Genomic DNA, 97,795 nt, shown 5'->3' on the forward strand with positions numbered 1-97,795 from the left:
AATAAATCATATGCCTGCCCTAAATATTTTTCTGCCTGCCGGTATTCCCCAAAATTATTGTAAAGCATACCGATATTAATATTGATAATAATACCAATATCGTATAATTTATATTTTTCACAATACATTCTGGCGTTCAGATAATAATCCATAGCAAAAGGAGCATTTCCACGATTCATGGACGTAATGGCAAGAATATTATAGGCTCTTGCCAATAAACCATGCTGTCTGGAATGCTCCAGGTATGGCAGGGAACAGGAAAGATTGCGAAATAGTTTATCCACATCATTCAGAAGATAATATGTCTCGCCACTGTAATAATAGGCATAGCCTAACAGTTTCTCATCATCCTGCTCTCTGGCATAATCTCTTATATTTTTACATAGCATCAATGTTTTCTCGGCATCTGTTCCCCGATTCTTCCGGACACCCTCTAACCATTCCAATACTTCGCTGCTGTAAGCATTAAAATCCATCTTTTTGCGCACCCTTTTTCGTATTTTTTAATGTCTTTTATTATATAGGTATGCGGCTCTTTTTTCAAGTATGGCTCTTTTACTCAAAGAAGCTTACCGGGTCTACCGGTTCGCCATCTTTCTGCAGGGCAAAATAAAGATTACTTCCCTCCACGGAATAATATTTCGTCGGTTCTGCAATATAACCCACCAGTTTTCCTTTGCCGACAATGTCGCCCACCTCATACGGCACTTCCTTAAGCTGCCCGTAAATGGCACTGTAACCATCTCCTAAATCCATAGTCACGGTACATCCTGTAACCGCACTGTTGGAAATATCAGTTATCTTTCCTTCTGCGGCTGCGGATACCCTGTCATTTACTTCTCCGGCAATAATCACTGCCGGATTATATTTGTACTGATCCAGTGTTGCAAAATACACGGTCTGATCCATGCTGTAATTTAAGACTACATTGCCCTGTAATGGCCAGTTTAATCCATCTTCTTCCGCAAAATGCAGTGTTTTTGTGGGGGCTGCTGCCGTCTTTGTCTCTGGCTCATTTTCTGCCTCAGCCGCTGCATTTGCCGCATTTTCTTCTTCCTTCTGCCCGCTGTCGGACTGTGCCTGTCCATCCGAATCTTTTGAAGCAACTGCGTTATCAGAAGGTTTTATGATACTGTCTGCTTCTGCCAGTTTCTCCGATGCTTCTTCCTCTGTCTTTGGAAGCGTTGCCACAAAATCATCCGAAGCTCCATCTTCTTTCTTATTGCCTTTGTCTTTTCCTGCATCCTTATCTGCAACATTTTCCTGCTGCTTTTCCTCTTCCTTCTGGGAATAATTATATACTGCTGTCATTGCTCCTGCTGCCAGTACCATGACAGCCAGGGCAATCATCCATGATCTTCTTCCTTTCATTTTCTCACCATCCATATCTTATTTTTTATAAGTATGGACAGTTTTTTCGTATTTTATTCTTCTTTATAGTTTATTCTTCTTTATATTTCATTCTTTTTTTGTAATTTCAATTCCGGAATAATAATAGCTTAAAATCTCCTGATAAGTTTTTCCCTCTTTTGCCATCTCATTTGCTCCATATATGCTAAGTCCATAACCGTGTCCTAACCCTTTGGTCACAATACGTACCCTGCCATCGATTTCCCTGATATAAAAACAGGCGGAATTCAGGGAAAATGCCTTGCGGAATTCCTCCCCGCTGACACTACTGTTCCCAACCTGTATGGTTTTTACATATCCGCTTTCTTCCCGTTCTGTCACCACCAGCGTATTCACCCAGTCCTCCGCTGTAAGTCCTGCTTCCGGAAATTCCTGATTGCAGGTATCCACCAGTTCTCCTGCATCATAGAATTCCACCTTAAGAAAATCCTCTGATGTAATGTCCCATATGGATTCGGCACTTTTGAGATAAGGAAGCTCTGTCCCTCTCGTTTTCTCTGCACTGACTGCAAAATAGGGAGCCTCAATTTCCTGTCCCTGATATGTTAAGACTTCCCCCTCGGTATCTATCAGGCAATTTTCTAATTTCTGATAATATCGATTATAATTTTCATTTCCAAACAATTTGGTCTGCTCTGCAACACTCAGTCCCGTCTCCGATGCTTTTCCCTGCGACAGGGCATATTCATAATTGGTCCGCACAATAACTGCCTGCGCACGAATCGCTTCTTCTTCATAGGTAACCGGGATATCCCGTGCCAGAATAGACACAAGAGCAGCCATCTTCTCTTCTTCATCGGGATGACTGCTCTTATGTTGTATTTCATTGCTGTCTGTATCCAATAATATCTCATCTCCCTGGAACACCAGGGTCATAAGTATCGGTAATCCTGCAATAATCAGGCACAGACACAGTATCATTTTTATTTTTTCTTTCATATCCTGTCCACTCCTGTTCTACATATATATGTAACAGAAATGGATGTATACCAGTAAAATATTACTGTTTCATACGCTGTCCTATCTCATTGGAAAGTTCCGCAAACTGCTCTAAGGACAGTGCCTCTCCACGAATGTTCTCCGGAACTCCAAGGCTTACGATACTTTCCTGTATTACCTCTTTCGGCAAATGTATCTCCGGGGAATTATTCAGTCCGTTTGCCAGTGTCTTTCTGCGCTGGTTAAAGGATGCCCGGATAATACGGAACATCAGTTTCTCATCTTCCACTTCTACCGGCGGCTTCTCATGCCGGGTCAGACGGATGACCGCACTGCCTACATTCGGCCTTGGCATAAAACAATTTGGTGGTACGTTTGCCACGATTTCCGGTCTGGCATAATACTGTACTGCAAGGGAAAGTGCTCCATATTCCTTGCTTCCCGGTCCCTCCTGCATACGTTCTGCCACTTCCTTCTGCACCATAATCGTAATGCTGTCGATTGGCACATGGCTCTCAAACAGTCCCATAATAATCGGTGTGGTAATATAATAAGGCAGATTCGCCACTACCTTGATTGGCTTTCCCTGGTTCTTCTCTTCTGCCAGCTTACAGATATCAAGCTTTAAAATATCTTCATTAATTACTGTTACATTGGAATAATTCTTCAGTGTGTCCGACAAAATCGGAATCAGATTCTTATCTATCTCCACCGCAACCACTTCTCTTGCCCTCTCGCAAAGATACTGTGTCATAGTTCCGATTCCCGGACCAATCTCCAATACAAAATCATCCTCCGTCACTCCGGATGCATCGATAATCTTATCCAGCACATGAGTATCTATCAAAAAATTCTGTCCGAATTTCTTCTGAAAATTAAACCGGTACTTCTGCAGTACCTCTATTGTATTCTGTGGATTTCCTAATTCCGCCATGCCTGCTCCTTTATTTAACCGCTCTTTCTATCTTTTTTCGAATAAACGTTCGGTTTTTGTTGCCAACTGCATATTTCTGTGTTACAATCATTTTAGAACAAATGTTCTGATTTGTCCAGTCCTTTTTATGATAACAGAGGAAAATAGTTCTACGCAACTATTATTGGGGATTTTCATAAAACTTACAATGGAAGATGGATGGCTGGAAGCCTGTCTTGTCTTTTTCTTATGGAAAAGCGGCACTGTTCATCGAAGGACAGATGCCTGATAAGGGCTGCTAGGGGCACTTGGAATTTCATCTGAAAGCAGGCAACGCTGGTACAAGGATGTACCAGCGAGGCACATATGAACAGGGATGTGAATTTGTGCCGGTTGCCGGATAAAACTACATACTACAAAGAAATTCCTAGTGCCCTTTGCAGGCATTATGCGGCATCTGACGTTTGATGAACAAGGCTGCTCTTATCTGATAAATCATTAAAACAGGACAGGCTTCCACCACTACTTCCTTTGCAAGTGCTTCTATATATTTGATAGAAAAAGAAAAGGTGATTGCTTTGAATATAACAGAAAACATGTCTTTATTGGAAAAACTGACCATCCTTTCGGATGCCGCCAAATATGATGTTGCCTGTACCTCCAGCGGTGTAGACCGCAAGGGAAACGGCCATGGCTTGGGTAATTCCATTTCTCCCGGAATCTGCCATACCTTCTCTGCCGATGGACGCTGTATTTCCCTGCTTAAGATTCTTTTTACCAATGAATGCATTTTCCGCTGTGCCTACTGCCAGAATAACTGCAACAATGATGTGCCGAGGGCTTCCTTTACACCGGACGAAGTCTGTACCCTTACCATGGAATTTTACCGCAGAAATTATATTGAAGGTCTTTTCTTAAGCTCCGGTATTCTCATCAGCCCGAATTATACTATGGAACTGATTTATCAGACACTTTACCAGCTCCGTGTCCGCCATCATTTTAACGGATATATTCATGTAAAAGCTATTCCCGGTGCCGACCCGGTTCTCATTGAAAAAGTAGGCTTTCTTGCTGACCGTATGAGCATTAATCTGGAGCTTCCGACCGCAGACGGACTGAAGGCTCTTGCACCAAATAAGTCCCGCAAAACCATCTTAAAGCCCATGCGTCTGATTCAAAATGGCATTATGGAAAATCAGAATGAGCTGATGGTTTACCATAAGACCCCGAAATTTGTACCGGCAGGCCAAAGCACCCAGATGATTATCGGTGCCACCCCGGAAAACGATTATCAGATTATGAAGGTAGCAGAAGGCTTATACCAGAATTTCCAGTTGAAACGAGTCTTCTACTCAGCCTTTGTCAATGTAAATCATAATTCCAATCTGCCAACCCTTCCCGGTGGTCCACCCCTTCTGCGGGAGCACCGCCTGTATCAGGCAGACTGGCTGCTTCGCTTCTATGGTTTTTCTGCCGGAGAGCTATTAAGCGAAGACCGTCCGGATTTTAATATCTTCTTAGACCCGAAATGCGATTGGGCACTCCGCCACTTAGAAGCCTTTCCGGTAGAGATTAACCGGGCAGATTACAACACCTTACTACGTGTTCCGGGCATTGGTGTGAAATCTGCCAACCGTATTGTAAAAGCCCGCCGTCACAGCCGCCTTGATTTTTCCGATTTAAAGAAAATCGGAGTTGTCTTAAAACGGGCTGCCTACTTTATTACCTGCTCCGGTCGTATGATGTATTCCATTCCACAAAATGAAGATTATATCTGCAGCTGTCTGATGCAGGATATAACTCAGATTCCGAAGGAAATACGGGATTTCAGTTATAAGCAGATTTCCTTCTTCGATGAAGATGCTTTAAGTGATTTTAAACTGACCACCAACGATTTATGCGTCGGATAAACTGCTATAACCATGATTTTTCAGTAAACAGGAAAGGACTTTTTCTTATGCATATATTTCTCTGTGAAGATTCCATCGATGGCATCTTTACCGGCATCTATGATGCCTGGGCCAGCAGATATGGGCACAAAAATATAAAGCTTTGTATCAATGATACGATAACTTACGAACTCTTTTCTGAATATATTACGGTAGCACCGGATTCCGAAAAGAGCGAAAAGGTCGGACGCACCATTATTGCCCGTCTTGGCATGGAGGTCTATCAGGATATTCTTCAGGCGGTTCTTGCCCATGATGATAAGAAAAAAAATGAGCACCCGGACAAAGCCGACTGCATTTACCGTACACTCTTATATGGATTTTCTTTAGCGGATGGTCATCGGATTTTACAGGCTCTTGGCAATCCTTATATTGCAAGAGTCTTTGAACTAAGTCGTTCCACCGGAAATGAAGCCCACCATCTGCTTGGTTTTTTACGTTTTCAGGAACTGGAAAACGGAGTCCTGTTTTCTACCATCCACCCTAAGAATCAGGTGATTTCCGTTCTGGCAGAACATTTTACTGACCGCCTTCCACAGGAACATTTTATGATTTATGACGCAACACACCAGATTGCCGCCATTCACAAAGCCGGCAGTGGATACTTCTTTACGGATGCATCCAATTTAAATCCGGACGTTATCACACGGCTTTCCCCTGCCGAGAAGGAATACCAGAAGCTCTGGTGCGGTTTCTTTGACAGCATTGCCATTGAAGCAAGAAAGAATCCGAAGCTGCAAAGTCAGAATATTCCAAAACGATTCTGGAAAGACACGGTGGAACTGGCATCCGGTAAATAAATGTTTCTATTGTTTTCTGTCAGACTTTACCTGGCAGTCTCTACCCGGCAGACATTACCCGGCAGCAGAGTACATGCAGATGAAACCATAAACTGGATAATGTCTACTTTGCGTCATATCCTGGAAAAGATTTGTGTCCTGCCGGTATGACAGAAGAAGAACGTACCGATTATGCACTGTTTGAGCTGAATAAATTATTGAAATATGTTGTCTATCCGGAAGATGTTGCCTGCATTTATATGGAACCGGTTATGGGTGAAGGCGGCTATGTCGTTCCTTCCAGGAAATTCGTACAGAGTGTCCGTGAAATTTGTGATAAACATGGTATTCTCCTGATTTTCGACGAAATCCAGTGTGGCTACGGACGTACCGGCAAAATGTGGGCAAGCCAGAACTTCGACGTTGTACCTGATATTATGACAGTTGGTAAAGCCATTGCAGGCGGTCCTCCAATGAGTGCCGTGATTTCCACCCCGGAAATTATGGATAAATGGCCGGTTGGTACCCATGGAACCACTTTTGGCGGAAATCCTTGCATCTCCGATGTCCGTGGTATCGGTCTTATGGTTGCCATTGAATTTTCCCATAAGGATGGCACCCCGGCACCAGACATCTGGGCAAAAGTAAAGAAAGGCTGCTTAGAACGCCATATGCTTACCTTAAACTGTGGCGTAAATGGAAATGGTATGCGGTTTGCCACTCCATTAAATGTCAAAAAAGAAGAAATCGATGAGGGACTGTCTGCCTTCCGAGCGTGTTCTTGCAACACAATATGGAGTCAGCCGTAATGTCATCCGGGAAGCCATCAAGATTCTTACCGAGAAAAAACTGGTTACGAATGTAATCGGCAAAGGCAATTATGTTACGCTTCCAAATGAAACGGATCTTGTAGATATGGTTGAATCTGCCCTGAACACTTCCGCTTCGTGTCTTCTATATGACACTGAATAACCTGATCAGTAAATCGATTTATTATGGTGAAGGGAATACCTCTTATGGAAGAATTGCTGCACAGCAGGAGCATGAACAAATTTTATTATCCCTTAAGAACCGGGATATGGATGCTTATAAAATGGCTATCCACTTACACTTAGAATTAATCAGGCAGCTACTCCAGTAGGAGTGCTGCCCCTTTTTATTTACTTATTGCTGATATTTTTCCAATATAAGTTTCGCCTGCTCTTCATCTATCTGCAGTTCTTCCTGCAATAATGACAGAATTTCCGTATCTTCTTTTCCTAGTTTACGGCTGAGTTTTATAATGCCTTCTTCCAGTCCAGCTTTTCTTCCTTCTTCTTCGCCCTGTCTTCGAATCCTCTCTTCTCTCTCAAAACTCTTCATATATGCAAGACCTACCTCTCCATCCCGCTTGACTGCTGTTACCATCCGGTGTAACTTTTTCAGACTCTCGGTGGAAGCATTCTCTATGGATGAATGCTCCATGTAATGTAGTAGCTGTTTTAATTCCTCCGGCGGGTTTCCTTCCCTTCCTCTTGTATACAGGAATATGGTCTGTGCGCCATCCTCATACTCTAATTCCGGCACTTCGATACAACCATTCTTGATTGTATACACCATACGATTCAGTCCAAAGGGGTCATAAGTTGTAATAAAAATTACGATGACATTCCGAAGACTCCCATATGTATCACCTGCATTCAGATTGCTTGCATCAATCTTCGCATGGTAAAACCGGACTCTCCGTGGTAATGATATGATTTCTTCTTTTCCACCATTCTGGTCTGGTTCTATATCAAAGATTTCTCCGTTCTCCTCATCCAGATATACATCCAGCCGAATGCCGTGGGTTTCCAAATTTTCTCCGCAGAAGAAACGCTGCGGCACTACCGTAAGCTTTCCTATCTGCCGGTGTAGAATACACTCCAAAATATACCTCGCCGACTGTTCCCCATAAATTTTGTGACTGGTCAGGCTATTTACCAGAAAGTCATCCACCAGATTCAGCTCTTCTAAGGTTTTCATATTTCCTCCTTTTCCCATAATGCAAGGAAAAGCAGGATTACATATCCTGTTCCGATTCTGAAATTCCGCTTATTCAATGCACTATGCGTTCGTAAATTGTAATTAGAATTTAAAAGCATAGAATTCATTGAATTGATACTAGAAATTTAGATTGGCTTTTTCCACTCGAAAATCAGAATATATGCTTTGTGTTGATTGTAACAAATGCATATTTATAATACAAGTAAAATATTTATTGACAGTAAAATATTTATAAAATCCGATTCCCTTCTGACAGGAAGGCTACTTCACTTTTCCAAATAATTTTCTGGCATTTTCCCAGGTAACTGTTTCCACTTCTTCCGGTGTTGTTCCGGTCAGTTCGGCAATGGTTTTTACTACATAAATAAGATTCCTTGAATCGTTCCGGGTGCCACGATGCGGTTCCGGTGCCATATAGGGACAGTCAGTTTCCAATACAATGTGAGGCAGTCCGATTTCTGCCACGGTCTCCTTTAACTTCTTTGCATTTTTGAAGGTAACTACACCGCCGACACCAATATAATATCCCATTTTCACATATTCTTTCGCCATTTCCTTGGAATAAGAATAACAATGAATGACACCCGGAATGTCATCCTTATGGGCCTGCTGCATAATTTTCATGGTATCCTCTGCGGCATCTCTGGAATGAATGATAACCGGAAGACTCATTTCTTTTGCCAGTGCAAGCTGGCGGCAGAATATTTCCCGCTGTGCCTGCTGCACTGTTGGCTCCTTATCCCAATAATAATCAAGCCCGATTTCTCCGATGGCAACGGTTTTCTCCCAGGAAGCCTTTCCCTTTATCCATGCTAAATTTTCTTCCGTTGCATCTTCGATATTGCTTGGATGAATTCCGATTGCTGCATAAATATAATCGTATTTCTCTGCCAGTGCTACGCTATCCACGCAGCCGGCAAAGTCTGCGCCTACGTTAATTACCCGCTTTATGTTCTGCTCCGGAAGAGAAGAAACAAGCTGTTCTCTGTCCTCTTTGAATTTCTCATCATCATAATGTGCATGTGTCTCAAAAATCATAAAAATCCTCTTTCTATTTTACAAATGCTGGTAATAAAATACCGCCAGCTGCGTCCGGTCTCTTAGGGACAGCTTTTCTAATATGCTGCTGATATAGTTGCGGACAGTTCCTTCACTTAAGAATAATGCTTCCGCGATTTCCTTGTTGCTGCATCCAAGTGCCACCTGGTGAATGATTTCCTGCTCTTTTTCACTGATATCATAGCTGGCATAGTCAAAGCTTTCCTTATTCTGCATCAGAACCGGAAGCTTATTCACAATTTCCCCACCAAAAACGCTCTGTCCGCTCATGACTGCATTTAACGATGGAACAATTGCTGCAAAATCCTGCTTCAGGCAATAGCCTTTCGCACCGATTCGTAACGCCTCCACAATATATTCATCATCGGAAAATGTGGTCAGAAACAGCACCCTTGCCGTCTTGTCTTCTGCAAGAATCTGCTCTGCCGCATCCAGACCATTCATTGGCTTCATCTGGATATCCATTAATAAAATGTCCGGCTGAAGCTCTTCATATAATTTTACCGCTTCACTTCCATCGGTGCCTGTTCCAACTACCTCCACTCCCTTGGCGCAGAGAATGGTCTGCAGGGAAAATACCACATCTTCGTCATCATCTATTATCAGGACTCTCATACTGCCTCCTCTTTCTTTCGAATTGATATAAATATTTTAAAACCTTTTTCGCAGTTTACATGAATGCTTCCGCCCAGCGACTCCACACGTTCCCGCATATTCGAAAGTCCCATGCCTCCGGCTGCACTCTTAAGGTCATCCTTTTCTTCCCGCATCTGCTCCGTTGCCTTTTTCTGCTTTTCCTCATCCGTACCATTGTCCTCGATGGTCATCTGATACAGTGCCGGATGTTCCCTGAGAACAATCTCAATCCGGTCACCGTTGCTGTATTTGACAATATTTGACATTGCTTCTTTTACGGCTGCGATAAAACAATATTTAACTTTTCGTGGAACATTCTGTGACATATCGTATTCTAAATCCAGATGATAATGCTGCTTCATTTCCCGGGTTGCCTCTAATAATGCCTGCTTTAAATCCACGGAATCATCATGCAGATCATGCACACTTTCCCGGATATTATTCATGGCAAGATTTAAGGTATCATTTACCTTTAAAAGCTGACCATGCAGCGGCTCTTCCTCATATACGGTGCTCAGTGCTCCCATCTGAAGGATTGCCCGGGAGAGCATATGCCCCACATTATCATGGATTTCCCTTGCAATCCGGTTCCGCTCCTTTAGCGTTGCCATATAGATTTCCGTATCCTGTTCCTCTAAAAGCTTGCGGTTCTTCTCCCGCATCACAAGGCTTAACTCTGTGCTGGTATCCCGGAGTCGTATCAGATTCCGCTTCAACTCCGTTGCCTGCCTGGTGCAATGAGCCAACAGCACCGCCACTAATGATAAGAACAGCCAGATGGCTGTCATCCACGGCTGGTACACCGGCAGTGCATAAAAGAATAAAACTGCAAATCCCATGCCCCACCACAGACTGAACCAGAAGCTGTCAAAAAATACCAGCGGCAGCAAAAAAGTAAAGCCCGGCTCGATTAGACACAGTACTGCCATTGCTATCAGCAATGCACCAATGACTTTCCGGTTTTCAATATAAAGAGTCAACGCTGCCACAATCAGACCAATGATGAAGATTACAACTCTGCGGTAGTCTCCCTCTAAATGGAAAATAAGGCAGCTGCACATGGCAAAAAGAAGTAACTTATCCAGTATTCTTAACATTTTTCTTCCCCTTCCTTAGGGTTCTACTTCATTTACTGTATCATTTTTCCTAAGATATGACAAATGTCATTTTATTTCCTGACAGAATGCACTTACCAGTCCTCCGCTCACTCTACTATACTACATTTATAAAACCGCTATTATTTATCTCTATCTACAGGAGGCATAACATGGATGCAATACAGATTTCACACTTGAAAAAATATTATTCCGATATAAAAGCAGTAGATGATATTTCTTTTTCTGTTAAAAAAGGAGATTTATTTGGACTGCTCGGTGTAAATGGTGCCGGAAAATCCACTACAATTCATATTCTTTGTACCTTACTGAAAGCAACTGCAGGAACTGTCAAAATATGTGATTACGATGCTTTAAAAGAAGCCGATGCCATCCGCAATAAAATTGGAGTTGTTTTTCAGAATAATACTTTAGATGATTATCTGACAGTAAAAGAAAATCTTTTGATGAGAGGCTTTCTATATGAAAAAGATTTAAAGACGGTTCAAAAAAATCTCTATGAGATTGCCGAAATTCTTAACATTCAAAATTTATTATCACGACCTTTTCGTAAATTATCCGGTGGTCAGAAACGACGCTGCGAAATTGCCCGGGCACTCATGAATACTCCTGAAATATTATTTCTAGATGAGCCTTCTACCGGGCTTGACCCGCAGACCAGAAAACTTATGTGGGACTGTCTGGAAAGTCTCCGGTTAAAGCGCCATATGACAATTTTTCTCACCACACACTATATGGGAGAAGCCTCTATGGCACAACAACTTTGCATTATGGATGCCGGAAAAATCATTGCTTCCGGCTCTCCATCCCAGTTAAAAAATAAATATGCTTCCGATACTTTAAAAATCTATACTGACAAAATTACACCATTGAGCCGGGAATTGGCTGCTCTTTCACTGGCTTCTTATCGTCTCCCTAACGGAATTGCAATTCCCCTATCTACTACCAAAGATGCTTTGCATATCATGCCCCGGATAACCACTCCCTATGATGGCATTGAAATTATTCAAGGCAGTATGGATGATGCTTTTATTCAAATAACAGGAAAAAAACTGGAGGATTAACCTATGATACTAATTTCATTTATAAAACGTAATATCTTACTTTATTTCCGAGACCGAATCAGTGTATTCTTTTCTCTTCTTTCTACTCTTATTGTGTTAACCCTTATGATTGCATTTCTCGGACAGGGAAATATTGATTCCACAATTCAGGTTCTTGGAACCGGTCTGAAATACGAAGCTGTTCATGCATCTTCGCTCATCATTATCTGGACCATTGCCGGTATCCTGGTTGTCAATGCCGTAAGCATTTCCATGACTCTGGTGGGAACCATGGTAAGAGATGAGGAATCCGGTAAGATATCTGCATTTTTTGTTGCACCTGTAAAACGTGGATACTATGTTGCAGGTTATGTCATTGCTGCAATTATTGTCTCCTTTATCATGTGCCTGCTCACATTGATAATCGGAATCATCTATCTTGGTATTGCTAATGGCTCCTTTATAACTGCCCATGATACTTTAGAAATTCTCTTTGCACTTCTTGCAATTATTTTTTCCTCTGCTTCCTTTGTCTTTTTATGCGCTTCTTTTATTCATACCAATAGTGCATTCAATGGTCTGACCACGCTTTTGGGTACTCTGATTGGATTTTTTGCTGCAATTTATGTTCCATACGGCAATATGCCCCAGACTCTTAAATATATCATCCGCTTTCTTCCAGCCTTTCAGGGGGCTTCCGCCATTCGTGAAATCTGGATGAATCAGGAATTGCAATGGTTTCATTGCCCCTCCGAAATAAAGACCGGATATGCGGATTATATGGGACTTACCATTTCTTTTGGAAATGCCACTCTTTCCCCTCATATGAAAATACTATATATGTTTATCTCAGGTCTTATCTTCCTTGGTCTTGCAACGGCTATTCTTTCAAGGAAAAGACAACAGGAACGTTAAGATATGACAAATGTCATTTTATTTCCTGACAGAATGCACTTACCTTCTGTACCTCTTTTCCCTATACTTAGGTTATAAGCAATTACCCTAAAAAAGGAGGAAACCTATGAGTACCCCAGTTGTAAAAATAGAAAACCTGGTGAAACGCTACAAAGAGCTTGTAGCATTAGACCACTTTAACTTAGAGATTGAAGAAGGTGAGATTTTCGGTCTGCTCGGTCCAAACGGTTCCGGCAAGACTACGACCATCAACTGCCTTCTTTCCCTGCTTTCCTATGACAAAGGAAACATTGAAGTATTTGGGAAAAAGATGAACCCGGATAGTTATGACCTAAAGCGGCAAATCGGCGTTGTTATGCAGAACGTTGCCGTAGTGGATGAACTGACGGTATATGAAAACATTGATTATTTCTGTGGGCTTTATGTAAAAGATAAAGCACTCCGGAAACAGTATGTAGAGGAAGCCATTGCTTTTGTAGGCTTAGATGATTTCCGTAAATTCTTTCCGAAGAAATTATCCGGCGGACTTTTAAGGCGGTTAAATATTGCCTGCGGCATTGCCCATAAACCAAAGCTGATTATCATGGATGAGCCGACCGTTGCCGTTGACCCGCAGAGCCGGAATAAGATTCTTGAGGGAATCGGGGAGCTGAACCGGAACGGTGCCACCATCATTTACACCTCCCATTACATGGAAGAGGTGGAACAGATTTGTTCCCGGATTGCCATTATGGACAAAGGAAAAAATCTTGCCATCGGCACGAAGGATGAATTAAAGCAGATGATTAAGAAGAGCGAAAGCATTTCCATTGATATCTTAGACCTGCCGGATGCAGCAATCGATGAAATCCGTGCTTTAAAACATGTTTATGAAGTAACTTACGAAAATCACATGCTGACCGTTTTATGCAGCGGTGGAAGCCACAATCTCATTCATGTGCTGGATTATCTGCAGCAGCATGAGATTACCTTCGGAAAAGTGTATTCCGAGCTTCCGACCTTAAATGACGTATTCTTAGAGATTACCGGCAAAGAATTAAGAGACTAGGAGGAGAAAGATATGCTTCAAATCATGAAATATCATTTCCGGATTCTCCTTAGAAATAGGGAGCAGATGTTCTGGATACTGCTTTTTCCGATTCTGCTTGGCATTATGTTCAAGGTAGCATTTTCCAATATCAGCAGTTCCGAAATACAAAAGCCGGTTTCCATTGCTGTTGTAGAAGAAAATAATTCGGATGCATTAAAAAATATCAAGACCTTTTTAGAAAAAATGGAATTAAAAGATGGCGTTGCCCTCTTTGTTCCAACCTACTGCACAGAAGAAAAAGCCGTTTCCCTGTTAAAGGACCAGACAGTGGATGGCATTTTGTATACAGATGATTCTGCATCTGATACAGTCACACTTTCCCTTACGGTTTCTTCTTCCAGCTCTGATACCGTCCGCATGAATCAGAGTATTTTGCAGGCATTTGTAAAGCAGTACAATTCCTCGGTTTCTGCCATTGCGGATACTGCAAAAAATCACCCGGAGAACTTAGAAGCACTGCTTCAAAGTCTCTCTGAGCAGGTTACTTATACCAAAGAAGTTTCTTTAAACAAACATAATACCGATACTTATACACAGTACTTTTACAATCTGATGGCTATGGCATGCCTCTTTACCAGCCTTTCCGGACTGTATATTTCCCTCAATAACCAGGGAAATCTCTCCGCCATTGGTGCAAGACGCAATATCTCTCCGGTTCATAAAATGAAGGTCATTATAGCAGAGCTTTTTTCCAATGTGATATTCCAGTTTATCTGTAATCTGGTTTCCTTTGCATTTATTGTACTGGTGCTTAAGATTGATTTAACCTACCATCTCCCACTGGCAATCCTAACGGTATTTGTCGGCTGTCTGACCGGAACTACCATGGGCTTTTTCGTAGGTGCCATCGGAGCCTTTTCCGAGGGAACGAAACAGGGAATTCTTGTCTCCGGCAGTCTGCTGCTTTGCTTCTTAAGCGGGCTTATGGTTGGAAATATGTGGATCATTGTCGAGAATACCTGCCCGGTTATCAACCGGATTTCACCGGCTGCCCTGATTTCCCGTGCCTTCTATACACTGGGCATTCAGGATAACCTAAACCAGTATTACCAATGTATTCTGACATTGATTGGCATTTCCGCTCTCTTCTGTTTGGGTGGATTCTTACTGACAAGGAGGAAAAGATATGCAAGTATTTAAAACTTTTCTGAAAATTGCAAAGAAGAAATTTCCTTCGGTGCTTTTATACTATATTATTTTTACCGTTGTTGTAATTGCCATGAGTAAAATCGGAGCATCCGACCATGAAACTTCTTTTGCTGCCACAAAGGCAGACATTTATATTATTGACGAGGATAACAGCACTGCAAGCCACGCTTTAAGTGATTATCTTTCCTCCATGCACAATCCGGTCACTTTAAAGGATACGGATACTATGACCTTACAGGATGCCCTTTATTATCAAAAGGTTGACTATATTTTAACCATCCCGGAAGGTTTTGAAGAACAGCTTACTGATTCTGATGCCAGAGATTTCCTTCCGGTTTCCATGCGAAAGGACAACTCCAATGGCTATTTTGTAGACCAGCAGGTAACTGAGTATCTTTCCAGTGTCCGCTTATTTATGGCTGGTGGCTTCTCTCTTTCCGAAGCAGTAACAAAATCCAGTGAATCACTTTCCAAAGGAAACGATACTACGGTTCTTAAGCTTGAAGAAAAGGAAACGGATGGTGCACAGATTGGACTTACCTATTTCTTCCAGTATCTTCCTTATGTACTCATTAATATGCTGTTACTTGGTATGACTCCTATTCTGATGACCTTTAACCAGAAAGATTTAGGTGCAAGGATTTCCTGCTCCTCTCTTTCCTTAAAGTCCAGAAATGCGCAGATTACTTTAGGATGTATCGTATTCAGTCTCTTTGTATGGCTGCTCTTTATCCTGACTGCACTTTTTATCTACGGACCAGACACTCTGTTCTCGATAAACGGACTCCACTCTCTTTTAAACAGTGCCATGGTTCTGCTGTTTTCCATAGCACTTACGCTCCTTGTAAGTACTTTTGCACTCAAACAGCAGTCCCTCAGTATGATTGCAAATGTTGCCTCCCTGGGATTGAGTTTCCTCTCCGGAATCTTCGTTCCGCAATACCTTTTGGGAAAAGGTGTTCTTGCTGTGGCGCATTTTCTTCCAACCTACTGGTATATCCGCCTCAATTCCATGCTGGGCGGTATATCGGATGAAATACTTACCACTGCGAAATACTGGCGCTTTATCGGTATCCAGTTTGGCTTCTTCGTCGCAATATTCTGTATTTATCTGGTTTCCAGCAAATACCAGAAACGCAGCCGCAACGCATAATAGAACCCCCGGAAAAACCAATTTGCAATAGTTCTTCCGGGGGTTCTTTATATAGCTAATCTGAAAATCTTATAATTAGCAGATTTCTGCTCCTGCCGGCATATCCTTTTCCGGTGTCAGAAGTGCTAATTCTCCATTTTCATCCTCTGCGCAAAGTAACATTCCTTCAGATAATACACCTGCAAGTTTTGCCGGTTTTAAGTTTACTAATACCATAACTTTCTTGCCGACCATTTCTTCCGGTGTGTACTGTTTGCGGATACCGGATACAATCTGTTTTACCTGGCTTCCGATTCTTACCTGTGAACACAGTAATTTCTTGGATTTCTCTACTGCCTTACACTCGATGATTTCCCCAACCTGGAACTGCATTTTCATAAAATCATCATAGGTAATCTCTTCTTTTGGCTCGATGTCGATTACTTTTGCATTTTCATCACTTCCTGCACCTTCTACCGGTACATCTTTGCCTAATGCTTTCTGCTCTGCTTCGAATTCTGCTTTCTGGGCAGCGCGGATTGCTTCTACCTTCGGCATTACTTCCTTCGGGTCTAATCTTGCAAAAAGAATCTCTGGTTTCTCCGTTACTTTATTATCATTTGGATAAAGTCCAAACTGATTCAGCTCATCAAATCCACGCAGTCCTGTATTAAGCTGCGCTGCGATTTTCTCTGCAGTCTCCGGTAGGAAGCTTGCTAAAAGGCTTGCGCCGATAGCGATGGACTCGGTCAGATTATAAAGCACTTCGCTTAAGCGGTCTTTCTTTGCTTCATCCTTTGCCAGTACCCAAGGTGCTGTTTCATCGATATATTTGTTGCAGCGGCGGAATACGTTAAATACTTCTGTAATGGCATCTGCCACACGAAGTCCGGACATCTTATCTGCAATCTTATCTCTTGCGCCGGTTACAACTGCCTTCAAGTCATTATCTACTTCTTCTGTGACTCCGGTGCTCTTTACGACACCGTCAAAATATTTATTGCTCATGGAAATGGTACGGCTTACCAGGTTTCCAAGGATGTTGGCAAGGTCGGAATTGAAACGCTCTACAACCAGCTCCCAGGTAATGATTCCATCATTTTCAAATGGCATCTCATGCAATACGAAATAACGGGTTGCATCTACACCAAAGAGGTCTACCATATCATCAGCATAAATTACATTTCCCTTGGATTTGCTCATTTTCTCGCCACCCTGTAAGAGCCATGGATGTCCAAATACCTGCTTTGGCAGTGGCAGGTCTAATGCCATTAAGAAAATCGGCCAGTAAATGGTATGGAAACGGATGATATCTTTTCCTATTAAGTGTAAATCTGCCGGCCAGTTCTTCTTGAATAAATCGGAAGAATTGCCATCTGCATCATAGCCAATCTTTGTAATGTAGTTGGTCAGTGCATCCAGCCATACATATACTACATGCTTTGGATCAAAGTCTACCGGAATTCCCCAGGAAAATGAGGTTCTGGATACACATAAATCCTGAAGTCCCGGAAGTAAGAAGTTGTTCATCATCTCATTCTTACGGGATACCGGCTGGATAAACTCCGGATGCTCATTGATATATTCGATTAACCGGTCTGCATATTTGCTCATTTTAAAGAAGTATGCTTCTTCTTTTGCCGGCTGCACTTCACGGCCACAGTCTGGACATTTTCCATCTACTAACTGGGACTCCGTCCAGAAAGACTCACACGGAGTACAATAAAGTCCCTCATAGGAACCCTTATAAATATCACCTTTATCATAAAGTTTCTTAAAAATCTTCTTAACCTGTGTCTCATGGTCTTCATCGGTAGTACGCACGAAATTATCATAAGAAGTATTCATCAAATCCCAGATTCTCTTTACTTCTCCGGCAACTTCGTCTACGAACTGCTTCGGTGTAATTCCTTTTTCCTCTGCCTTTAATTCAATCTTCTGTCCATGTTCATCGGTACCGGTCTGGAAATATACATCATAGCCTTCCAGTCTCTTGTATCTTGCGATTGCGTCTGCCAGTACAATCTCATAAGTGTTTCCAATGTGCGGTTTACCTGATGTGTAGGCAATCGCGGTGGTCATGTAAAACTTTCCTTTGCTGCTCATCTTCATTCTCCTTTTTATACTTTTGGTGCTCCTCAAGCGTTCCTGCGAGCCGCTTCGCTACTCGCGACCTGAGAAACTTCGTTTCACAAGCATTCCTGCGAGCCGCTTTTCGCTACTCGCGACCTGAGAAACTTCGTTTCACAGGTTTTCGCGGTGCTCCTCAAATGCTCGTGCAAGCACGGCATTTTCATCGCTACTCGCGAAAAAAAATCCCGCCTTCTAATGAAAGAAGACGGGTGTTATCCGTGTTACCACTTCTATTTTACACATACCTTACAATATGTGCCTCATGAAGTATCCTGCAATACTTCCCGCTATAACAGGCGGTCCTGTCGAAGCCTTGTCTCTTAGGATTCAGCCCCGCCACTCCAAAGCCATCTTCCATCTATCACCCTTGATTCCATCTCAGCTAAACCCTGCGGTTCATTGGAACTCTCTGTACAATTCCGATAAATGTACTCTCTTCTTCCTTGCGTTTATCATCTAGGTGTAAAACTAACACAATTTATTTGAAAAGTCAACCTTTGCAACCGGACCATCCGATATCCTTAAGCTTCACAAATTGCCTTTATCATCTGGTAAATCTCATCTTTATTTTTCTGCAATACTAATTCAAGTTCAGAATACAGAAGATTTTCTGCCAGATTAAAATAACGTCCATCTACTGTAGTTGTTTTCTTTCCCTGCTCCTGGCGCGTCTTTTTCCTCTGATAGATTAGCTTTATAATACAATTTGTTGGAATCTGCTACAAAATCCGGATTTACAATGTCCTTTATTTTGCATACTCCATTTGTTGATTTTACAATATATGCTCCAATTGGATACATTTTCTCACCTCTGACACCGCATATTTTCGCTTTTTATGATAAACTTTTCAGTCTGCGATTTCAAAGGCACTTTTTCACAATTTTAGAATTGCTATGGTTGTATATTTATTCCACATGGAAATACTGTACGCTTCCTGCCAGCTGGTCAGCAATCTCACGAAGCTGCTCTGCGCTCATGTATACCTGCTTAAAGGTATCTACAACCTCTTCCGTATCTTCGTAAGTCTTTTTCGTTCCGGATACACTGTCCTGCGCTATATTAGAAAGAGTCTCAACTGCCTGCAGAACCTCATTTCTCACATTCGCAAGATGCTCTGTGGTCTCTTTAATCTGCTGGATACTCTGCATGGAATTGGCTATCTGTGCCACAACCTCTTCCACCACCTTCTGGGTATCCTGCATGCTCTCACTCTGGCTCATAATGATTTCCTGCATCTTCTGCATAATCTCTACAGCCTTCTGGGAATCCTCACTTAACATCATGGCAGTCTCTTCAATCTCACTGCTGGACTGGTTAGACTGCTCAGATAATTTCTTAATCTGTTCTGCAACTACGGCAAATCCTTTTCCGTTCTCTCCTGCTCTGGCTGCCTCTATGGATGCATTCAGACTAAGTAAATCTGTCTCTTCTGCAATCGATGCGATAAATGCGGTTGCTTTGTAAATCTGCTGGACAGAATCGTTGGTACGGTTGGTCTGTTCCTGTACTTCGCCAATAATCCGCTCTACTTCGCCATTGATGCGCTGGAGATTTGCCAGTGTCTCCGCTGCTTTTTCACTGGATTCATGCATAAATGCCGCATTGCTGTTTAATGCCTCCACCTCAGCAGAAGTCTCTGTTATATTATCTCCCATCAGCCGCATATGTTCTGAGGTACTCTTTGAATTCTCTGCCTGCTCCGTAGAATTTTCTACAATACGGTTTACGGCTGTGCGCACCTTATTCATGGTTCCATTGGTATTATCGGCCGCTGTTCCAAGCAGAGAAGATGCCTCTAACAACTTCTGCACATTCTGATTGATTTCAAGTGTTGTCCGCTGCATCGCATCACGCAGGGTAATCGTAACTCTGGAAAGGTCTCCGATTTCATCCTTACTCTTAAGCAGCTTATTATTCACCTGTACATTCAAATCGCCTGCTGCAATCTTCTCCACCGTTTTAATACTGGTTCTGATATTCCTGCTGATAGTGCTTGCCAGCTTCGTGCTGACAATCAGGCAGACCAGCATAATTGCCACCACCGCTGCCACAATCGATCCTAAAAGCCGCATTACAACAGCATCTTTATCCTGCTTATTGGTTCCTACGAATACCATTCCCACAATATCTGTATCGGAGCCATTCTGATATACCGGCATAAAATAACCATAATTTAAAGTTCCTTCTATAGATACTGCTTCACTAAAATATTCTTCTCCACCATTTAATACTTTTTCTACAATGACATCTCCTGCTTTGGATTTTAAGATACGATTTCCATTCTCATCCGTTGCTGAAGTCATGATTCGTTTATCTCCATAGAAAAAAGTTACATCCATTCCGGTATTATCTTTAATCCGGTCTACCAGATTCTCTGATTTGGAAATATTGTAACTTCCCTTCCAGATGTCCCCATTGCTGGTCTCAAGATAATCTCCGGTATTCTGGTCATATGCTGCCAACGTTGCGGCAGCGGTTCCCTTTAATGCATCCTTTGTCTCATCCATCATGGAATTCTTTACCATGGTTACGGTAAATAGTATGGTGATAATTCCTAATATCAATACCGGTCCAATTGTAATTGCCAGAATTTTTTTCTTTAGATTCATTTGCATCCCCCTACTCTACCACTTCAACCGTCTTAAAATACCAGTCTATTCCTCCGGTAATTGTCGCATCATCTAATGTTTTTCCTTCTTTTCCTACGGTTTCTCCGGTATTGGTCTCAATTACACCATCAAACACGCCATTTTCCCCGGAAAGGATTGCTGCCTTTGCCTCTTCAACTTTCTCCGTAGTTCCATCTGCGCAGAAATCAGCAAGCGACGTAAGTCCTACCAGGTTCTCATTCATTCCTCCATAATAATTGCTGCCATCCCAGGTTCCGTCGATAACACTCTGCACTGCTGATGTATAATAGGCACTCCAGTTCCAGATAACACTGCAAAGACAAGCCTCCGGTGCATTTTTACTCATATCAGAATTATAACCGATACTATAAACACCTTTTTCCTGTGCCAATGTCTGCGGATATTCTGTATCACAATGCTGTGCAATTACATCACAGCCCATGTTAAGAAGCGTCTCTGCTGCCGCCTTCTCTCCGTCCGGATCAAACCAGCTGTTTGTAACTTTTACATAGACCTTTGCATTCTGATTGACAGAATAAATTCCCATTGCAAATGCATCAATTCCGCCGGTTACCTCTGAATTAGTTGAATCCATCGCTGCCACATAACCGATTTTATCGGACTTTGTATTCATGCCCGCCACGATTCCGCTCAAGTAACGTGCCTGATAAATTCTTCCAAAATAATTATTGAAATTCTTTCCATTGCTCATATATCCGGTTCCATGGGAAAAATAAATATCCGGATATTCTTCTGCCATCTCTGCGGTGGTCTCCATATAACCCCAGCTTGTGGTGAAAATAATATTACAGCCTTCGTCAATGCATTCCTGTATTGCTGCTCTGGTTGCATCTGCATCAGTATCCGAAATATTAATTTTACGCACAATCTGGTCATCGGAAAGATTTAAGTTCTGCTGCATTCCCTGAATACCAAGATCATGGGTATATGTATAACCACTTCCCTCTGCCGGATCGGATAGATGAATGACACCTACCTTAATCTCATCCTTCGGTATCCCCCCGGTATCACCCGATGTGTTATCCGCCACTGCTTCCGTGCCTTCTTCTACGCTGTCACTGCCTTCATTGGTAGCATAATCGTCTAACTGCGTGCTTTTCCCGCACCCGGAAAAAACCAAGCTGGCTACCAGTAATAAAGCACCGGTCAGCTTTATCATTCGTTTCTCCATAAATTACTGCACCTCCCTATACCTTTCTCTTCCCTATTGGTATACCATTTATTATATCTTATGTTTTTTCATAAAACAACCTACCCATTGGTATGATTTTCTCAAAACAAATGGGTAGGTTGTCCACTAATCTTCAAAGATATTCAGTTTTGCTCCACATTTTCCACAGAACTCTGTGTCCTCCGGCACAGTAGCGCCACACTGCGGGCACTGACGCGCTCCTTTAATCTTTAATACTTCCTCTTTCATATGGTCAATTGCTGCAAATGCCTCTGCAATTGCCTGCATCTGCTGTCCATATGCACCATCTGCTTCTTCCTTGTGGTCTTCATAATAAAGCTTTCCAATCTGTGCATACTGCTTTTCAATAAAATCCTCTTTTGCCTTGATGTCAAAGTTTAACTTTGCAGTTCCGGATAAATCCTTTGCCTTCTGTGTGACATCCTTTCCTGCAGTTACCAGTTTCTCTCCCATGCGGTCAAAAAAATCCATTGTGTATCCTCCTTTTCTTACTATATTCCCCTGTGCGTCCGCACTTTACCTGATTATATACCTCTTGATATTGCTTTTCAATTGGGCGAATTTTAAAAAAGAATAAAGTTTTCTCGATGGTTTGTGGAATAAAAGAATGCTGGATTTCCACACTGTTTATCGAGTCCAAATGCGAAATAAGGGCTACAAGGGGCACTAAGAATTTCGAATAAAATTAGTCTGTTCCGGCAACCGGCGCAAATTCACATCCATGTTCATCTGCGCCTCGGCGGCACGTCCCTGTGCCACCGTTGCCAGATGCTATCCGAAATTCCAAGTGCCCCTAGCAGCCCTTATCATGCATCCGCACTTCGATAAACCGTGCAGATATCTATTTTTCCTAATACTCGTACCTCTTCCCCGGAAAACTTCATTCTTTTTTAAAGATTTTTCCAGATAAAATGTGCTATACTCTAGGTACGAATGCGAACCACAAGGAGATATCTATGAAGCAAAGATTTATTGCCCTGATTTGTATTGCCACCCTGGTCTTTTGCGGATGTGGTGGGAAGAAACAGTCTTCTGTACAGACGGATTCCGGCAGTGAACAGCCGGACGCTACAGAAGAGTCAACAGAACAGTCCCGGAATGACCCGGTAACAATAACATTTAATTCCAAAACAGAGACTTATCATGCCGATGATTTATCTACTGTTTTATTATATACCTCCTATCAGAAACCAACGGTGACCATAGACGGTCATCTGAAGATTTCCAAAACCATTACACAATCTTTAAACGAAGAACTGGATGCTTTCCAGGATGCCCGATTAGAAAGTCTGCTTTCCGCAAGAATTTCTTTTGCTGAGTCACCGGATTCCTTTTCCGCCTATCACTTAGATGAGGATTTTTCCTGTACCAGACAGGACAGCCGGATTATCTCTTTTGAGAGTACCAGAAAAGAATTTACCAGTGAGGAGACCCACAGTGCTGCTTATGGTGGGTTTAATTATGATCTGGAGAATGGCAAAACACTTTCTCTTTCTGATATTGCTACAGATTCCAATGCCCTGATAAACAGTGCACTTTCTTTTATTAACCAGCAGCTTTTGTTACCGAACTACGGCAAAGTAAGCCAGCTTGCCAAACATGACGGCTCCGATGTATCTTCGAACCTTTTGGAACATGTACTAAGGGATGGCAACTGGTATTTTACCAGAGGCGGTATTACCTTTATCGCCAATCATGGTGCTATTACACCGTCTTATTCCGATACACTTTTATTTTCCGTTCCTTATCAGCAGCTGAATGCCCTGAAGGCTGAATATCATTACACCGGTAATTTTCAGTTGAACGCTTTAATGGGGTCTGCTGTTTCTGCAGATATGGATGGAAACGGAGAAATGGATGCCGTCTACTATGACACCACTTACAACGAAGAAACGGGAATGCTTTCTTCTACCCTGACGGTAGATGGAACCGATTATTCTGAAATGCTTTATAATGGCGACTTTACACTGTCCCGCAGTGCTGCCTCCGATATAACAAATGAATATTATCTCATTGACCTTGATACAACAGATGAATATATCGAGCTTGCCATCCCGGATGATGGATTAAGAACAACCTATTTCTTCCGCTATGCCGGCTTTCATCTGGAATACTTAGGTTCCATTCCGGACCTGATAGACAGCTCCACCTTCCAGCTTAACAATGTACTTTCCCAGTTAGAAGAATCGGAAAATTAGTCAGCATCCTGCAGAATCTGCCACCGGCAGCTTCTTACAGATATTTTTGCTGCGCACATAATACAATAAGAAGCCCACAAAAACGGGCTTCTTATTTCTTATCAAATATATTATCTCATACAGATATAGACCATATATCCCGCATAGGAAAGCAGCATAATTGCTCCTTCAATGCGGTTTATTTTCTGCCTGCTCCAAGCAAACAGCAGTACCATTATGCTCATGGCAATTAAGATTACAATATCAATCACATTTTCCATGATAAATGCGACCGGACTTATGGCTGCGGCAATACCAAGAACAAAAAGGATATTGAAAATATTAGAACCAATGACATTTCCAAGAGCCATATCTACTTCATTTTTACGGGCTGCCACAATAGAGGTTACCAGCTCCGGTAATGACGTTCCCATTGCTACTATCGTAAGCCCGATTAAATTCTGGCTCAAACCAAATGCTGCTGCAATAGCAGACGCACTGTCTACTACCATGTCGCCACCAAATGCAATGGCTGCTGCTCCACCCACAATGTATACAAGACAGAGCCATACCGGGATTGGCTTTGCGCGTTCAATCTCATCTGCTTCCTCGGAAGCATCTGTTGTAATTCCTGCTGTTCTTGCCTTTAATGCAGAACGCACCATCCAGAACATGAAGAGAGCAAAGAAAATCAATAAAATCACACCATCTATTCTGCCAACACTCATTCCAATGTAACCCAGCACTAAAAGCAGGGCTGCCATAAGCACAGAAAACGGAAATTCCTGCTTTAAGGTCTTTTTTCCTACTGCAAGCGGTGTAATTACGGCACAGAAGCCACAAACCACCATCAGGTTAAAGATATTTGAGCCAACTACATTACTGACTGCCAGGGCATTGTTTCCGGAAATAGATGCTGCCACACTGACGGCACATTCCGGCAGGGATGTTCCCATTGCCACTATCGTAAGTCCGATAATCAACGATGGCACCTTTAATTTCTTTGCAATTCCCGAACTTCCTTCTACAAAGAAATCTGCTCCTTTAATTAACAGTACAAAACCAACTACCAGTAATACATATGTCCAGATTGTTGTCATATTATATTCCTCCTTCTTTTAAAATGCCAAAATTCCAAGATGCTCCAGCAAAATCTTAAGTCCGATTAAGATAAGAATTATACCGCCAGCCAATTCCGCCTTCTTCTTATATCTGTTTCCAAAGAAGTTTCCTACATACACACCAATGACAGAAATCACAAAGGTCGTAATCCCGATGATGGAAACTGCCTCAACGATTGGCACCTGCAGAAATGCAAATGTGATTCCAACGGCAAGGGCATCAATGCTGGTTGCGATTGCCAGAATAAACATCTCTTTGAAATCCAGTGGCGGGTCCATTTTCCCGACTTCTACTGCTTCATCCTTTTCCCGGATTGCTTCCACTACCATTTTTCCACCGATAAATCCTAACAGGATAAATGCAATCCAGTGGTCAATGCTTGTAATATACTGTTCAAACCGGCTTCCCAGTAGCCAGCCGATAAATGGCATCAGTGCCTGGAATCCTCCGAAGAATAAGCCAATTACAAGAGATTGCTTTTTGTTTACCTTCCGCATGGAAAGTCCCTTACAAATAGACACTGCAAAAGCATCCATCGAAAGACCTGCTCCCATCAGTAAGAGTGTAAAGAACATTACCATAAACACAAATTCCTCCGATAGTATAATTTAAAATGAGACTGCATGTATGCAGTTATCCTGTGCTGCATACATGAGTCTCATTCATTAAGATTTGCCAGGCCTTCATCAGACCGAGGTTGTTGACAAATCACGTATTCACGCGAACTACTCCCTCACGGATTGTTATTCAAATATACGCTAAATGATAATTTATGTCAATTCTTTCCATTCTTGTTCTTCCTAAAATACAATTTCTATGGTGGTTCCCTCATCCAGCTCACTGTCCAAGTGAAGGGCAGCATTATGCTGTGCCACAATATGCTTTACAATGGCAAGTCCAAGTCCTGTTCCGCCGGTGGATTTCGAACGGCTCTTATCTACCCGGTAAAACCGCTCAAATACACGTTCCTGGCATTCCTTTGGAATTCCGATTCCGGTATCCGCTACACTTAAGAACGGACGCTCATCCTTTGTTCCTACCGTTACTGTGACACTTCCGCCTGGCTTATTATAGCGGATGGCATTGCTGCAAAGATTATAAAAGACTTCATCCATCAGTCCCTTGTTTGCCATGGCCATGGTGCTTTCTCCCTGCAACGTCAGCCTGATTCCCTGCTTCTCTGCTGTCACCTGCATCATCTGCACACAGTTCTCTGCCAGTTTATAAAGGTCGATTCTTTCCATTTCCATCTGGTGGTCTGCTTCATCCAGTTCTGAAAGCTTTATAATATCATTAATCAGGCTTAACAGCCGGTTGGCATTGGAATGTATCTCATTAGAGAAACGGATGGTATCCTCTTTACCGGTCATTCCGTTTCCGATTAACTCCGCATAACCGGAAATTGCCGTCAGCGGTGTCTTTAATTCATGGGATACGTTCGCGGTAAATTCCTGGCGAAGCTGCGCATTATTGATAATATTGACGTGCTGCTCCTTAATGGTATTCACAAAAGGCCGGATTTCTTCATATACATTATTTTCATCCACCAGCATAATATTCGTTGCCAGCTTCTCGATAGGCTCTACCAGCTTCTTCGTCAGATAATGGGAAATTCCCATACAGACAAAGAGGATACAAAGTGCAATTACCAGTACAATCACTAAAGTATTTACCATAATACGGTTTACACTGACGGAATCCCTTCCGATTCGAAGCACATTTCCATTCTGTAAACGCTCCGCATAGTAAAAGGTATGGGTTCCGGAAGTGGCCGAGTAACGGATGGCTTCGCCTTCGCCTTTTTCCCTTGCTTCAATAATTTCCGGGCGTTCATTATGATTGTCCATCTCATCCTTATTTAACAGACTTTCATATAATACTTCCCCATCTGCTCCAATCAATGTGATTCGAAGGTCATCATCGATGGGATTATACGGGTCTTTTTCTATTCCTGCTGCAAGGTCATCTATATTCAAAAGCTCTATCACATGGGCGTAGGCTTTCAAATCTCCAAATACCTGCTCTTTTAAAATATTATAATACACCAACATAGCAGACAGCGCTGTGACCACAATGGCAAGCGCTGCTATCATAATAAATCGTATATTTATTTTTTTCTTCATGAATGCTCCTATGGCTCCATCACATAGCCCACATTGCGGACGGTTTTAATCTGTTGTCCGCCATCGCCAAGCTTGTGCCGGAGCGTCTTTATGTGCATATCTACAGTACGGCTTTCTCCTTCGTATTCAAATCCCCAGACCTGATTCATCAGCTTGTCACGGGATAATACAATGCCCTGGTTTATCATAAGGTATTTTAATAGTTCAAATTCTTTAAAAGTAAGCTCACAGGTTTCTCCCTGAACGGTTACGCTGTGACGCTTATTATCAATCTCTATGCTTCCACAGGCTAATGTATCACCATCATCTTCCTTTTCGGTGCGGCGGAGTAATGCTTTCACTCTGGAGATCAGCTCCATAACGCCAAAAGGCTTACTGATATAATCATCTGCACCCATATCCAGTCCACGGACTTTGTCAATCTCTGTGGTCTTTGCCGTTACCATAATCACAGGAGTCTTTTCTGTTGCCGGATTTTTCCGGACACGGCTTAAAATTTCCAGCCCATCCTCTCCCGGCAGCATAATATCTAACAGCATCAGGGATGGTGCCTGCTCTGACACTCTCTGGAAGAAATCTTTTCCGTTATCAAATTCCTCTACTTCAAATCCACTGTTTTTTAGTGCATAACGTTCGATTTCCCGTATGTTTATATCATCTTCTACGATATAAATAAGTGCCATTGCATTTTCCTCCCGGCTTTTTTATTTTTCCGGCAAAGCGTATTTTTCTGTATATTCTTTTATCTGCTCTGCAAATTTTCTATTGTCTTCTTCATCCATATGTGCCGTCAGGTCATGCTCTTCTACATCTTTATCCTGTTCCTGGATCAGGCAGACTGCAATGTTGGAACAATGGTCTGATACACGCTCATAGTTGGTAACGATATCTGCCAGCACCAGTCCTAACTCGATAGAACATTTTCCTTTCCGGAGACGTTTGATATGCCGTTTCTTAATTGCTTTATTTAATTCATCAATAACCTGCTCTAATGGTTCTACGGTCTTAGCCAGCTCTTCATCATCGGCAGTGTATGCAGTCATGGTACGGCAGAGAATGTCTTCTACTGCTTTTCCAAATACATGCATTTCTTCCTCTGCTTTCTTAGAGAAAACCAGCTCCTTCTTTTTCATCTCGATAATGGAATCTACGATATTCGCTGCATGGTCCGAAATACGTTCAAAATCTGTAATACAATGTAACAGCGTAGATACATTCTGGCTGTCTGCATAGGTCAGATTCTGACTGCTTAACTTGGTCAGATAAGCACGCAGCTTGTCTTCGTATTTATCTACGAGATTTTCCTTTGCGATAATGTCGTCCGCTACTTCCTGTGTATAATTCTCCAAAAGTCCGATTGCTTCTAAGAAGGAATCCTTGGAAAGGTTTGCCATCTCAATGGACATGCTGTGGCACTGCTCAATGGCAAAGGATGGTGTTGCAAGGAAACGGTCGTCTAATAACGGGAACTCCTGTACCTCTTTCTTGCTCTTTTCCTCTTCGGTAATCGGAAGTGTCAGATATGCCAACTTCTCCAGTCCCTTTGTAAACGGGAATAAAACTACAGTTGCAAATATATTAAAGATACTGTGAATCAGTGCAATTCCTGCTACACCAACTGTATCATTTGCAAACGGGAAATGAATAACTGCATTCAAAATACTATATAATGTCAGGAACAATACGGTACCAATAATATTAAAATACAGATGCACAAAAGCAGTACGCTTTGCATTCCGGTTTGCTCCAACAGAAGAAATCATAGCTGTAACACAGGTTCCGATATTCTGTCCTAAAATAATCGGAATAACTGAGCCATAAGTAAATGCTCCTGTTACAGACAGTGCCTGCAGTATACCTACAGATGCGGACGAGCTCTGAATCACCGCTGTCAGAAGTGCTCCTACCAGAATTCCTAAAATTGGATTATGGAACATAGTCAGTATATTGGTAAATTCAGGAACATCAGCCAACGGTTTTACTGCTCCGCTCATACTTTCCATTCCGGTCATCAATACTGCAAAGCCTAATAAAATCTCCCCTACATCAGCTTTCTTGCTTTTCTTTCCGGTCATCATTAAAACAATACCTATCATCGCAAGAACCGGTGTAAAAGAAGATGGTTTTAAGAGATTAATCCATACATTTCCACTATCTATTCCGGTTAGACTTAAGAGCCAGGATGTTACCGTTGTACCGATATTGGCACCCATGATAATACCAATTGCCTGGGAAAGTTTCATAATTCCGGAGTTTACAAAACCAACTACCATTACGGTAGTTGCTGAAGATGACTGAATAACAGCAGTTACTCCGGCTCCTAACAGCACTCCTTTGAGCGGATTGGAAGTTAATTTCTCCAGTATCCTCTCTAACTTGCCTCCTGATACTTTCTCCAGCCCAGCTCCCATAACATCCATTCCATACAGGAACAGAGCCAATCCTCCAATCAGTGTCAGTATTCCAAAAATGTCCATTTTGTCCTCCTTATGCATGGTAATATGCATAGACTTTTCAATTTTTTACATATTTTTCGTCTTACATATACACCATATACACTTTAGAGGCATTTTGCAAGGACATTTTGACAGTTTGTAAGAATTATGTATAAGCAGTGTAAAAAATGTACTATTTTTTTCACTTTTGTCTAAGAATGTTTAGTTAATGTGGCTTCCGGTAATGGAATAGATTACCCATTCCGCAATATTGGTCGCATGATCTCCGATTCGCTCAAAATACTTGGCTACCATAAGAATATCTGCTGCCTGCTCGCCATTTTCTGCGCTTTTATTGATCATCTGGATTAAATCCTGTTTTACTTTCATGAAAAGGTCATCCACAACATCATCCTGTGCGATTACTTTCTTTGCCAGCTCCATATCGCGTTTTACAAAGGCATCAATGCTCTTGATAACCATGTCTGTGGTTTCCTTTGCCATACCCTGAATCTCCTCCGGGCTGATGATATACGGTTCATCAGACATCAGCAGTGTCATCTCGGAAATATCACCGGCATGGTCACCGATTCGCTCCATATCGGTAATCATCTTTAATGCTGCAGAAATCAGACGCAAATCTCTTGCTACCGGCTGCTGCTGCAATAAAAGCTTCATGCATAAGGATTCAATATCACGCTCCTGATGGTCGATTTCCACATCATATGCCATTGCTTCTTTGGCTTTTTCCGTATTCTGGTTTACCAGTGCAGAAACTGCCATTTCAATGGCATGCTCTATCATGCTTCCCATTTGGATTAATTCATTGTTTAACTGTTCTAGCTGTCTGTCAAAACGATTACGCATTTAACCGAACCTCCCTGTAATATAATCTTCTGTCCGTTTGTCTGTTGGAACGGAGAATAATTTTTCGGTATCTCCACTCTCGATTATCTCTCCCAATAAGAAAAATACGGTTTTATCCGATACACGGGTTGCCTGCTGCATATTGTGGGTTACCATAATAATGGTATAATCTTTTTTTAATTCGATCACCAGATCCTCTATTTTGGAAGTGGAAATCGGATCCAGTGCAGAAGTCGGCTCATCCATCAGGATTACTTCCGGCTGTACTGCCAGCGCTCTTGCAATACAAAGTCTCTGCTGCTGTCCACCGGACATGCCCAATGCACTCTTATTCAGACGATCTTTTACTTCATCCCAGATAGCTGCCTGACGCAGGGATGTCTCCACGATTTCATTTAATTTGGCTTTGTTGTGGATACCGTGGGTTCTCGGACCGTATGCAATGTTGTCATAGATGCTCATCGGAAATGGATTTGGCTTCTGGAATACCATTCCCACACGCTTTCTAAGCTGACTGACATCCATGCCGCTGTATATGTTTTCACCGTCTAATCTTACGTCTCCGGTAATCTTACAGCCCTCTACCAAATCATTCATTCTGTTTAATGTTTTTAAAAATGTAGACTTTCCACAACCGGATGGTCCGATAAATGCAGTTATCTCTTTTGCATTGATATCAAGATTCACATCTTTTAATGCATGGAAGTCTCCGTAATATAAGTCAAGTCCTTTGACAGAAAATTTTGCCTGCTCACTCATTTTACTTCTCCATCTCCTTTCGTGAATTTCCTGGCTATCAAAGTTGATACACCATTTATCAGTAATACAATAACCAGAAGAACTACGCCGGTTGCATAAGCCTCATTGGTATGTAAGCCCTCTCTGGAAAGTGAATACATATGAACGGCCAAGGTTCGTCCGGATGCCATCAGGTTTGGTGCAAGGTCTGCTACCGTTCCTGCAGTATAAATCAGTGCTGCGGTCTCTCCTACAATTCGTCCTACTGCCAGAATGATTCCAGACAAGATTCCAGGCATCGCAGATGGGAGTACGATACGGAATATGGTACGAAGTCTTCCGGCTCCCAATCCAAAGCTTCCTTCCCGGTAGGTATCCGGTACACAGAGTAATGCTTCTTCTGTGGTTCGCATGATAACCGGCAATACCATAATGGCAAGAGTTGCCGCACCGGCTAACATGGAATAGCCCCAGTGCAGGTATGTTACGAAAAATAACATACCAAACAGACCGTATATAATAGAAGGAATACCCGTTAAGGTCTCTGCCGTAATTCTGACTACTTTAACCAGTTTACTTCCCTTCGGTGCATATTCCACCAGATAAACTGCGGCTCCGATTCCAAGCGGCACTGCAAAAAGCAGGGAAAACAGCGTCATTTCCAGTGTATTTATCATTGCCGGAAGCATGGATACGTTATCCGAATTATATTCCAGTGCAAAAAGACCTGGTTTTAAATATGGCACACCATGAATCAATATGTACGCCACCAGATAAAGTAATACTGCTACTGTTATAATTGCCGCTGCTACTACCAGCAGTAATAAAAGGAAGGAACCCGGATGCTTTTTATAAGAATTCATTTTATCTTTGAATTTTGTCATTATTCTTTATCCGCCTTTCCTTTTACAATTGAAAATACCAGATTGATAATGAGGATAAATACAAACAGTACAACGCCGGTTGCAATCAATGCCTCACGGTGCAGGTCCGTTGCATAACCCATTTCAATTACGATATTTGTTGTCAGGGTACGTACACCCTTAAATATACTGTTCGGAATACGCGCCTGGTTACCTACTACCATCATAACCGCCATGGTCTCACCAATGGCACGGCCGATTCCCAAGATGACTGCTGCCATAATTCCTGATTTGGCTGCCGGAACCACGGTTTTAAAAACACTCCGCTCATGGGTTGCGCCAAGTGCCAGTGCACCTTCATAATAATGCTCCGGCACTGCACGGATTGCAGCTTCCGATACACTGATAATCGTTGGAAGTATCATGATTCCAAGAAGAATCGATGCGGTAAATATACTGTTTCCGTTTCCTTTAAAATGTTCTCTTACAAATGGTACTATGACTACCAGACCAAAGAATCCATATACGATGGACGGGATTCCTGCTAACAGGTCTACCATCGGCTTTAAGAAGCTGTGAAGCTTCTTCGGGCAAAATCTTGCCATAAAGATTGCCATTAAGATCCCAATTGGTACTCCCACCACAATTGCTCCGGCGGTTACATAGATACTGCCTAAAATCATCGGGAAGATTCCATAGAGGTTATTTCCCGGTTTCCATTTTGTACCTAGCAGAAAGTCCGGCAATCCGATTTCTTTGATTGCCGGTATTCCATTTGCAAAAAGGAAAACGCAGATTAAGGCAACAGCCAGTATGGAGAAACTGGCTGTAAGTAAGAATACTATTTTCATTGCTTTTTCTTTGAAATTATTCATACTGTTCTTACCTTATCCTACTTGCAGATTTATTTTGCAACTTCATCCCAGGTTGTTACTGCACCTGTGAAGATATCCTTTACATTATCTGAACTCATCTCATCCATTGGGTTACTGTTGTTTACTACTACTGCGATACCATCCATTGCAATTACCTGTGCAGTAAGTCCGCCTTCTGTTTCGCTGTCCTTTAATTCTCTGGAAGCCATTCCGATATCACAGGTTCCTTCCATTGCTGCTGTCATACCTGTTGTAGAATCAGATTCCTGAAGTTCGATTTCTGCATCTTTGTTGATTGCTTTGTATGCTTCAATTAATTTCTCCATTACAGGTGTTACAGAAGAAGATCCAGCTACTACGATTTTTCCGGTAGAACCATCCGATGTAAATGCTCCGTTGCTTCCCTGTGAAATATAACCATTGTCTTCGATTACTTTCTGTCCTTCATCACTCATGATGTAGTTGATGAAATCTGCTGCAAGTCCTGTTGCATCACCTTTCGTTGCGATATTAAATGGTCTTGCGATTTTGTATGTACCGGCTTTGATATTTTCTGCTGTTGCTTCTGCTCCGTCAATCTTTAATGCCTTTACGGTATCATTTAAAGAACCAAGTGATACATAACCGATTGCATATTCATCACCTGCTACAGATGTAAGCATTACTTCTGTACTGTTTGTGATGTTTGCTTCCTCTGTTGTGTTGTCAATTTTATTTCCATCTGCATCTTTCTCTTCGATACCGAACAGCTCGATGAATGCTCCTCTTGTACCGGAACCATCTTCTCTGGACTGTACATTGATCATTTCACTGGTATCAAAATCTGATGCTGCGTCGCTGCTATCTGTGTTTGTGTCTGCTTCTGCTGTTGTGTCAGCCTTGCTGTTGTTTGATGTGGTATCTTTGCTTCCACATCCTGTTAAAGCGCTGATTGCTAATGCTCCTACAAGCATTACGGATAATAATTTCTTCTTCATTTTCTTTCCTCCAAAATGATTTGTTCTTTTTTTCTCGTCTTCGTGACAATTGTTATCATAACGGGGGAACGTAAAATACAAAGCTATGGTTTTGTAAATTGTATGTAAAAAAGCAGGTAACTGCTTTTGCAATTACCTGCCTTCTTCTTATTAATAATGATTTCTGATTTTAATTACTCTGTTGCTACATCTAATAATGCTTCATCAAGCTCTGTCATGCTTCCATCAGAAATGCTGTATACGTTGTCTTCTCCAATCACTTCTACAACAACTTCCTGTGGATCATTATATGTGATACTGTCTACTCTTGCACTCATAAGATCATACATCATCTGATACATCTGTTCATACATTTCATCCTCTGTTGGATAAGTATCTGCATCAAAGGAATTTGCCCACTCTGTGAACTCTGTCATAAGTTCTTCCTGGATTCCATTGAAAAGACCTGTCATCTGTTCAATTTCAACAGTTACATAATATCCGTCTTTGTCATCCATCTTCTCAGCATCTTTTACGGTGTATTTTGCTTTTGCATATACATCTTTAAAAAGCTGACGATAGCTGTTGCTTAACTCATCGGATAAGTTGAACTGATCCATCTCTGTCATCATAGCGTCGATGTTAGATTCGTAATCAGATTCTGCCTGCTCTTTGCTACGGCCAGTCATTTTCATGTACTGCTCTGTCTCTCCTTTTGTTAAAAGATCCAGACAGGACTCTACATAAGCTGCTGCATCAAATTTTCCACAGCCAGCCAGGTTTACTACCATCATTACGGCAACTAAACCAGTTACTAATGCTTTCTTCAATGTTTTCATGATAATTTCTCCCTTACATTCATTGTTCTTTAGCGTATTAACGCAGTTACATGGAATAATATACCATACCTTATTCTATTTCGCAACCGATTTTACTTCTCTGGTTTTAAATCTGTATGCAAGCATGCGATTTTCTCGCTACATGGAACAAAGAATGTGCCAAGGTACATCCTCGCGGAGCGTTTTTTACTTTACAGGAAAGCAATTTCCTGTAAAGCAAAAAAAGACGATTCTTTCGAATCGTCCTTTTGTATACGTTGTGTACCTGCTGAGTTCAGAATTAATCCTGAACGTAAGGCATAATTGCGATATGACGTGCTCTCTTGATAGCAACTGTCAAAGCTCTCTGATGTTTTGCACAGTTTCCTGTGATTCTTCTTGGAAGGATTTTTCCTCTCTCAGAGATATATCTTTTTAACTTATTTACATCTTTATAATCGATGGTGTTGTCTTTTCCACAGAAAACACAAACTTTCTTTCTTCTGTGCATTCCGCCTCTTCTTCTCATTGGCGCACCATCTCTGTCTGTCTTATTGAAAGCCATGGCTATTACCTCCTATTGATTTAGTTAAATGGTAATTCCTCATCAATTCCGTCAGGGATATTCATAAATCCATCGCCTGCACTGCTTGGTGAAGGTCTGTCAGCCGGTGCAAAACCGCCTGCATTGTCGGATGCTGATTTACTCTCAGCAAATTCCTGCTCTTCTATTATGACATCAGTGGTATATACTTTCTGACCGTCTTTGTTGGTGTAACTTCCGGTCTGGATACGACCTGTTACAAGTACCTTAATTCCTTTATGGAAATATTTCTCAGCAAACTCTCCTGCTCTTCCAAATGCTACGCAGTTGATAAAATCAGCGGTCTGCCCATCATTCCCTTCACGTCTGCCTCTGCGGTCTACAGCCAGTGAATATCTTGCGATTGCCATCTGGTTATCTCCGCTGGAGTAACGAACCTCCGGGTCTCTTGTTAAACGTCCCATAAGTATTACTTTATTCATACCACTTTCTCCTTCTCTTCTATTTATGCCTCGTCTTTTCTAACGCATAAGAAACGAAGTACGTTGTCCATAATACGAACATTCTGCTCTACTTCTGCCGGAACAGATGATTCTGCCTCGAACTGGATGAAATAGTAGAAGCCGTCGCTCATTTTCTGAATGTCGTAAGCTAATTTCTTCTTACCCCACTCTTCTACTTCTGTTACAGTTCCACCTGCACGAGTGATATACTCTTTTGCTCTCTCAACTGTAGCAGTTCTGACATCGTCTTCGATCTTGGCATTCACAACAAGTGCTAATTCATATTTGTTCATGCTAGATTTACCTCCTTTTGGTCTCTGGCCTCCTGTCTATGCGGGAAGCAAGGAATTTTTACATATCACGAGCCTATATGATAGCATAATCTGACCCGTTTCGCAAGTGTTTTTCTTATTATTCTTACGCTTCCGTTTCATTTTTTTGCTCATTTTTTTTTCGAAGCCCTTTGGTATTCTTCTCCACCAGTTTTCTGGCAATCATAATCTGATGGTCACAACCCATGCATTTCAACCGGAAATCCGCTCCTACCCGAAGAATTTCCCACTCCTGGCTTCCACAGGGATGCTGTTTTTTTAATTTTACAATATCGCCTACTTCGTATTGATAATTATTCATGTCGTCCCTTTCTTCTATGATTATCTTCTATAATTATTAGGTAATTTCTTCTGCCTCTTTCAGACCTCTGACAATACGGCTCCGATGCTGCCCTGTATCAGTAAGTCTGCCCGGTTGTCCAATGGCGTGGTGGACTTATTAATCAGCACCAGCTTATTGCCCCGGTAATAATCGATAAGTCCTGCTGCGGGATATACTGCCAGTGAAGTACCTCCGATGATGAGCATATCTGCATGGCTGATATAATACACAGCATCCTCTAAGGTCTGCTGGTCTAAGCCTTCCTCATATAAAACCACATCCGGCTTGATGCTGCCGCCGCATTCATCACAGGTTGGAATTCCACTACTCTTTAAAATATATTCGGCATCAAATAGCTTTCCGCAGCTCTGGCAGTAGTTCCGGTGGACACTGCCATGAAGCTCTAATACCTTTTTGCTGCCGGCTGCCTGATGCAGTCCATCAATATTCTGCGTCACAACCGCCTTTAACTTACCGGCTGCCTCAAGCTCTGCTAATTTCTTATGCGCTGCATTAGGCTTTGCATCCAGGCACAGCATTTTATCCCGGTAGAATCGGTAAAATTCTTCTTTTTTACGCATATAAAAGCTATGGCTTAAGATGGTTTCCGGCGGATAATCGTATTTCTGGTTATAAAGTCCGTCCACACTCCTGAAATCCGGAATGCCGCTCTCCGTAGATACACCTGCACCTCCAAAGAATACAATATTATCTGAGTCCATGACCCATTGCTTCAATGTCTCGATACCATCCATTCTGCTGCCTCCTGTTCCATTAAAAGTAGTCTTTCTCTTTTATTCCGCTTCGCTTTCTGTGCCTGCATTCTCCTCTGCCGGTGCCACGTCACCGTTTGGAACTGCCTCTGTCTGTACCGCATGTACCAAGAAACGGTAATCATAGCCTGCTTTGTTGCAGGTCATCAATGTAATTACTTTATCCTCTGGTGTTACCTCTACGCCGGTATCATACGCTGACTGTGCCTTTACACCATCTAAGAATTCCTGAAACTGCTCATCGGATGCAAACTGGGTATAGAAATCCACTTCATTATCCACTCTTGCCAGATAACAGGAAAAAATATCATAACGGTAGGTATAATCCGGTGTATAAATATAAAAATACGGATTTTCTTTATAAAATTCCTCATCCTTATAGTCATTTAATTTACCAAACATGGTCTTGTCCTTCATATTATGGCCATAGATGAAGGTATTCTGGTCAGAAAAATCAGCATGATTGTTGGCATCCATGAAAATACTTGCCGCTGTTACAGCCTGTCCCTCAAAGGTATGCTTCAGATAATATTCATTATCCTCTCCCTGCATAATCGGATAGCTGATATCAATATTTTCAAACCGGATCCAGCCGATGCAGTCCGGGTTCAGCTCCTTTAATCCGGAAAAATCTACGGTAAATTCTCCGTTTTCTTCCGTACTGCTTTCATCCTTTGGCTGCTCCCTGACATATTTCTGCAGTCCCTTATATTCATGGCTTCCTTTCCAGTAAGTAATTCCATACAGAATCAATCTTACTGCCGCATACAAAAATACTGCCAGTGCCAGCAGAAATAAAATCCGAAACAGGATATTCTGCTGTTTTTTCTTCTTTCGCTCATTTTTAATCTTTCCTGTCATTGTCACACCCCTTATTTTTCTCTATTTGCTGCAATAGACCTACAGAATCTGCCACTGGCAGCTTCTTACGGATGCGTTGGTAACTGCGAGCAACTCGCGTAAAAAAGAATGTGCCTTGGCACATTCTCGCGCCTGCGGCGGTCGCTTGCGACATCTACCTTATACGCCGCAGTGCGCATCCTCGCGGAGCGGTTTTTACTTTACAGGAAAGCAATTTCCTGTAAAGTAAAAAACCACCGCCCATAAGACAGTGGTTAAAGAGTTGCGGGAACAGGATTTGAACCTGTGACCTTCGGGTTATGAGCCCGACGAGCTTCCAGACTGCTCCATCCCGCGCTATTTATTTGCAAAAGCTATTATAGTCCTTCCTTCTGCAAATGTCAAATTTCTATGTCCCTGCCTTACATAATATACAGTTACAAGCACTTTTATTCCTGATTTTTGAAGAATTGTATCTTCATCATCTGAAGTCCTGTACAGTCCTCGTCAACCCAGAAAAAGTGTAGCACACTATTTATGGAAAGTCTACACTCGTCCCGCCAAAAAGATACTTGCCGCAATTCCTGCCAGCGTAGCAAACAATGCTCCCGGAAGCGTAAAGCCGGTCTTTCGTACTTTTACCGACATAAAATAAATTGACATGGTATAAAAAATGGTCTCGGTGCAGCTTAACATGACAGAGGCTGCCATTCCCACGAAGGAATCACACCCGGCTTCCTTATATAAATCCACCAGCAGTCCGGTTGCCGCCGAGGAGGAAAACATTTTGACAATGGCAATGGGGATAAGCTCGGAAGGGATTCCGATATGTTTCGTCCAGCCCATGCAAGTAGTAGAAATGAAGTCCAACAGCCCGGAGGCTCTTAGGATCCCGACTGCTACCATAAGCCCCACCAGCGTTGGCAGAATTCCAACTACTGTCTGTATGCCCTCTTTTGCTCCCTTTAAGAAATCGTCATATACATTTTTCTTCATCAGAATGCCGAATCCTACGATGTAAAAGACCAGTATCGGAATCAGGGCATCTGACAGAAACATAAGAAAGCGCATCCTCATTCTCCTGATAAGAGCTTCTTTTTCATTCTATGCAGGCAGGAGAACTATCATGCCTCTTTTTACTGCTTCCGCAGGCGCAGCCCCACGCCCTTGCGGGTTTCGATGTAATCCCTGCCGCTTAATTCCCGCAGTTTCCGTCGTAAGTTGCTGGCATGGACTTTGATGGAATTTTCCACACAGTCCGGTGTATCTTCTGCAATTTCGTCTAACAGCGTGGTCTTTGTCACTGTCCGTCCGTTCCGCTGTATCAGGCATTTTAAAATAGCAGCTTCTGTTCTGGTAAGCTTCGTAGTCTGCCCGCCAATGGTCGCCAGCCGCTTCTCGATATCCAGCTTTATCTCTTCGTAATAGAAAAATCTTACTTTCTCTTTTTCTGCCGGAATCTTACTCAGACGTACTTCCACGCGGATGCGGAATTCCTGTATATCAAAGGGCTTTCTGATATAATCGTCTGCCCGTTCTATGCATTTTTTACACCGTTCAAAAACAGAGCCGGTTTTCTCCGGCCGAATCAATAGCAGTGGCTTTGCCTGCACCAGGGCGAGGAGGGTATTCTCCCATTTTGCTGCTGCATCCTCTTTTCCGGCAAATTCCTTCTGCTCAAGGTCTAATACCACCATATCCACAATAACCTGCTGAAATAACTCCCCGGCATCTGTGAGGGAATCCGCCCGCACTGTAAAATAGCCTTTTTCATCCAGTACCTGCTCCATGGCATCCCCCAATGCTTTATCCTGTTCGATGATTCCTATGGTATACATTAATCCGTTCTCCTTCGACTTACAATCCGGCAGAAAATGATTGCCGTTGCTGTGCTGATAATGGTCGCTGCAAGTCCCGGTCCCACCACCGCAGCCGGATGCACCGAGCCATACTGACTGCGGTACGCCACAATGTTCATGGGAATCAGTTGCAGAGACGATATATTGATAATCAAAAAGGTACACATTTCCTTTGTGGCATTTCCGGAATACTTCTGTATGTTTTTTCCGGCTGCCTTAAGTCTGGCAATATGTAACTCCTGTAATTGCTGCATTGCCTTTAAGCCTGCCGGCGTTGCCGCCCAGCCAAGCCCTAACATATTGGCTATCATGTTGACTGCTATGTAATGATTGGCAGGATGGTCATCGGGTATATCCGGAAAAAGAAATGTCAGCACCGGCCGCATTTTCTTTACTGCCGCTTTTACAATGCCGCTGCATTCCGCAATTTTCATCATTCCCATCCAGAACGCCATGACTCCTGTCATGGTAATGGCTAATGCCACTGCTTCTTTGGCAGAGTTTACTGCTGCCTCCGTCACTTCCGGCAGTGTTCCGTTGATTGCACCGTAGAGCACTCCCACAAGAATCATAAATCCCCACAGATAATTCATTTCGAACCTCTTTTGCTTTCCCGTTACTCTACTATATGCAGTTTTCCCGGAAGGAACTACTTTCTCTGGTGATTATAGCACACCCTCTTCTGCCATATCACGTTCTTTTGTCATATCGATACGATTTTTTTCATATTCTTTGTTGAACACTCTTCATCCGAGGCCGTCTATGCTGCACAAATATATTTCTCCTTTTCTGATAACCATTTGCTTTGCTTTATCCTTATTTCTTCTAAGCGGGTGCAGCAAAGACCAGTCGGCTTCTGATTCCGGTTATATTGCGCCGGATTCCATTTCCTTTGAGGAATATACCAGTCTTTTATTTCAAAGTGAAGTAACCTCCGATACCCTGACCCTTCACTATACCTTAAGCCAGCCGGAAGTCTATGGCATTACCGATTATAAAATTGCTCTGCCGGATTATTCTGCCGATGCCAGAAAGCAATCTGCCTTAAATATCGAAAATATCTCCTGTGGGTTACAGTCCTATGACTATGAGGTACTGACCACCGAGCAGAAGCTGACCTATGATATTTTAAATGACTATGTCTCTTCTAACCGCAGTCAGTCGGACTATACCTATTACCCGGAAATCCTGCGTCCTTCCACCGGATTTCCTGCCCAGCTTCCGGTTCTGCTATCAGAATACCATTTCTATGACCGTAAAGATGTGGAGGATTATCTGACTCTGCTTTCACTGATCCCAGCCTGCTTTGATTCTGTCTTAGATTATGAAACAAATAAAATCAATGAGGGACTTTTTCTTTCGGATACCCAGGCGGATACGCTGATTGCAGACTTAAATACCTTCTGTGATAACAGTTCTGAGCATTATCTGATTACTACTTTTCGTAATAAAGTAGCGGAACTTCCTGATTTAACAGCAGAGGAACAGGCTTCCTACTGTATCGAAAATGAAGCTGCTTTTAGAGAATATGTTCTGCCAGCCTATGAAGCTTTGCGGGATTTTCTGGTGGAGCACAAAGGTAGTGGCAGTAACTCCGCCGGACTTTGCTATTTTCCGGATGGCTCAGACTATTATGCTGCTTTGGTTTATGATGCCACCGGCTCTTCCCATTCCATAGATGAACTTTTAGAAATGACGGAAAAGCAACGGAAATCCGACCTTCTTGCCATCAACGGGATTGCTGCCAGTCATCCCGGCATTTCTCTTACTACCGACGATTTTCCGCTGAAGGATGCCACCCCGGAAGAGATGCTTACCTGTCTTTCTTCCGCTATTGCAAAGGATTTCCTGCCACCGGTCTCAACGGATTTTTCTGTCCGCTCCGTGGATCCTTGTATGCAGGATTCCATGGCTCCCGCCTTTTATCTGACGGCCCCTATCGATGACATTTCCCATAATGTCATCTATATCAATCCCCGCAGCCACTACGAAGGCTTCGAGCTTTTCACCACACTGGCACACGAAGGATTCCCGGGACATCTCTATCAGACTACCACTACGTCTGCCTCCGGCTGTGCACCCATCCGGAGCATTCTCAACTATCCCGGCTATGTAGAGGGCTGGGCAACTTATGTGGAAATGCTCTCTTACTCTTATGCCGGTCTGACGGAGGAAAAGGCTTCGCTCCTTATGCACAACCAGTCCGCTCTTTTGAGCCTCTATGCCACGGCAGATTTATCCATTCATGCAAAAGGCTGGACACTCAGTGACCTTAAGGACTTCTTAAGTGATTATGGCATCGACAATAAGGAAGCCGTCTCCGAAATCTACGACTATATCGTAGCGGAGCCGGCTCATTATCTCAAATATTATATTGGCTGCCTGGAATTCCTTCAGCTAAAGGACTACGCCAAAGAAACCTTCGGGGATTCCTATTCCGATAAACAGTTTCACCAGGCAGTGTTGTCCATCGGTCCTGCACCTTTTGATATTATCCAAAAATACTTAGAATACTATTGGTGAGCTATTGTACAATTACACCTGTTGCAATGGATTCCGGCTCTGATTCAAGACTGACACAGGTATTATCCAGTCTCAAAAAGAAAGGAATCTTCTTCTCTGTACGGTTCAATACTACAAAACTGATTTTATCCTCTTTCTGAAATGCTGTTACTTCCAGTTCGTCTGTATAACGTGTCATTCCAATCCGGATTGCTCCCGGCTCGATAAAATGACTGAAATGCCAGATGTATCCTGCAATATTACTTTCCATCACCACTTTTTTCTTTGTATCAAAGAGAAACGGTGCATCACAGAAATTTCCCACATGATTCGGACCACCCTGCTCATCCAGAAGCAGATTCCAGTCTAAAAATGTCTGCATTCCATTGTTTAAATTACCTATCATATCATGTGCATATTTCTGTGCATTCTTAAGATAATCGTTCGCAGCAAATTTACTGTATTCAATACATGCCTCGGATAAGAGCAGCTTTTTATCCGGAAAACGTTTTTTTATCATCTGCAATGCTTCGAAATGATCTCCACTGTACCAGTGGAATGCCAGACCTGCCACCATATCAGCTGTCTCTCCGGTAAAGATTGTCTCTGCCCATTCCAGCGCACGCTCTTTATTATGATCCCAGATATAAAGTTCTATATCATCAAGATGATGTTCTACCAGTGCAGGATGAAGATAATCTTTTATAAAATCCCGTTCTTCCTGTTCGGTATAAATACAGGAATCCCATGGCTGCACTGCCTTTGGCTCATTCTGCATCGTCATTTTCGTCACATGATAGCCACGGTTTCTGTACTCTTCTATATAACGACACAAATATTCTGCCCACCGTCTTTTATAAGCTTCTTTTAATTTTCCACCGTGATTTCTCTCTCCATTAGTCTTCATATATGCTGGCGGGCTCCATGGAGATAACATAATATCAAGTTTTGCACCATAGGATGCTTCTGCTGCATCTAATAATGGAAGAATATATTTTTCAACCCGTGCAAAAGAAAATTCTGCAAAATCTTTATCTTCTTCATCAGAATCTGCTTCATAATGCTCAATTGAAAAATCACAGCTGTCCATTGGAATCCGCACTAGATTGTATTTCATGTTATTTTTTCCAAAATAAGTCTCTACCAGCTTTTTCTTCTGGCTGTCATCTAACAGGGAATAGACATATCCGGCTGAATCCGTAACTGCTCCACCAAATCCCTCTATTTTCTGCATGGTAATCTGCGGATACAGATTAATTAGTTGATTCTCCTCTCCTCTATCATCTACAAATACATGATGCTCTTCTTTTGTTTCTTTTTTATTGCCTTTATATGTAGTTGTATAATAAGTCAGTTCCATAAACTTCCTCCTTTACCGCTCTTTTATCCGATATTCCTTCGGTGACATTCCTTTGATTTTCTTAAATACTTTGGAGAAATATTTTTCGTCATTAAACCCCACTTTATAAGCAATCTCATAATTTTTAAGGAAATTCTGCTCCAGATAACAGCACGCTCTTTCCACACGGATCTGATTCAGATAATCGGTAAATCCACATTTCAAATTCTGATTCATCAACGTAGAAAGATAGCCTGTGGATATCTGCAGATATTCCGCCACATCTGCCAACGTAAGACTGCTTGCGTAATTTTCTTTCATATATTCTTTGGCTTCACTCACTAGTGGATTCTCTTTTTCTTTATCGGCGGCTGCCTCAGACTGTTCTTTCACAGTCTCTTCTTTTCCAATATATTCATCTGCCAGATTATTCAGCAATGTAAGAATATCTGCTGCACGGACCGGCTTTAAAAGGTACTCTTTGGCTCCGAATTTGATTGCTTTCTGAGCATAAGTAAATTCATCATAACCACTTAGAATGACCGTAATCGGTCTTATCCCGGCTTTAGCTGCTTCCCGCATCACATCCAATCCCGACTTAATTGGCATCTGCACATCCAGTATCATCATGTCTGGCTGTTTTTGATAAATAACATCTAAGGCTTCTTCTCCATTTTCTGCTTCATAAATTTTACTGAAACGGTCTGTATGAAGTCTTAGATATTTCGCAACACCTTTACATATAACATCTTCATCATCTGCGATCAGTAATTTAATCCCCATTAATCTCCCTCCTCAAATGGAATCTCAAGTATTACAGTTGTCCCTTCTCCAACTGTGCTTTCTATTTTCAGAATATATTGCTCATGATACTTCAACTGAAGTCTTTCCCTGATATTTTTTATTGCATATCTTCCAATTCTCTGTTTGGAATAATTGACCGGTTCATTTTCCCATAAAGCATCTATCTGTTCCTGCTTCATTCCTACTCCTGTATCTTTTATTTCAAAATGAATACGGTCTCCGGTACGCGTTCCTGTTATGGTAAGTTTACACGGTTTGCTGACATTTTCAAAACCATGTACAATTGCATTTTCCACAAATGGCTGAATAATCAGTTTGGGAATCTTTGCATCTTTAATTTCATCTGCAATATGTAATTCGTAATTCAGCTTTCTTGGGAAACGCATTTTCTGTATCTTTAAGTACTCCCGGACCAGTTCGAATTCTTTTTCTACCGTAATTATGCTGCGTCCCTGGTTTAAAGTCAGCCGAAACAATGACGACAGTGATAAGATACTCTCTGCAATTTCATCATTACCTGCCTCTGTTGCCTGCCAGTACAAAGAATCCAGCGTATTATACAGGAAATGCGGATTTATCTGTGCCTGCAGTGCGGCCAGCTCACTTTCTTTTTCCGATAAGGTAATCACATAATTCTCATCAATCAGCTTCTTAATCTCTCCGACCATTGCATTAAAGCATTCCGCCACCTGTCCGACTTCGTCATTGGTTTCTACTTTTACCTGCTGCTCAAAATCACCGGCAGAGAATTTTAAAATGGCTTCGCTTACTTTTCGCAACGGATTGGTTACAAGATTTGAAATAATCATAAAAAACGGAAACATGCCAATCAACAGTCCAAACAGTAATGCCAGTGGCATATAAACGACACTTCTTATCTGAGCCTGCACCTGCTGTCTTGGTATAATCTTGCAGGTAATTGCTCCTTCTTTATTCAGCTGGGTACAAATGACTTCATAATCTCCCCAGATGAAATCCTTTTCCCTCTCTCTGTAATCCTGCTGACGGAATTCTTCTGCCGTCAGATATTTTTTTAATTTATCATCCACATCTCCAACGGTTACCAGTTCCCCCGTATGTGGATCTACGACCATTACGGCTTCTCCGCCTTCTTTCACCATATTGGTCATCAGTTCTTCAAATTTACTTTTTCCAACACCTATTACAATAAATCCAAGTCTTTTCTTATGTGACAGATCATAAATTTCCCTGCAGAGCACTACTTTATCTGAGAAATTAGCAAGATACGGTCCACTATCGTCTGCATCCACGCTTTTCCATATCATTCCAAGCTTTGTATCCACCGTTTCCTGATAAATCTGTGTCTGCCGTATATCTTCCATTGTGGAGAGATTTACACTTCCATCCATACCCCTTAAATAAGGTCTTATTCCATTTTCCGGATAGATAGCTATTGTCTTAATCTCTCCACGCATGGAAATCATATCCTGAACCACTTCCATTGGTCCATTATTCTGCCACAATCTTGCATCTGCATTATAAGGAGCAGAATCACGTTCCGATAATAATCCCCTTATCTCCTGGTTAATACAGATATAGGTTGTATAATCTTTTACATCCGATTGTAGCAGACTTATATTCTCTGCTAAGGATTCCACGTTGGCACGGTTACCTTCCAACCGGTCACTGGATGCCTGTTTATAATTATGTACCATCAGGGTGCCGCAGATGAGAATCAGTACAGGCGTAAAGATTGCATATGCATAAATAATTAATTTTGCTTTTACACTCAGACCGTTTATCCATTTTCTAATCTTCTGCATCCCTCATGTACCCTCTCTTATCCTTTTACTGCACCCATGGCAACACCCTTGGTGATATGTTTATTCAATATAATATATACAATAACTGCCGGAGCTGCTGTCAATGCCATAACTGCAAACTGTACTGCGTAATTTGACGAATACTCACCGGTAAATTCAAGAACCGAGAATGGAAGTGTCTTCCATTTATCAGAGCTTAAATAGGTACTTGCCATCATAAATTCATTCCAGTTATTTAAGAACGTCATGATTGCTACAGTTGCAATGGAGGATTTTAACATTGGTGTAATAATCTGGAATAAAATACGATATATTCCACAACCATCCATTACTGCTGCTTCCTCTAACTCTACCGGAATGGATTCCATAAAGCTTGTCATTAAGAACAATCCCTGTGGAAGTGAAAATGCAACATATGGTATCAACAATGCCCAGATGGTATCTGTCATTCCCAGGCGGCTGTAAATCTTATAATTCGGAAGCAGTGTCGCATGAATCGGAATCATCAGTCCCATTAATAAAAGTGTTTTTACGAATGTACTTAATTTCCATTTCATTCTACGGCATGCAAATGCCGACATAATAGATACTACAATTACAAGAAGCACTGCTAATCCATTGATTAAAATACTATTCTTCAGATACCAGAGGAAATTACCATCTACAAAAGCTTTTACGTAATTGCCCCACTGGATTTTCTTCGGCATTACCAGAAGTCCGTTGGTAAACATTTCTGAACTGCTCGCCAGTGAAAAATCTAACAGCCAGATTAATGGAAATATCTGTATTACCGCAACTATAATAAGTATAACATACAGGATTGGTTTCGACAGCTTCTTTTTCTTCTTCTTACTTCCGATCATTTCCATAATTATGCGACCTCCTTTACTTTAATTTTTGCTTCTCTTTCTTCAAAAATCTTATTTAAAATTACAGTTACTAACAGACAGATAATAATGAATACCACACCGATTGCATTTCCATATCCATATTTGTATGCTTTAAATGCCTGCTGATACAGATAGTTTGCTGCAAATTGTGTACTATTTCCCGGACCGCCATTGGTTAACAGATATACCGTCTCCATCTGCTTTAATGCAGAAATAACAGCCATGGTTACATTTACCTGAATAACCGGCTTCATCTGTGGTAATGTAATCTTAAAGAAGGTCTGTATCTGTGTCGCTCCGTCAATTGCTGCTGCTTCATACAATACCGGATCAATATTTTTAATTCCGGTGTAGTAAATTAACATTCCCCATCCAAATCCATGCCAGATTAAGACGATTAAGACTGCCCATATTGCTGTGTCATAATTGAACCAGTTAATATCACCTTTTCCGCCAAAGGCTTTGATAATGTTATTCAGCAATCCAAAATCCGGATTGTAAATGAATTTCCACAGATATGCGATAACTGCTACGGAAATTACATTTGGAATAAAGTATACGCAGCGGAAGAAGTTCTCTCCTTTTCCTCCGAGCTTATCGAGGACTGCTGCTACGATCATTGCCAGCGGATGCTGGATAAAAATAAATCCGATTGCTAAAAGCAGTGAGTTCCGAAGTGATGTTCCAAAGGCTGCATCATGGAACAGATTTTTGTAATTCTCCCACCCAACAAACTGATAAGAGCCCATTCCTGAGTAGTTGGTAAATCCATAATATACACTGAGGCAGATTGGAGCTAATATTGCAAATACAAATAAGAATAACCCCGGAAGTACCAGACTCAGAATAACCCACTTGTTACTGTAAAGTTTCTTCACTATATTTTCCCTCCCTATGTTTTTTCTTTATAAAAATTATAGCAACCGGGCCATGTGGTTTACAGATACCAGTCTTTAGAAAAGGTGTAATATTTTCACATACCTATATATGTTTTTTTCTCCTGCATGCATAAAAAAAGAGGAACCGCAGATTGATCTGCGGCTCCTGATAGGGTATGTAATTAAAAGAATTTGGAGAATGCTATGAAATTAATTTTGTTTACTGGCAGGCTTTTCCGATAGAAGAAAGGAAATCGTCTACGCTCATGCTTCCATTGGAAACACTCTGGATCTCACTTTCAATGCCTGTCTTAAATGCAGATGGTCCACAGTCATTGATTGGGGTTCCGGATACACTTGTTGCATTATTTACTGCATCTACAAACTGCATCTGTAATTCTGTTTCATCACCTGTCATATATGCTGACTGATCCTGTGCAGACATTCCTACACCATTTTCCCAGCCATATTTGGAAAGTTTATCCGGCTGATACATATAATTTAAGAATTTGATTGCTTCATCTTTGTGTTCAGAAGATGCGGATACTCCATATCCACCACCATTCCATGCTGCGATATCTGTTGCAGTTCCTTTTCCACCGTCTACTACCGGCATGGTAAATACACGGATGTTGGTTCTGATATCTTCGTCAATATCTTCATTCAATGCCATGGATGCATCCCAGCTTCCCATATAATACATGGCAGCCTGACCATTGATAAAAAGATTCTGTGCAGTTGCATAATCCTGTGAATCATATCCATTCTGGAATAATCCTGCATCTGCTGTTTCTTTCAGTAGTTCTGTTGCTTTTACAATGCTTGAATCTGTAAAATCACCAGTTGCTACTGCATTGCTTACAATACTGGAATAATCACTTCCTGCTACTTTGTAAAGTAAATCAGATAAATAAACTGCCATTGGCCATCCATCTCCACCATCCATTGCCAGTGGAATATAGCCTGCATCCTTGATTGTTCCTGCTAATTCCAACAGTTCATCATATGTCTTTGGAACTTCCCAGCCATTGTCTTCAAACATTTTCTGATTGTAGTAGAATCCGGCAACATCTGTATTTCTTGGAAGTCCATAAAGTTTTCCATCTTTCTTGAATCCTTCTAAGGAACCGGATACGAATCCATAATCATCATAATCTGACTCATTTAATTCTGCAAGTACTCCTGCATCCAACACTTCGTCTAAGAATGCCGGCTGTCCCCAGATACTTACAACATCCGGAAGTCCTTCCATGGAGTATGCTTTGAATTTTGTCTTATAAGCTTCTTCATCCAAAGCTTCTACTTCGATTTTTACATTTGGATTCTCTTCCATGTACTCATCAATAATTTTCTGTTCTACCAGTCCCTGACCATTTTTACGGTCTGGCAGGTTGGAGAATACCTTCAATGTAATTTCATCCCCGCTTGAACTTCCTGCTTCTGCGGATGGGCTCTTCTCGGAACCATCACTACTTGCTGTAGTATCTTTTCCGCCGCATCCTGCAAGCATTGCTGTTACCATTGCTGTTGTTAATAACACTGATACAATTTTTTTCCTCATCATAATACCTCCTTTTTTCAAATGTCTCTCTTCATTTGATGATTCTATTCTAGCATTCACTTTTTTTGAAAAACAGTCATCAAACTTTCAAAAAAGTGCAATTTTTTAATATAATTTTGTTCTTTATACGATAAATTTACCCAAAGTCTCGATTAAACGGCTGGCTCTTTCTCTCAAATTTACAGATGCTTCTTTTAATTCTTTTACTGCACCCAGCTGGGAATCTGCACTCTCATATACTTTAACGGAACATTCTGCCGTTTCCCCGGACACTTCGGAAATGCCTTCTATTGCTTCTAATGTCTCAGAACGGGAGCTATCCATTTCCGATACATTATTGCTGATTGTATCCAATGCAATTAACAAAGAGGCTACCTGCGTATCTATCTGCCGGAAGGACTGCGTCGTCTCTTCTACTGCACCACTTTGTGTAGAAACTATTTCTTCTGCTTTTCGTGCAATTTCTGCCACTTCTCCGGTCTTTTCCACGATTTCTGCTACAATATCCGATATCTGTCCTGCTGATACCAGACACTGATCCGATAATTTACGGATTTCTTCTGCAACTACTGCAAATCCTTTTCCTGCCTCCTGGGCACGGGCTGCTTCAATAAATGCATTCAGGGATAACAGGTTGGTCTGCTCTGCAATCTGGTTAATTGCTGCGACAATCTCATTAATTGCTCTGGAACGTTCTTCCAATTCCTCAATTGCATCAATTACGCTGCGGGTTATCTCTACCGTAGATTCCGCACTGCTGGTCAGTCCCTGTACCGATTGTATGCCAGATTCAATCGTTGTTCCTGCAGAAGATGTAAGATTACTTATTTCCTGTGCATGCAGACTTACATCTGCTATTTTACCAGATAATGCATCCATCTGTGTCAGACAGTTTTCTGCTCCATTGTCAAGTTTATTTACTCCTGTTTCTATACATTCCACTGCCTCCTGTATGTTCTGAGAGGTCTTTAAGAAAGTGCCGGACGCTTCATTGACATAACCTGCTGCTTCATTTAACTGGTTACTCACTTCATTGACATGGACAATCAGTTCCTTTACATGTTCTACGGTATGATTGATTCCTTCACACAAAAGCCCGAATTCATCCTGTTTTCTCGTAGTCAGATGTATCGTCAGGTCTCCGTCTGCTACTTTACGCAGTTTGCGGAGAATATAATGTATCGTTCCGGACATATTCTGCGCAATCATTACGCCAAGTATAAGTGCAACAACGGCAAAACAGATGGAAAGAATTACCGTCAATGTCCGGATCTGTGCTGCTTCTGCCATAATATTCTCTTCCGGCACCAAGGCACATAAAAGTGCATCTTTTTCCGGAATCCGGCTGCTTAGGAAAAGATACTTCTTTCCATTTATCTCTGTCATTGTACTAAATGTCTCATCCTCTGTAGAAAGTGCCTCCTTATAAAATCCGGTGTCATATATCATGGTACTATCCGGAATATTGTCTTCCTGTCCATAAAATTCCTGTCCGTCACTGGTCACCAGCACCGTATAACCGCCGGTTCCCGGATTTAAGGATTCCATGACTTTCCGCAGATAGGAAGCGTCCATATCAATAAGAATTGCACCCTTTTGTGCATTATAATTTTTTACAAGACGGATGCTATAGGTACTGCTATCTAATCCAAGTACTTCATCCGCTTCTTTATCCTGCCCGAATATCAGCCAGTCAGTGGAATCTGCTGCCATTTTCTGTCCCTGTTGTGTTTCTACATATTCCGAATATCCGGCACTGTTTACCGGATTTGTATTATCGGAAATACTTTTCCCACCCTCTGCCAGAAAAACAATTCCACTGACTTTCTCGTCTACCACTGTCTTTGTATTTACTTCATCTGTAACCTTTTTCTTCTGGCTCTTTTCCTCTGAATCTGTATACATTCCGGAAATGTATTTCTGCATCTCTGTATCCGTAAGATACCGCTTGAATTCATCTTCCTCACTAGATACTGCAAGCCCGATGCACTGCTGCATCATATTTATGGTCTGCTCGACCGATTCTTTATACTTGCTTACAATTGCGTATGAAGATTTGTTATAGGAAACCAGCCCCAGTATAACGATTCCGGCTACCGGAACCAGAAATCCCAAAATCAGTTTCATCGCAATCGTCTTGTAAAAAGGCAGTTCCTTTTTTTCTTTCTGATCTCTTTTGTGCATACATAATCCTCCTTTTCTTCCCTTTTAAAGTCACCCTTTTCCCGACACTTTCTCCATTATCTGGTTGATATTATTTATCGTATCATTGACTTTTTATAAAAAATAGTCGAAAGCTTTTTAAAAAAGTGGATTATTTTCATATTACACAAAAATGGGACAATGGCTGCTCTCTGTCCATTGTCCCTTATATTGGTTTCCTGTTATTCTTCCTATTCTTTTAACAATGCCTGATAGACATCCCGCTTACTGATGCCGCGGTCCTTTGCCACCTGCTTCATGGCTTCCTTTCGTTCCATGCCGGAAGCCTCATAATGTGCCATATGTTCCTCGATGGAAAGGCTCTCCCAGGCTTCTCTTGCTTCCTGCTCCTTTGTCTCAAATGTCTTTCCTGAAATGATTAAAACGTATTCTCCTTTTGGTTCGTTGTCCTCATAAATCTTTATAGCATCTTCAAATGTCGTTTTTGTCGCATTCTCATATCGCTTGGTCAGCTCCTTGCAAACCGTTAATTCACGGTTTCCAAGAACTTCATAAAGCTCCTTTAAGGTCTTGAGAAGGTGGTGTGGAGCTTCGTATACTATCATGGTTCGGCTCTCCTGAGCCAGTTCCTCTAAGACTCTGGCACGTTCTTTTTTATCCCTCGGAAGAAATGCCTCGAAAGCAAATCGTCTGGTGGGAAGTCCAGACATGGTCAGTGCGGTAATGCAGGCTGCCGGTCCCGGAAGGGAAGTTACTTCGATGCCATTCTCATAACAGATACGGACCAGTTCTTCTCCCGGATCTGAAATACCCGGTGTTCCGGCATCTGTTATCAGGGCAATATTTTTGCCTTCCTGTAATTTCTCTACCAGCTTGTATGCCTTTTCAATTTTGTTATATTCATGGTAGCTGGTCATCGGTGTCTTAATCTCAAAATGATTTAAGAGCTTAATGGAATTTCTCGTATCCTCTGCCGCTATTAAATCTACTTCCTTTAAGGTACGCAATACCCGGAACGTGATGTCCTCTAAATTTCCAATGGGTGTTGCACACAGATACAGTTTTCCTGCCATAATCTATCCTCTTTTATTTAAGTGGTATTATATATCTTCTTACTCCGCTTTCTTCGCATCTTCATAAATGCGCGGCAACATCTGATAGAGTATGATGCCTGCTGCCACAATACCAATGGAAATAAACTGGGAAGTAGAAAGGAATCCCACGCTTCCGCGGTAATCACTTCTTAAAAATTCCACACCAAATCTTCCGATTCCATAGAACATTAAGTATAAGGATGCCACTCTGCCTTTTTTCGGCTTACGCTTTGCATAAGCAAGCAGCATCAGGCAAATCATGAAGTCTCCTGCAGATGAAATAAGCTGTGTTGGTATCAGCTTGATTCCATTTGGAGCATAGTCGGAATGAGTAAAGGTGATTCCAAACCAGCTGTCCGTTGCTTTTCCGTAACAACAGCCTGCAAAGAAGCATCCGATTCTTCCAAAGCCCTGTGCCAGTGCTACTGCCGGCATAACAAGGTCAAAGTATTCGATGAAAGATACCTTCTTTATCCTGCAGTAAAGCCAGGATACTAAGATTCCTCCAATAATTCCTCCATATACTACATAACCGTTTTTAAAGTCCCAGAGAATGGATGGGTCTTTGATAATCTCCGGAATCTCTACAATATAATAAAGCAATCTGGTTCCCACCAGTCCGCCGATGATGGCACACCAGAAGATTCCATAAAGGATATCTCCGCTTTTTTCCATTTTCATCTTTTTTCCACGGTAATAACACATCGCATATGCGGCTAAAAATCCAAGTCCAATCATCAGTCCATACGTATGAAGTGTCAACGGTCCAATTGTTATCTCATTAAACATATGTCTTTCCTTTCTTTCATTACAAATCATAAATCTCATATATTTCATCGGTGTATACATTCGGTTCCTTGTATACAATCAGCGGCTTCTCCACCGTCATACGGGAACGCCCGCCTCTGCAGCCTTCGATAAGTACCATGTTCGGCTCCCGGTCTGCATATGGATATACCAGCCGCATCCGCTTTGGCTCGATGCGATGCTCATGCATACAACAGATGATTTCCGTCAGACGAAACGGACGGTGTACCATAAAAAAATGTCCCCCCGGCTTTAGTATTCTCGCACTCTCTCTCATAATATCCGTAAGATTGCACAATATTTCATGGCGGGCAATTGCCTTTGCTTCCTCCGGATTCGTAAGACCGTGCTGTCCTATCATATAAGGCGGATTTGTGGTTATAATATCAAAAGAAGATGCCCCAAAGATCTTCGAGGCATCTTTTATATCTCCTGTTACGATATCGATTTTATCCGTCAATCCATTTAACGCAACGCTTCTTCCTGCCATGTCGGCACTGTCCGGCTGAATCTCAAGCCCGGTAAAATGCTCTCCGGGAGTCTTCGCCTCTAATAGGATAGGAATCACTCCCGTTCCGGTTCCAAGGTCTAACACTCTCTGTTTCGGCTTTACCTTTACAAAAGCACTTAAGAGTACCGCATCCATTCCAAAGCAGAACTGCTTCGTATCCTGAATGATACGATAACCCTTGCGATTCAGCTCGTCCACACGCTCATCCGGTTTTAATTGAATCTCATTACTTGACGTCATTAATCTTAGACTTTCCTCCCTTATCCTCTAAGGCTTCCAGCTCTTTCATCTCTTCCGGAGAAAGTTTGATATTGTCTCTGCGTCTTCTTGGCTTGAACTTCAGCTCTTTTACCTTATATTCCCGAAGTTCTTTCTCATCATTTACTTCGATTAAGACCTTCACCAGCTGACGCAATACGTTAATGCTCTGTACTTCACCTTTACATCCATCAATTGTGGTAACGGTATCACCCACATTCGGAAGACGGCTGTTTAAATATTCGTATGTTTCAGCCTCATTTTTCAGACAGCACATCAGTCTGCCACATACACCGGAAATCTTAGTCGGATTTAAGGACAGGTTCTGCTCCTTTGCCATCTTAATGGATACCGGAGCAAAATCAGCCAGATAGGATTTACAGCATAATTCTCTTCCGCAGATTCCAATTCCGCCTAAAATCTTGGTCTCGTCTCTCACTCCAATCTGGCGCAGCTCAATTCTGGTACGGAATACTGCTGCCAGATCTTTTACCAGTTCACGGAAATCAATTCGTCCGTCTGCGGTAAAGTAAAACAGAAGCTTATTGTTATCAAAGGTATACTCTGCTTCTACCAGCTTCATTTCAAGCTTATGCTTTGCGATTTTCTCAAAACAGATTTTGTATGCTTCTTTTTCTTTCTCTTTATTTCTCTGCTCGGTCTTATCGTCCTCCGGTGTTGCCACGCGGATGACCGGCTTCAATGGCTGAACCACTGCTTTATCGTCTACCTCTTTCGGGGCAATCAGCACGGTTCCGTACTCTATGCCACGGGCAGTCTCCACGATAACATGGCTGCCTGCCGCCATCTTTGCTTTACCCGGGTCAAAATAATATATCTTTCCGGCTCTGCGGAATCTGACTCCAACTACTTTTGTCATTCTAATTCTCCTTTATTGTCAGCAGCAACAATTCCATCACAAGGTCAAAGTTGACATTTGCCGTAAGGCGCACCTTTGCCTTTTCCAACGCTTCTAATATTGCTTCAATTCCACTGTAGGAACTCTTGCTTGCCTGCTTCTTTATGTCATAGACTTCATCCTTAAATATCAGTCCATTTACATCTGTTGTTGCTTTATATAATAAAATGTCCCGAAACCAGATCATCATGATATCAAGATAATCGTTGATTTCCATTTTATATTCGTTAATCTGTTTGATGGCTTCCTTAAATTCATAAAGCTCAATCTCATGGATTCGCTTTAATAACTGCACGGCTGCAGCTTTCAGCTCCTGAAAATCATCCGAAGATGCCAACGCCATTGCCTTTCCCACATTTCCCTGGGCAAATGCCACACACACATCCGCCTGATAATCCGGCACTTTACAGTGTTCCATCAGATATTTTCTGATTTTATCATCGGAAACTACCTTAAGGTTCAATACCACACACCGGGAAAGAATCGTCGGTAAAAATGCATCCGCATTGGTAGTCAGCAGAATGATAACCGCATATGCCGGCGGCTCTTCGATGGTTTTTAACAGTGCATTCTGCGCCTGCTGGTTCATTTTCTCTGCTTCATCTACAATATAAATCTTATATCTGCTGCTGTATGGCTTCACATCTACATCATTTACAAGCTGGCTGCGGATATCTGCAACGGAAAGCGTATTCGGCTTCTCATGTGTGACATAAATGATGTCCGGCTGGTTGTGGTTCACTGCCTGCTTACAGGAATGGCACTCCATGCAGGGCTCAATGCCGTGCTGTTCACACTGCAGGGTCTGGGCAAATGCCTCCGCCAGCATTTTCTTGCCGGATTTGTCCGGTCCGTTCAATATATATGCATGGGATATTTTATCCATTTTTATTGCATTCTGTAAATGCTCTATAATCTGTTCATGTCCAATGATTTCTGCAAATCCTGCCATGTGCGCTCCTTTCTCCTGAAGCTTCCTGCTGTCTTAGGCTGCCCTGTTTTTACGTGAAAATGTCCAGCAATAAGCCTGCAATTTCCCCGATTTTATCCAATATGGTAATGTGGTCCGACTCATCCTTCACCAGCTCTTCTGCCAGTTCGTCTAAGTTCTTATCCACCAACTTGACGATTCCATAGACACGATGACGGCCTTTCCGGTCGAGAAAGTTCTCTCTGGAAAATTTATGGGAACGGGTTACGACTTCATTTAAGAAATCCTTCACCAGTCCGCGGTATTTCTTCATGTCCCGGATGTCCATATGCTGTGCAATAAGATTACCCTGCTTGGTAATGTCATCTAAGAGGCTGTTCAACCGCTGCTGAAGCTCCTGCTCTTCGATTGCACTGGTCAATGTAAATTTAAAGCTGCCGTCTCCGGTGTCTACCGGCGTGGTTCCGGTGGTCTGATTCACCGGTGCAGTGTCGTTTACTCTAATCTCCATTTTATCACCTATCCATTATATGATAGCACAAAAGCTGCAATTTCCTCTACTGTCTTTTGCAGATTATCATTCTCAAAATGTCTGGTAATTCCTGCCTTTTCCAATGCTTCTTCTGCAAAATCCGCATCATCTGCAAGAAATCTCCTGCAAAGCTCTGTATACTTTGGCTTATCCTGCATCCGCTCCCGGTCCAATGCCCGCTGCAGGCGTAAACCATCTTCTACTTCTATATATATCGGTACGATTGCGTCTTTTCCATAATAGGCACAAAGCTGTGTATACACAGCAAGGGTGCCAATCAGAAGATAGCTGTGCTCCGACAGATTGACCTGCCCGTCTGCAATTGTGGCATAGCGCCAGATTCCGTATATAGTATCATATGCACGCTGTTCTATGACTTTTCCTTCTTTTTCGAGATTCAAAAGCCTTTGTTCATCAATAAAATGATACTCTACGCCCTCCGTCTCACCGGCACGGATTGGCCGGGTAGTATATGGTACAATGGTCTGAAGCTGCAACGCTTTCTCATCCCGCAGCATCTTATATATGGTATCTTTTCCTGTTGAGCTCTTGCCCATCAGGCAGAAAATCTTTCCCATGTGTAAATCTCCTGTTTCTACGGTTTTGCCGTCTGTTTTCTAGTATAAAATAATTTTCAGGAAATGACAACTTTTATCTTTCCGTCCTCAGTCACGCCATGAATACGAAATGCATTCTCCCGGCAGGTTTTTATCACTGCCACTGCTTCTTTGGAAATCTCTTCTCCCGGCACCAGCATCGGGATGCCCGGCGGATAAAGATAGACAAATGCTCCTGCTGTCTTGCCAACACTTTCCTTCAGCCCCATTTCCGCTGTCTTTGCATCCTGTGCTTCTGCAATGGATATACGGACCGTCCGCTTTGCATAGGCTTCGGTCAGAAACTGCGGCGTTATTGTTCTTCTTGCTGCGGCTTCTTTTTTATCAATTTCTTCCAGTGCCGCATACAGCCGGTCAAAACCTTCCTCGCTGTCAAAAATACTGGTCATTGCCAGCGCATAGTCTCCCTGACACATTTCTAACTGCAAATGGTATTTCTCCCTGAGCAGCTGATACAGCTCTTCCCCGGAAAGTCCGGCTTTCGTGGCACGGAGTACCAGCTTCGACGGGTCTTTGGCAAAGCCTTCTGTCTCTTTTAAATCCACTTCTCCCATGACTTCCACATTAGAAAAATGGGATGCTTTTTCATAAAAGTCTTTCAGATGCTTCTCATATGCATCAAAATACTTCTCTTTCTCTTCCGTCAGCAGACGCACACATTCATCTATACTGGCCAAGAATAAGTAGGATGGAGAACTGGTTTCATAGATATTTAAGAACCACTCCAACCGTTCCTTATTTATATAAGAAGAATTCCAATGCAGAATTGCAGTCTGTGTAGGTGCCGGAAGCGTCTTATGCAGGCTCTGGATTACCACATCTGCTCCCAGTGTAATAGCTGATTTTGGGAAATACGGATGAAAGCCAAGATGCGCACCATGAGCTTCGTCCACAATCAGCGGAATCCCATGCTGATGGGCAATTTCTGCTATTTTTTCTATATCTGATACGATTCCATCATAGGTTGGTGATGTAAGAAACACAGCCTCAATACTTTCATCCGCTTCTAATGCAGCTTCCACCTGCTCCGGCAGTATTCCACCCTGTATCCCGAATTCTGTAAATACCGGATAGAGATATGTCACCTGTAACTCTCTTAAATATGCTGCATGATATGCTGCCTTATGGCTGTTTCGTGCCATCAGAAGATGTCCCTTTTTCGGTAATGCGGCACTGAGTGCTGCTAAAATACCGCAGGTACTTCCATTTACCAGAAAGAAAGAACTCTTTGCGCCCCATAATGCGGCTGCCCGCTCCTCGGCTTCCTTTATGATTCCTTCTGCGGCATGCAGATTATCAAATCCATCTATTTCTGTAATATCATATGTATAAGGATTGATGTCACAATCCAGTCTCCGCTTATGTCCCGGCATATGAAGGGGATACATATCAGAGGATGCAAGTTTACATAATTCATCTTTTATATATGTCATGGTTCACCTGGCCTGTTATTATACTTTCATACCCTTTGGATAATGGCTGATTTTCTAATTGATATACCTATTTCTATAGTACGGCTTGAAAGGGGAAAAGACAAGGGATTTTTCCCGTCAGAAACGACTTTCGGGTGACCGTTTTGAAAGCAGCCACCCGAATCTATATGATAACTTTACACAACTCAAATTTTTTATCGATACTCCTTACTGGGTAGTTTACCACTTTTTTCCAACACAAACTTTACGCTTTTGTTGTTGGTTTTCGTTGGTTTGTATTGTTTTTTGTTGTTTCAAAGGGGTTTTTGAGATATAATAAGCTTAATTTTAAAGATGCCTTGTGAAATGTTATTTTATTGAAACGATATATGAGTAAATCAGGAGGACTTGTACATGGAAAAAACGCTCCACATTTTATTGATCGAAGATGATATGGACACCTGCAATCGTATTTCAAACTATATTGCGTCCAAAGATAATATGGATTTAGCCGGCGTCACCAATAATTCTTATGTTGGCATTCAATATGTACAGAATACGCTTCCTGACGCTGTTATTCTTGATCTGGAATTGCATCATGGCGGCGGAAACGGACTGTTTTTCCTCTCTGACTTAAATAAACTGGGCTTAGAGAAAAAGCCTTATATTCTTGTTACCACTTACAACTCCAGCAAAATCACACTGGAATCCGCCCGAAGACTTGGTGCTGATTTCATTATCGGCAAATATGAAGATTCGTATTCTCCGGAATCTGCTGTTGATTTTCTCGAACAGCTTCTTCCTATGATTGAAATGACAGAATCCACATCCAATACTTCTTATATGAAAGATAATCAAAAAGATTTAGAGCAGGGACTTATCCGCAGAATCCACCGGGAACTGGAACTCATTGGGATCAACCCAAAAGTTGTCGGTTACAAATATCTGACCGATGCCATTATGATAACAATTGACGGACCGACCACAAACATTTCCCAGATTCTTGGTAACAAGTATAAGAAGAGTAATTCCAGTGTGGAACGTGCCATGCAGAATGCCATCAACCGCGCATGGAATTCCAATGACACCGAAACTCTTCTTAACTGCTACACCGCCCACATTAATCCTGACCGCGGAATGCCTACCATTAAGGAGTTCATTTACTTTTACGCGGAAAAGATTACGGATGGACGTTAATGTTTGATAAACTGCTTGATAAAATCTAATAACCAATCCATTTCTATTCCTCCTTTTCAAAAATGTAAGGAGATTATAGAAAAATTCGGAACATTTCTTAGGTTTAAAATCGGGTTGGTTTTTATATGATTTTTAATACATTTATATGAGGTATTGTATGATTCAAAATATAATTCGTTGGTTCTTTGACCTTTTATGTTGCTACTATTTATATTTTAAATTATTAAATTTTAAACTTTCGCAAAAGAAATATGCTATTCTTCTTTCTTTTATATTCATTGGTGAAGCTTTCCTATTTAATTTTATCAATGCATGTCTGCCTCTATTTGCAATCCCTGTCTTTGTCCTTTTAAATGCTTTTATACTTACTTTGGTAACTAAGATACAGCTTACATTAAGTCTGCTATCCTTTACCATTTCTCTTAGTGTAAATTTCATTTTTCTTGCAATTTCAGGTGTTCTTATAGGATTCGCACTATTACCCTTCTTTTATGGAAATTACAACCTGCCATATGCTCTGATTCAAATTTCAGGTGGACTTCTTGAATTGCTCTTAATATTCCTTCTTTTCAAAATCAAAAGGCTCCGCCGTGGCATGCCATTTCTCTATCAAATCGGCTCTTCTGCCACAGGTTTTATCTTAAGCTGTTTTATTCTGCTCATTGTTACCATAATCAGCTTTTATGATTCCATTCCTGACATGCAGTTCCTCTTTCTCCTCATCGCCCTTTTCCTGATTGGACTTCTGCTTTATTGCTGGTGGCGGTTCCGGATTACCCGTGACTACCGGGAGAAGCTGCGGCAGGCGGAGCTTAAGGCTTTACAGAATGAACTCATTGAGAAAGATAACCGCATCCGGAAATTAGAGGAAAATAATGATGCCCTGGCTAAGATTATTCATAAAGATAACAAGCTGATTCCGGCAATGGAACTGGCTGTCTGCGAATATTTAGAGGATGGGATCACAGACGGTGATACCAGAAAGAAAGGCGAACAGCTTGCCAGCGGGTTAAAGACCATGGCACAGGATCGGAAAGGTACGCTGAACTCCTACCGCCATGATGAACATGCTCTTCCTGCAACCGGGGTCTGTGTTTTAGATGCGCTTTTTACCTATATGCAGCAGCGTGCCCTGGCACAAAATATCAACTTTTCCATGCATATCACAGGCAATATTGTAAAAATGACGGAAGATATCATTTCCGGGGAAGACCTTTCCCACCTTCTGGCGGATTTGCTGGAAAATGCCATGATTGCCATTGGTGATAATGAGGTGCGCAGTCTTTCTGTCTGCCTTTGCCATGACGAAGATACTTCCACCCTGGAGATTTCTGACAGTGGGAATGCCTTTGATGTGCAGCTCTTTGAGGACTTTGGTCAGACCCGGCACACCACCCACAAGGACAGTGGCGGCAGCGGAATCGGTCTTATGGACATCTGGAAAATAAAGAAACAGTACCGTGCATCCCTGCACATCATCGAATATGCACCGGGAACTTCCACATTTACAAAAAAAATTTCCCTGGTCTTTGACCGGAAAAATCACTATCTGATTCAGACCTACCGCCGTAATGAAATTGAACGGGTACATATGCGAAATGATATGTTTGTTTTACAGTCAGACTGATTTATGTTATGATGGAAGAACTTTTGAGAAGGTAAAATGTTACATGAGGTAAATGTTATGAGTCATGCACTGGTTATACTATGTGGTGGGAAAAGTACAAGAATTGGAACGGACAAGGCTTTGCTCCCTTTTGGGGACTGCTGCCTGATTGAATATCTGGTCCGGAAATTTCAGCCGGATTTTCCGAAAATCTACCTTTCTGTCCAGCAGAAAAATGATTATGCGCATCTGAATCTTCCGGTGACAACCATTGGAGACATCTATGGAAATGCCGGTCCGCTGTCCGGTATCTTCAGCGCACTTTCCATGATTTCTGAGGAACGTGCCTTCTTCATTTCCGTAGATACACCTTTTGTAGAACCGGCACTGGGGCTTTACCTGCTGTCACAGCCACAGGAGCATCCTATCTGGGCGATTGAGCGCGCCAATGACCAGTTGGAGACTCTTTCCGCAGTCTATTCTAAAAGCTGCATTCCGCAGGTGGGAAAAGCCATGCTCTTTCACCAATATTCCTTTAACCGGCTTCATGAGAAATGCAATGCCGGCTATATCCCGGAAAACGAGCTGGCAAATATATGTCCGGTTCCACTGAATGAACAATTTTTTAACATCAATACCCGCACCCATTATTATCATGCCTTAAAGCTGCTTTCCGAACGGGGAGAGCTTTTTGATGAAGACAGCAATCTGGAGCTTCCGGCAACAGGCAATATTGCTTCTTTTATTCCCGTGGTATCGCTGGTGGGGGATTCCATTATTGATAAAAAGACCTTCTGCATCCAGCTATTGGAGGCATTAAAAAAAGATGGCATTAAGGCTGCCATCTTTGATTCAGAAAAAGATTTTTCCAATATTACAAATGTAGACCTCATCCTCACCTGCGATTTAGAAGATGAAGACTGCTTTAAAATCGAGCTTTTGAGCAGTGAGTTAAATGAGACTCCGCTGCATCCCCTTTCCGGTCTTGTTGCCATCGCCAGTGATTTCGGTTACAAATGCGAAGAAGTTCCTTGCTTTGACTTCCGCAAGCCAAAGTCACTTCTTGGCTTCTTAAAGACGCTGATCCGCGACTATAGCCATTAAGTATCTACAGGAAACGGCACAGCTCCGGCATCCAGTCTCCGATAAAAATTTCATCTCTGATAATTGCACGCCAGACCGGTGGGAAGAAGGCTTCCAAAAGAGTCATCACTTCCACCCAGTCTGGCTCTTTTTTGCGTTCCCTCTTTAAGTATGCCGTCCATTTCCGTTTCATATAAGTATAATCCTTATAGTGAAGGACGGTATCCAGCCGGTCTTTTCCAAAGGCCAGCTCTCTCTTTGTTCCAATTTCAATAACCTGCTGCTCAACCTTTCTGCCATCTAACGCCTCTTTCTTTAAGATTCCATAAATTTCTTCATAGCAGGACAGGTCGTTGATTAATTCCATTTTCTCTAAGATTTCCACAAAATTCTCTGCCACAACCTGCTCATAAGGATATTGCAGAAACTTTATTACCGTATTCTCCTGTAAGAAAAATGGCAATTCTCCATGAGCAGGCTGCATCTGCTCGTCCCGAAGCTCCTGAAAACGCAGGGTAATGGGAACTTCATGCTCCTTTGATTTTGCCAACACCTCTATCTGATAGCTGCCCGCCCTTTCTTTCTCTATCTGATAGACATACTCCGGCTTCCGGCTTAACACCTCTTTCATGAGCTGCCCTAACTGCATTTCCGTTAAATGCTCATCCTTTATCACCTGATAATAATAGGAAAGGGAAAAGACTCTCTTCCGGCGATAATTCTCCACACCGAGGCTGCTGCCATTTCTAAGATAAAGCTTCTCTGCAAATGTTGATTTACTTATCTGATATAGAAAATACTCGGTTACTGCAGAAGGAAGCAGGTCCACAAAAGGGATTTGCAAGTCCTCACTTCTCTGCCGGATCAATGATTCTCTCAGTATGCACTCTGCCACTACAGCCACACTCCAATTCTGCTCTGAATCTTTGCCACAACCTTGCGGGCTCTGGCATATTCCATTAATTTTGCAATATCTTTCTTTGGCTCATTGATAAATGCCAGCAGCGCCTTCTTTAAATCCTCCCGCTCCAGACGTTCCTCGTACTTGAGGCAGTCACAGATAAGACGCTCTTTTTCATAAATCTTCATCTCGCCACCGGCAAAAGGAATGGCCGTTACACCAAGCTCCATGACTTCCGGCTCTGTATAATATGGTTTCACCACCGGGTATTCCATGCGGAACCTTGACTTCGAAGTATTCTTGCTGATGGCAATACTCCATTCATAAGGACGCTTCTCAATATAACCGTAATAGTAAAGGGCGCTGTCCATACATAAAATTCCATCCGGGAACAGTCCCAGAATAATTTCTTCCTGCGGCTTCTCTTCATACCCCATGGAATAATATCCACTCTTTACATGGTCAAGTATGCCGGCTTTCACCAGTCCCTGAATACTTTTATAGGTCAATCCCAAAGGATATAATTTTTCGGCTTTCACAATGCCATTATTTTCTTCTAAAAGCTTCTTTATCTCTTCAATGGTCTGCTCTTTCTGCTTCGCATTCATAGATATCGCTCCTTCGCATTTTTCTTCTAGTATAAGTTAATTTTTGCCGCTTGTCAATTTCTGTTGCAATTTGTCTTATATTTTTCAGTTTGTCGTTGTAAAAGTTGTTTTCTTGTCGTATAATTTATTTGGAACAATATTTAATGTCGTATATGTCTATTTGAATATACGCTTGTTTTTAATAAATGAGGTATCTATGGAAACAGAAAATACTACCCGAAAAAACCCTTCCCGGGAAACCTGCCAGAAGATTATCAAACGTATTCTGGTCACAGAAGTATTAGAAAAGGGCTGCAATGAACATTTCCGTCAGGCTTCGGATTTTATGGGATATTTCCAGTCCCTGTACCCCGCTTCCGATGCACTGACCAAACAGGTGCAGCGTGCCATCAAGGCAATGGATATGCCCCGGGATGAGAGAGGTTACTTTATTGTAAATAAAACATCCGAGCAATTTGAGCAGGACAAAGAAATCAGCCGCCTGCTGCAATCCAGTGAAGCTTCTTTAAAAAGTCTGGAGGAATCCGAACCGGTACTGATTGAAGTACCAACCGAGCTTGCCGATTATCTGATGTATACCTTAAGTTCTTCCATCAGCTTAAAGGGACATTATGATACTATGGTAAAGGCTTATAATGGTATCATTATCTACACCAGGGAGCGCAGCCGTATCCTTTCCTACCTCCAGACTCTGTTATCCACAAATTGATGATAATTATCCAAATAGTGTGGATAACTCTGCTACGATAACAGAATAATAATGGATTTATCCACAAATTATCAGAATATAACTCGTCCTAACTTTAATGTCCAAGATAACGTAAAACGACAATATTTAAATTTAAATATTGTCGTTTCTTTTTATTCTTGTCTTTTTCAGTTGTTCTATAGCAATTTTCGAGACTATTTTCTTCTTCTGTGCCGTCTTCTCTTGCTGCGATAGTTTCTCTTTATAGTTTTGTAACGCTTATCCGGTCTGCTCTTTGAGAAATATTTGTGTCTGATAATATAGAAATTATCCGCAAGTCTCCGAATCAGAAATGCTATGACCACAAGGGCTGCGACACCAAGAATTCCCAATAACACTTTCCAGATGTTTATCTGGAACTTATGCTTCGTAGTGGTCCTGGTTCCTGCTTCCGTAGAAATCTCTTCTGCTTTTACATTATCAAAAGAGAACGTATCTGCTTTTACTCCGGTGGAAACAATATCCGCACCGCCTACATCATGTCCTGCAAATGTATATCTGATATTTGCCAACACATCATCCGAAGTATTATCATAGCTTACTGTTGGCGTAGCTTCGCTGAATTCTGCACTCTTTGGCAGAACGATATTTCCCGCCGGGTCTATCTTTACAAAGGAGGAATTGGTATTGAGCATTCCTGTATCCATTTCTCCATTTTCAAGCCTTGTCTCATTCTGAGCTACATTATATAGCGAAAAGTTCTCAAAATAATAATTATACAATGCAATACTGTCTGTCCACTGCGCTGGCGACTGGGCATTCATAATGACACAGATAAGTGTCATATCGTCCTTTTCTGCAAAGGTAACCAGCGTACTGTTTGCCGCTGTGGTGTATCCGGTCTTACCACCTACACAGTATTCATATAGATACTGTCCTCTGGTTTTAAAGGCATGAATCATTTCATTATGATTCTGCAGATAGGTGATTTCATCATGCTTGTTGGTTGGTGGAATCTGATAGGTCTTTGTTGCCGTAATCGCACGGAAAGTCTCATTCTGGTAAGCCGCCTTTGCAATCAGTGCCATATCATAACAGCAGGTGTAGTGAAGGGTTGCATCCTCTCCCTCAGATAGTCCGTGTGGATTGTTAAAATGTGTATTCACACAACCTAACTCTGCCGCTTTGTCATTCATCATCTGAACGAAATTCTCAACGGTTCCGCCTACATGCTCCGCTACCGCATAGGCACATTCATTGGCAGACTCCAGCATGACTGCATAAAGGCATTCCTCCATGGTCATCTGCTCTCCCACATCCCTGGAGATTCCGGAACCATGGGTGTTATAAACCGCCTCTTTGGAAAATGTTACTGTCTCATCCAGCGAACAATTTTCCAGTGCCAGAAGCGTGGTCATAATCTTCGTGATACTTGCCGGACAATGCTGCTCCGTGGAATTCTTATCATAAAGAACCGTTCCTGTGCTCTCTTCCATCACAATCGCATTGGGTGATTCGGTTTCCGGGTCCTGGGGCCAGTACTCTGCCGCCTTTACCTTTTGTGTGTTTATACCCAATAAGCCGACAAAACAGCACACTGCCAGTCCGAAACTTAATATTCTCTTTTTCTTTTTCATTTTCTGCTGCTCCTAAATCATTCTTACCTTTAAGTATATATCAATCCATTTCCATGGTGCAATACCTTTCCATTAATATTCACAATTCTCTTTCTTTTAAACCATAAATATGATAAATTGTTTTCGAAAGATATATATAAGTAGAAAGGATTTCATATTATGAGACTTCGCAATATCCCGGCGGCTGCGCCGGCTGTAGAAGCCAGTGACCTCTGTATCAAGGATGCCGCTTCCCATAAAGGACACTGGAATGAAATATTTGGAAATGACCACCCGATCCGCATTGAAATCGGCATGGGCAAGGGACGCTTTATCATGGACTTAGCTGCCCGGAATCCGGATATCAACTATCTTGGCATGGAACGTTACGAAAGCGTATTGTATCGCGGACTCCAGAAATTGGAAGAAAATCCACTGCCAAACTTACGCCTTCTGTGTGAAGATGCGGCACTTCTGCCGGACTTCTTCGAAAAGGGCGAGTTAGACCGCATTTATCTTAATTTCTCCGACCCATGGCCAAAGGACCGCCATGCCAAAAGAAGACTGACCTCCCGCCAGTTCTTAGAGCGCTATGACAAAGTCTTAAAAGATGACGGACAGATTGAGTTTAAGACCGATAACGTAGGACTTTTTGACTTCTCCTTAGAAGAAATCGATGCTGCAGGCTGGAATCTGGACGCATTTACAAGGGATTTACACCATGATACTGCCATGAACGAAGGCAATATCATGACCGAATACGAAGAGAAATTCTCTTCCAGGGGAAATCCTATCTGCAAGCTGATTACTTCCAGAAATATTCCTTTATGACCTTTCCGATAGTGCCAGTGCACGGACACTGCCGGATGCATGACCCATGAGATGAACCATTTGCCTGAGCATCCGGAGTTGGTTTATCAGTGAAATTTTTATAAATTTTTCTTTTTTTATTGTGGCTTATCTTCTGAGGGTTTATAATACGTCGTAGCATAAATCATTGATACAATGTAAGGAGATGTATACCATGTACGAATTTACAGAAGATTGTTTGATTCATATTCCACAAATTGATGAGGAACACCGCAAATTATTCCAGATGATAAATGATGCTCTTTCCCTTGTTAAAACAACCGAGGATATTTCCGGAACTGCCCAGAGCCTGCTTCTTCATCTGAAGGATTATGCGAATACACATTTCGCCCATGAAGAGGCTTATATGGAAGAGATTCATGACCCGGAGCTTCCTCTTCAGAAAAAGGAACATGCTGAATTTGCTGAGAAAATCAATTCCTTTATTTTAGATAAGTCCTCAAAAGAGGCTGCCAGAGCATCTTTCGAAGAACTGCTTTCCTATCTGGTACGCTGGCTGTACCACCATATCTTAAGCAGTGATATGATGATTGGAAAAATGTCCGCAGTTGAAGGGACTTCCGAAGACCCATTTGCCTTTACGGACAAATACAAGACCGGAATTGACCTTGTGGATAAAGAGCACCGCCGTCTCTTTGAGATTATAAAAGAGACCAATGACCTGATTCAAAACGATCTGCTGCATGACAAATATGATGAAATTATGCGACTTTTAGTGGAATTAAAGGATTATACACAATTTCATTTTGCTGATGAGGAAATGCTGATGGAGAAGATGCACTATCCGGAACTGGCTGCCCAGAAGCGTGCCCACACTGTTTTCGTTGAACGCCTGGTAGAAATTGACTTCTCAGAACTTGACGATATGGACAATAACCAGCAGACTTATCTTCTGGAACTGATCCAGTTCCTGCTGGGCTGGTTATCCAACCATATTATTGGTATGGATAAAAAAATTGCTGTCTATATGGACGAAATGAAAAAATAATAAACTGCAGAGCATACAGCATAAAACCGGCTTCCTGATATTAGACTTTATTCTAAATTAGAACGCCGGTTTTCTTATATAAAGTGTCTTTCTGTGACACGCTCTCCTTTTTCAAGATGAACGAAATTACAATCCCATTTTCCAGATAAAAGCTTTCTTATAATATTGCAGTCGGATGGCTCCACCGCCAGCTTCTTATTTAGAAGTTCTGCAGGTCTTTTCAGTCCATCTTTGGTTTTCTTTATATCATAGCTTTGCGTATCTATTAAAGTAATCTTCTCATAATCGCCATAGATTGTATCTAAAACTTCCATCCCCCGTTCTCTGCCATAAGCAGCAAGAACGGTACTGCACTGGCCTCCAATGGACTCCTTGTCAATTGTCCACGCTCTTGTCGCATAAAGAGAATTCTTATCCACATGATTCTCCAAAAGCTGGTGGATGCAGTCGTGGAAACGTGGCATTACAAGCTCGGTATTCCAGCTCACAATCCCTTCCGTGCCCCGCCCGCACAATCCATAGGTGAGCAGGATTATATCCACATCCTGGTGCCTGTCAATCTCCTGCTGCAGCAGATTTCTTAATACAGACGGGTTTCTATGCAATCCACGTTGCAGATATACAACAGGATATGTTATATTTAATTGTTTTCTGTACTTTTCAATTTCATCCTGCTGCATTGCACAGGCAATCAGAATTTTCTTTTCCAAATGATTTCCTCTATATTTATATATTTTTCTATATCCTTTTGCATATAATATCTAAAAAAGGGTATGCCTCATGAAATTCAAATCAAACTGCTTTTCCAGAAAGGCTTTGCTTTTTTCCTACCGTAAGCCTGCCCTGCATACTAAATTTACTACAATTCAAAGGTCTTTTAAAGAAGTAAAAAATATACTGAACAAATAAACGATATCTTCATCATTCCTTATTTACATCTACAGAACCTGCCACGGGCAGCTTCTTACGGATTTTTTATAACAAAAAAAAGCACCAACCCCATGGCTCCACGTCCACAAAATCGGTACTTTACATGCGCCACCAGGGGTTCGAACCCTGGACACCCTGATTAAGAGTCAGGTGCTCTGCCAGCTGAGCTAGTGGCGCATTGCTTAACGCAAGGACTATTATATAATAGAATTTATCGAATTGCAAGTAATTTTTTATTTTTTTAAAAAATTTTGTAAATTACATATTAGCAAATAATGCCGCAATTTCTTCCGGTGTCATCATATGATTCGGGGCAGAATTTGCCTCGATAACAGGCTCTGCTGCCGGTTCTTCCACAACCGGTTCTGACACAGGTTCCTCTTCCGTTATCGGCTCAGATTCTTCTGAAATAGCATCTTCTGTTACAACTGGTGCTTCTTCAGCTGCTGAATCTGCATTTGCAATCAAAGCTGCAATCTCTTCCGGTGTCATCATATGATTCGGGTCGGAATTCATTTCCATAACCGGTTCATCAATGGTATTTACCATTTCTTCTGTAAATGCAGGTTCTTCCGGTTCTTCATCTGCAAATCCAAGTGTATCATCAAAACCAACTGGTTCTTCTGGTTCTGGTTCATTGTTTTCTTCTGCAGATCCGGTTTCTTCTGCTACTTCTTTTGTAGTTTCAGCTGCTTCGTCATTTCCGAATAAAGCATCTATATTTAATAAATCATCTTCTGCTAAATCCGGCATATCCTCTGCAGCTGTCTCCGGTTCTGTTGCCGGTTCCTCCGGCATCACTTCATTGATTGGGGCTTCCGGTTCTTCCGACATCACTTCATTGATTGGTGCTTTCGGTTCTTCCGGCATCACTTCGTCGATTGGTGCTTCCGGTTCTTCCGGTGTTACTTCCTCAACTGGTGCGGCTGATGATGGCTGTACCGGCGCTGCTGTATAAGCAACAGCTGGCGCACCATTTATTTTTCCAACTTCAGCTAATATGGTATTGTGGATGGATAATTCCATTTCTTTCACGGAAGCTACCATTTCCTGCTGTTTTAGCATAAGGTCTTTATTGGCATTCTCAACTACAATACGCTGCTGCTCTAACATGTTCTTCTCAAGCTTATCCAGACGGTCGGAAAGATTAAATATCTGCTCTAATAATTTGTCGTTGGAATTCATCAATGCATCAGAATTCTCTTTGTTACGGCTTATGGTAACTTTGGCAATGGATTTCTGTGCATCTATGATGTCCTTTGTCGGTGAACCGGCTGCCTCTTCGATACGATCAAGCTGATCCGCAATATCTTCAAAGGATTTGCGGGTTACAAGATAAGAAGCTTTTTCTGACTTAAACAGATTATCATACTGTTCGTACTGGTCAATCTCTTTCTTATAATTTTTCTGGATTGCACTGGCAATCAGAATATAAATATCAGCCAGTGCTACAACTGTAAGTACAATCAATGCCACATAATTGGACGGATAGTTAATCATCACATATAATTCCCCTAAAACCAGCACGGTTAATACCAGTACAGCCGTCACAATTCTCAGATTGTAAGAATCCTTCTTTTGTTTGATGTTCTGCTTTGCTTCTTCCATTGTAAAAATCCTCCATGATTTTTTATTTTTCACTAAATCGCAGGAGCAAACCGTAAAAACCTGCCACTATACTGGCAGTTCCCTGGATATGTCCTGCAGCCGGCTACTTACTTTCCCTGTAAGTATAATTAATTTTATTTTATCACAGGTAGAATTTTCCTTCAAGAAGCCTTTTCCAAAATAGAAATGAAAATTAAGATAGTTTGCTAGTTGATACCTTTACATATGAACTGATTTAAAAACTGATTTTTATCACATGGTCTGCCAAAAAGATAGCCCTGCAGATAATCAGCATATATTTCTTTCAGCTTTTGATACCACTCTTCTTTTTCTATACCTTCTATACATATTTTGATATCTACACTATGTACCAGTTCAACTATTTTTTTTAACAGCTCAAAATCCCTTGTTTGACTCATAGCTTTTGCTGTAAAATGATTATCCAGTTTCACATAATTAGGATTCATGTTTACAATACAATGTAGATTCGAAAAACCTGTGCCAAAATCATCCAGAATAAACTGTATTTTTTTCTCTTCGAATTTCTTCCGAAGCGTATAAAAATACGGTGTCATATCCGTATATCCGCTTTCTGTCAGTTCCGCACACAGGCTCTCCGGCGGAAGATTATATTGTTCTATAGACGAAAGTATGTCCTTCCAGATATCACTTTTCATCATCTGAATATAAGATATATTTACATTAACCTTAAATCCCGGTATATACTGCCGCATTTCATGGCACATTGCCGCAGCTTCATTTAATACAAATCTTCCAGCCGGAATAATAAGCCCGGTTTCTTCCAGTAATGGTATAAATTCCACAGGCGAGATACTTTCTTTTTTTCCACCTGAATACATGGAAAACCTCATAAGCGCTTCCGCACCAATTATATTTCCCGAGGAACAATCTATAATCGGCTGATAGTATACTTCAAATCCTTCAAATTCATTTGTCACGGCACCTCGAAGTGCACTTTTTATTTTCTCTTTTTTTAAAAATAACTTATAATCTTCTTTTTCAAAAAAATATACTCCGTTTCCTCCCATGGACTTTGCCTGTTTTAAAGAGAAAACCGCTATTTTACGATACTCGTCATAATATTTTAAGAGCTTCGTTGCATGGATAATTCCGGTAGATACTGTAAAAACCACCTTATATTTTTCAGAAATAATAAAATCTTCTATTTTTTTACATATTTCCTTCTGCAATAGCATAACATCATCTCTTGTATGGCTTTCCAGATCAACAATCATATACTCATCTGCAACAAGATGGTACAGCTGCTGGTTATCAGAAAGACATTCCTTGATACCGTCAGCAACACTTTTCAACACATAATTTCCATAATCTACGCCTAATGTACCATTAATCGCATTAAATCCATCAATCCCTATATGTATTAAAAATACTGACGAGCTGTCTTTTATATGGGAAGAAACAAAGGAATACATTTCTCTTTCACCCAAAAGTCCGCTGACATTATCTGCCCACTGTATATTTCCAATTTCGTTTACACAGCCTATAAGATAATGAGGTTTTCCATCGTTATCATTGATTACCTTTCCACGGCAGTTAATCCATACCGGCATCCCTTCTTTATCAAGCCATCTGTAATGCAGATTGTGATTTTTTTCGTTTCCATCCGCAATCCGCTGTAAATGTTCCCTAATCATCGGGCGGTCTTCTTCATATACAAAATAGCGGACACTGTCGGCAGCATTATCAAATGAATTGCCCGGCATCTTAAAACGTTTCACCGCTGCCTGTGAAATGATAAGGGTATTTTTCTGTAAATCTATAATATAAAGATAGTCATCCATACATGGTGCAAATACTTCTATTAAATCTTCTGCTCCTATTTCCTTGAGCAGTCTGCGTATGTTTGTATCCATAGTATAAGTGCCTTTCTTACAAAACTTTTATACTGATAAACTTTCTATTCTGTGTTAGAAATTATAGCTGGAAATCATTATCGTATTATACTGTTTTTTCTGATTCTGCCAATTTAAATTTACGAATCATTTCACGCAGATTTTCTGATTCGCTGCTCATCTCCTGGCTGGCAGCTGCACATTCCTCAGATGTTGCAGAATTGGTCTGTACAACATCATTAATTTGTTCAATTCCTTCATTAATCTGCCGGATTTCTGTTGTCTGTGTTTCTAACGTTTCCGCAATATTTGTAACTTCTTCTGTAATTATTTTAGAGTTCTCTGCAACCTCTTCCAATTGCGCCGCAGTCTGTCCTGCAATCACCATACCCTTTTCTACTGCCTTCACAGAGGTTTCAATCAACATTGCAGATTCTTTCGCTGCCTGGGCACTCTGGTCCGCTAACGAATTTACCTGATTTGCTACAACTGCAAATCCTTTTCCGGCTTCTCCTGCCCTTGCTGCTTCGATAGAAGCATTCAATGCAAGTAGATTTGTCTGGGAAGCAATTTCATTAATTGTTGCAATAATTTTGTCAATTTCTTTTGATGCTTCACTAATTTCATTCATGGAATCAACCATTTCATGCATCTTACCATTACTTTCTAAAATGGCATTTCCAAGCTCATCCACCCTTCCACTAATTTCTTTTGCAGATTTTGAATTATTTTCTACCTGTTCAGATACACCTGCAACTGTTGCTGTCAGTTCCTCTACTACTGCCGCCTGATTTGTAGCTCCATCTGCAAGATCATTAGAACTTGATGCTACCTGGTCTGCTGCACTTGAAACTTCATTGGAAACATTTTGAATTCCTCTAATCGTTTCTCCTATACTTTCTTCAAATTGCATAAAAGAATTTAAAATTCCCACAAAATCTCCCCGCCACTCTACTTCCGGTTTAACATCAAAATTTCCTGCTGCAAACAATTTCATTGCACGGTCAATATCGTCTACATAGCTTCCCAGGATACGGATTGATTTACGCATACTGTGTGCCAGTCTTCCAATCTCGTCTTCTGAACGATAATCCAGCGTACTGTGTAAATTTCCTTCTGTCAGTTCCTTTGCGACATCCTCAACTGCCCGTAAAGGTTCAAGTATTGTATCCAGGACTTTTTTACCTGTTTTCTTTGTCAGTGTCCATGCAAAAATTAAACACACTATAATACATACAATTCCTGCTGTAGCAAAAATAAATGTAGTTCTGGCAGCCCTGCTGCTCTCCTGGTCTGTTATATCATCTAATTTTATTGCGATTTCCACCGCTTTATTTAATGCAGGTGTGCAATCATTCATGATTTCATCAACTGCTTCTTCCTTATCACCACTTTTTATTTCTTCTATAATGGAATAACCAATGTTTCCCCAATCCGAAAGGGCTGATGAATATTCCTCACAATCTGAGTCAGGAATAATTCCGGTTCCCTTTAAATTTTTCAGTTCAGAATCAACTTCTTTCAGCAGCTTTTCTACTGTTTTCTCATAACTGGCATATGAAGAAGTATCATCATTTAATGCCATTTCCCTGATATTTCTTGCTGCCGCATTCACATTAATTCTACATATTTTTACTGCCTGATCTGCTACAGTAACATTTTCTATATAATGTACCATATTAGCAAATAAAACACCTATGACCACTATAGAAAGCAAGCCTGAAATTAACATCATAATAATGACTTTTCTGTAGCCATAGTTTATCCTTTCCTGCAGATGCATGTTTTCTAATTTCCCTTTCATTTTATCTTTTTGTGAAAACATTGATTCTTATTTCCTTTCTCTTTATTTTAATTTTTTCTAGACCTTGTTATATCAGAATTTTTTCAAAAGTCAACGACTTTTCAGCTTTAATTTTCAAATTCTATTTTTTTGTTAAAATTTAACACTTCCTGCTTTGGTTTTTCGTCATTTTTAAAGACAGCTATTTACAGTATTTTTCTATAAAAACGGCCGCACCATCATTCTATAGCAGCAAAAGCCATCTTATCGTCTGGCCATGATTTTCTGAGTGCCACATAAGAAATCAGAAAATTTGCAAGCCAGCCAGCCGGTACAGCAAGCCAGACAAATGCAATGCCAAAACGCGGTGCGAGTATCAAAGCAACTGACAGACGAATTGCAAGATTTACCATATTTGCAATGAGAAATGGACGCATGATTCCAAGTCCCCGAAGAACTCCGTCTGTTGCCATCTTGATACCCATGAAAATGAAAAAGAAGCCGAGCCATCTCATATAATCTCCAGACACCTGATATGCCAGCGCTGTTCCATCTTTACCCAGAAATAATGAGGAAATCTGTGTATGCAGTGTTTCAATGACTATAAAAGCAAGGACTGCAAAACATAAATCTAACACCAGTGCAGCGTGGTATCCTTTTTTTATACGCCCGATTTTCTTTGCGCCAAGATTCTGGGAAACATACGGAGAGACTGCATTGCCTATGGACACAAATATCAGTGAAAAAACATTCTCTACCCTCATCGTTGCCGCATAACCTGCAAGAGCCTGTGTACCAAACGGATTTACAACCGCCTGTACAATCATCATACCAATTGACACTGTTGACTGCTGGAGGACCGACGGTACAGCAATACGGAGCATGGAATGTAATTCCCTCCCGTCAAACCAGCGAGCCGGACTCTTATACTGGCGTATCCGGTATAAAAAGATTAAAAACGAAAATATTGCCGAAATACCTTGTGCAATAAGCGTGGCTAGGGCTGCACCGAATACGCCCAGACCAAGGCCTGCTACCATCCAAAGATCCATTATAATATTCAGAACAGAAGAAAAAATCAAAAGGCATAATGGAATCTTTGATTCACCGATTGAAGTAAACATCGTTGAAAGAATGTTGTACATAAACAGAAACGGAAATCCCACAAAATAAACACGAAGATATAGTACTGCTTCCTCCAGTATATCAGCGGGTGTCTGTAATAAGTCCATCATGGAACGTGAAAAACAAAAGCCAGTAACTCCCAGAAGTATGCTAAGAACCAGAAAACTAATCAATGATGTTGATACGATTGTTTTCATTTTACTATAATCTCTGGCACCAAAATAACGGCTCACAAGTACACCTGCACCTACACCTGCACCAAGTGCTATACAAATGAATACATTCGTAAGGGCAGCACAGGCACCAACAGCCGCAAGGGCAGAAGATCCAACAAACTGACCCACAATGATTGAATCAGCCATATTGTAGACTTGTTGAAAAAAGCTTCCGAAAATCATTGGCATTGCAAAAACAGTCAGTGCTTTAAGGGGTGCATCTGTAATTAAATATTCATCTTTTGACATGATTTTCTTCCTCTGTAACTATTTTAAAGCACTATTACTGCGGCATCAAGTCCCTCAACTTTTCCGTCAAACAGTTCTTCTCCAAGCAAATTATATTTTCCCTCATACTCATTAAATCTCTTCTCACTGCTGCTGCAGTTAAAAATCAATGCCATAGTTTCTTCACCATTTTTTCTAATCAGAACAATGGTTTCTTCCTCATCCCTTGTGATTGCCTCAATCAATTCACCTTCTACGATACATTTATATTTTTTTCGAACCTGCAACAGCTGTTTATACCATTCAAACATCTCTTTATCCTGGTATTCTTCATCCCAGTACATGCCACGTCTGCAATCCGGATCGTTTGCTCCCGGCATCGCATACTCATCTCCATAATAAATCATTGGCATTCCCGGCAATAACAATTGAAAAGCTGCTGCCAAATGCTGCTTTTTCTTATTATTCTTACATAAATGTAAAAATCTTGCTGTATCATGGCTGTCTATCAGATTCCACATAAGAGGATAACATTTCTTATTTAAGCGTCCTTTCAAATATCCAAGATTCTGTATAAACTGGCTGACCGTAATCTTTTCATCTGCAAGCAGATCTATCATATTCAGATAAAACGGATAATTCATGACCGTATCCCATTCATCTCCTTCAAGAAAATCTCCTGCATAATGCCAGATTTCTCCAATTATCAGCATATCTTTCTTTACTGCCTTAACTGCCTTTCTAAAATTCTTCCAGAAAAAATGACTGATTTCATCTCCTACATCCATTCTCCATCCGTCTATATCGCATTCCCTGATCCAATAGCATGCAACATCTGTAATAAATTTTTCAACTTCAGGATTTTTCAGATTTAATTTTGGCATTCCACCATAATAACCAAAGCATTTGAAATTTGGAATCTCTCCCCTTTCACTTTTAAGTGGAAATTCATCAATAAAATACCAGTCCAGATATTTAGACTTATTTCCTTTTTCTAAAATATCTTCGAATGCAAAAAATTCCTTTCCTGTATGGTTAAACACCGCATCCATAACCACTTTCATTCCATATTCATGTGCTTTTTGTACCAGCTCTTTAAGATCCTCTGCTGTTCCAAATGAGGGATCAATCTGATAATAATCAATGGTATCGTATTTATGGCTTGAATTTGATTTAAAGATTGGTGTCATATATAAAACATCAATTCCAAGACTATGGACATAATCCAGATGTTCTATAATTCCTCTGAGATCACCATGCAGATTATCCATAGACGTAACTGGTGCTTTATACCATACTTCCTTGTCTACCGGCTGTGATGATGCAAAACGGGACGGAAAAATCTGATATACGACCTTATTTTCTGCCCACTTTGGCACCACAAACATTTCTTCCTCCCGTAGATTCTGCGGGCAGTCAAACATTCTGTCTCTGTTTGTAATACATTCCTTACTAAACTCATAATTGCCGTAATATACTTTTTCCCCCTGCATATCCGTAAATTCAAAAAAATAACGGAGACATATCAGATGCATCTGTATCTGCGCTTCATAATAATCCTGAAACTGTGAGGTCGCAACCTTCTTCATTGGAATTGTCTTTCGCGTATCCTTCCATTCCATTGGTATATACTTATCCTCATAATGAAGAATTATTTCCTTTATATCATCTCGTTTTACCTGGATGCGTATCACAAATAAATCCTTATCTATTGCATAGCAGAATCTTTTGTCCATATCATGAATAATTGCAGAGTATTCCATTCATTTTCTCCTTTACATATTCTGTTTTCTTCTTTCGTATTACTTACTTTTTCTATATCTTAACGTGATAATCCTGGCTTGTCTATAGATAACTTCCTCTGCAGCTTGCCGATTGACAAAAATATCCGAATCTCTGTTATCCGTCTTTTATGTCAATGACATTTTCTCCTTTTCCCTGAACGAAAAAAATCACCCAGACTAGAATTTTTAATCTAATCTGAGTGATGCTTCGTCAGGCCTGTTTTCATCTCTGTAAAGCACCTTTCAGTGCTCGTCCGGTGCTCGGAGCACCCGGAGGATGTAACCATTCCGTTCCATCGAGTTCACACAGTTGGCCACCATTACGATTCAGCTTGTAACAATGATCACTTGGTTTTCTTATTAGATTAACTATATTATAACGTGCTGTAGGTCGGATGTCGATGATTTTTTGACCATATTTATTGTTTTATATGTTACTTCTCTATTAGTTCTGCAAACTAGAATTTATTACTCCATCAAACTGGAAGTTTCCATTTATTTCTTTTTGCGGTATTTGGGTTCAATACCTACTACATACGCTACCATAGCCGCAATACTAATAAGCATTGCACCCAATATAGGTATAATAATCAAACCCGAATTCTGCCCATCTAATAAAGGCAATCCAATTAACGTAAACAAAATACCATACACGCACCACAATATGCCCAAAGCACGATTATAGCCTTTCAAATCTTCTATGGGCGCTACCTCGGCATTTGCCCAAAAACCGAAAGGTTTTGCTTTCTTGGAATTAAAATCATAAATGCCCATTACAATAAATAATACGCCGATTATTACCCAAATAACAAATGCTATTAATCTTCCTTCCATAATATGTATCCTTTCTTTGTAGTTCTGTAAATTCAAAGCTTCGCGAGCTTTGTACTTTCTTTAATTTTCTCAGTATTACTGAAAGTTTCAAGTGGAAATTATCAAATCAATTTTTTCGCATTATCTGCATTCAATTCAACATATCCACATTTTGGACATACATAACATGAAACAGTACTATTCTTTTCATTCTCAAAGATACCGTTTTTCTTATTAGTTAAATAAACAACCGTACCTACTGCATCTCCTTTTAATTTTGCTTTAATCATTTCCTCTTTACATCTTAAACAATCCATCTTTATTCCTCCATAAACTTCAAATTTGTACATATCTTTTTACACAGTATAGCATATACCTATCTCTATGCACATCAACAATTTAATCATCCTTATCCTCCTGTCGATCCAAATGCCCCGGTTCCACGTTCTTCCCATGATTCAAAGGTAAAATCTGGTATCAGAACCGGCATGATCACAATCTGCCCGACTTTGTCACCTATCTTATCATCTGCTGCGCCTGCCAGTTGTCTGCAAGATCCGGCACATAATGAAGCATATCCAGATCAATTCTCTTTCCGATCAGCACATCCATTTCCACACCGTCATCCAGATTGTTTGGATCAGCTACCCTGATGCCGATTGCCGGTATTCCATGCATGCCAGACAGTTTCTCGCCTTATGTGAAATTCTTGAAATATACGATATCTATACAGAGTTTGTTGGCCAGAGTCCTCTTAATCCATTCCGGAACCTGAATGAAAATGGAATGAACAAAGTGCTTGAATATATCAGCGATCTGGAAAGCACCGGCAACTATAAACCGGCAGAGATCATTCCTATCCATGTGATCAGGGAAAGAAAAGTATTTTACAATACCGTTTCCGCTGGTACCGGCTCTTTTCTTGATAGTGACGAATATGAGATATTCTCCTCTCCTGGCATTCCGGAGGCTGCCACATTTGGCGTATATGTAGATGGTGACAGTATGGAACCTAAATACCATAATAAGGATCTCATCTGGATTGAACAGACAGCATGCCTTGATGATGGCGAAATAGGTATCTTCTATCTTGATGGAAACGCATATGTGAAGAAATTTCAGAATAACAGACTCGGAACCTACCTCATATCACTGAATAAAAAATATGATCCGATTCCGGTTACAGAGAACAGTTCCTTCAAAATATTCGGCCGTGTTCTTTCATAAGTCCTTTTTTTGGAACACTTAAAACTGTAGGATTATTATAGCGGAACAGACCTGAACAATTCTGAATTTGGAGGTGCATATATATGAATACTGATATGGATATAGACATAAACACCATGACAGACACAATTACCTGCAGACTTGTTGAAGCGAGGGCAGATCTTGGCATTACCCAGAAAGAACTTGCATCAGCAACCGGCATCAGCCTGAAAACTATTGCCAATATCGAGTCAAAACAGCATATTCCTTCTCTGCTATACGCCATGAGAATTGCAGATTTTTTTCACAAACCGGTAACAAGCCTATTCTGCTATCATCTTGGTGTTCAGCAGACTCCCTCTAAAGGAGATGATCTGAATGAATAATAAAAAAATGTTAGATTTCCAGACAATCGCTGTTGATTTTGATGGCACTCTCTGCTACAGCAAATGGCCGGAGCTTGGTCAGCCAAACCAGGCACTGATCGAATATCTCCAGGAATGGAAACGCAATGGCAACAAACTCATTCTCTGGACCTGCCGCGCCGGTGAAGCTCTGTCGAATGCTGTCGAATGGTGCCGGGAACAGAATCTTGAATTTGATGCAGTTAATGACAATCTTCCGGAAAACACAAAGGCATAGAACCCGTAATGGGGCTATGCCTTTGTGCTTATTCTAGCATTCATTTTTAGTTAGTGCGGGTTATTTACCTAATACAGTTCTTCTCATAATAAAAATCTGTTAGTTAAACTTTTTCAAATTTTGCTACTTCATCCGATAAATCTTCCGAAAGGTTCTTATTTTCGTCCGCCTGCACTGTAATTGCTGAAATTGCTGTTACAAGTTGTGATATCTCTTGTGCTACGTTTGTAACACCTTTTGCAGATTCTTCAATCGCTATAGAAATGTTATTGATACCTTCATTCATATCATTCATTGTACCTAAGCTATCTTTTGACTTAACTGCAAACTCGTTAAATGTATTACTTGCCTGATCAGAATCAGCATCATAATTTCCAATAATTTTTACAAAGTTGTCATAATCAAGTGCTACCTTTTCATCTACAAAACGAATCATTTCCGTTGCATTTCCAGACAGATTGTTTACTGCCTCAATAACTTTTCCACTGATTTCCTGAATATTGTTTGCTGTCTCACGTGAACTATCTGCAAGCTGTCTGATTTCATCTGCAACAACGGCAAAGCCCCTGCCTGCTTCCCCTGCTCTTGCTGCTTCAATCGATGCATTAAGTGCTAGAAGATTTGTCTGTGCTGCGATATTTAAGATATTTTCTGTAAGTTTTGCAATTTCATTTACAGACTTAGATGCTTCTACTGCCTCTGCGACATCCTTTTGAATGCCATCAAATGTTTCTACTGTTTTTTCTTTTGATGCAATCGCTTCTTTATAGCTATTTTCTGCAGTAAGCTTCACTTCATGCATCTTCATTGCAGAGTTCTTAGCATCCTCATTCATGCCTTCCATTTTCTTTAGCAGATTATTACATCCTTGGGCTAAATCATATAGAGAAGCAGATACCTCTTCCATGGATGCTGCAAGTTCTTCCGATGTTGCACTCACATTGGATGCACTCATATTTGAAGATTCCGCCTCATTTTGTACAAGATAGGAAGATTTTTTCATATCTTTTGATACACTCTGAATCTTTACCATAAGATTTTGTAATGTTTCAATAAAATGGTTGACACCATTTGCAAGCTGACCAATTTCATCACTGGTTTCATCAAATACTCTTAACGTAAGATTACCCTGTCCTGATTCTATACCTAAAATGATATCATCCAAATCATTCTTTGCTCTTTTTGCTGGACGAACAATGGACTTATTAATAACAATCGAAAGAAGTACGATTACAATAATATCAGCTACCACAAGTGCAAGATCAAAAATGATGCTTCCATTTATTCTGTAGTTGATATGTCTGATGGCTTCTGCCACTTCTCCTTTTGCTGTTTCAAAAACCGCGGTATCATTATTTTCCACTGCTTCTTCATATTGTTCAAACTGTTCTATAAGCACATTATTCTTTCCTCGAATAGCTTGTAATGCCATTAAATTCAAGACTGTAATCAAAACTGCAAAAAAGCCTACAGACACTAACATTGTTACTAACTTTTTTCCCAAGTTCTTTCTCTTTTTCATGTTTATTTTTCTTCTTTCTGCGAAAGGCACCAATGCGTTATGTTTTGGAATTTTCTAGCATCATTCTACCCCACCCCACAAAATTTTGTCAATGCTTTATTCTATTGATAGAAAATTTTAATCTTTACTCTGATGAGGATGGCGTGAAACACATCCGTATCAAAGCCAGACCTAATAAATGGCATGAGAATGACTGCCCTTTCTGTCACAAATCATGTCCTGCTTATGACAAACATTCCAGCAGACCAACCACTTGGAGGGGGCTGGGAAACTGTAGGTCGCTGTGTCAATCGTGCTCTTCACGATTTAGAACCGGAGCGCTCAAGAAGACTTGATGGTCTGGTTAATATCGGCATTGACGAAACCAGTTACAAAAAGGGTCACAAGTACATTGCAGTAATCGTTAATCACGATACCAACACAGTGGTATGGGCATCGGAAGGCCATGGCAAATCCGTTCTTGAAAAGTTTTATAAACAGCTTACTCCAGAGCAGCTATCCAGCATCAAGGTTGTTACAGGTGATGGTGCCAAATGGATCACCGAGTGTGTAAATGAATACACTCCTGACTGCGCCCGTTGTGTTGATTCCTTTTACGTAATCGAGTGGGCTATGACAGCTCACGATGAAGTCAGAAAAGATATCTGGCATGATGCCTACAGCGAATATAAGCAGATCAAAAAAGATAATCCATGTGGTAAGGGTCGTCCTAAAAAGGATGATCCTGAACTTGCTATTGTGAAAGCAGCTAAAGCTAAAGCAGATGAGATAAAAGGCTCTGCATACATGATAAAGGTTCTCTGTTTCCTTTTTGATACCAAATATCATATGCATTATATAATATCTTTCTAAACTCTTCCATGTTTCTATTATTGATAGTATTAAAATCTCCTATGAGAATATACTCTTCGTTAGAATGTTTCTGTAAAAATGAATACAATTCATTCCAAAATTGTTTATCATATTTGGGTGGAATTGGTTATCTAATTAACTACATTATTTTCTATCTAAAATATTCATAAATTCGTCACCTGTAATTGTTTCCTTCTCATACAGGTACATAGCCAGTTCGTCCAGTTTTTCCCTGTTTTCAGCAAGGATTTTTCTTGCTTTTTCATGCTCTGCTTTTACGAGCTGCACAACTTTTTCATCAATTTCCTTCTGGGTATCTGCAGAACAGGAAAGAGACGTATCGCCGCCAAGATACTGGTTGGTCACGGTTTCCATTGCCACCATGTCGAATTCATCTGTCATGCCGTAGCGGGTGATCATCGCTCTTGCAATTTTTGTTGCCTGTTCGATATCATTGGAGGCTCCGGTCGTGATCTCACCAAATACGATCTCCTCTGCCGCACGTCCGCCTGTAAATGTAGCAATCTTATTCTCAAGTTCTTTTTTCGTCATCAGATATTTATCACCCTGCTCAACCTGCATAGTGTAGCCGAGTGCACCTGAGGTACGCGGGATGATCGTAATCTTCTGGACCGGTGCTGAATGACTCTGCAATGCAGCTACCAGAGCGTGTCCTATCTCATGATATGCAACAACCTTCTTCTCCTGATCTGAAAGAACCGCATTCTTCTTCTGATATCCTGCAATAACCACTTCTATACTTTCTTCGAGATCAGATTCATTTACAACGGTCCTTCCACTACGGACAGCACGTAATGCTGCTTCATTTATAATATTGGCAAGCTCCGCACCGGATGCACCGGATGCCATACGTGCAATCGTATGCAGGTCAACATCATCAGATGCTTTTATCTTCTTTGCATGAACCTTTAAAATTGCTTCACGGCCTGCAAGATCCGGCAGTTCAACCGGCACACGCCTGTCAAAACGTCCCGGACGTGTAAGTGCCGGATCTAACGACTCCGGACGGTTCGTTGCAGCAAGAATGATGACACCATTATTTCCTTCAAATCCGTCCATCTCTGTAAGAAGCTGGTTTAAGGTCTGCTCCCTCTCATCATTTCCGCCCATTTGTCCGTCACGCTTTTTACCAATGGCATCAATTTCATCAATAAACACGATACATGGTGCCTTTTCCTTTGCCTGTCCGAAAAGATCTCGAACTTTGGAAGCTCCCATACCGACAAACATCTCAACAAATTCTGATCCGGACATTGAGAAAAATGGTACATTTGATTCACCTGCAACTGCTTTTGCAAGCATTGTTTTGCCGGTTCCCGGAGGTCCTACAAGAAGGACACCTTTTGGCATAGACGCACCTACATCGGTATACTTCTTCGGATTGTGAAGATAATCAACGATCTCTGAAAGGTTTTCTTTCGCCTCATCTTCTCCTGCAACATCTGAAAAACGGATTCCCTCACTGGATTGCACATAAATCTTCGCATTGCTTTTTCCCATTCCAAAAGCCATCGAATTTTTTCCTCCGGCATGCTCCATCAGTTTCTTCGCCATATAATTTCCCAGTGCGATAAAAAGGATCAATGGCAAAAACCCGGTCAGCAGGAAGCTGATGATCGGTGACATCTGCTTATCGATATCTTTTGCGAATACTGCTCCACATTCATATAGCCTGTCCGTCAGGTTCGGATCGTTCATCAGACCTGTTTTATAAATATTTTTTTGATCTTTATCTGTAAAGATGATCTGATTGTCCTTAACTTCTACTTCACCGATATTCTTCTTCTCGATCATGCTCATAAAAGTTCCATAATCCGTTTCCTTTACCTGATGCTCCATAAGGATTGGTGTGACAACCAGATTAAATACGATCAGCACTATTAACACAATCCCATAATAATATGCCAGTGGTTTTTTCGGTGTTTTAACTTCTTTCATGGTCTTTCCTCCTGTTGTTCTGCGTTATGCTTTCTCCGTGCATTTTCGTATTATTTATTCTGCCATCTGACTTCGCCCTTGGACAGAAGCGGATAACAGATCAGCTGATCTGAATCCAGATTTTCCGCATGCATGTCAACCGCTGTGATCTGATGATTATCATAAGTCGTATAATAATAAATACCTTTTGCTGTATTACAACAGGACGTGTATATCGTGATCTCATATTTGCCTTCTGTCACCTCACAGCATCCACGCTGCTGATCTACGGATCCTAAGATATGGAAGAACTGGCTTACACTCTCATCCTCTTCTTCACCGGAGATCGAATTTAATTTTGTAAAGGCAACTTTCACAAATCTTGACTGGCTGGAAAGATCTCCAGGTATTCCCATTCCACCCATTCCTCTGCTATATGCATCAAGCTGTAATACTCCTGCAAAAGTACTCTCCGGCTGTTTTCTGGATACTCCGGCATAATTATTCAGTGCAAACATCTGACCCGGGAATGGTGGATTATTGGTAAGCACTCCTACCGGATTATCATATACATGCAGCCCATCCTTCATAGACTCAACAACAATACAGGAGTCTTTGTCTGCAATGATCCAGTGAAGCTGTGCTGTCGGCAGCTGTTCGCTGAATGCTGTGCCTGTCAGTCTCATTGCTGCCAGCTTCTCTCTCACCTCTTCTACAGTAGCACACTGTGCAAGGATCCATGGGATGAACTCGAACTGTGCCACCTGGCTGACTTCTGTTTCATCTTCCGGCAAAACCTCTTCATATGCCGCATTGCCAACAAAATTAAGACCTGCCATTCCAAGGCCTTTTTCATTAACAGCATCATAATAAAGCGGATAACCTCCTGCAACAAATGCCATTCCGATCAAAGCATAATGGCTTTTTATCTTCCCGGCAAACCGGAAATCAAATTCGTAATTTCTTGGCGTTATCGTAATCTGTTCCCCATAGGAAAATTCATAATCAAGCGTTCTGCCCATATAAAAATCTTTTGTTTTGTAAGTTGCTGCTGTACACATATCGAACCCCTCTTCTTTCTGCTATAATAGTCCTGCAAACAATCTCATAAACAACTGTCCGAGCCGTAAATATGCACTCCGTCCTGTGCGGTACTTTTCGGTCACTTCCCTGCATTCATTCATTGTTGCTCCCAGATCATCTCTTATATCCAAAACTGTCTGACTATCCGCCATAAAACAACCATTTTCAAAGTGGTGATAAAGCAATGCCATTCAGTTAAGCATCATTTCAGTGGTTTTCTGTCATAGAAAGCCACTGTTTTTATGCCTAAAAACTTTAAAAATATTACAAAAAACAGTTGACAAGTAAGCCAATATATGTTGCGCAAGCCTTGATTATAAACATATTTCAAGGAGGCTCATTATGGCTGATTTTTTCTTATCTAATTTAAAATCCACACTCGACAACTGCATCACAGAACTTGATGAAATTCACTCCATGTTCTGCCATAATCCGGAAAGTGATTTTACCAGGAACCGCAAACTTTCTTTCCGCGAGTATATTCAGTTTATGCTCCAGATGCAGAGTAAATCCGTTTCAAATGCAGTAAACATATGCAGGGCATATCTCAAACATGGTGGTAACGAAACAGAGACCATGCTTCTCATACAAAAGTATCTGACACCTGTCAAGTACAATCGAAAATATCCTATCCACCTCCGTCCAAAGAGAAATAGGGATTTCATGTATCGGGTTGCATAAATCTCGTTACCATTATACTGCATTATAAGGCAGATAAGCAATCTGTCTTTTTGTCATAAAAAACCTTATCTAAATGACATTGAATGATTTATTTTCTATCTAAAATTTTATTAAACCGACTAAAGACTCCATAGTTTGTGTGTTTGACTTACTGTTTATATCTATCTTCTCCTAAATATTTTTCTAGTCATTGCAATATAAAATTGCTTATACAGTCTCTCCCTTAAGAGTCCTGGTATTCTGGATAATATACAGAGCGACCAATATGACCATCATTATAGCGCACTTTCCTTTTTTTTAGACATAAACCAATAAAATATAACACAAAATGCTAAAGCAAACACAACACCAAAAACATTTTGAATCACTCTAAGACTAACCGCTCCTTGTAGTCCATAAGTCTCTGCAGCAATGGCTAAAGCACCAAATGTGTTAAATACTGCCTGCCAGCCATATTGTGCTGAAAATCCTACACCGATTCCACCAAGAATTCCTATATATGCATAGATTGACGAAGGAAGCAGAAAATATAATACTGTAAAACATATAACACCTGCAATATTTCCGACAATCCTTTTACGGACTCTGTAGTGCATATCTTCCATAAACGGCAAAATCGCGGACATGGCCGCAATACCAGCCCACATTGCACGTGGCATATTACAAAGTTCTGCAATGCAAAGGACAATCGGTACGCATAAAATCTGACATATCTGCCATTTTGTTCTGGAAGAAGTGATATCAAATTCTTGTATCAGATCTTTCAGATTTCTTTTATAAGTTCTGTTTTTATGATTTCGATAAAATACGAAGCAGGTAAGTGCTGCACCTAAAGCCATTCCGACTAATCGCATCTGATAGCTTTTTCCCGTAACATCATAACCATATAGCAGCAGATACCCAAGAACCAATGTAGATTGATTAAACATGAATGGATTATGGCATCCGAACAGAATCAACACAGCCAGTGCCGCAATATTTAACAGCATTCCCAATACCGGTGAAAACTGATTTGCTAAATGCGGACATACAGTCATAATTACAAAGAACAAAGCCAAAAGCATCGTAGATTGTCCGGTGTGGATCCCCAGATCCGCATTCCGAAATACCATAAGGCATAATAAGACTACTACACCTACAATGCTATTCTCATTTCCAAATAGGATGCTGAAAATAGTAACAAATAAAAAACAAAATGCCATTGTAACAGCTATCTTCACCAGATATACCCACATATGATATAATTTTTCTTTTCGTGTTTCACTCTTTTTCAACAGGTTTTTAGAACCTGCCTGATTTAACTGCAATTCCTGATAAAATGTCATGTAATTCCTCCTCTATCTGTTTTTCTTAAACTTATATGGCCTCATCTTTCTGTATTGGAAGCTCTACAACAAATCTGCATCCACCATATTCACGGTTTTCTGCTTTGATTGTTCCTCCGGCACTATCTACAATCCGTTTTACAAGTGCAAGACCTAGGCCATTTCCTTCTGCTTTATGAGATCCATCTACCTGATAGAACTTGTCAAATATTCTGGATTTTACATCATCCTCTATTCCTGGTCCTTCATCTTCCAGAATGAACTTAACAGAATCCTGTTCTTGTTTCAGAAACATCGTAATTGTCCCCTTTGAAGGGCTGAACTTAATCGCATTATCCAAAAGATTTATCCAGATATGCATAAAAAGTCCTTCATTCCCAGTATATTTAACTTCCTCCAATTCTACCTGAAAACCAATTTCTTTTTCTGTCCATTTTGTTTCCAATGAAAGAAATGCCTGGCGGATCTGTTCATCCAGACGATATTCTGTTTTTTTCATTGGTATATTCTGATTCTCTAACTTGGATAACAGCAAAATATTACCAACCAATCCGGAAAGTCTTTGGGTGTTAAATAAGATTTTTTCTACATATTCCTCTTGATCCGGAGACAGTTCTTCTCCCTGAAGCAGCATTGTATATCCTTCAATGGCATTAATCGGGGTCTTAAACTCATGAGAAACATTAGATACAAAATCCATCTGCAGCACCTCTGTTGCACGAAGTTCTTTTGTCATAACGTTAAAACTTTGATAAGATTCTCCAACTTCTGCTATACGGCTGTTCGTTTCCAAATGCTGTTCAAAATCTCCCCGAGAAACTTCCTTCATTGCTTTACTAAGTCTGGTAATTGGTTCCAGTAACTTTGCATTGATAAAAGAAGTGATCAGCCCTGCAATCAATGTATTGAAAATCAAAAGCCAGCCAAGCACAGGTATGCTGTCCGGCAGATTAAAAAAATGATTCAAAAAAGCAAATAATAAAGCAGATATGACTGTTGAAAATACAAGTGCCAGCCAGATTGCACCAGTCAGACAGGATCGGATCCGCAATCCTTTTTCTTTCTTTTGTTTCATTATTTTTTCACCACCTTGTATCCAATTCCACGCATTGTTACGATTTCAAAATCAGGGTTATCTTTAAAACGCTCTCTGATTCTTCCTATATGTACCTCTATCGTATGTGGGTCTGCCTCCGTCTCGTATCCCCATACTTCATCCATCAACTGTTGTTTTGTAAATGTTCTGCCTGGCGAAGCTGCAAGCTTATATAAAAGCAGGAATTCTTTTTTAGGCAAAACAAGACTTTCCTTATCAGTTGTAACCGTCATTGCATCATAATCAAACTCTGTTGAACCGATCACAATTTTGTGTTCATTCAGTATCTGTGCACGGCGAAGCAGTGCTCCGACTCTTAAAACCATTTCATTCACATTTACCGGTTTTACCATATAATCGTCACTTCCCGAAAGAAATCCCTGGCGCATATCATCAAAGGAACCTTTCGCAGTGATCATAAGTACCGGTATCTGATATCCTGCTGAACGAAGTTCTGACACCAGTTCATAACCATCCATAACCGGCATCATAATATCAGAAATGATCAGATCAACATATTCCTTATCCAATATTTCTAATGCCTGTGCTCCATCCGATGCACTTTTGACTTGATATCCATTCTTCTCAAGCACTTTTTGGAATAGCTGGCTTAATTCTTTATCATCTTCTACAATCAATATTTGAAACACGTTTTCCTTCCTCCTTATTAAAACAGATACCTTGCCCATCCAAGCAGATGCTGTACTAAAAATATTTTTCTCTGACGTTTCTTTGTTAATTCGATTGGCTCTACATGATATGGATCATTATAAGTTCCGCCTTCTAATATCTGACGGGACACTTTTTCATATTCCATCATGCCCTCTTCCAACTGTTTATTAATCTCTTTGCTACGTATTACAAGCATCAGTTCCGTATCCAGATATGTACTTCTCATGTCCATATTAAAGGAACCGATTACAGACAGATCATCGTCAATCAGAATACTTTTTCCGTGGTATGAATAGCCGCCTTCATACTCCCAGATATCAATTCCTGTATTTAAAATTCTGTTTCTGTTTCTCGCATAATCAGCAGCCCCAAATGGATTCCCATTATTCGCAACTGAATTTGTCATGATAGAAAAATCTGAAACGTTCTCTGCAATCTCCTCCCATGTATTATACATCATATCATTGCAGATAATATATGGAGTGTGGATCTTCACACGATTTTTTGCATTTTTCATCAATTCTCCCAACTGATACCACACTACTGGTTCTTTGGAACCTGTGTGAATAGGATTTGACACTAATGTAATCTTTTCTGTCTCAAAAGTTTCGTCCGTGTAATCGGTATCGCAGATTCTTTCCTTATTCTCTTCAAAATATTTCTGATAGCCGTTCTGCAGCTCTAAAACTGCGTTCTTTACAGATTTTCTATTTGCCAGTTTTTTATTGTCATGAAAATAACCACTGTCTTCCTGATTCCATATGGTTTCAAAATACTCTGACAACTGGTTAACTGAATTTTCTTTCTCAGGTTCATCGCAAACCACTAACACGTCTCTGTCATAGTTCTTATGTCCCGGAAAATCACCCAGGAAATAATTGTATGTATTTCTTCCCCCAAGAATATATCTCTTTCCATCTGCAATCAAATATTTATCATGCATTCTACCCATCATTTTCCACGGTTTCAACGGATTGGCCTTATTATATAGTTTAATTTCAACATTCTCATGGGAAGATAATCCATAGAAATACGGATTTCCTTCCATATCAATCCAGCTCTCCATTCCATCTACTAACAGACGAATATGTACACCTCTGTCTGCCGCATCATGCAGTGCTCCTAAAATCAATTTTCCACTTTCATCGGATTGAAATGCAAAAGTAGAAAGAATAATTTCCTTTTTTGCATTCTTGATCAAACGCACTCTTTGTAAAAGCGCTTCTGGATTCTTTTCTATGATTACTGCCCGTTCTGTATTTTCACTGCATTCGTTCCATGACCCATTTTTTGTTTCTTTTTTGGTTGTATTGGACACTTCCGGCTGCTTTTTATATGCAACGCAGATTCCGAGCAATTCATAAAAAGCCACACATAAAAAAATTGCCAGTATAACAAGAAGGATTTTACATATTTTATGCTTTTTCATTGTACATCACCTGATTCCTTTTTTTCATACTTATACAATACAAAGTCAATCTCAATTTAACCTCAACAAGGTTTGTTTTTTTCATCCATGCAAAATCTTCTTTGTACAACAGACTGTTAGATATAACAAAAACGACCTTTCAAAAACAGTTAACTTCTAAATCAACTGTTTTTTGAAAGGTCGTTTCATCAGATTCTTATAGCAATCCAGCAAATAATCTCATAAATAATTGTCCCAGTCGCAAATATGCACTTCGTCCGGTTTGATATTGGTCTGTCACATCACGACATTCTCCCATCGTTCTTATCAGATCATTTTTTATTTCCACAACTGCCTGACAATCTACCATAAAACAGCCGTTTTCAAAATGGTGATATAAACTTCGATAATCCAGATTAATTGTTCCACAAGTTGCCATACAGTCATCTGCCACACTCATTTTTGCATGACAGAAACCAGGAGTCCACTCATAAACACGAACACCATGTTTAACTAATCCATGATAAAAAGAACGAGTTATATTATAAATGAATTTTTTATCAGGGATACCAGGTGTGATAATTCTTACGTCTACCCCTCGCTTAGCAGCCAGACATAACGCATGCGTCATTTCATCTGTTATGATTAGATATGGAGTCATAAACCAACAATATTTTTCAGCTTTATTTATCATACTGATATAAACTTCTTCTCCTACTTGCTCATTATCCATAGGGCTGTCTGCATAAGGTTGAACAAACCCAGTTTGCTGTGCCGCATAATCATATTGGAAAAGGTATTTACTAAAATCAGAATCATTAGCATCCTTATCACTTACTGCATTCCACATTTCCAAAAATGTCACCGTAAGCGACTGAACAGCATCTCCTTCTAAACGAATACCTGTATCTTTCCACTGTCCATACGGGTGTGTGTAATTAAAATATTCGTTTGCTAGATTATATCCACCTGTAAATCCGACTTTTCCATCAATAACTGTTATTTTTCTATGATCACGATTGTTCAAAAACAGATTTAAACCTGGCATAAACGGATTGAATACACGGCAATGAATTCCTATTGCCTCCATCTTTTTCACAAAATCTGTGTTAATAAAGCCTATAGAACCCATATCATCGTAGAATACTCTAACTTCCACACCTGCTTTTACTCGCTCTTCCAGAACATCTTGAATCTTATGCCATGCTTCAGCGTCTTCTATCGCATGATATTCCATAAAGATAAACTTCTGTGCTTTCTCCAAATCCTTAAGCTGTGCCTCTAATCCTTTCACTGCTTCATCAAAATACACAATATCCGTATTCTGATAGATTGGATACTGCGAATTTCTTTGTATGTAACTTGCTATATTTCCTGCTTTCGGAATTGTTTCTTTTATTCTGCTCAAACACTCCTGACTGTCCGGAAGCATTGGTAACAATTTGCTATCAATTTCTGCATATCGCTCACGCATTTTATGTGTGCCACCATTCAAACCAATCAACAAATACAGGCCTACACCCATAACTGGGAAAATTAGAATTAAGATGACCCAAGGCATTTTCATAGAGGATGTCTTATTTGATGCGTACAATCCCAAAACCAAGATCCCACTCAAAATCCTTGTAAATAAATTTATGATTTCTGCATATTCATTCAAGCGTGTTACGATAGTAATAATAAAAATCACTTCCAGAAGAATGCAGATTATGGAAAAACACAGCCGTTTTACCCCATTTTTTGTTTTTGCTTTGCCCTCTAAAGTATCTTGTTTCATATATATTTCTCCTTCCTACTTGCTCAGTTTTCTCCCTAAATTTCGTGGAACATACCAATTTTGTCTTTTATTCTCTGCATTTCATTATCTGCTTCAATGATAGCTCTTGCAGAATGAAGTAATTCTTCACTTATCTCATCATAGCCAGGCATTTCTTCAATTCCTTTTTTATAGCGAAGTTGATGTTCCAATGTTGCCCAGAAATCCATACCATTGGTTCGAATCTGTAATTCTACACGCATAGGTGTTTTACCCTTAGCAAAAAATACTGGTATTTCAACAATCATATGATAGCTTCGATAACCATTCGATTTTGGATTTTTTATATAATCTTTTATTTCAATAACTTTAATATCATCCTGTTGGGTAATCAAATCTGATATCATATAAATATCGTCAATAAACGCACAAACTATTCGAACACCTGCTACATCATTGAGATATGTCTGTATATTTTCTGTTGTAAATTCATATCCCATCTTCTGCAGTTTATCGTAAATACTATTGGGCTTCTTAATTCTTGTTTTTATAAAAGAAATAGGATTTCGATTGTTCTCAACTGAAAATTCATCATCCAAAACCTCAAGTTTAGTTTGTATCTCCCGAATAGCACAACGATACATCATCATTAAATTATAAAATTTTGTAGCATTATTTAAAAACTGTAGTGATTCCGGACTGGCCATCCTAAGTTTTTTTACTTCATCTTTTGTCATGGAACTTTCCTTTCTACCTCATCCCTGATTTCAAAACATTATTTATTTTGATAGTTGATTCTTTCTCCTTGAATTACTGGATAACAAATCATTTTATCACTATCCAGATTTTCTACATGCATATCTACTGCACTGATCTGATGGTTTTCATAAGTATTATAATAATAAATACCTTTTGTAACATTACAACACGACGTATACAATGTGATTTCATATTTTCCATCCGCTACTTCGCAACATCCTCTTTGCTGATCCACAGATCCGAGAATGTGGAAGAATTGGCTAACACTCTCTTTCTCTGATTCACCTGAAATTGCATGTATCTTTGTAAAAGCAACACGCACAAAGCGTGAGGAAGAATTGCTCGCTGACATGAGCCATTCCAATAATTGCATAATGATTTTTCATATCGCCAACATGGAGAAAATTAAACGCATAATTACTATCTGATCACCATAAGAGCATTCATAATCAAGGGTTCGTCCAAAGTAAAAATCTTTTGTTTTATAAGTTGCTGCTGTACACATGATCGTTTATCCTCCTAAATAGATTGAAATATGTCAATGAGTTTTTTTCTTGAACAATAGTATAGCACAATTCTTTTATTTTGTTCCAACTTCATACATGATCATAACATGTAAACTTTAAACTATTTTCCTAGATTATTTCTCCATCAGTTTTTCAAACCAGGTATCCATAGCTAGGATGAATTGACCTACGTCTGGCAATTCTTGCAGGTAACAGCAAAGCCATAATTGATGGAGAAGAAATCATCCTTTCAACCGGAGACTGGCTAAAAATCGCACCTGCTGCAAAGCGCCAGTTTTTTGCATCCGATATTTCCAGAATTACTTATATCTGTATTCAGGTAAAAGAAAATTCTCTGGAACATTTTACAGCAGAGGATGCCGTAATTGGCTAATTAAAAGTATTTATTTACAAAATGCACAGTTCACGATAAGTTAAGAACTGTGCATTTCTTTTTTGTTCAATATTACGTTTTCTCATTTTTTCAAACAAGAAGTTAGGGCTTTAACTTTTTCCAAATAATCAGCTTTAGGATAATACATACGACCACCACAACAGCCATCATAGCACCATGCAACAGTAGCGCTGTGTAGCACGGTGCAGACTGTATGACATATAAATTTGGATAAGTTTTAAAGTGCCAGAACTTATAAATTCCGGTCCCAATGAAAACTCCTATGGATGAACCAATAACGATGTTTAAAAAACAATTCAACTTTCTCAGCATGGCAGTGCACCCCTTTCCAAATTCCGATTTTTCAATTCTGTCAACAAAAATTGTTCTATACAAATTCTGCACCTGCTTCATGTAACTTTTTAAAGTACTTATTTTTGTTTTTCTTATACATTGTTCCGATTGCAGCTTCATTCACGATTACTTTATATCCATTTTTTATAGCACCTAATGCTGTCAGTGCAACGCAAGCCCCACCATCTACACCCACAACTTCAACATATTCAATATTGTGTTTTTTCAGCAATATATCAAGTCCAGAATTAGTAAATGCATTACCTTTATATTTTATGAATATATTATCAGATACTATATGCAATTCTTTAGCAAAATCAATATCTTCTGTTCCTTCATATGCATGAAATGGTGCAAACTTATTTATCAGATTCTTCTTCATTACATTTTTTATATAACCTCCTATATCTACCATTACAATTCTAATAGATAATGCGGAAATGAAAATTTCAGTTATAATGAAAGTTTTATGTTATAAAAAATACCGATCTTAATTCTCCACTATTTACGAATTATTAAGACCGGTATTTATTTCATTTTTTAATTAGCAATTAATCCCGACGTAGTGTAAACTTTCCTACCAGATCGTTTAATGTATATGCCTGTGCGGATAATTCCTCACTGGTAGCAGACGATTCCTCTGCTCCCGCAGAGTTCGACTGCACTACTTCCGATATCTGATTCACACCAAGTTCTGCCTGTTGCATCGCCTGTGCCTGCGCAGCAGACTCTTCACTCAATCGTTTTGCATCTATCGCAATCTCCTTGACTCCCGTAACGATCTGCTCCAGAGATTCCGCCGCTACCTCCACTGCCTGGTTGCCATTCTCGATCTCCTGCAGTGATCCCTCGATCAGGCTTCTGGTATCTACTGCCGACTGTGCACTCTGTTCGGCCAGTTTACGGATCTGTTCTGCCACCACTGCAAATCCCCGTCCGGCTTCTCCTGCTCTGGCCGCCTCAATTGCCGCATTCAGAGACAACAGGTTCGTCTGACTCGCAATATCTTCAATGTCAGCAATAATATTCTGTATCTTTTTAGATGTTTCATTGATTCGGTCCATTTCCTCCATCAATGACCTCATCTGCGTATGCCCTGCATCCGCCTGCTGTGCATAATTCTCAGCCTTTTCCGTCGTCCTCTGCAGTTCGCCGGCTGTACGTGACACGGCATCTGTGATATTCGTAATGGTTGCCGTCAGTTCTTCCACAGATCCTGCCTGCTCTGTTGCTCCTTCTGCCAACGCCTGGGCAGATTGTGCAAGATTCTCCGATCCGGCAGATACCTGCTTAGCGGCCTCTTCTACCTGCTGTAAGGTACTGTTCATCTGTCGGTTCATCTTACGCATGGCATCTTTCAGTGCCACAAACTGTCCTACATATTTCTCTTCGATCTTAGTACCGATGGCATAATTACCCTCCGCCATCTGTCCCAACAATTCTCCTGCATCCGTAATGATCAGATTCAGGTCAGCAGCCATGCCTTTTGCGACCTGTATCATATAGGATATCTCATCTTCCGTGTTTCTGTCCGGGAATGCACTATTCAGATCTCCCTGTGCAAAAGTCTGAAGTCGATCTGCCAGCGCTATCATCGGTTCTTCGATATTTCCTGCCATTTTCTTGCCTAATACCACAGAACTCCAGAAAGAGGTCACTACGATAACCAGAATCGCGATCAGCATAAAACGCTCCATATGACGCAGATCTACCTCCGCCTGATCTCCTTTTTCGACGCACAGATTCATCAAGTCTACAAACTCCGCGTATATCCGTTCGTACTGTGCGGTCAGCTCTCCGATATCCAGATCCTGCGCCTTCAGATATCCGTCCTCGTCATCGGAAGTAGCCAGTTCCAATACCTGTGCATCCAATTCCCAGTACCCGTCCAGTTCCTGCAATACTTTATTATAGGCATCCCTGCCTTCGGTGAATTTGATTGAGCGGTTCAATTCATCTATGTAAGTCTCAAACGCTTCCTTTTTCTGGTCATGCAGTTCGATCTGCTTGTCTATCACTGCTTTGTCATCATAGCCTACTACTGCACGTAATGCGCTCCGGCTCTCCGAAAATGCCGCGACCGCTTTACCGATATCTCCCTGTGTAAATCCGTATCGGCTCAATACCTTTTCATACTGTATCGCTGCAATCAGTAGTACTACGATTCCAATAACTGCCGCAATCGCACCGATTATTGCTACTTTCACAAATCCTTTCGTCAGTTGCTTTTTAATACCTTGTTGCTTTTGTGTGGCCATATAAAGCTCCCCCTAGTTTATCCGTTAAATAAGCTGCCGTGATCAACATCTCTATACAATAGTAGCACATCCCCTTTCATTATTCAACTGTACGAAATGGGTTGCCCATTATTTACTCCGCATTACACGTACTCTCTTCTATGTTA

At 40.9% G+C, this 97,795-nt stretch carries 97 protein-coding genes, 2 tRNA genes and 3 pseudogenes (1 of these 102 cut by a window edge); 24 read left to right on the forward strand and 78 right to left on the reverse strand.

Translation table 11 applies throughout. The features are described from left to right. The 5 genes from DWX65_RS11905 to DWX65_RS15020 all read right to left on the reverse strand — a co-directional run. A protein-coding gene (locus DWX65_RS11905) for a GGDEF domain-containing protein (RefSeq protein ID WP_118173500.1) crosses the window boundary here: on the reverse strand, positions 1 to 476 show its 5' end (the start). Its footprint begins 1,126 nt before the window's first position; only the first 476 of its 1,602 coding nucleotides appear in the window; it begins with the start codon at positions 474 to 476; the stop codon falls past the left edge of the window. A gap of 79 nt (positions 477 to 555) precedes the next feature. Continuing rightward, positions 556 to 1,386: a M23 family metallopeptidase gene (locus DWX65_RS11910; protein WP_118173501.1), complete on the reverse strand. Its 831-nt coding sequence runs from the start codon at positions 1,384 to 1,386 to the stop codon at positions 556 to 558. 72 nt (positions 1,387 to 1,458) lie between these two features. Further along, positions 1,459 to 2,349 (reverse strand): SpoIID/LytB domain-containing protein, encoded by an 891-nt coding sequence (locus DWX65_RS11915; RefSeq protein WP_118173502.1) that lies wholly within the window; start codon positions 2,347 to 2,349, stop codon positions 1,459 to 1,461. A 61-nt stretch (positions 2,350 to 2,410) separates the two neighbouring features. Continuing rightward, entirely contained in the window at positions 2,411 to 3,283 is an 873-nt protein-coding gene (gene rsmA, locus DWX65_RS11920; protein WP_117842120.1) for a 16S rRNA (adenine(1518)-N(6)/adenine(1519)-N(6))-dimethyltransferase RsmA, read from the reverse strand. 406 nt (positions 3,284 to 3,689) lie between these two features. Next, entirely contained in the window at positions 3,690 to 3,860 is a 171-nt protein-coding gene (locus DWX65_RS15020; protein WP_158564738.1) for a hypothetical protein, read from the reverse strand. Here DWX65_RS15020 and DWX65_RS11925 point away from each other — a divergent pair. From DWX65_RS11925 to DWX65_RS11945, 5 genes are all read left to right on the forward strand, one after another. Next, positions 3,859 to 5,172, forward strand: a complete 1,314-nt coding sequence (locus tag DWX65_RS11925) for a putative DNA modification/repair radical SAM protein (protein ID WP_117947499.1) — start codon at positions 3,859 to 3,861, stop codon at positions 5,170 to 5,172. The genes DWX65_RS15020 and DWX65_RS11925 overlap by 2 nt on opposite strands. Before the next feature lie 47 nt (positions 5,173 to 5,219). Next, positions 5,220 to 6,011, forward strand: coding sequence for a TIGR03915 family putative DNA repair protein (locus DWX65_RS11930; protein WP_117947498.1), 792 nt, complete (start codon positions 5,220 to 5,222; stop codon positions 6,009 to 6,011). Between the two features lie 92 nt (positions 6,012 to 6,103). Beyond that, positions 6,104 to 6,799, forward strand: a complete 696-nt coding sequence (locus tag DWX65_RS11935; RefSeq protein ID WP_158564742.1) for an aminotransferase class III-fold pyridoxal phosphate-dependent enzyme — start codon at positions 6,104 to 6,106, stop codon at positions 6,797 to 6,799. Continuing rightward, positions 6,741 to 6,962, forward strand: coding sequence for a winged helix-turn-helix domain-containing protein (locus tag DWX65_RS15775; RefSeq protein WP_197420847.1), 222 nt, complete (start codon positions 6,741 to 6,743; stop codon positions 6,960 to 6,962). Before DWX65_RS11935 ends, DWX65_RS15775 begins: the two co-directional genes overlap by 59 nt. Continuing rightward, the gene (locus DWX65_RS11945) at positions 6,949 to 7,131 is read left to right on the forward strand and encodes a hypothetical protein (RefSeq protein WP_118173503.1); all 183 of its coding nucleotides are present in this window, start codon (positions 6,949 to 6,951) and stop codon (positions 7,129 to 7,131) included. The genes DWX65_RS15775 and DWX65_RS11945 overlap by 14 nt, the downstream gene beginning before the upstream one ends. Positions 7,132 to 7,154: 23 nt before the next feature. Here DWX65_RS11945 and DWX65_RS11950 read toward each other — a convergent pair whose 3' ends face one another. The 4 genes from DWX65_RS11950 to DWX65_RS11965 form a co-directional block, all read right to left on the reverse strand. Further along, complete coding sequence (locus tag DWX65_RS11950) at positions 7,155 to 7,994, reverse strand: Rpn family recombination-promoting nuclease/putative transposase (RefSeq protein ID WP_117947495.1); 840 nt, start codon at positions 7,992 to 7,994, stop codon at positions 7,155 to 7,157. A 282-nt stretch (positions 7,995 to 8,276) separates the two neighbouring features. After that, positions 8,277 to 9,053 (reverse strand): TatD family hydrolase, encoded by a 777-nt coding sequence (locus DWX65_RS11955; protein WP_117947494.1) that lies wholly within the window; start codon positions 9,051 to 9,053, stop codon positions 8,277 to 8,279. 18 nt (positions 9,054 to 9,071) lie between these two features. Next, positions 9,072 to 9,689, reverse strand: a complete 618-nt coding sequence (locus tag DWX65_RS11960) for a response regulator transcription factor (RefSeq protein WP_117947493.1) — start codon at positions 9,687 to 9,689, stop codon at positions 9,072 to 9,074. After that, complete coding sequence (locus tag DWX65_RS11965) at positions 9,686 to 10,807, reverse strand: sensor histidine kinase (protein ID WP_117947492.1); 1,122 nt, start codon at positions 10,805 to 10,807, stop codon at positions 9,686 to 9,688. Before DWX65_RS11965 ends, DWX65_RS11960 begins: the two co-directional genes overlap by 4 nt. A 170-nt stretch (positions 10,808 to 10,977) precedes the next feature. On the opposite strand from DWX65_RS11965, the gene DWX65_RS11970 reads away from it, so the two are divergent. The 5 genes from DWX65_RS11970 (at position 10,978) to DWX65_RS11990 (ending at position 16,175) form a co-directional block, all read left to right on the forward strand. Continuing rightward, positions 10,978 to 11,889, forward strand: a complete 912-nt coding sequence (locus DWX65_RS11970; RefSeq protein ID WP_117947491.1) for an ABC transporter ATP-binding protein — start codon at positions 10,978 to 10,980, stop codon at positions 11,887 to 11,889. Between the two features lie 3 nt (positions 11,890 to 11,892). Then, positions 11,893 to 12,783, forward strand: coding sequence for an ABC transporter permease (locus DWX65_RS11975; protein ID WP_117947490.1), 891 nt, complete (start codon positions 11,893 to 11,895; stop codon positions 12,781 to 12,783). A 106-nt stretch (positions 12,784 to 12,889) separates the two neighbouring features. Then, positions 12,890 to 13,831, forward strand: coding sequence for an ABC transporter ATP-binding protein (locus tag DWX65_RS11980; RefSeq protein ID WP_117947489.1), 942 nt, complete (start codon positions 12,890 to 12,892; stop codon positions 13,829 to 13,831). Between the two features lie 12 nt (positions 13,832 to 13,843). Beyond that, on the forward strand, positions 13,844 to 15,013 hold the full coding sequence (locus tag DWX65_RS11985) for an ABC transporter permease (RefSeq protein ID WP_117947488.1): 1,170 nt from the start codon (positions 13,844 to 13,846) through the stop codon (positions 15,011 to 15,013). After that, positions 15,000 to 16,175 (forward strand): ABC transporter permease, encoded by a 1,176-nt coding sequence (locus tag DWX65_RS11990; RefSeq protein WP_117947487.1) that lies wholly within the window; start codon positions 15,000 to 15,002, stop codon positions 16,173 to 16,175. Before DWX65_RS11985 ends, DWX65_RS11990 begins: the two co-directional genes overlap by 14 nt. Before the next feature lie 75 nt (positions 16,176 to 16,250). On the opposite strand, the gene metG is transcribed toward DWX65_RS11990, so the two are convergent. The 5 genes from metG to DWX65_RS12015 all read right to left on the reverse strand — a co-directional run bounded on the left by metG (position 16,251) and on the right by DWX65_RS12015 (position 22,602). Continuing rightward, on the reverse strand, positions 16,251 to 18,260 hold the full coding sequence (gene metG / locus DWX65_RS11995; RefSeq protein WP_117842250.1) for a methionine--tRNA ligase: 2,010 nt from the start codon (positions 18,258 to 18,260) through the stop codon (positions 16,251 to 16,253). 645 nt (positions 18,261 to 18,905) lie between these two features. Beyond that, entirely contained in the window at positions 18,906 to 19,088 is a 183-nt protein-coding gene (locus DWX65_RS12000; protein ID WP_227701260.1) for a hypothetical protein, read from the reverse strand. Between the two features lie 105 nt (positions 19,089 to 19,193). Further along, the gene (locus tag DWX65_RS12005; protein WP_117947486.1) at positions 19,194 to 20,897 is read right to left on the reverse strand and encodes a methyl-accepting chemotaxis protein; all 1,704 of its coding nucleotides are present in this window, start codon (positions 20,895 to 20,897) and stop codon (positions 19,194 to 19,196) included. A gap of 10 nt (positions 20,898 to 20,907) precedes the next feature. After that, positions 20,908 to 22,110, reverse strand: a complete 1,203-nt coding sequence (locus DWX65_RS12010; protein ID WP_117947485.1) for a BMP family ABC transporter substrate-binding protein — start codon at positions 22,108 to 22,110, stop codon at positions 20,908 to 20,910. Between the two features lie 126 nt (positions 22,111 to 22,236). Then, a complete protein-coding gene (locus DWX65_RS12015; RefSeq protein WP_022244247.1) occupies positions 22,237 to 22,602 on the reverse strand; it encodes a zinc ribbon domain-containing protein in 366 nt (121 codons plus the stop codon). 485 nt (positions 22,603 to 23,087) lie between these two features. Between DWX65_RS12015 and DWX65_RS12020 the strand changes: the two genes are divergently transcribed. Then, positions 23,088 to 24,329 carry a hypothetical protein gene (locus DWX65_RS12020; protein WP_117947484.1) on the forward strand — a complete coding sequence of 414 codons (1,242 nt, stop codon included), beginning with the start codon at positions 23,088 to 23,090 and terminating at the stop codon, positions 24,327 to 24,329. A gap of 110 nt (positions 24,330 to 24,439) precedes the next feature. On the opposite strand, the gene DWX65_RS12025 is transcribed toward DWX65_RS12020, so the two are convergent. The 21 genes from DWX65_RS12025 to DWX65_RS12125 form a co-directional block, all read right to left on the reverse strand. Further along, positions 24,440 to 25,408 (reverse strand): calcium/sodium antiporter, encoded by a 969-nt coding sequence (locus DWX65_RS12025; protein ID WP_117697919.1) that lies wholly within the window; start codon positions 25,406 to 25,408, stop codon positions 24,440 to 24,442. An 18-nt stretch (positions 25,409 to 25,426) separates the two neighbouring features. Beyond that, positions 25,427 to 26,011, reverse strand: a complete 585-nt coding sequence (locus tag DWX65_RS12030) for a manganese efflux pump MntP (protein ID WP_117947483.1) — start codon at positions 26,009 to 26,011, stop codon at positions 25,427 to 25,429. Between the two features lie 219 nt (positions 26,012 to 26,230). Beyond that, positions 26,231 to 27,553, reverse strand: coding sequence for a sensor histidine kinase (locus DWX65_RS12035; protein WP_118173504.1), 1,323 nt, complete (start codon positions 27,551 to 27,553; stop codon positions 26,231 to 26,233). An 8-nt stretch (positions 27,554 to 27,561) separates the two neighbouring features. Beyond that, a complete protein-coding gene (locus DWX65_RS12040) occupies positions 27,562 to 28,236 on the reverse strand; it encodes a response regulator transcription factor (protein WP_117842257.1) in 675 nt (224 codons plus the stop codon). A 21-nt stretch (positions 28,237 to 28,257) separates the two neighbouring features. Next, on the reverse strand, positions 28,258 to 30,030 hold the full coding sequence (locus DWX65_RS12045) for a Na/Pi cotransporter family protein (RefSeq protein WP_117697922.1): 1,773 nt from the start codon (positions 30,028 to 30,030) through the stop codon (positions 28,258 to 28,260). A 180-nt stretch (positions 30,031 to 30,210) separates the two neighbouring features. Beyond that, the gene (gene phoU, locus DWX65_RS12050; protein WP_117697923.1) at positions 30,211 to 30,855 is read right to left on the reverse strand and encodes a phosphate signaling complex protein PhoU; all 645 of its coding nucleotides are present in this window, start codon (positions 30,853 to 30,855) and stop codon (positions 30,211 to 30,213) included. Then, a complete protein-coding gene (gene pstB / locus DWX65_RS12055; RefSeq protein ID WP_117697924.1) occupies positions 30,856 to 31,614 on the reverse strand; it encodes a phosphate ABC transporter ATP-binding protein PstB in 759 nt (252 codons plus the stop codon). Next, on the reverse strand, positions 31,611 to 32,477 hold the full coding sequence (pstA, locus tag DWX65_RS12060; RefSeq protein WP_117697925.1) for a phosphate ABC transporter permease PstA: 867 nt from the start codon (positions 32,475 to 32,477) through the stop codon (positions 31,611 to 31,613). Before pstA ends, pstB begins: the two co-directional genes overlap by 4 nt. Next, positions 32,477 to 33,331: a phosphate ABC transporter permease subunit PstC gene (gene pstC, locus DWX65_RS12065; protein WP_117697926.1), complete on the reverse strand. Its 855-nt coding sequence runs from the start codon at positions 33,329 to 33,331 to the stop codon at positions 32,477 to 32,479. Before pstC ends, pstA begins: the two co-directional genes overlap by 1 nt. A gap of 29 nt (positions 33,332 to 33,360) precedes the next feature. After that, positions 33,361 to 34,308, reverse strand: a complete 948-nt coding sequence (locus tag DWX65_RS12070; RefSeq protein WP_117697927.1) for a substrate-binding domain-containing protein — start codon at positions 34,306 to 34,308, stop codon at positions 33,361 to 33,363. A 173-nt stretch (positions 34,309 to 34,481) separates the two neighbouring features. Next, a complete protein-coding gene (locus DWX65_RS12075; RefSeq protein WP_117697928.1) occupies positions 34,482 to 35,126 on the reverse strand; it encodes a hypothetical protein in 645 nt (214 codons plus the stop codon). Between the two features lie 280 nt (positions 35,127 to 35,406). Beyond that, a complete protein-coding gene (rpsR, locus tag DWX65_RS12080) occupies positions 35,407 to 35,670 on the reverse strand; it encodes a 30S ribosomal protein S18 (RefSeq protein WP_022244266.1) in 264 nt (87 codons plus the stop codon). 20 nt (positions 35,671 to 35,690) lie between these two features. After that, positions 35,691 to 36,131, reverse strand: a complete 441-nt coding sequence (locus DWX65_RS12085; RefSeq protein WP_022244267.1) for a single-stranded DNA-binding protein — start codon at positions 36,129 to 36,131, stop codon at positions 35,691 to 35,693. A 23-nt stretch (positions 36,132 to 36,154) separates the two neighbouring features. Beyond that, positions 36,155 to 36,445: a 30S ribosomal protein S6 gene (gene rpsF / locus DWX65_RS12090; RefSeq protein ID WP_022244268.1), complete on the reverse strand. Its 291-nt coding sequence runs from the start codon at positions 36,443 to 36,445 to the stop codon at positions 36,155 to 36,157. Between the two features lie 124 nt (positions 36,446 to 36,569). Continuing rightward, on the reverse strand, positions 36,570 to 36,785 hold the full coding sequence (locus DWX65_RS12095) for a DUF951 domain-containing protein (protein ID WP_022244269.1): 216 nt from the start codon (positions 36,783 to 36,785) through the stop codon (positions 36,570 to 36,572). A gap of 59 nt (positions 36,786 to 36,844) precedes the next feature. Beyond that, a complete protein-coding gene (locus DWX65_RS12100) occupies positions 36,845 to 37,561 on the reverse strand; it encodes an NAD-dependent protein deacylase (protein WP_022244270.1) in 717 nt (238 codons plus the stop codon). A 39-nt stretch (positions 37,562 to 37,600) separates the two neighbouring features. Next, positions 37,601 to 38,440, reverse strand: coding sequence for a class B sortase (gene srtB / locus DWX65_RS12105; RefSeq protein WP_117697929.1), 840 nt, complete (start codon positions 38,438 to 38,440; stop codon positions 37,601 to 37,603). A gap of 262 nt (positions 38,441 to 38,702) precedes the next feature. Next, positions 38,703 to 38,776: transfer RNA gene (locus DWX65_RS12110), tRNA-Met, on the reverse strand. A 189-nt stretch (positions 38,777 to 38,965) separates the two neighbouring features. Continuing rightward, on the reverse strand, positions 38,966 to 39,490 hold the full coding sequence (locus tag DWX65_RS12115) for a spore maturation protein (protein WP_022244272.1): 525 nt from the start codon (positions 39,488 to 39,490) through the stop codon (positions 38,966 to 38,968). Positions 39,491 to 39,555: 65 nt separating this feature from the next. After that, positions 39,556 to 40,257: a response regulator transcription factor gene (locus DWX65_RS12120; protein WP_117697930.1), complete on the reverse strand. Its 702-nt coding sequence runs from the start codon at positions 40,255 to 40,257 to the stop codon at positions 39,556 to 39,558. Continuing rightward, on the reverse strand, positions 40,257 to 40,871 hold the full coding sequence (locus DWX65_RS12125) for a nucleoside recognition domain-containing protein (RefSeq protein ID WP_117697931.1): 615 nt from the start codon (positions 40,869 to 40,871) through the stop codon (positions 40,257 to 40,259). Before DWX65_RS12125 ends, DWX65_RS12120 begins: the two co-directional genes overlap by 1 nt. A gap of 169 nt (positions 40,872 to 41,040) precedes the next feature. Between DWX65_RS12125 and DWX65_RS12130 the strand changes: the two genes are divergently transcribed. Further along, complete coding sequence (locus tag DWX65_RS12130) at positions 41,041 to 42,801, forward strand: DUF885 domain-containing protein (RefSeq protein WP_118173505.1); 1,761 nt, start codon at positions 41,041 to 41,043, stop codon at positions 42,799 to 42,801. Between the two features lies 1 nt (position 42,802). Here the strand turns inward: DWX65_RS12130 and DWX65_RS12135 are convergent, their stop codons facing one another. From DWX65_RS12135 to DWX65_RS12205, 15 genes are all read right to left on the reverse strand, one after another. Next, a complete protein-coding gene (locus tag DWX65_RS12135; protein ID WP_117842270.1) occupies positions 42,803 to 44,140 on the reverse strand; it encodes a glycoside hydrolase family 30 protein in 1,338 nt (445 codons plus the stop codon). Between the two features lie 12 nt (positions 44,141 to 44,152). Then, complete coding sequence (locus DWX65_RS12140) at positions 44,153 to 44,902, reverse strand: response regulator transcription factor (protein WP_117697934.1); 750 nt, start codon at positions 44,900 to 44,902, stop codon at positions 44,153 to 44,155. Continuing rightward, on the reverse strand, positions 44,902 to 46,707 hold the full coding sequence (locus DWX65_RS12145; protein WP_118173506.1) for a sensor histidine kinase: 1,806 nt from the start codon (positions 46,705 to 46,707) through the stop codon (positions 44,902 to 44,904). Before DWX65_RS12145 ends, DWX65_RS12140 begins: the two co-directional genes overlap by 1 nt. A gap of 17 nt (positions 46,708 to 46,724) precedes the next feature. Further along, entirely contained in the window at positions 46,725 to 47,576 is an 852-nt protein-coding gene (locus DWX65_RS12150; protein WP_197420848.1) for a carbohydrate ABC transporter permease, read from the reverse strand. A gap of 2 nt (positions 47,577 to 47,578) precedes the next feature. Beyond that, entirely contained in the window at positions 47,579 to 48,475 is an 897-nt protein-coding gene (locus tag DWX65_RS12155; RefSeq protein WP_117697936.1) for a carbohydrate ABC transporter permease, read from the reverse strand. Positions 48,476 to 48,695: 220 nt separating this feature from the next. Continuing rightward, a complete protein-coding gene (locus DWX65_RS12160; RefSeq protein WP_117697937.1) occupies positions 48,696 to 50,036 on the reverse strand; it encodes an ABC transporter substrate-binding protein in 1,341 nt (446 codons plus the stop codon). A gap of 123 nt (positions 50,037 to 50,159) precedes the next feature. Further along, positions 50,160 to 52,220: a methyl-accepting chemotaxis protein gene (locus DWX65_RS12165; protein ID WP_117842272.1), complete on the reverse strand. Its 2,061-nt coding sequence runs from the start codon at positions 52,218 to 52,220 to the stop codon at positions 50,160 to 50,162. A gap of 209 nt (positions 52,221 to 52,429) precedes the next feature. Next, on the reverse strand, positions 52,430 to 53,272 hold the full coding sequence (gene rsmI / locus DWX65_RS12170) for a 16S rRNA (cytidine(1402)-2'-O)-methyltransferase (protein WP_118173507.1): 843 nt from the start codon (positions 53,270 to 53,272) through the stop codon (positions 52,430 to 52,432). A 39-nt stretch (positions 53,273 to 53,311) separates the two neighbouring features. Then, positions 53,312 to 54,082, reverse strand: coding sequence for a prolipoprotein diacylglyceryl transferase (locus DWX65_RS12175; RefSeq protein ID WP_118173531.1), 771 nt, complete (start codon positions 54,080 to 54,082; stop codon positions 53,312 to 53,314). 19 nt (positions 54,083 to 54,101) lie between these two features. Beyond that, on the reverse strand, positions 54,102 to 54,851 hold the full coding sequence (locus DWX65_RS12180) for a tRNA1(Val) (adenine(37)-N6)-methyltransferase (RefSeq protein ID WP_118173508.1): 750 nt from the start codon (positions 54,849 to 54,851) through the stop codon (positions 54,102 to 54,104). Next, positions 54,838 to 55,749 carry a PSP1 domain-containing protein gene (locus DWX65_RS12185; protein WP_117842275.1) on the reverse strand — a complete coding sequence of 304 codons (912 nt, stop codon included), beginning with the start codon at positions 55,747 to 55,749 and terminating at the stop codon, positions 54,838 to 54,840. The genes DWX65_RS12180 and DWX65_RS12185 overlap by 14 nt, the downstream gene beginning before the upstream one ends. 1 nt (position 55,750) lies before the next feature. Beyond that, the gene (locus DWX65_RS12190) at positions 55,751 to 56,740 is read right to left on the reverse strand and encodes a DNA polymerase III subunit (protein WP_118173509.1); all 990 of its coding nucleotides are present in this window, start codon (positions 56,738 to 56,740) and stop codon (positions 55,751 to 55,753) included. A gap of 49 nt (positions 56,741 to 56,789) precedes the next feature. Beyond that, a complete protein-coding gene (locus DWX65_RS12195; RefSeq protein ID WP_022244281.1) occupies positions 56,790 to 57,230 on the reverse strand; it encodes a YaaR family protein in 441 nt (146 codons plus the stop codon). A gap of 8 nt (positions 57,231 to 57,238) precedes the next feature. Next, positions 57,239 to 57,829 (reverse strand): guanylate kinase, encoded by a 591-nt coding sequence (locus DWX65_RS12200; protein WP_022244282.1) that lies wholly within the window; start codon positions 57,827 to 57,829, stop codon positions 57,239 to 57,241. A gap of 56 nt (positions 57,830 to 57,885) precedes the next feature. Continuing rightward, positions 57,886 to 59,301, reverse strand: a complete 1,416-nt coding sequence (locus DWX65_RS12205) for an aminotransferase class I/II-fold pyridoxal phosphate-dependent enzyme (RefSeq protein WP_118173510.1) — start codon at positions 59,299 to 59,301, stop codon at positions 57,886 to 57,888. 393 nt (positions 59,302 to 59,694) lie between these two features. Between DWX65_RS12205 and DWX65_RS12210 the strand changes: the two genes are divergently transcribed. Then, positions 59,695 to 60,477 carry a sporulation initiation factor Spo0A C-terminal domain-containing protein gene (locus DWX65_RS12210; RefSeq protein WP_118173511.1) on the forward strand — a complete coding sequence of 261 codons (783 nt, stop codon included), beginning with the start codon at positions 59,695 to 59,697 and terminating at the stop codon, positions 60,475 to 60,477. A 204-nt stretch (positions 60,478 to 60,681) separates the two neighbouring features. Here the strand turns inward: DWX65_RS12210 and DWX65_RS15025 are convergent, their stop codons facing one another. After that, entirely contained in the window at positions 60,682 to 60,915 is a 234-nt protein-coding gene (locus tag DWX65_RS15025) for a hypothetical protein (protein ID WP_147404512.1), read from the reverse strand. A gap of 157 nt (positions 60,916 to 61,072) precedes the next feature. Between DWX65_RS15025 and DWX65_RS12215 the strand changes: the two genes are divergently transcribed. Then, on the forward strand, positions 61,073 to 62,104 hold the full coding sequence (locus tag DWX65_RS12215; RefSeq protein ID WP_158564739.1) for an ATP-binding protein: 1,032 nt from the start codon (positions 61,073 to 61,075) through the stop codon (positions 62,102 to 62,104). Positions 62,105 to 62,140: 36 nt separating this feature from the next. Beyond that, the gene (gene mobA, locus DWX65_RS12220) at positions 62,141 to 63,187 is read left to right on the forward strand and encodes a molybdenum cofactor guanylyltransferase (protein WP_242986267.1); all 1,047 of its coding nucleotides are present in this window, start codon (positions 62,141 to 62,143) and stop codon (positions 63,185 to 63,187) included. A 4-nt stretch (positions 63,188 to 63,191) separates the two neighbouring features. Here the strand turns inward: mobA and DWX65_RS12225 are convergent, their stop codons facing one another. Beyond that, a complete protein-coding gene (locus tag DWX65_RS12225) occupies positions 63,192 to 64,061 on the reverse strand; it encodes a hypothetical protein (RefSeq protein WP_147339167.1) in 870 nt (289 codons plus the stop codon). Further along, positions 64,061 to 64,675 (reverse strand): type IV toxin-antitoxin system AbiEi family antitoxin domain-containing protein, encoded by a 615-nt coding sequence (locus tag DWX65_RS12230; protein WP_117699118.1) that lies wholly within the window; start codon positions 64,673 to 64,675, stop codon positions 64,061 to 64,063. Before DWX65_RS12230 ends, DWX65_RS12225 begins: the two co-directional genes overlap by 1 nt. Positions 64,676 to 64,871: 196 nt before the next feature. On the opposite strand from DWX65_RS12230, the gene DWX65_RS12235 reads away from it, so the two are divergent. Beyond that, the gene (locus tag DWX65_RS12235) at positions 64,872 to 65,384 is read left to right on the forward strand and encodes a hypothetical protein (RefSeq protein WP_117842281.1); all 513 of its coding nucleotides are present in this window, start codon (positions 64,872 to 64,874) and stop codon (positions 65,382 to 65,384) included. 194 nt (positions 65,385 to 65,578) lie between these two features. On the opposite strand, the gene DWX65_RS12240 is transcribed toward DWX65_RS12235, so the two are convergent. After that, entirely contained in the window at positions 65,579 to 67,000 is a 1,422-nt protein-coding gene (locus tag DWX65_RS12240) for a D-alanyl-D-alanine carboxypeptidase family protein (RefSeq protein ID WP_118173514.1), read from the reverse strand. A 159-nt stretch (positions 67,001 to 67,159) separates the two neighbouring features. Between DWX65_RS12240 and trmB the strand changes: the two genes are divergently transcribed. Together trmB and DWX65_RS12250 are read left to right on the forward strand one after the other, a co-directional pair. Continuing rightward, on the forward strand, positions 67,160 to 67,810 hold the full coding sequence (gene trmB, locus DWX65_RS12245) for a tRNA (guanosine(46)-N7)-methyltransferase TrmB (RefSeq protein ID WP_117699115.1): 651 nt from the start codon (positions 67,160 to 67,162) through the stop codon (positions 67,808 to 67,810). Positions 67,811 to 68,003: 193 nt separating this feature from the next. Continuing rightward, positions 68,004 to 68,837, forward strand: coding sequence for a bacteriohemerythrin (locus DWX65_RS12250; protein ID WP_117699114.1), 834 nt, complete (start codon positions 68,004 to 68,006; stop codon positions 68,835 to 68,837). 74 nt (positions 68,838 to 68,911) lie between these two features. Here the strand turns inward: DWX65_RS12250 and DWX65_RS12255 are convergent, their stop codons facing one another. From DWX65_RS12255 to DWX65_RS15030, 10 genes are all read right to left on the reverse strand, one after another. Then, the gene (locus tag DWX65_RS12255) at positions 68,912 to 69,547 is read right to left on the reverse strand and encodes a DUF1638 domain-containing protein (protein ID WP_118173515.1); all 636 of its coding nucleotides are present in this window, start codon (positions 69,545 to 69,547) and stop codon (positions 68,912 to 68,914) included. Between the two features lie 324 nt (positions 69,548 to 69,871). Beyond that, positions 69,872 to 69,944 (reverse strand) — tRNA-Lys (locus DWX65_RS12260). A gap of 81 nt (positions 69,945 to 70,025) precedes the next feature. Then, the gene (locus tag DWX65_RS12265) at positions 70,026 to 71,375 is read right to left on the reverse strand and encodes a hypothetical protein (protein ID WP_118173516.1); all 1,350 of its coding nucleotides are present in this window, start codon (positions 71,373 to 71,375) and stop codon (positions 70,026 to 70,028) included. Between the two features lie 206 nt (positions 71,376 to 71,581). Beyond that, on the reverse strand, positions 71,582 to 73,270 hold the full coding sequence (locus DWX65_RS12270; protein ID WP_118173517.1) for an EAL domain-containing protein: 1,689 nt from the start codon (positions 73,268 to 73,270) through the stop codon (positions 71,582 to 71,584). 85 nt (positions 73,271 to 73,355) lie between these two features. Further along, complete coding sequence (locus DWX65_RS12275) at positions 73,356 to 75,074, reverse strand: methyl-accepting chemotaxis protein (RefSeq protein ID WP_118173518.1); 1,719 nt, start codon at positions 75,072 to 75,074, stop codon at positions 73,356 to 73,358. A gap of 197 nt (positions 75,075 to 75,271) precedes the next feature. Beyond that, positions 75,272 to 76,621, reverse strand: coding sequence for an MATE family efflux transporter (locus tag DWX65_RS12280; RefSeq protein WP_118173519.1), 1,350 nt, complete (start codon positions 76,619 to 76,621; stop codon positions 75,272 to 75,274). A gap of 23 nt (positions 76,622 to 76,644) precedes the next feature. After that, positions 76,645 to 78,363, reverse strand: coding sequence for a glycoside hydrolase family 13 protein (locus tag DWX65_RS12285; protein WP_118173520.1), 1,719 nt, complete (start codon positions 78,361 to 78,363; stop codon positions 76,645 to 76,647). A gap of 516 nt (positions 78,364 to 78,879) precedes the next feature. Then, the gene (locus DWX65_RS12290) at positions 78,880 to 79,218 is read right to left on the reverse strand and encodes a hypothetical protein (protein ID WP_117842344.1); all 339 of its coding nucleotides are present in this window, start codon (positions 79,216 to 79,218) and stop codon (positions 78,880 to 78,882) included. 101 nt (positions 79,219 to 79,319) lie between these two features. Next, positions 79,320 to 79,547: a hypothetical protein gene (locus DWX65_RS12295; RefSeq protein WP_242997870.1), complete on the reverse strand. Its 228-nt coding sequence runs from the start codon at positions 79,545 to 79,547 to the stop codon at positions 79,320 to 79,322. Between the two features lie 166 nt (positions 79,548 to 79,713). Beyond that, entirely contained in the window at positions 79,714 to 79,875 is a 162-nt protein-coding gene (locus DWX65_RS15030) for a hypothetical protein (protein ID WP_158564740.1), read from the reverse strand. A 108-nt stretch (positions 79,876 to 79,983) separates the two neighbouring features. Between DWX65_RS15030 and DWX65_RS12305 the strand changes: the two genes are divergently transcribed. The 3 genes from DWX65_RS12305 (at position 79,984) to DWX65_RS12315 (ending at position 81,045) form a co-directional block, all read left to right on the forward strand. Next, entirely contained in the window at positions 79,984 to 80,424 is a 441-nt protein-coding gene (locus DWX65_RS12305) for a S24 family peptidase (RefSeq protein ID WP_242997871.1), read from the forward strand. Positions 80,425 to 80,507: 83 nt separating this feature from the next. Continuing rightward, on the forward strand, positions 80,508 to 80,789 hold the full coding sequence (locus DWX65_RS12310; protein WP_117699037.1) for a helix-turn-helix transcriptional regulator: 282 nt from the start codon (positions 80,508 to 80,510) through the stop codon (positions 80,787 to 80,789). After that, positions 80,782 to 81,045: a hypothetical protein gene (locus DWX65_RS12315; protein ID WP_117842343.1), complete on the forward strand. Its 264-nt coding sequence runs from the start codon at positions 80,782 to 80,784 to the stop codon at positions 81,043 to 81,045. Before DWX65_RS12310 ends, DWX65_RS12315 begins: the two co-directional genes overlap by 8 nt. Positions 81,046 to 81,148: 103 nt before the next feature. Here DWX65_RS12315 and DWX65_RS12320 read toward each other — a convergent pair whose 3' ends face one another. After that, a complete protein-coding gene (locus DWX65_RS12320; RefSeq protein ID WP_117699035.1) occupies positions 81,149 to 82,567 on the reverse strand; it encodes a methyl-accepting chemotaxis protein in 1,419 nt (472 codons plus the stop codon). 225 nt (positions 82,568 to 82,792) lie between these two features. On the opposite strand from DWX65_RS12320, the gene DWX65_RS12325 reads away from it, so the two are divergent. Beyond that, positions 82,793 to 83,419, forward strand: a complete 627-nt coding sequence (locus tag DWX65_RS12325) for a transposase (RefSeq protein WP_158564741.1) — start codon at positions 82,793 to 82,795, stop codon at positions 83,417 to 83,419. Between the two features lie 144 nt (positions 83,420 to 83,563). On the opposite strand, the gene ftsH is transcribed toward DWX65_RS12325, so the two are convergent. Genes ftsH through DWX65_RS12340 form a run of 3 tightly spaced genes read right to left on the reverse strand, consistent with a single transcriptional unit; the run spans position 83,564 to position 86,631 of the window. After that, positions 83,564 to 85,378 carry an ATP-dependent zinc metalloprotease FtsH gene (gene ftsH / locus DWX65_RS12330; RefSeq protein ID WP_118173521.1) on the reverse strand — a complete coding sequence of 605 codons (1,815 nt, stop codon included), beginning with the start codon at positions 85,376 to 85,378 and terminating at the stop codon, positions 83,564 to 83,566. A gap of 50 nt (positions 85,379 to 85,428) precedes the next feature. After that, the gene (gene bsh, locus DWX65_RS12335; protein ID WP_118173522.1) at positions 85,429 to 86,418 is read right to left on the reverse strand and encodes a choloylglycine hydrolase; all 990 of its coding nucleotides are present in this window, start codon (positions 86,416 to 86,418) and stop codon (positions 85,429 to 85,431) included. Positions 86,419 to 86,439: 21 nt separating this feature from the next. Continuing rightward, entirely contained in the window at positions 86,440 to 86,631 is a 192-nt protein-coding gene (locus tag DWX65_RS12340; protein WP_117482452.1) for a hypothetical protein, read from the reverse strand. Between the two features lie 151 nt (positions 86,632 to 86,782). Here DWX65_RS12340 and DWX65_RS12345 point away from each other — a divergent pair, with 151 nt between their 5' ends. After that, complete coding sequence (locus DWX65_RS12345) at positions 86,783 to 87,121, forward strand: hypothetical protein (protein WP_118173523.1); 339 nt, start codon at positions 86,783 to 86,785, stop codon at positions 87,119 to 87,121. Between the two features lie 207 nt (positions 87,122 to 87,328). On the opposite strand, the pseudogene DWX65_RS12350 reads toward DWX65_RS12345, so the two are convergent. The 8 genes and pseudogenes from DWX65_RS12350 to DWX65_RS12385 form a co-directional block, all read right to left on the reverse strand. After that, positions 87,329 to 87,412: pseudogene (locus DWX65_RS12350) on the reverse strand (CDP-alcohol phosphatidyltransferase family protein); the annotation flags it as partial. After that, positions 87,397 to 88,446, reverse strand: a complete 1,050-nt coding sequence (locus tag DWX65_RS12355; RefSeq protein WP_118173524.1) for an FUSC family protein — start codon at positions 88,444 to 88,446, stop codon at positions 87,397 to 87,399. The gene DWX65_RS12355 and the pseudogene DWX65_RS12350, both read right to left, overlap by 16 nt. Positions 88,447 to 88,477: 31 nt before the next feature. Further along, positions 88,478 to 89,521 carry a HAMP domain-containing sensor histidine kinase gene (locus DWX65_RS12360; protein ID WP_118057503.1) on the reverse strand — a complete coding sequence of 348 codons (1,044 nt, stop codon included), beginning with the start codon at positions 89,519 to 89,521 and terminating at the stop codon, positions 88,478 to 88,480. Continuing rightward, the gene (locus DWX65_RS12365) at positions 89,521 to 90,231 is read right to left on the reverse strand and encodes a response regulator transcription factor (RefSeq protein WP_118173525.1); all 711 of its coding nucleotides are present in this window, start codon (positions 90,229 to 90,231) and stop codon (positions 89,521 to 89,523) included. Before DWX65_RS12365 ends, DWX65_RS12360 begins: the two co-directional genes overlap by 1 nt. Further along, complete coding sequence (locus DWX65_RS12370) at positions 90,210 to 91,643, reverse strand: phospholipase D family protein (RefSeq protein WP_118173526.1); 1,434 nt, start codon at positions 91,641 to 91,643, stop codon at positions 90,210 to 90,212. The genes DWX65_RS12365 and DWX65_RS12370 overlap by 22 nt, the downstream gene beginning before the upstream one ends. A gap of 196 nt (positions 91,644 to 91,839) precedes the next feature. After that, the gene (gene cls, locus DWX65_RS12375) at positions 91,840 to 93,399 is read right to left on the reverse strand and encodes a cardiolipin synthase (RefSeq protein ID WP_118173527.1); all 1,560 of its coding nucleotides are present in this window, start codon (positions 93,397 to 93,399) and stop codon (positions 91,840 to 91,842) included. Positions 93,400 to 93,434: 35 nt separating this feature from the next. After that, positions 93,435 to 94,115 carry a GTP pyrophosphokinase gene (locus DWX65_RS12380; RefSeq protein WP_117699024.1) on the reverse strand — a complete coding sequence of 227 codons (681 nt, stop codon included), beginning with the start codon at positions 94,113 to 94,115 and terminating at the stop codon, positions 93,435 to 93,437. 38 nt (positions 94,116 to 94,153) lie between these two features. Continuing rightward, positions 94,154 to 94,477 (reverse strand): annotated as a pseudogene (locus DWX65_RS12385) (linear amide C-N hydrolase); the annotation flags it as partial. Positions 94,478 to 94,842: 365 nt separating this feature from the next. On the opposite strand from DWX65_RS12385, the pseudogene DWX65_RS15705 reads away from it, so the two are divergent. Beyond that, positions 94,843 to 95,037, forward strand: a pseudogene (locus tag DWX65_RS15705) (cupin domain-containing protein); the annotation flags it as partial. 388 nt (positions 95,038 to 95,425) lie between these two features. On the opposite strand, the gene DWX65_RS12400 reads toward DWX65_RS15705, so the two are convergent. Then, positions 95,426 to 95,773, reverse strand: coding sequence for a cysteine hydrolase family protein (locus DWX65_RS12400; protein ID WP_242997872.1), 348 nt, complete (start codon positions 95,771 to 95,773; stop codon positions 95,426 to 95,428). Positions 95,774 to 95,942: 169 nt separating this feature from the next. Beyond that, entirely contained in the window at positions 95,943 to 97,649 is a 1,707-nt protein-coding gene (locus DWX65_RS12405; RefSeq protein ID WP_118173529.1) for a methyl-accepting chemotaxis protein, read from the reverse strand. Positions 97,650 to 97,795: the final 146 nt, after the last annotated feature.

Origin of the sequence: Roseburia sp. AF20-18LB (assembly GCF_003461185.1) — a bacterium.
Classification (GTDB): Bacteria; Bacillota; Clostridia; order Lachnospirales; family Lachnospiraceae; genus Roseburia_C; species Roseburia_C amylophila.

Coding starts and splice junctions, on each gene's coding strand:
- DWX65_RS12265 (WP_118173516.1), bottom strand. CDS start 71,375: ATGGAAGAAGCAAAGCAGAACATCAAACAAAAGAAGGATTCTTACAAT.
- DWX65_RS11965 (WP_117947492.1), bottom strand. CDS start 10,807: ATGTTAAGAATACTGGATAAGTTACTTCTTTTTGCCATGTGCAGCTGC.
- DWX65_RS11925 (WP_117947499.1), top strand. CDS start 3,859: ATGTCTTTATTGGAAAAACTGACCATCCTTTCGGATGCCGCCAAATAT.
- DWX65_RS12230 (WP_117699118.1), bottom strand. CDS start 64,675: ATGAATGCGAAGCAGAAAGAGCAGACCATTGAAGAGATAAAGAAGCTT.
- DWX65_RS12215 (WP_158564739.1), top strand. CDS start 61,073: ATGCCATTTCTCTATCAAATCGGCTCTTCTGCCACAGGTTTTATCTTA.
- DWX65_RS12020 (WP_117947484.1), top strand. CDS start 23,088: ATGAAGCAAAGATTTATTGCCCTGATTTGTATTGCCACCCTGGTCTTT.
- DWX65_RS12380 (WP_117699024.1), bottom strand. CDS start 94,115: ATGACAAAAGATGAAGTAAAAAAACTTAGGATGGCCAGTCCGGAATCA.
- DWX65_RS12320 (WP_117699035.1), bottom strand. CDS start 82,567: ATGAAAAAGAGAAAGAACTTGGGAAAAAAGTTAGTAACAATGTTAGTG.
- DWX65_RS12365 (WP_118173525.1), bottom strand. CDS start 90,231: ATGGGCAAGGTATCTGTTTTAATAAGGAGGAAGGAAAACGTGTTTCAA.
- DWX65_RS12100 (WP_022244270.1), bottom strand. CDS start 37,561: ATGGATGGTATCGAGACATTGAAGCAATGGGTCATGGACTCAGATAAT.
- DWX65_RS12200 (WP_022244282.1), bottom strand. CDS start 57,829: ATGGGAAAGATTTTCTGCCTGATGGGCAAGAGCTCAACAGGAAAAGAT.
- rsmI (WP_118173507.1), bottom strand. CDS start 53,272: ATGGCAGGAAAACTGTATCTGTGTGCAACACCCATTGGAAATTTAGAG.
- pstA (WP_117697925.1), bottom strand. CDS start 32,477: ATGACAAAATTCAAAGATAAAATGAATTCTTATAAAAAGCATCCGGGT.
- DWX65_RS12360 (WP_118057503.1), bottom strand. CDS start 89,521: ATGAAACAAAAGAAAGAAAAAGGATTGCGGATCCGATCCTGTCTGACT.
- DWX65_RS11960 (WP_117947493.1), bottom strand. CDS start 9,689: ATGAGAGTCCTGATAATAGATGATGACGAAGATGTGGTATTTTCCCTG.
- DWX65_RS11910 (WP_118173501.1), bottom strand. CDS start 1,386: ATGGATGGTGAGAAAATGAAAGGAAGAAGATCATGGATGATTGCCCTG.
- DWX65_RS12205 (WP_118173510.1), bottom strand. CDS start 59,301: ATGACATATATAAAAGATGAATTATGTAAACTTGCATCCTCTGATATG.
- DWX65_RS12195 (WP_022244281.1), bottom strand. CDS start 57,230: ATGGAGATTAGAGTAAACGACACTGCACCGGTGAATCAGACCACCGGA.
- DWX65_RS12165 (WP_117842272.1), bottom strand. CDS start 52,220: ATGCACAAAAGAGATCAGAAAGAAAAAAAGGAACTGCCTTTTTACAAG.
- pstB (WP_117697924.1), bottom strand. CDS start 31,614: ATGAGTGAGCAGGCAAAATTTTCTGTCAAAGGACTTGACTTATATTAC.
- DWX65_RS11975 (WP_117947490.1), top strand. CDS start 11,893: ATGATACTAATTTCATTTATAAAACGTAATATCTTACTTTATTTCCGA.
- DWX65_RS12240 (WP_118173514.1), bottom strand. CDS start 67,000: ATGAAAAAGAAAAAGAGAATATTAAGTTTCGGACTGGCAGTGTGCTGT.
- DWX65_RS12045 (WP_117697922.1), bottom strand. CDS start 30,030: ATGGACATTTTTGGAATACTGACACTGATTGGAGGATTGGCTCTGTTC.
- rpsF (WP_022244268.1), bottom strand. CDS start 36,445: ATGAACAAATATGAATTAGCACTTGTTGTGAATGCCAAGATCGAAGAC.
- DWX65_RS12180 (WP_118173508.1), bottom strand. CDS start 54,851: ATGACGTCAAGTAATGAGATTCAATTAAAACCGGATGAGCGTGTGGAC.
- DWX65_RS12130 (WP_118173505.1), top strand. CDS start 41,041: ATGCTGCACAAATATATTTCTCCTTTTCTGATAACCATTTGCTTTGCT.
- DWX65_RS15030 (WP_158564740.1), bottom strand. CDS start 79,875: ATGCATGGAATACCGGCAATCGGCATCAGGGTAGCTGATCCAAACAAT.
- rsmA (WP_117842120.1), bottom strand. CDS start 3,283: ATGGCGGAATTAGGAAATCCACAGAATACAATAGAGGTACTGCAGAAG.
- DWX65_RS12085 (WP_022244267.1), bottom strand. CDS start 36,131: ATGAATAAAGTAATACTTATGGGACGTTTAACAAGAGACCCGGAGGTT.
- rpsR (WP_022244266.1), bottom strand. CDS start 35,670: ATGGCTTTCAATAAGACAGACAGAGATGGTGCGCCAATGAGAAGAAGA.
- DWX65_RS12095 (WP_022244269.1), bottom strand. CDS start 36,785: ATGAATAATTATCAATACGAAGTAGGCGATATTGTAAAATTAAAAAAA.
- DWX65_RS12025 (WP_117697919.1), bottom strand. CDS start 25,408: ATGACAACAATCTGGACATATGTATTACTGGTAGTTGGTTTTGTACTG.
- DWX65_RS12405 (WP_118173529.1), bottom strand. CDS start 97,649: ATGGCCACACAAAAGCAACAAGGTATTAAAAAGCAACTGACGAAAGGA.
- DWX65_RS12285 (WP_118173520.1), bottom strand. CDS start 78,363: ATGGAATACTCTGCAATTATTCATGATATGGACAAAAGATTCTGCTAT.
- DWX65_RS11945 (WP_118173503.1), top strand. CDS start 6,949: ATGACACTGAATAACCTGATCAGTAAATCGATTTATTATGGTGAAGGG.
- DWX65_RS12210 (WP_118173511.1), top strand. CDS start 59,695: ATGGAAAAAACGCTCCACATTTTATTGATCGAAGATGATATGGACACC.
- DWX65_RS12075 (WP_117697928.1), bottom strand. CDS start 35,126: ATGAAAACATTGAAGAAAGCATTAGTAACTGGTTTAGTTGCCGTAATG.
- DWX65_RS12010 (WP_117947485.1), bottom strand. CDS start 22,110: ATGGAGAAACGAATGATAAAGCTGACCGGTGCTTTATTACTGGTAGCC.
- DWX65_RS12035 (WP_118173504.1), bottom strand. CDS start 27,553: ATGAAGAAAAAAATAAATATACGATTTATTATGATAGCAGCGCTTGCC.
- DWX65_RS12140 (WP_117697934.1), bottom strand. CDS start 44,902: ATGGGGATTAAATTACTGATCGCAGATGATGAAGATGTTATATGTAAA.
- DWX65_RS12145 (WP_118173506.1), bottom strand. CDS start 46,707: ATGCAGAAGATTAGAAAATGGATAAACGGTCTGAGTGTAAAAGCAAAA.
- DWX65_RS12305 (WP_242997871.1), top strand. CDS start 79,984: ATGAACAAAGTGCTTGAATATATCAGCGATCTGGAAAGCACCGGCAAC.
- DWX65_RS12160 (WP_117697937.1), bottom strand. CDS start 50,036: ATGAGGAAAAAAATTGTATCAGTGTTATTAACAACAGCAATGGTAACA.
- DWX65_RS11980 (WP_117947489.1), top strand. CDS start 12,890: ATGAGTACCCCAGTTGTAAAAATAGAAAACCTGGTGAAACGCTACAAA.
- DWX65_RS12040 (WP_117842257.1), bottom strand. CDS start 28,236: ATGGCACTTATTTATATCGTAGAAGATGATATAAACATACGGGAAATC.
- DWX65_RS12355 (WP_118173524.1), bottom strand. CDS start 88,446: ATGACATTTTATCAGGAATTGCAGTTAAATCAGGCAGGTTCTAAAAAC.
- DWX65_RS11970 (WP_117947491.1), top strand. CDS start 10,978: ATGGATGCAATACAGATTTCACACTTGAAAAAATATTATTCCGATATA.
- DWX65_RS11955 (WP_117947494.1), bottom strand. CDS start 9,053: ATGATTTTTGAGACACATGCACATTATGATGATGAGAAATTCAAAGAG.
- DWX65_RS12370 (WP_118173526.1), bottom strand. CDS start 91,643: ATGAAAAAGCATAAAATATGTAAAATCCTTCTTGTTATACTGGCAATT.
- DWX65_RS12235 (WP_117842281.1), top strand. CDS start 64,872: ATGGAAACAGAAAATACTACCCGAAAAAACCCTTCCCGGGAAACCTGC.
- DWX65_RS12135 (WP_117842270.1), bottom strand. CDS start 44,140: ATGGAACTGACTTATTATACAACTACATATAAAGGCAATAAAAAAGAA.
- bsh (WP_118173522.1), bottom strand. CDS start 86,418: ATGTGTACAGCAGCAACTTACAAAACAAAAGATTTTTATATGGGCAGA.
- metG (WP_117842250.1), bottom strand. CDS start 18,260: ATGAGCAGCAAAGGAAAGTTTTACATGACCACCGCGATTGCCTACACA.
- ftsH (WP_118173521.1), bottom strand. CDS start 85,378: ATGAAAGAAGTTAAAACACCGAAAAAACCACTGGCATATTATTATGGG.
- DWX65_RS12340 (WP_117482452.1), bottom strand. CDS start 86,631: ATGGCATTGCTTTATCACCACTTTGAAAATGGTTGTTTTATGGCGGAT.
- DWX65_RS12310 (WP_117699037.1), top strand. CDS start 80,508: ATGAATACTGATATGGATATAGACATAAACACCATGACAGACACAATT.
- DWX65_RS12150 (WP_197420848.1), bottom strand. CDS start 47,576: ATGGAAATGATCGGAAGTAAGAAGAAGAAAAAGAAGCTGTCGAAACCA.
- DWX65_RS12280 (WP_118173519.1), bottom strand. CDS start 76,621: ATGTCAAAAGATGAATATTTAATTACAGATGCACCCCTTAAAGCACTG.
- cls (WP_118173527.1), bottom strand. CDS start 93,399: ATGAAACAAGATACTTTAGAGGGCAAAGCAAAAACAAAAAATGGGGTA.
- DWX65_RS12295 (WP_242997870.1), bottom strand. CDS start 79,547: ATGTACAAATTTGAAGTTTATGGAGGAATAAAGATGGATTGTTTAAGA.
- DWX65_RS12315 (WP_117842343.1), top strand. CDS start 80,782: ATGAATAATAAAAAAATGTTAGATTTCCAGACAATCGCTGTTGATTTT.
- DWX65_RS11990 (WP_117947487.1), top strand. CDS start 15,000: ATGCAAGTATTTAAAACTTTTCTGAAAATTGCAAAGAAGAAATTTCCT.
- trmB (WP_117699115.1), top strand. CDS start 67,160: ATGAGACTTCGCAATATCCCGGCGGCTGCGCCGGCTGTAGAAGCCAGT.
- DWX65_RS11985 (WP_117947488.1), top strand. CDS start 13,844: ATGCTTCAAATCATGAAATATCATTTCCGGATTCTCCTTAGAAATAGG.
- DWX65_RS12120 (WP_117697930.1), bottom strand. CDS start 40,257: ATGTATACCATAGGAATCATCGAACAGGATAAAGCATTGGGGGATGCC.
- DWX65_RS12005 (WP_117947486.1), bottom strand. CDS start 20,897: ATGAATCTAAAGAAAAAAATTCTGGCAATTACAATTGGACCGGTATTG.
- DWX65_RS12030 (WP_117947483.1), bottom strand. CDS start 26,011: ATGGTAATGTTCTTTACACTCTTACTGATGGGAGCAGGTCTTTCGATG.
- DWX65_RS12000 (WP_227701260.1), bottom strand. CDS start 19,088: ATGTATCCAATTGGAGCATATATTGTAAAATCAACAAATGGAGTATGC.
- DWX65_RS12270 (WP_118173517.1), bottom strand. CDS start 73,270: ATGGATACAAACATACGCAGACTGCTCAAGGAAATAGGAGCAGAAGAT.
- DWX65_RS12125 (WP_117697931.1), bottom strand. CDS start 40,871: ATGAATTATCTGTGGGGATTTATGATTCTTGTGGGAGTGCTCTACGGT.
- DWX65_RS11915 (WP_118173502.1), bottom strand. CDS start 2,349: ATGAAAGAAAAAATAAAAATGATACTGTGTCTGTGCCTGATTATTGCA.
- DWX65_RS12070 (WP_117697927.1), bottom strand. CDS start 34,308: ATGAAGAAGAAATTATTATCCGTAATGCTTGTAGGAGCATTAGCAATC.
- phoU (WP_117697923.1), bottom strand. CDS start 30,855: ATGCGTAATCGTTTTGACAGACAGCTAGAACAGTTAAACAATGAATTA.
- DWX65_RS12290 (WP_117842344.1), bottom strand. CDS start 79,218: ATGGAAGGAAGATTAATAGCATTTGTTATTTGGGTAATAATCGGCGTA.
- DWX65_RS12015 (WP_022244247.1), bottom strand. CDS start 22,602: ATGGATTTTTTTGACCGCATGGGAGAGAAACTGGTAACTGCAGGAAAG.
- DWX65_RS12185 (WP_117842275.1), bottom strand. CDS start 55,749: ATGACAAAAGTAGTTGGAGTCAGATTCCGCAGAGCCGGAAAGATATAT.
- DWX65_RS12325 (WP_158564741.1), top strand. CDS start 82,793: ATGACAAACATTCCAGCAGACCAACCACTTGGAGGGGGCTGGGAAACT.
- DWX65_RS12175 (WP_118173531.1), bottom strand. CDS start 54,082: ATGTTTAATGAGATAACAATTGGACCGTTGACACTTCATACGTATGGA.
- DWX65_RS12250 (WP_117699114.1), top strand. CDS start 68,004: ATGTACGAATTTACAGAAGATTGTTTGATTCATATTCCACAAATTGAT.
- DWX65_RS12400 (WP_242997872.1), bottom strand. CDS start 95,773: ATGAAGAAGAATCTGATAAATAAGTTTGCACCATTTCATGCATATGAA.
- DWX65_RS12115 (WP_022244272.1), bottom strand. CDS start 39,490: ATGCGCTTTCTTATGTTTCTGTCAGATGCCCTGATTCCGATACTGGTC.
- mobA (WP_242986267.1), top strand. CDS start 62,141: ATGTTACATGAGGTAAATGTTATGAGTCATGCACTGGTTATACTATGT.
- srtB (WP_117697929.1), bottom strand. CDS start 38,440: ATGACAGGAAAGATTAAAAATGAGCGAAAGAAGAAAAAACAGCAGAAT.
- DWX65_RS15775 (WP_197420847.1), top strand. CDS start 6,741: ATGAGGGACTGTCTGCCTTCCGAGCGTGTTCTTGCAACACAATATGGA.
- DWX65_RS12345 (WP_118173523.1), top strand. CDS start 86,783: ATGGCTGATTTTTTCTTATCTAATTTAAAATCCACACTCGACAACTGC.
- DWX65_RS12275 (WP_118173518.1), bottom strand. CDS start 75,074: ATGTTTTCACAAAAAGATAAAATGAAAGGGAAATTAGAAAACATGCAT.
- DWX65_RS11950 (WP_117947495.1), bottom strand. CDS start 7,994: ATGAAAACCTTAGAAGAGCTGAATCTGGTGGATGACTTTCTGGTAAAT.
- pstC (WP_117697926.1), bottom strand. CDS start 33,331: ATGAATAATTTCAAAGAAAAAGCAATGAAAATAGTATTCTTACTTACA.
- DWX65_RS15025 (WP_147404512.1), bottom strand. CDS start 60,915: ATGAAATTTACACTAAGAGAAATGGTAAAGGATAGCAGACTTAATGTA.
- DWX65_RS11930 (WP_117947498.1), top strand. CDS start 5,220: ATGCATATATTTCTCTGTGAAGATTCCATCGATGGCATCTTTACCGGC.
- DWX65_RS15020 (WP_158564738.1), bottom strand. CDS start 3,860: ATGTTTTCTGTTATATTCAAAGCAATCACCTTTTCTTTTTCTATCAAA.
- DWX65_RS12190 (WP_118173509.1), bottom strand. CDS start 56,740: ATGGCAGGATTTGCAGAAATCATTGGACATGAACAGATTATAGAGCAT.